At 63.0% G+C, this 106,690-nt stretch carries 99 protein-coding genes and 1 tRNA gene (1 of these 100 running past the window's edge); 50 read left to right on the plus strand and 50 right to left on the minus strand.

Features of this window, described 5'->3' with window-relative positions; all coding sequences use genetic code 11:
- Both G520_RS0104975 and G520_RS0104980 read right to left on the minus strand, forming a co-directional pair.
- Nucleotides 1-206 carry the 5' portion of an efflux transporter outer membrane subunit gene (locus G520_RS0104975; protein WP_028534683.1) on the minus strand. It extends 1,246 nt beyond the left edge of the window, so only the first 206 of its 1,452 coding nucleotides appear in the window; it begins with the start codon at nt 204-206; its stop codon lies off the left edge, out of view.
- A 44-nt stretch (nt 207-250) separates the two neighbouring features.
- Nucleotides 251-745 carry a MarR family transcriptional regulator gene (locus G520_RS0104980; RefSeq protein ID WP_028534684.1) on the minus strand — a complete coding sequence of 165 codons (495 nt, stop codon included), beginning with the start codon at nt 743-745 and terminating at the stop codon, nt 251-253.
- Between the two features lie 186 nt (nt 746-931).
- On the opposite strand from G520_RS0104980, the gene G520_RS0104985 reads away from it, so the two are divergent.
- The 4 genes from G520_RS0104985 to G520_RS0105000 are packed head-to-tail and all read left to right on the plus strand — an operon-like array spanning nt 932 to nt 4,013.
- On the plus strand, nt 932-1,474 hold the full coding sequence (locus tag G520_RS0104985; protein ID WP_028534685.1) for an iron transporter: 543 nt from the start codon (nt 932-934) through the stop codon (nt 1,472-1,474).
- 17 nt (nt 1,475-1,491) lie between these two features.
- Nucleotides 1,492-1,809, plus strand: a complete 318-nt coding sequence (locus G520_RS0104990) for a cupredoxin domain-containing protein (RefSeq protein ID WP_028534686.1) — start codon at nt 1,492-1,494, stop codon at nt 1,807-1,809.
- A 28-nt stretch (nt 1,810-1,837) separates the two neighbouring features.
- Nucleotides 1,838-2,653, plus strand: coding sequence for an FTR1 family iron permease (locus tag G520_RS0104995; protein ID WP_246542718.1), 816 nt, complete (start codon nt 1,838-1,840; stop codon nt 2,651-2,653).
- Nucleotides 2,643-4,013, plus strand: coding sequence for a 4Fe-4S binding protein (locus tag G520_RS0105000; RefSeq protein ID WP_028534688.1), 1,371 nt, complete (start codon nt 2,643-2,645; stop codon nt 4,011-4,013). Before G520_RS0104995 ends, G520_RS0105000 begins: the two co-directional genes overlap by 11 nt.
- 12 nt (nt 4,014-4,025) lie before the next feature.
- Here G520_RS0105000 and ybaK read toward each other — a convergent pair whose 3' ends face one another.
- On the minus strand, nt 4,026-4,508 hold the full coding sequence (gene ybaK, locus G520_RS0105005; protein WP_028534689.1) for a Cys-tRNA(Pro) deacylase: 483 nt from the start codon (nt 4,506-4,508) through the stop codon (nt 4,026-4,028).
- Nucleotides 4,509-4,702: 194 nt separating this feature from the next.
- Between ybaK and G520_RS0105010 the strand changes: the two genes are divergently transcribed.
- The gene (locus tag G520_RS0105010) at nt 4,703-5,131 is read left to right on the plus strand and encodes an Hsp20/alpha crystallin family protein (RefSeq protein WP_028534690.1); all 429 of its coding nucleotides are present in this window, start codon (nt 4,703-4,705) and stop codon (nt 5,129-5,131) included.
- 63 nt (nt 5,132-5,194) lie between these two features.
- Here G520_RS0105010 and mnmL read toward each other — a convergent pair whose 3' ends face one another.
- Both mnmL and G520_RS0105020 read right to left on the minus strand, forming a co-directional pair.
- Entirely contained in the window at nt 5,195-6,124 is a 930-nt protein-coding gene (gene mnmL / locus G520_RS0105015) for a tRNA modification radical SAM protein MnmL/YtqA (protein ID WP_028534691.1), read from the minus strand.
- A gap of 68 nt (nt 6,125-6,192) precedes the next feature.
- The gene (locus G520_RS0105020; protein WP_028534692.1) at nt 6,193-6,375 is read right to left on the minus strand and encodes a protein MIGRI; all 183 of its coding nucleotides are present in this window, start codon (nt 6,373-6,375) and stop codon (nt 6,193-6,195) included.
- 109 nt (nt 6,376-6,484) lie between these two features.
- Between G520_RS0105020 and metX the strand changes: the two genes are divergently transcribed.
- Genes metX through G520_RS0105035 form a run of 3 tightly spaced genes read left to right on the plus strand, consistent with a single transcriptional unit; the run spans nt 6,485 to nt 9,493 of the window.
- A complete protein-coding gene (gene metX / locus G520_RS0105025) occupies nt 6,485-7,627 on the plus strand; it encodes a homoserine O-succinyltransferase MetX (protein WP_028534693.1) in 1,143 nt (380 codons plus the stop codon).
- A complete protein-coding gene (metW, locus tag G520_RS0105030; protein ID WP_028534694.1) occupies nt 7,624-8,217 on the plus strand; it encodes a methionine biosynthesis protein MetW in 594 nt (197 codons plus the stop codon). Before metX ends, metW begins: the two co-directional genes overlap by 4 nt.
- A complete protein-coding gene (locus G520_RS0105035) occupies nt 8,210-9,493 on the plus strand; it encodes an AmpG family muropeptide MFS transporter (protein WP_028534695.1) in 1,284 nt (427 codons plus the stop codon). Before metW ends, G520_RS0105035 begins: the two co-directional genes overlap by 8 nt.
- Here the strand turns inward: G520_RS0105035 and wrbA are convergent.
- The gene (wrbA, locus tag G520_RS0105040; RefSeq protein WP_028534696.1) at nt 9,474-10,070 is read right to left on the minus strand and encodes an NAD(P)H:quinone oxidoreductase; all 597 of its coding nucleotides are present in this window, start codon (nt 10,068-10,070) and stop codon (nt 9,474-9,476) included. The two genes, G520_RS0105035 and wrbA, sit on opposite strands and share 20 nt — an antisense overlap.
- 96 nt (nt 10,071-10,166) lie before the next feature.
- On the opposite strand from wrbA, the gene G520_RS0105045 reads away from it, so the two are divergent.
- Nucleotides 10,167-11,390 (plus strand): YihY family inner membrane protein, encoded by a 1,224-nt coding sequence (locus tag G520_RS0105045; protein WP_028534697.1) that lies wholly within the window; start codon nt 10,167-10,169, stop codon nt 11,388-11,390.
- A gap of 8 nt (nt 11,391-11,398) precedes the next feature.
- Here G520_RS0105045 and G520_RS21620 read toward each other — a convergent pair whose 3' ends face one another.
- Nucleotides 11,399-13,588: a GGDEF domain-containing protein gene (locus G520_RS21620; RefSeq protein ID WP_051229064.1), complete on the minus strand. Its 2,190-nt coding sequence runs from the start codon at nt 13,586-13,588 to the stop codon at nt 11,399-11,401.
- Nucleotides 13,589-13,769: 181 nt separating this feature from the next.
- On the opposite strand from G520_RS21620, the gene cysG reads away from it, so the two are divergent.
- From cysG to G520_RS0105085, 7 genes are all read left to right on the plus strand, one after another.
- Nucleotides 13,770-15,164 (plus strand): siroheme synthase CysG, encoded by a 1,395-nt coding sequence (gene cysG / locus G520_RS0105055; protein WP_028534698.1) that lies wholly within the window; start codon nt 13,770-13,772, stop codon nt 15,162-15,164.
- Nucleotides 15,165-15,229: 65 nt separating this feature from the next.
- Nucleotides 15,230-15,643, plus strand: a complete 414-nt coding sequence (locus G520_RS0105060; protein ID WP_028534699.1) for a PTS sugar transporter subunit IIA — start codon at nt 15,230-15,232, stop codon at nt 15,641-15,643.
- Complete coding sequence (locus tag G520_RS0105065) at nt 15,624-15,893, plus strand: HPr family phosphocarrier protein (protein WP_028534700.1); 270 nt, start codon at nt 15,624-15,626, stop codon at nt 15,891-15,893. The genes G520_RS0105060 and G520_RS0105065 overlap by 20 nt, the downstream gene beginning before the upstream one ends.
- A gap of 85 nt (nt 15,894-15,978) precedes the next feature.
- The gene (gene ptsP, locus G520_RS0105070) at nt 15,979-17,709 is read left to right on the plus strand and encodes a phosphoenolpyruvate--protein phosphotransferase (protein WP_028534701.1); all 1,731 of its coding nucleotides are present in this window, start codon (nt 15,979-15,981) and stop codon (nt 17,707-17,709) included.
- A 6-nt stretch (nt 17,710-17,715) separates the two neighbouring features.
- A complete protein-coding gene (locus tag G520_RS0105075) occupies nt 17,716-18,888 on the plus strand; it encodes a glycosyltransferase family 4 protein (protein WP_246542719.1) in 1,173 nt (390 codons plus the stop codon).
- 135 nt (nt 18,889-19,023) lie between these two features.
- Nucleotides 19,024-20,787 carry a lipid A export permease/ATP-binding protein MsbA gene (gene msbA / locus G520_RS0105080; RefSeq protein ID WP_028534703.1) on the plus strand — a complete coding sequence of 588 codons (1,764 nt, stop codon included), beginning with the start codon at nt 19,024-19,026 and terminating at the stop codon, nt 20,785-20,787.
- 59 nt (nt 20,788-20,846) lie between these two features.
- A complete protein-coding gene (locus G520_RS0105085) occupies nt 20,847-21,953 on the plus strand; it encodes a glycosyltransferase family 9 protein (RefSeq protein ID WP_028534704.1) in 1,107 nt (368 codons plus the stop codon).
- Between the two features lie 50 nt (nt 21,954-22,003).
- Here the strand turns inward: G520_RS0105085 and G520_RS0105090 are convergent, their stop codons facing one another.
- From G520_RS0105090 to G520_RS0105140, 11 genes are all read right to left on the minus strand, one after another.
- Nucleotides 22,004-22,969, minus strand: coding sequence for a polysaccharide deacetylase family protein (locus G520_RS0105090; protein WP_028534705.1), 966 nt, complete (start codon nt 22,967-22,969; stop codon nt 22,004-22,006).
- Nucleotides 22,966-24,111, minus strand: a complete 1,146-nt coding sequence (locus tag G520_RS0105095) for a glycosyltransferase (RefSeq protein WP_084637484.1) — start codon at nt 24,109-24,111, stop codon at nt 22,966-22,968. Before G520_RS0105095 ends, G520_RS0105090 begins: the two co-directional genes overlap by 4 nt.
- Nucleotides 24,108-25,226: a putative lipopolysaccharide heptosyltransferase III gene (gene rfaQ, locus G520_RS21625; protein WP_084637485.1), complete on the minus strand. Its 1,119-nt coding sequence runs from the start codon at nt 25,224-25,226 to the stop codon at nt 24,108-24,110. Before rfaQ ends, G520_RS0105095 begins: the two co-directional genes overlap by 4 nt.
- A gap of 80 nt (nt 25,227-25,306) precedes the next feature.
- On the minus strand, nt 25,307-25,681 hold the full coding sequence (locus tag G520_RS0105105) for a type IV pilus assembly protein FimV (RefSeq protein WP_246542720.1): 375 nt from the start codon (nt 25,679-25,681) through the stop codon (nt 25,307-25,309).
- An 87-nt stretch (nt 25,682-25,768) separates the two neighbouring features.
- Nucleotides 25,769-26,872: a 3-dehydroquinate synthase gene (aroB, locus tag G520_RS0105110; RefSeq protein ID WP_028534708.1), complete on the minus strand. Its 1,104-nt coding sequence runs from the start codon at nt 26,870-26,872 to the stop codon at nt 25,769-25,771.
- Between the two features lies 1 nt (nt 26,873).
- Nucleotides 26,874-27,404 (minus strand): shikimate kinase AroK, encoded by a 531-nt coding sequence (gene aroK, locus G520_RS0105115; RefSeq protein WP_036665396.1) that lies wholly within the window; start codon nt 27,402-27,404, stop codon nt 26,874-26,876.
- Nucleotides 27,405-27,459: 55 nt separating this feature from the next.
- A complete protein-coding gene (locus G520_RS21630) occupies nt 27,460-29,058 on the minus strand; it encodes a type IV pilus secretin PilQ (protein WP_051229068.1) in 1,599 nt (532 codons plus the stop codon).
- Nucleotides 29,055-29,399: a hypothetical protein gene (locus G520_RS0105125; protein WP_028534710.1), complete on the minus strand. Its 345-nt coding sequence runs from the start codon at nt 29,397-29,399 to the stop codon at nt 29,055-29,057. Before G520_RS0105125 ends, G520_RS21630 begins: the two co-directional genes overlap by 4 nt.
- Nucleotides 29,396-29,938 carry a hypothetical protein gene (locus G520_RS0105130; RefSeq protein ID WP_028534711.1) on the minus strand — a complete coding sequence of 181 codons (543 nt, stop codon included), beginning with the start codon at nt 29,936-29,938 and terminating at the stop codon, nt 29,396-29,398. Before G520_RS0105130 ends, G520_RS0105125 begins: the two co-directional genes overlap by 4 nt.
- Nucleotides 29,935-30,465, minus strand: coding sequence for a hypothetical protein (locus G520_RS0105135; RefSeq protein WP_028534712.1), 531 nt, complete (start codon nt 30,463-30,465; stop codon nt 29,935-29,937). The genes G520_RS0105130 and G520_RS0105135 overlap by 4 nt, the downstream gene beginning before the upstream one ends.
- A complete protein-coding gene (locus tag G520_RS0105140; RefSeq protein WP_028534713.1) occupies nt 30,466-31,299 on the minus strand; it encodes a type IV pilus biogenesis protein PilM in 834 nt (277 codons plus the stop codon). It lies immediately after the preceding gene.
- A gap of 135 nt (nt 31,300-31,434) precedes the next feature.
- On the opposite strand from G520_RS0105140, the gene G520_RS21635 reads away from it, so the two are divergent.
- A complete protein-coding gene (locus tag G520_RS21635) occupies nt 31,435-33,816 on the plus strand; it encodes a penicillin-binding protein 1A (protein WP_036665399.1) in 2,382 nt (793 codons plus the stop codon).
- A gap of 168 nt (nt 33,817-33,984) precedes the next feature.
- Nucleotides 33,985-34,590, plus strand: a complete 606-nt coding sequence (locus G520_RS0105150; RefSeq protein WP_028534714.1) for a response regulator — start codon at nt 33,985-33,987, stop codon at nt 34,588-34,590.
- 29 nt (nt 34,591-34,619) lie between these two features.
- On the opposite strand, the gene G520_RS0105155 is transcribed toward G520_RS0105150, so the two are convergent.
- The 10 genes from G520_RS0105155 to G520_RS0105200 form a co-directional block, all read right to left on the minus strand.
- On the minus strand, nt 34,620-35,114 hold the full coding sequence (locus G520_RS0105155) for a heme-degrading domain-containing protein (protein ID WP_028534715.1): 495 nt from the start codon (nt 35,112-35,114) through the stop codon (nt 34,620-34,622).
- Entirely contained in the window at nt 35,111-36,169 is a 1,059-nt protein-coding gene (locus tag G520_RS0105160) for an oxidoreductase (protein WP_028534716.1), read from the minus strand. Before G520_RS0105160 ends, G520_RS0105155 begins: the two co-directional genes overlap by 4 nt.
- A gap of 7 nt (nt 36,170-36,176) precedes the next feature.
- Nucleotides 36,177-36,923: a DeoR/GlpR family DNA-binding transcription regulator gene (locus tag G520_RS0105165; protein ID WP_028534717.1), complete on the minus strand. Its 747-nt coding sequence runs from the start codon at nt 36,921-36,923 to the stop codon at nt 36,177-36,179.
- An 85-nt stretch (nt 36,924-37,008) separates the two neighbouring features.
- Nucleotides 37,009-38,226: a glycosyltransferase family 4 protein gene (locus tag G520_RS21640; protein ID WP_084637487.1), complete on the minus strand. Its 1,218-nt coding sequence runs from the start codon at nt 38,224-38,226 to the stop codon at nt 37,009-37,011.
- A 244-nt stretch (nt 38,227-38,470) separates the two neighbouring features.
- Complete coding sequence (locus G520_RS0105175) at nt 38,471-38,977, minus strand: GNAT family N-acetyltransferase (RefSeq protein ID WP_028534718.1); 507 nt, start codon at nt 38,975-38,977, stop codon at nt 38,471-38,473.
- A gap of 213 nt (nt 38,978-39,190) precedes the next feature.
- Nucleotides 39,191-40,597, minus strand: coding sequence for an NADP-dependent phosphogluconate dehydrogenase (gene gndA, locus G520_RS0105180; RefSeq protein WP_028534719.1), 1,407 nt, complete (start codon nt 40,595-40,597; stop codon nt 39,191-39,193).
- Nucleotides 40,598-40,936: 339 nt separating this feature from the next.
- Nucleotides 40,937-41,938 (minus strand): hypothetical protein, encoded by a 1,002-nt coding sequence (locus G520_RS0105185; RefSeq protein WP_028534720.1) that lies wholly within the window; start codon nt 41,936-41,938, stop codon nt 40,937-40,939.
- A 652-nt stretch (nt 41,939-42,590) separates the two neighbouring features.
- Complete coding sequence (locus tag G520_RS0105190; protein WP_028534721.1) at nt 42,591-44,141, minus strand: diguanylate cyclase; 1,551 nt, start codon at nt 44,139-44,141, stop codon at nt 42,591-42,593.
- A gap of 462 nt (nt 44,142-44,603) precedes the next feature.
- Nucleotides 44,604-44,678 (minus strand) — tRNA-Arg (locus G520_RS0105195).
- Between the two features lie 18 nt (nt 44,679-44,696).
- Complete coding sequence (locus G520_RS0105200) at nt 44,697-45,626, minus strand: polyprenyl synthetase family protein (protein WP_051229072.1); 930 nt, start codon at nt 45,624-45,626, stop codon at nt 44,697-44,699.
- Between the two features lie 229 nt (nt 45,627-45,855).
- Between G520_RS0105200 and rplU the strand changes: the two genes are divergently transcribed.
- The 6 genes from rplU to G520_RS0105230 all read left to right on the plus strand — a co-directional run bounded on the left by rplU (nt 45,856) and on the right by G520_RS0105230 (nt 52,526).
- Nucleotides 45,856-46,167, plus strand: coding sequence for a 50S ribosomal protein L21 (gene rplU / locus G520_RS0105205; protein WP_028534723.1), 312 nt, complete (start codon nt 45,856-45,858; stop codon nt 46,165-46,167).
- Nucleotides 46,168-46,179: 12 nt separating this feature from the next.
- Entirely contained in the window at nt 46,180-46,455 is a 276-nt protein-coding gene (gene rpmA / locus G520_RS0105210; protein ID WP_028534724.1) for a 50S ribosomal protein L27, read from the plus strand.
- Between the two features lie 137 nt (nt 46,456-46,592).
- Nucleotides 46,593-47,735: a GTPase ObgE gene (gene obgE / locus G520_RS0105215; protein WP_028534725.1), complete on the plus strand. Its 1,143-nt coding sequence runs from the start codon at nt 46,593-46,595 to the stop codon at nt 47,733-47,735.
- 51 nt (nt 47,736-47,786) lie between these two features.
- Entirely contained in the window at nt 47,787-49,037 is a 1,251-nt protein-coding gene (locus G520_RS0105220; protein WP_246542721.1) for a hypothetical protein, read from the plus strand.
- A gap of 10 nt (nt 49,038-49,047) precedes the next feature.
- Nucleotides 49,048-49,725 (plus strand): hypothetical protein, encoded by a 678-nt coding sequence (locus G520_RS21645; protein WP_036665402.1) that lies wholly within the window; start codon nt 49,048-49,050, stop codon nt 49,723-49,725.
- Complete coding sequence (locus G520_RS0105230) at nt 49,725-52,526, plus strand: AAA family ATPase (RefSeq protein WP_028534727.1); 2,802 nt, start codon at nt 49,725-49,727, stop codon at nt 52,524-52,526. Before G520_RS21645 ends, G520_RS0105230 begins: the two co-directional genes overlap by 1 nt.
- Nucleotides 52,527-52,567: 41 nt before the next feature.
- Here G520_RS0105230 and G520_RS0105235 read toward each other — a convergent pair whose 3' ends face one another.
- The 3 genes from G520_RS0105235 to G520_RS0105245 all read right to left on the minus strand — a co-directional run bounded on the left by G520_RS0105235 (nt 52,568) and on the right by G520_RS0105245 (nt 54,464).
- A complete protein-coding gene (locus G520_RS0105235) occupies nt 52,568-53,278 on the minus strand; it encodes a hypothetical protein (RefSeq protein WP_028534728.1) in 711 nt (236 codons plus the stop codon).
- A 67-nt stretch (nt 53,279-53,345) separates the two neighbouring features.
- Nucleotides 53,346-53,828, minus strand: coding sequence for an RDD family protein (locus tag G520_RS0105240; protein WP_028534729.1), 483 nt, complete (start codon nt 53,826-53,828; stop codon nt 53,346-53,348).
- 69 nt (nt 53,829-53,897) lie between these two features.
- Nucleotides 53,898-54,464 carry a gamma carbonic anhydrase family protein gene (locus G520_RS0105245; protein ID WP_028534730.1) on the minus strand — a complete coding sequence of 189 codons (567 nt, stop codon included), beginning with the start codon at nt 54,462-54,464 and terminating at the stop codon, nt 53,898-53,900.
- A 70-nt stretch (nt 54,465-54,534) separates the two neighbouring features.
- On the opposite strand from G520_RS0105245, the gene G520_RS0105250 reads away from it, so the two are divergent.
- The 3 genes from G520_RS0105250 to rquA all read left to right on the plus strand — a co-directional run bounded on the left by G520_RS0105250 (nt 54,535) and on the right by rquA (nt 58,970).
- Nucleotides 54,535-56,586 carry a M3 family metallopeptidase gene (locus G520_RS0105250; RefSeq protein WP_028534731.1) on the plus strand — a complete coding sequence of 684 codons (2,052 nt, stop codon included), beginning with the start codon at nt 54,535-54,537 and terminating at the stop codon, nt 56,584-56,586.
- A gap of 800 nt (nt 56,587-57,386) precedes the next feature.
- Nucleotides 57,387-58,175 (plus strand): exodeoxyribonuclease III, encoded by a 789-nt coding sequence (gene xth, locus G520_RS0105255; protein ID WP_028534732.1) that lies wholly within the window; start codon nt 57,387-57,389, stop codon nt 58,173-58,175.
- Nucleotides 58,176-58,247: 72 nt separating this feature from the next.
- Nucleotides 58,248-58,970: a rhodoquinone biosynthesis methyltransferase RquA gene (gene rquA, locus G520_RS0105260; protein WP_246542722.1), complete on the plus strand. Its 723-nt coding sequence runs from the start codon at nt 58,248-58,250 to the stop codon at nt 58,968-58,970.
- Between the two features lie 72 nt (nt 58,971-59,042).
- On the opposite strand, the gene ahpF is transcribed toward rquA, so the two are convergent.
- The 5 genes from ahpF to G520_RS21650 all read right to left on the minus strand — a co-directional run bounded on the left by ahpF (nt 59,043) and on the right by G520_RS21650 (nt 64,694).
- On the minus strand, nt 59,043-60,599 hold the full coding sequence (gene ahpF / locus G520_RS0105265) for an alkyl hydroperoxide reductase subunit F (protein ID WP_028534734.1): 1,557 nt from the start codon (nt 60,597-60,599) through the stop codon (nt 59,043-59,045).
- Nucleotides 60,600-60,709: 110 nt separating this feature from the next.
- Nucleotides 60,710-61,279, minus strand: coding sequence for an alkyl hydroperoxide reductase subunit C (gene ahpC / locus G520_RS0105270; protein ID WP_156876883.1), 570 nt, complete (start codon nt 61,277-61,279; stop codon nt 60,710-60,712).
- A gap of 195 nt (nt 61,280-61,474) precedes the next feature.
- Entirely contained in the window at nt 61,475-62,251 is a 777-nt protein-coding gene (locus G520_RS0105275; protein WP_028534736.1) for a ferredoxin--NADP reductase, read from the minus strand.
- 596 nt (nt 62,252-62,847) lie between these two features.
- Entirely contained in the window at nt 62,848-63,879 is a 1,032-nt protein-coding gene (locus G520_RS0105280; RefSeq protein WP_028534737.1) for a glycosyltransferase family 4 protein, read from the minus strand.
- Entirely contained in the window at nt 63,867-64,694 is an 828-nt protein-coding gene (locus tag G520_RS21650) for a UDP-2,3-diacylglucosamine diphosphatase (RefSeq protein WP_084637488.1), read from the minus strand. Before G520_RS21650 ends, G520_RS0105280 begins: the two co-directional genes overlap by 13 nt.
- 158 nt (nt 64,695-64,852) lie before the next feature.
- Here G520_RS21650 and G520_RS0105290 point away from each other — a divergent pair, with 158 nt between their 5' ends.
- From G520_RS0105290 to G520_RS0105310, 5 genes are all read left to right on the plus strand, one after another.
- A complete protein-coding gene (locus tag G520_RS0105290; protein ID WP_028534738.1) occupies nt 64,853-65,524 on the plus strand; it encodes a winged helix-turn-helix domain-containing protein in 672 nt (223 codons plus the stop codon).
- The gene (locus G520_RS0105295; protein WP_028534739.1) at nt 65,521-66,882 is read left to right on the plus strand and encodes an ATP-binding protein; all 1,362 of its coding nucleotides are present in this window, start codon (nt 65,521-65,523) and stop codon (nt 66,880-66,882) included. Before G520_RS0105290 ends, G520_RS0105295 begins: the two co-directional genes overlap by 4 nt.
- Nucleotides 66,879-68,123 carry an ATP-binding protein gene (locus G520_RS0105300; protein ID WP_028534740.1) on the plus strand — a complete coding sequence of 415 codons (1,245 nt, stop codon included), beginning with the start codon at nt 66,879-66,881 and terminating at the stop codon, nt 68,121-68,123. The genes G520_RS0105295 and G520_RS0105300 overlap by 4 nt, the downstream gene beginning before the upstream one ends.
- Complete coding sequence (locus G520_RS0105305) at nt 68,120-68,647, plus strand: response regulator transcription factor (protein ID WP_028534741.1); 528 nt, start codon at nt 68,120-68,122, stop codon at nt 68,645-68,647. Before G520_RS0105300 ends, G520_RS0105305 begins: the two co-directional genes overlap by 4 nt.
- Before the next feature lie 103 nt (nt 68,648-68,750).
- Nucleotides 68,751-70,385 carry a 3-(methylthio)propionyl-CoA ligase gene (locus tag G520_RS0105310; RefSeq protein ID WP_246542723.1) on the plus strand — a complete coding sequence of 545 codons (1,635 nt, stop codon included), beginning with the start codon at nt 68,751-68,753 and terminating at the stop codon, nt 70,383-70,385.
- A 155-nt stretch (nt 70,386-70,540) separates the two neighbouring features.
- On the opposite strand, the gene G520_RS0105315 is transcribed toward G520_RS0105310, so the two are convergent.
- The 5 genes from G520_RS0105315 to G520_RS0105335 form a co-directional block, all read right to left on the minus strand.
- The gene (locus G520_RS0105315; RefSeq protein ID WP_028534743.1) at nt 70,541-71,929 is read right to left on the minus strand and encodes an FAD-binding oxidoreductase; all 1,389 of its coding nucleotides are present in this window, start codon (nt 71,927-71,929) and stop codon (nt 70,541-70,543) included.
- Nucleotides 71,919-73,427, minus strand: a complete 1,509-nt coding sequence (locus G520_RS21655) for a sodium:solute symporter family transporter (RefSeq protein WP_051229074.1) — start codon at nt 73,425-73,427, stop codon at nt 71,919-71,921. Before G520_RS21655 ends, G520_RS0105315 begins: the two co-directional genes overlap by 11 nt.
- Nucleotides 73,427-73,642 (minus strand): DUF485 domain-containing protein, encoded by a 216-nt coding sequence (locus G520_RS21660; RefSeq protein WP_036665409.1) that lies wholly within the window; start codon nt 73,640-73,642, stop codon nt 73,427-73,429. The genes G520_RS21655 and G520_RS21660 overlap by 1 nt, the downstream gene beginning before the upstream one ends.
- Before the next feature lie 10 nt (nt 73,643-73,652).
- On the minus strand, nt 73,653-75,008 hold the full coding sequence (locus tag G520_RS0105330) for an aldehyde dehydrogenase family protein (RefSeq protein ID WP_028534744.1): 1,356 nt from the start codon (nt 75,006-75,008) through the stop codon (nt 73,653-73,655).
- 62 nt (nt 75,009-75,070) lie between these two features.
- The gene (locus tag G520_RS0105335; RefSeq protein ID WP_028534745.1) at nt 75,071-76,243 is read right to left on the minus strand and encodes an NAD(P)H-dependent flavin oxidoreductase; all 1,173 of its coding nucleotides are present in this window, start codon (nt 76,241-76,243) and stop codon (nt 75,071-75,073) included.
- A 261-nt stretch (nt 76,244-76,504) separates the two neighbouring features.
- Between G520_RS0105335 and G520_RS24340 the strand changes: the two genes are divergently transcribed.
- Nucleotides 76,505-77,203, plus strand: coding sequence for an acyl-homoserine-lactone synthase (locus tag G520_RS24340; RefSeq protein WP_156876884.1), 699 nt, complete (start codon nt 76,505-76,507; stop codon nt 77,201-77,203).
- Here G520_RS24340 and G520_RS23885 read toward each other — a convergent pair.
- Nucleotides 77,112-77,909, minus strand: a complete 798-nt coding sequence (locus G520_RS23885; protein ID WP_084637490.1) for a helix-turn-helix transcriptional regulator — start codon at nt 77,907-77,909, stop codon at nt 77,112-77,114. The two genes, G520_RS24340 and G520_RS23885, sit on opposite strands and share 92 nt — an antisense overlap.
- A 684-nt stretch (nt 77,910-78,593) precedes the next feature.
- Between G520_RS23885 and G520_RS0105350 the strand changes: the two genes are divergently transcribed.
- Together G520_RS0105350 and G520_RS0105355 are read left to right on the plus strand one after the other, a co-directional pair.
- Nucleotides 78,594-79,556, plus strand: coding sequence for a LysR family transcriptional regulator (locus G520_RS0105350; protein WP_028534748.1), 963 nt, complete (start codon nt 78,594-78,596; stop codon nt 79,554-79,556).
- A 290-nt stretch (nt 79,557-79,846) separates the two neighbouring features.
- Complete coding sequence (locus G520_RS0105355; protein WP_028534749.1) at nt 79,847-81,133, plus strand: NAD(P)/FAD-dependent oxidoreductase; 1,287 nt, start codon at nt 79,847-79,849, stop codon at nt 81,131-81,133.
- Nucleotides 81,134-81,172: 39 nt separating this feature from the next.
- Here the strand turns inward: G520_RS0105355 and ubiT are convergent, their stop codons facing one another.
- The 4 genes from ubiT to G520_RS0105375 form a co-directional block, all read right to left on the minus strand.
- On the minus strand, nt 81,173-81,607 hold the full coding sequence (gene ubiT, locus G520_RS0105360; RefSeq protein ID WP_028534750.1) for a ubiquinone anaerobic biosynthesis accessory factor UbiT: 435 nt from the start codon (nt 81,605-81,607) through the stop codon (nt 81,173-81,175).
- Nucleotides 81,594-82,502: a U32 family peptidase gene (locus tag G520_RS0105365; RefSeq protein ID WP_028534751.1), complete on the minus strand. Its 909-nt coding sequence runs from the start codon at nt 82,500-82,502 to the stop codon at nt 81,594-81,596. Before G520_RS0105365 ends, ubiT begins: the two co-directional genes overlap by 14 nt.
- Nucleotides 82,503-82,521: 19 nt before the next feature.
- Nucleotides 82,522-83,538, minus strand: coding sequence for a ubiquinone anaerobic biosynthesis protein UbiU (gene ubiU / locus G520_RS0105370; protein WP_028534752.1), 1,017 nt, complete (start codon nt 83,536-83,538; stop codon nt 82,522-82,524).
- 66 nt (nt 83,539-83,604) lie between these two features.
- A complete protein-coding gene (locus G520_RS0105375; protein WP_028534753.1) occupies nt 83,605-83,985 on the minus strand; it encodes a SirB2 family protein in 381 nt (126 codons plus the stop codon).
- A 62-nt stretch (nt 83,986-84,047) separates the two neighbouring features.
- On the opposite strand from G520_RS0105375, the gene recC reads away from it, so the two are divergent.
- The 5 genes from recC to G520_RS0105400 all read left to right on the plus strand — a co-directional run bounded on the left by recC (nt 84,048) and on the right by G520_RS0105400 (nt 94,931).
- Nucleotides 84,048-87,251 (plus strand): exodeoxyribonuclease V subunit gamma, encoded by a 3,204-nt coding sequence (recC, locus tag G520_RS0105380; RefSeq protein ID WP_028534754.1) that lies wholly within the window; start codon nt 84,048-84,050, stop codon nt 87,249-87,251.
- Nucleotides 87,248-90,796, plus strand: coding sequence for an exodeoxyribonuclease V subunit beta (gene recB / locus G520_RS0105385; RefSeq protein WP_028534755.1), 3,549 nt, complete (start codon nt 87,248-87,250; stop codon nt 90,794-90,796). Before recC ends, recB begins: the two co-directional genes overlap by 4 nt.
- Before the next feature lie 10 nt (nt 90,797-90,806).
- The gene (pap, locus tag G520_RS0105390; RefSeq protein WP_028534756.1) at nt 90,807-92,291 is read left to right on the plus strand and encodes a polyphosphate:AMP phosphotransferase; all 1,485 of its coding nucleotides are present in this window, start codon (nt 90,807-90,809) and stop codon (nt 92,289-92,291) included.
- Nucleotides 92,284-93,981, plus strand: coding sequence for an exodeoxyribonuclease V subunit alpha (gene recD, locus G520_RS0105395; protein WP_246542724.1), 1,698 nt, complete (start codon nt 92,284-92,286; stop codon nt 93,979-93,981). Before pap ends, recD begins: the two co-directional genes overlap by 8 nt.
- 89 nt (nt 93,982-94,070) lie before the next feature.
- Nucleotides 94,071-94,931: an NUDIX hydrolase gene (locus G520_RS0105400; RefSeq protein WP_028534758.1), complete on the plus strand. Its 861-nt coding sequence runs from the start codon at nt 94,071-94,073 to the stop codon at nt 94,929-94,931.
- A 15-nt stretch (nt 94,932-94,946) separates the two neighbouring features.
- Here the strand turns inward: G520_RS0105400 and G520_RS0105405 are convergent, their stop codons facing one another.
- From G520_RS0105405 to G520_RS0105420, 4 genes are all read right to left on the minus strand, one after another.
- Nucleotides 94,947-95,996: an ABC transporter ATP-binding protein gene (locus G520_RS0105405; protein ID WP_028534759.1), complete on the minus strand. Its 1,050-nt coding sequence runs from the start codon at nt 95,994-95,996 to the stop codon at nt 94,947-94,949.
- Nucleotides 95,993-97,537 carry an ABC transporter permease gene (locus tag G520_RS0105410; protein ID WP_028534760.1) on the minus strand — a complete coding sequence of 515 codons (1,545 nt, stop codon included), beginning with the start codon at nt 97,535-97,537 and terminating at the stop codon, nt 95,993-95,995. The genes G520_RS0105405 and G520_RS0105410 overlap by 4 nt, the downstream gene beginning before the upstream one ends.
- A gap of 1 nt (nt 97,538) precedes the next feature.
- A complete protein-coding gene (locus tag G520_RS0105415) occupies nt 97,539-98,546 on the minus strand; it encodes an iron ABC transporter substrate-binding protein (RefSeq protein ID WP_051229076.1) in 1,008 nt (335 codons plus the stop codon).
- A 145-nt stretch (nt 98,547-98,691) separates the two neighbouring features.
- A complete protein-coding gene (locus G520_RS0105420; protein ID WP_028534762.1) occupies nt 98,692-99,351 on the minus strand; it encodes a 4'-phosphopantetheinyl transferase family protein in 660 nt (219 codons plus the stop codon).
- A gap of 169 nt (nt 99,352-99,520) precedes the next feature.
- Between G520_RS0105420 and G520_RS21675 the strand changes: the two genes are divergently transcribed.
- The 10 genes from G520_RS21675 to G520_RS24345 all read left to right on the plus strand — a co-directional run.
- Nucleotides 99,521-100,327, plus strand: coding sequence for a lysophospholipid acyltransferase family protein (locus G520_RS21675; protein WP_036665413.1), 807 nt, complete (start codon nt 99,521-99,523; stop codon nt 100,325-100,327).
- A gap of 128 nt (nt 100,328-100,455) precedes the next feature.
- On the plus strand, nt 100,456-100,701 hold the full coding sequence (locus G520_RS0105430) for an acyl carrier protein (protein WP_028534763.1): 246 nt from the start codon (nt 100,456-100,458) through the stop codon (nt 100,699-100,701).
- 75 nt (nt 100,702-100,776) lie between these two features.
- The gene (locus G520_RS0105435) at nt 100,777-101,124 is read left to right on the plus strand and encodes an ApeI family dehydratase (RefSeq protein WP_036665415.1); all 348 of its coding nucleotides are present in this window, start codon (nt 100,777-100,779) and stop codon (nt 101,122-101,124) included.
- A 1-nt stretch (nt 101,125) separates the two neighbouring features.
- Nucleotides 101,126-101,875 (plus strand): glycosyltransferase family 2 protein, encoded by a 750-nt coding sequence (locus tag G520_RS0105440; protein WP_028534765.1) that lies wholly within the window; start codon nt 101,126-101,128, stop codon nt 101,873-101,875.
- A gap of 43 nt (nt 101,876-101,918) precedes the next feature.
- Nucleotides 101,919-102,344: an acyl-CoA thioesterase gene (locus G520_RS0105445; protein ID WP_028534766.1), complete on the plus strand. Its 426-nt coding sequence runs from the start codon at nt 101,919-101,921 to the stop codon at nt 102,342-102,344.
- Between the two features lie 124 nt (nt 102,345-102,468).
- Nucleotides 102,469-102,936: a hotdog family protein gene (locus G520_RS0105450; protein ID WP_051229079.1), complete on the plus strand. Its 468-nt coding sequence runs from the start codon at nt 102,469-102,471 to the stop codon at nt 102,934-102,936.
- Nucleotides 102,933-103,664, plus strand: coding sequence for a 3-ketoacyl-ACP reductase FabG2 (locus G520_RS0105455; protein ID WP_028534768.1), 732 nt, complete (start codon nt 102,933-102,935; stop codon nt 103,662-103,664). The genes G520_RS0105450 and G520_RS0105455 overlap by 4 nt, the downstream gene beginning before the upstream one ends.
- Nucleotides 103,664-104,884, plus strand: a complete 1,221-nt coding sequence (locus tag G520_RS0105460) for a beta-ketoacyl-ACP synthase (RefSeq protein ID WP_028534769.1) — start codon at nt 103,664-103,666, stop codon at nt 104,882-104,884. The genes G520_RS0105455 and G520_RS0105460 overlap by 1 nt, the downstream gene beginning before the upstream one ends.
- A 2-nt stretch (nt 104,885-104,886) precedes the next feature.
- Nucleotides 104,887-106,101 (plus strand): beta-ketoacyl synthase N-terminal-like domain-containing protein, encoded by a 1,215-nt coding sequence (locus G520_RS0105465; RefSeq protein ID WP_028534770.1) that lies wholly within the window; start codon nt 104,887-104,889, stop codon nt 106,099-106,101.
- A 495-nt stretch (nt 106,102-106,596) separates the two neighbouring features.
- On the plus strand, nt 106,597-106,690 hold a 94-nt coding region (locus G520_RS24345), incomplete at its 3' end, for a PTS transporter subunit EIIB (protein ID WP_156876885.1).

Raw genomic sequence — 106,690 nt, forward strand, 5'->3', positions numbered from 1 at the left:
TGCGGATCGTTCAGCTTGCGCCACCAGCCATCCTGCGGACCGGCTTTGCGGGCGCTCTGCAGTGCCAGCTGTTCGGGCGTCAGCAGTCTGGCCGGAGTCTGTTCGGTGCCGAAGCCGGCGCATCCGCTCAATACGGCGGTCAATATCAGCAGGCCAAGGCTCTGCTGCCAGTGTTGTCGATTCACCTTGCGGTCTCCATGGGTCATCGATTGATCGTTGAACGGCGGCATGATGTCGCGAGCCGTCCCTGCTAGCCGCCCAATCGCGCGAGTAATTTGCGCAACAGGATTTCCAGCGTGTCTTTTTCGTCCGTCTCGAAACCGTCCCACAGGCTGCGGAACAGTTCGCGCGATGTCGGAAGATGCTGTCCGACGAAGCGGACGCCCTCTTCGGTGAGCCGCAGCTTCACCTTGCGGCGGTCTTCGCCGCAGGGGCTGCGCGCGACCCAGCCGCGCTCGACCATCAGGTCGGCCATGCGGGTTGCGCTGGTGCGTGAAGCGCCGAGCGCTTCGCTCAGATCCGACGGGTAAAGCGCTTGTTCGGGGTGGATGTATATCGTGAGTAAGCCTATCCAGTCCGTTTCATTGATTCCCACGTCTTTGAAACGCAGATTGAAGCGGCAGGTCATGCGCGACTGAACATGGGAGAGCAGGCGCGCCAGCAGGACTTCCTGGCGCGGGCCGCCCGGGAAGCGCTTTTCGATATCGGCAATGGCCTGCTCGATGGAATGGAAGGTCTGATTCATGGCATGATTATAATAACGCAGGTTACAATTACGCAATTAATCTTTTTTTACCGACTGGCGATGCGTGTCGCCCGTCGTCGGTGTCAGGACGGTCACAACAGGAAAGGGCTTGTCATCGGCGTGAATGCGTATGATAATGATTATCAATCAAACAAACAGGCTCGCCACGGGCCGAAAGGAACTGCCATGAATCGTCGTCTTCCGCTCGCCCTTGCCGCCCTGGGTCTGTGCGCCTCCGCCGTCGTTGCCGCCAAGGAATATCCGATCGGCAAGCCGCAAATCCGCAACGGCATGGAAATCGGCGCCGTCTATCTGCAGCCGATCAAGATGGATCCGGAAGGCATGATGCGCAAGGCCGAAGAATCGGACGTCCACATGGAAGCCGACATTCACGCCGTCAAGGGCAATCCCAACGGCTTCGGCGAGGGCGAGTGGATGCCGTACCTGACCGTGCGCTACGAAGTATCCAAGGTCGGCGGCAAAGACACGATCAAGGGCGTGTACATGCCCATGGTCGCCAACGACGGCCCGCACTACGGTGACAACATCAAGCTGATGGGGCCCGGCAGATACCACCTCAAGTACACCATCTCGGCCCCGGGATCCGATGCGCATAGCCATTTCGGCCGCCATACCGACAAGGAAACCGGCGTCGCGCCGTGGTTCAAGACTTTCACCGTCGAATACGACTTCACCTATGCCGGCATCGGTAAAAAGGGCGGCTACTGAGCGCCGGAGGATTTGTCATGCGCTGGATGATACTGGCGCTCGCCCTGACGGGCGTGGCGCAGGCTGAGGACATGCCGGTTTTTCACCTCGAGCTGAAGGATGGCACGCTTGCGCCGACGCGGCTGGTCGTGCCGGCCGGGCAGCGTTTCAAGCTGGTGGTGAAGAACAGCGGCAAGAGCGCGGCCGAGTTCGAGAGCCTCCCCTTGCGCAAGGAGAAGGTTCTGGCGCCGGGGGTGGAGTCCTTCGTGGTATTTCAGGGCTTGTCGGCCGGGGAATACAAATTCTTCGACGATTTCCATCCGGCCACGGCGCGTGGCGTGATCGTCGTCAAATAGCGGAAGCGGGCAGGGTATGGGACAGGTGATGTTCATTGTCTGGCGCGAAAGCGTCGAGGCATTGCTGGTGGTCGGCATTCTCAATGCCTGGATGAATCAGAGCCCGCAGGGGCGGGCTGGCAAGCGCTATCTGTGGGGCGGCGTCCTGCTCGGCTTGCTGGCGGCACTGCTTCTGGCGTTCGGTCTGTTTGCGGCTGCCAGCGCGCTCGGCGGCGCGGAAGATCTGTTCCGTACCTTCATGGTATTGGTCGCGGCGGCGCTGATCGTGCATATGGTCCGCTGGATGCGTCTGCACGGACGCACGCTGAAGCAGGAGCTCGAAGCGGGGCTGGAAGCACAGGCCTCTGCCTCGCGCTGGTGGGGCGTGCTGGTCTTGTGCGCGATCGCCGTGGCGCGCGAGGGCAGCGAGACGGTCGTTTTCCTGTTTGGCATGCTGGACGGCGCGAGCGCCTCTACCCTGGCGAGCATGGGGCTGGCGTCCTGCGCGGGTTTCGCGCTGGCGCTGGCGACGTTCTGGATATTGCAACTGGGCGGCAAGTATCTGTCGTGGCGCTTGTTCTTCCGCGTGACCGAAATCATGCTGCTGTTGCTGGCCGGCGGCCTGCTGGTGAATGGCATTGAGCAGCTGATCTCGCTCGACGTTCTGCCCGCGCTGGTCGATCCGGTCTGGGACAGCTCGCGCTGGCTCGACGATTCGAGCCTGGCCGGCAGCATCGTCGCTTCTCTGACCGGCTACCGCTCGCACCCCGCCCTGACCAGCCTGCTCGCCCTGGGCCTGTTCTGGGGAGGCGTCTGGCGGCTGATCTATCGCGACGAGCGCAGGGTGCGCGTCAATGCGCGTTAGCCTGGCGCGGGTCGGGGACTGGCTGCGCGATCATGCGCGCGCGATTCGGGCCGTGCAATGGGTCCTGGTGCTGGTCTACGGCTTCCTGCTGCTGGTTCCGGTATTCCTACCGCTGCCGGACGATTCGGCGCGCATTCTCAACAATCTGACCCTGTTCGCCCAGTTCGTGTTCTGGGGGATCTGGTGGCCGTTCGTGCTGTTGAGCATGGTGCTGTTCGGACGGCTGTGGTGCGGCATGCTGTGCCCGGAGGGGTCGCTGACCGAGTGGACGTCGCGCCACGGGCTCGGACGGGCGATTCCGCGCTGGATGCGCTGGAATGGATGGCCGGTGGTCGGTTTCGCCTCCACCACCCTCTATGGCCAGCTGGTGAGCGTGTACCAGTACCCGAAGGCGGCGATGCTGGTGCTCGGCGGTTCGACGCTGGCGGCCATCGCGGTCGGCCTCGTCTATACCCGTGGCAAGCGCGCCTGGTGTCGTCATCTGTGTCCGGTGACCGGGGTCTTCGCCCTGCTCGGAAAACTCGCCCCGATGCATTATCGGGTCGACGAGACGCGGTGGCTGGAGTCGGCCAAGAATCGCCGCATCACCATTGCCGTCGACTGTGCGCCGCTAATGCCCCTGCGCCACATGAAGGGCAACAGCGGCTGTCACATGTGCGCGCGCTGCAGCGGTTATCGCGATGCGATCTCGCTGTCGGCGCGTTCTCCCGCACAGGAAGTCGTCGAGCTCGGGGCGGTCGAAGCCACGGCCTGGCAAACGGTGCTGATTCTCTACGGCTTGCTCGGCATCGCCATCGGCGCTTTTCACTGGACAGCCAGCCCCTGGTTCATTGCCGTCAAACAGGCGTGCGCCGACTGGCTGGCCGCGCGCGACATCGTGTGGCCGCTCGAAAACAACGCCCCCTGGTGGCTGTTGACACATTATCCACAGGTGAACGACACCTTCACCTGGCTCGATGGCGGGATGATCGTCGCTTATATCCTGGCGACGTCGCTGCTGCTCGGCAGCACCCTGTCGCTATGCCTGGCCGTGGCGGTCCGCAGCGGCGGCCGCTGGCACTGGCAGCGCTTTCATCACCTGGCCCAGTCCCTGATCCCGCAGGCGGGGATAGGCGTTTTTCTCGGTCTCTCCACTTTGACCGTCAGCCTGCTCAAGGCGGAGGGTCTGCATCTGTGGTGGGTATCCGGTGCGCGGCTGGGTCTGCTGCTGCTGGCCAATGTCTGGTCCTTGTGGCTCGCGCGCGGCATCGTGCGGGGCTGGACGCCCGACCGGGCGCGGCAGTCGGGTGCGCTGGTCGCGGTCGCGCTGGCCTTGCTTGCCGTCGACGGAGCCTGGGCGCTGCTGTTCTGGTACTGGTAGCCGGCGGCGGTCTCAGACCGCCACGTCGACGACGACAGGCTGCAGTACGCGTATGAGCTCGGCCGGAGTCATGCCGACCAGAAAGCCGCGCTTGCCGCCGTTGATGAACAGACGCGGCAAGTTGGCAATTCCGGCCTCCATGTACACCTGCATCGGATGGCGCGTGCCGAAGGGGCTGGTTCCTCCTACCTGGTAGCCGCTGTGGCGGTCGGCCACTGCAGGCGCGCACGGTTCGATGTGGCGGGCGCCGATCTGGCGGGCGAGATTGCGGGTGGAGACTTCGCGGTCGCCATGCATCAGCACGATCAGCGGTTTGCCGGTTTCGTCCTGCATCACCAGCGTTTTTATGACGCAATGTTCGTCCACCCCCAGTTCCCTCGCCGATACCCGTGTACCGCCCTGGGCTTCGTACTTGTAGGAATGTGCGGTGTAGTCCACCGCGTGCTCGCGCAAAACGCGCACCGCCTGCGTGGTCGGAGATTTGTCCTTGCCCATTTCTTCATGCCTGTAGCGTGCCGTTGGCGAAGAGTACCGTTGCCACGGCCCCGACGGCAAGTGCCCGGCCTGGGTTTGACCCGGGTCAAACCCAGGCCGGGCACAGACTTGAGAATGCCCCGCAGCGGACCAATTATAAAGTTGGACCCCATGTGTTCAGGGGCGTTTCAACCCGAATCCGACAGGAGATCATCATGAATGAACTGATGCGTCGCAGTGGCCTCGAGCCCTTGTTTGATGACATGTTGAAGGGCTTCTTTATCCGTCCGATGACGTTCGACACGCGCAGCGATCTGGCCGCGGGTATCAAGCTTGACGTCAAGGAAGACGAAAAGGCGTATATCGTGCATGCCGAGTTGCCGGGCGTGAACAAGGAAGACATTCATGTCCGGATCGACGGCAAGCATGTGTCGCTGACGGCCGAAGTCAAAAAAGAGACGGAAGTGAAAGAGGGCGAGAAGGTGCTGCGCAGCGAGCGCTACTTCGGCCAGGTGTCGCGCAGCTTCGAGCTTGCGCATGATGTGGATGAAGCGACGGCAGATGCCAGCTTGCGCGATGGCGTACTGGAACTGCTGCTGCCCAAGAAGGAAAAAACGACGGGCCGCAAGCTGATCATCAAGTAAGGCACCCCCTTCGGGGAGGAAACGCCGGCGTCGAGGGGGGCAATCTCCCGTGCGCCGGCTTTTTCATGCGTGCGGCACGGCTATCCACGGTGCGCCTACGGCGCTGCCTTGCACGCCGTCGCGCTGCAGCCTCTCGCCGATAGCCTGCAGCGCATCCCAGCGCGGACCGCACCACGCCGGCTCGATCAGGGTCGGTGCCTGCGCCGTCGCCGACACGCGATGATAGACCACGCTGGCCGGGGTGTGGCGGATCAGGCGGGAAGCGGTGTCGGCATAGGCATCGAGCGAGGGGGGAGCGATCTCGCCGCGACGGAATTGGGCCGCCATGCGGCTGCCGCGCACGATCATCAGCGGGTGCAGTTTGAGTCCCTGGACGCCGATGTCGAGCACCGTCGCAAGCGTGGCATCGACATCGCTGTCCGTCTCGCCCGGCAAGCCTGCGATCAGATGGGTACAGACGGCGAGTCCGCGCTGGCGCGCGCGCGCGACCGCGTCGCGGTAGGCCGCCAGACCGTGCCCGCGGCGGATGCGCTCGAGGGTGGCGTCGTGCGCGCTTTGCAAGCCGAGCTCGAGCCAGATTTCGAAGCCGCGCTGCTGGTAGTCGGCCAGCAGGTCGAGTGCGGCATCCGGAACGCAGTCAGGACGGGTTCCGACGCACAGACCGACAACATCGCTCTGGCGCGCGGCTTCATCGTACAGAGCCTTTAGCGTCTCGACTTCGGCATAGGTGCTGGTGTAGGCCTGGAAGTAGGCGAGATAGCGTCGCGCGCGGTCGGTTTTGCGTTTTTCGCGTGTAATCTGTTCGGCGATGGAGAGCTCGGCCGCGTGGCGGCCGAAGCTGCGGACATTGCAAAACGAACAGCCGCCGCGCCCCAGCGTGCCGTCGCGATTGGGGCAGGTAAAGTCGCCTGCCAGCGACAGCTTGTGGACCCGTTCGCCGAAGCGGGCCTTCAGGTAATGGCTGAATGTGTGGATGTGCTGGGTCAGGTCCATTGCGCACCGGCAAAAAAAGCGCAGTGTAGCCGCCACGGGGCCGCGCGTCCCTGCGCGGGATCAAGGGCTTACCAGGGATGCAGGCCGAAGCCGTACAGAACGAGCATGATGATGGCGCTGAGCACCAGGGCGAAGGCGAGAGTGGAAAACAACTCGTGCAGGCGCGCGCGCTGATTGCGGTTCAGCAGCCAGCGCGTGACAAGCAGTGCCACGCCGGCGACAAGGACGAGTTTGAACAGGCGACCGATCATGGTTGCGTAGTATCGGTGCGCTTCGGCGCTGGCGCAAGTTGCCCGCTGCGTTTATCCTTTCCGCAGAAGCCTTGACGCCGACACCATTAAAAACAGCCAAGAGTGAATGATGGCCAATACCCTACAATCTGTCGGCATCGTCGCGGCGCAGGACGCCGCATTCGATTTACCGCTTGAGCTGGCTTGCGGCGCGGTCTTGCCCGCTTACCGGCTCAGGTACGAAACCTATGGAGAACTGAACCGCGACCGCAGCAACGCCATTCTGATCTGCCATGCCCTGTCCGGCCATCATCATGTGGCAGGACGCTACCGTGCAGACGAAAAATATCCGGGTTGGTGGGACAGCATGATCGGTCCGGGCAAGCCTATCGACACCGATCGCTTTTTCGTGGTCGGCGTCAATAATCTCGGCGGCTGTCACGGCAGCACCGGCCCGTCTTCGATTCGTCCCGATACCGATCAGCCGTGGGGCTCGTCCTTTCCGATGATGACGGTCACCGACTGGGTCCATTCCCAGGCGCGCCTGGCCGACCTGCTCGGCATCGAGCGCTGGGCGGCCGTCGTCGGTGGCAGTCTGGGCGGGATGCAGGCCTTGCAGTGGAGCATCAGTTATCCCGCCCGAGTGGCGAACGCACTGGTGATCGCGTCGGCTCCGCGCCTGTCGGCGCAGAATATCGCGTTCAACGATGTGGCGCGGCAGGCGATTCTGACCGACCCCGATTTCCATGGCGGCGATTTTTATGCGCATGGAGTCCTGCCGCGACGCGGCCTGCGGCTTGCGCGCATGCTCGGCCACATCACGTATCTGTCCGATGACGGCATGGGGGCCAAGTTCGGTCGTCTGTTGCGCTCGGGTGCATATCAGTACGGCTTTGACGTCGAGTTCGAAATCGAATCCTATCTGCGCTATCAGGGCGACAAGTTCTCTGACCGGTTCGATGCCAATACCTATCTGTTGATGACCAAGGCGCTGGATTATTTCGATCCGGCACACGACTGCGGCGGGGATCTGCGTGCGGCGCTGGAGCCGGTCGAGGCCCACTTCATGGTGGCCAGCTTTACCTCCGACTGGCGTTTTTCCCCGGTGCGCTCGCGCGAGATCGTTTCTGCGCTGATCGCAGGCGGCAAGAAAGTCGCTTACGCCGAGATCGAGTCCAGCCACGGCCACGATGCCTTCCTTATGACCGATACGCCCTATGTCAATCTGATGCGCGGCTACCTCGACCGTGTCGCCCGGGAGCTTGCAGCATGACGAGCCAACTACGACCCGATTTGCAATTGATTGCCGACTGGATTTCCCCTTCTTCGCGCGTGCTTGACCTCGGCTGCGGCGATGGCGCGCTCCTTGGCTGGCTCCAGGAGAACAAGAATGTCATCGGCTATGGCGTCGAGATCGACTCGGACAATATCGTGCGCTGCACCGCGGGCGGCGTTTCCGCGATCCAGAGCGATCTCGAAGTCGGGCTGGCCGGTTTCGGCGACGGCAGCTTCGATCATATCGTGCTGTCGCAGACGATTCAGGCGATGCGTCAGACCGAGCAGATTCTGCTGGAAATGCTGCGCGTAGGCCGCGAAGCGATCGTGACCTTCCCCAACTTCGGGTATTGGGAAAACCGCTGGCAGATCCTGCGCGGGCGCATGCCGGTATCGGACACGATTCCTTTTCAATGGTATGACACGCCGAATATTCACTGGTGCATGCTCGGCGACTTCGAGGCGTTGTGCGCGAAGAACAAGGTGCGCATCATCGAGCGCGTGGTGATGGACAAGGGGAAGTTCATCCATGTCCTGCCCAATCTGTTCGGCAGTCTGGCTTTCTACCGGGTGACGGCGGATGAGTGAGGCGATGCCCGGCTGGCGACGCGACATTTTCTCGCGCAAGATGCTGACCTGCGTTTTTACCGGTTTCAGTTCCGGACTTCCGCTCTATGTGCTGCTCAGTCTGGTGCCTGCCTGGTTGCGCAGCGCCGGCGTCGACCTGAAGGCCATCGGGCTCTTCGCCCTGATCCAGCTGCCGTTTACCTGGAAGTTTCTGTGGTCGCCGCTGCTGGACCGCTTCGTGCCGCCCTGGCTTGGCCGACGCCGCGGCTGGATGCTGTTGTTCCAGCTGGGGCTGTTGCTGGCTATCGCCGGTCTCGGGTGCTTCGCCCCCGCGCAAGGCGTGGCCCCCATCGTCTGGCTGGCGCTGGCGCTGGCCTTTTTCTCGGCGAGCCAGGACATCGTGCTCGATGCGTTCCGGCGCGAGATTCTGGACGAACGCGAACTGGGCCTGGGCACGACCCTGCACGTGAACGCTTACCGGCTCTCGAGCCTGGTGCCGGGTGCCTTGTCGCTGATTCTGGCCGATTACCTGCCGTGGAATACCGTGTTCCTGTTCACCGCCCTGTTCATGCTGCCGGGGGTCGCGATGACGTTGCTGGTATCCGAGCCGCAACTGATCGAGCGCGCGCCCAATACGCTGCGCGATGCCGTGGTCGAGCCGTTTCGCGAGTTCATGACGCGGCGCGGTCCGCGCGATGCGGCCTGGATCTTGCTGTTCATCTTTCTGTACAAGCTTGGCGACAGTATGGCGACCTCGCTGGCGACCCCGTTCTATCTCGATATGGGCTTCTCCAAGACGCAGATCGGGCTGGTCGCCAAGCAGGCCGGTTTGTGGCCGGCCGTGGTGGGCGGGATCTTCGGAGGCATCTGGATGCTCAAGCTGGGCATCAATCGCGCCTTGTGGCTGTTCGGCGTGGTGCAGGTGGTGTCGATTCTCGGTTTCGCCTGGCTGGCCGCGCATGGGCACCATGCGAATGTCGGCGGCGGCGAACTGGCCCGGCTTGCGCTCGTGATCGCTGTCGAGGCGCTAGGCGTCGGCCTCGGATCGGCCGCGCTGGTCGCCTATATGGCGCGTGCGAGCCACCCCGCTTATACCGCGACCCAATTCGCCTTGTTCTCCAGCCTGGCGGCGATTCCGCGGTCGGTCGCCAATGCGGCGACCGGTTACCTGGTGGAGGCTTTCGGCTGGACCTCGTTCTTTCTGCTGTGCTGCGCACTGGCCGTGCCGGGTATGCTGCTCTTGCTCAAGGTCGCGCCCTGGAACGCTGCGGACGGACTCAGCCGGCGGCAAGCTTGAGCGCGAGTTCGGCCAGCCGCCGCCCCTGGGCCGTTGCCAGTTTTTTTTCAGCCTCGCTCAAGGGCAGGTCGTTGTTGGCGCCCGCGACGTGGCTGACCCCGTACGGTGTGCCGCCGCTGCTTGTCGTCGACAGTTCGGCTTCGCTATAGGGCAGCCCGAGCAGAACCATTCCATGGTGCAGCAAGGGGATCATCATCGACAGCAGGGTGCTTTCCTGGCCTCCGTGCAGCGTGGCCGAGCTGGTGAACACGCAGGCGGGCTTGCCGGCCAGCCGTCCCTGCAGCCACAGGGCACCCGTGCCGTCGAGGAAGTATTTGACCGCGGCGCACATGTTCCCGAAGCGGGTCGGACTGCCAAGCGCGAGACCGATGCACTGCTCCAGATCGGCGAGCTCGACATAAGGGGCCCCGCTGTCTGGAATGCCTGGGGCGCTGGCTTCGCAGACGGTCGAGACTTTGGGAACCGTGCGCAGTCTGGCCCGGCAGCCGGGTACGCTTTCCACCCCGCGGGCGATGGAGTGCGCGAGGGCGCGCGTGGCGCCGTGCTGGGTATAGTAAAGAATCAGAATATCCTGCATGTGATTTCCGCCAGGCTGAAAACATCGTAATACTATCAGAATGTCTGCCGCCTTCCGGCGGCGGGCGTGAAAGAACTCTGGAACAGGATTTATCGCATGGCATTATTCGACGACTCCATTCGCTGGATGGGGTTTTCCAGCTTTCTCTGGCGGCGCATGAGTTCGAACCGTGTGCTCCAGGTCGCGGGCAGCCTCACTTTTACCACTCTGCTGGCACTGGTCCCCTTGCTGACCATCGCGCTTATCGTGATGGCGGCGTTTCCGATTTTTTCCGAATACAGCACGCGTTTCAAAGTGATGCTGCTGACGACATTGATGCCCGAGTTTGCCGGCAAGGTCATTACCGTATACATGCGCCAGTTTGCGGACAATGCCGAGCGCTTGACCGCGGCCGGCATTGTCATGCTTGGCGGCACCGCGCTGATGTTGATGTCGACTATCGAACGCACCTTCAATGCCATCTGGGGGGTGCGGCGCGCGCGCCCCTGGTTGCAGCAGGGGCTCATCTACTGGGGCGTGCTGACGCTCGGGCCGCTGGTGCTCGGAGGGGGGCTGTTGCTGTGGCATGGCCTGTTCAAAGCCTCGCGTCTGGCGCACAAGGCCCCTTTTCTGGCCGATCTGGTCCAGTCGGGCGGCTCTATTCTATTGACGGCCGGCGTGCTGACGCTATTGTTCCGTATCGTGCCCAACCGCTTCGTCCCGCTTGGTCATGCCATCTGGGGGGCCTTGCTGACATCGGTACTGCTGGAGGGCGCGCGCGCCGTGTTCGGATTTTATATCGGCGAGATCGCGTCCTATAAATTGGTGTACGGCGCCTTTGCCAGCGTTCCCATCGTGCTGCTGTGGGTCTATTGCGTATGGCTGGTGGTGCTGGTGGGGGCGGTGTTCACTTCGGCCCTGTCATATTGGGCGGATGATGCCTGGCGCCGCCGTTTCGATCCGCGCCGCCGCTTTCTCGACGCGCTGAAGCTGCTGATTCTGCTCGATGCGGCGCAAAACGACGGCACCGTGCCGACGCCGCAGGATCTGAGGCAGGAGGTCAATGTCGGTTTCGATGAAATCGGTCTGGTTCTCGACCGCCTGGCGCTGGCCGGTTATGCCCAGAAAGGAGGGCAGGATGGTTGGGTGCTGCGCAAGCGGCTGTCGACGATCACGCTGGGCGAGTTGTTTCACTTATTCATCTACCGGGCCGACCCGGAACAGGACGGTGCGATCGGTTATTCGCTCGAAGCGATATTGCAGCCGATGCTGACGACGCTGGCAGAAACCACGGTTGCCGATTTTGCCGCGCGTCTGGAAAATGAGCGCACGCCGGACTGAGTCCGCGATCAAGCCTCCTCCCCGCTGCAGATCCGGTTTCTGCCTTGCTGCTTGGCCAGGTAGAGCTGCTTGTCGGCCCGGTTCAGCAGCATGTCCAGGGTCTCTTGCGGATGCAGGGTTGCGATGCCGATGCTGACGCGGTAAGCGATGGTCTTCTCCCCGGCCTCGACGATGGCGGCCTCGACTGCGCCGCGCAGTCTTTCGGCTACGATGAGCGCTTCCGCATGTCCGCTGGACGGTAGCAGCGCCGCGAATTCTTCCCCCCCAAGGCGCCCGATCTGGTCCGAGGCGCGCAACACCGCGCGGCACTGGCGGGCGAAATCGACGATGACGCGGTCTCCGCTCGCGTGGCCGTAGTGGTCGTTGATCGCCTTGAAGCGATCGAGATCTAGCATCAGTACAGCCAGCGGTCGCCGATAACGCCGGGCGTGCCGCAGCTCGAGTTCGGCCATTTCCAGAAAATGGCGCCGGTTCGACAATCCGGTCATGCAGTCCTGGGTTGCCAGCACGTAGAGCTGGCTCTCGTGCCGGTCGCGCTGCATGGCGATTGCCGCGATATGCGAACAGCGGTGTATCAGCCGTATCGCATCGGATCCCGGCCTCGCGACATCGTGAAAGTAGACGGCGAAGGTTCCGAGCAGGTCGTGTTCGCTATTGAGTATCGGGAACGACCAGCACGCGCGCAGCGCGTAGGTCCGGGCTTCATCCCGCCATGCCGCCCATGCAGGATGGAGCTGGATGTCTTCTGCGATGACCGCCTGCTTGCTGAACGCCGCACTGCCGCAGGAGCCGTTGTCCTGCGCGATCTCGATGCGATTCAGGATTTTGCGCAAGGTGTGCGGCAGCGATGGCGCCGCCACCAGGGTGAGCGCGTCGCTTTCGCGTACCATGACCGAACATAAGGCACCCGGCAACTGGGTTTCCATCATCAGACAGATCTGCTCGACGATATCGGACAGCGGGCGGTTGCCGGCTATCATTTCCAGTACCGCGTTTTCCTCTTCCAGCAGTTGGGTCGACTGGCGCAGATCGGTGATCTCGCGGCACAGGCATAACAGCGAAGCCAGTTTGCCGTTGCCATCGACTTCGGGAAAGAGGCGGGCCTGGAAAATATGGCGCTGGCTGCCGATGTCCAGTTCCAGCTCCTGGCTTTCCGGGCGCAACTCGCGGATGACGTTGCGGCAGGACTGCTCGAAGCGTTCGGCGCTGGCCGCGTTCCAGCCTTGTTCGAGCGCGCGTTGTCCTATGTGCGCGTCGCGCGGGACGGGAAGATAGTGCGTGATGGTGCGGTTGATATATTGGCAGCGCAGCTCGAGATCGTAGCGCGCGATGATGTCGACGGAATTTTCCGCCAGCATGCGGAACTCGTATTCGCGACGGTGGATTTCCTGTTCCGCCAGCTTGCGTGCGGTGATGATGGTGCACAGACCCAGAATGGTATTGTGGCGCGGTTCGTCGTCGATGAACTGATTGCGCTGCTCCAGCCATTCCCAGTGTCCGTCCGCGTGGCGGAAGCGGTATTCCAGGCCGATGCGGCCGCGTTGCAGATCCGGCAGCGAGAACAGTTCTTGCAGCGGGGCGCGATCGTCAGGGTGGACCCGTTCCAGCCAGCGCTCGAATGAGGCCCGGCACCAGTCGGGGCCCAGGCCCAGCATCGCATACAGCGCTTCTGCCGTGGCGGCCAGTTCGCGCGCGACCGGGTCGATATGGATCAGCCCGAGCCGCGCGCCCTGCAAGGCAATGCGCCAGTGGCGGTTCTGTTCGAGTGCCGCCTCGGCTTGCGTGACATCGTGAACGTACAGAAGGCGCCAGTGCGGGGAGCGGGAACGGGCATCGCCATATTCGGCGCAGCGGATCTGACGCCGGCTGCCGTCGGGACGCTGCAGCCATGCCGGCGGTGACAGCGACTCCTGCTGCTGCGGGTTGGCCAGCCAAGCGGCGATAGCCGCGGGCAGCAGGCTGTCCAGCGTGTCGTGATGCCGCCCGAACAGGGACAGCAAGGCGGGGCTGGTCGCTGTGATGCCGCCGCCGTTGTCGACCGCGCACACGGCCGCGGCGCTGTCGTGGACGAAGCCGACGAGCCTGCGCCGGCGTTGCCGGAAACGGCGTGTCGCCAGCCATGCGCCGAGCCCTGCGATCGACAGCGGCAAGGCCAGCAGGACGAGGCCGACGGCCAGCAGTGGGGGGCTCGCGTTCAAACAAGGCCTCGCAGAAGAGTAGGGTGAAGGTCGTAGCGGATTCTTCGCATTCTAATGGTCTGGCTCCGGTACTGTCACCCGGAAACCCTTGACTGGCTCATTGCCGTGTCGGCCAGGGCATGGTCGTTTTTATGCGGGAATTATCGTAAGCTTAGTCGGCTTCTTTCTGATCGTAATGGATATGGATTATTTTCCGGCGTTTCTCAAGCTCGACGATCAGGCCTGCCTGGTCGTCGGCGGCGGTGAGACCGCCTTGCATAAAGTGCGTTTACTGTCAGCGGCGCGCGCGCGCGTGACCGTCATGGCGCCCGGATTGTGCCCGGGTTTGCAGGCTCGCGTCGATGCGGGCGAAGTGCAGTGGCTGGCCGCCCGGTTTGATGCCTCCGCCCTGGCGGGCAAGCGCCTGGTCGTGGCGGCGACGGGGGGCGATGCCGTCGACAGGGCCGTCGCGGCCGCGGCGAAACAGGCCGGACTATGGGTCAATGTGGTCGACAGGCCCGAGCTGTCCACGTATATCACGCCATCCATCATCGATCGCTCGCCGCTGGTCATCGCCGTCTCGACCGGCGGCGGGGTGCCGGTTCTGGCGCGCTTGCTGCGCGCACGGCTCGAAAGTCTGATTCCATCCGGTTTCGGCCGCCTCGCCCGCTTCGCGGCGGGATTCAGGCAACGTGTGCGCGAGCGGATTGTGGACACCGACGCCCGGCGCGCGTTCTGGGAGTCGGTGCTGGAAGGGCCTTTGGCCGAAGAGGTGATGAATGGGGACGAGGCGCGCGCCGAGCGCGAAATGCTGGAGCGCCTGGCCAGTGCCGATACCCGGCCTCGCGGTGCCGTGTATCTGGTCGGTGCGGGACCGGGCAATCCCGACCTGCTGACCTTTCGCGCCTTGCGGCTGATGCAGCAGGCCGACGTCGTTTTGTACGACAAGCTGGTGGCGGAGGAGTTGCTTGAACTTGTGCGCCGGGATGCGCAGCGCATTTACGTCGGCAAGGAGCGCGCGAATCATGCGCTGCCGCAGGAGGATATCAATCAGTTGATGGTCCGCCTGGCGCAAGACGGGCATCGCGTATTGCGCCTGAAAGGCGGGGATCCGTTCACCTTCGGTCGTGGCGGCGAAGAGATCGAGACCCTGGCCGCGCACGGCATCGACTTCGAGGTGGTGCCCGGCATCACCTCGGCCAGCGGCGCGGCGGCCTACGCCGGCATCCCGCTGACACACCGCGACTATGCGCAGTCCGTTGTTTTCGTCACCGGTCACCGGCAGGACGGCAGCATCACGCTGGACTGGCCCGCATTGGCCAGGCCCGGACAGACCATAGTGGTATACATGGGCGTCTCGACCGCCCCCGCCTTGTGCGCGGCCTTCATCGAGCACGGACTGCCCGCGGATTACCCGGTTGCCATTGTCGAAAGAGCGACCACGGCCCGGCAGCGCACGATTACGGGAACCTTGGCGACGCTGCCCGGACTGATAGAAATGCACGCGGTGCGTTCGCCTGCGCTGATCATTGTCGGCGAGGTCGTAAAACTGGCGGAAAAACTCGGTTGGTACCGCCGCATTGGCGAGCGGGACTGATACAATTCCTTTTACACCGTTACGGAGCATAGGTTGCGGCGCAAGCCGTCCAGTACCGCTTAAACATGATTGGCATACTGATTATTTCTCACGGCGGCCTGGGCGAAGCCCTGGCCGACGGCGCTCTTCATATCCTGGGGCAACGCCCGGACAATCTGGCCGTGCTCGGAGTGGAGAAACACGAGGACCCCGACGTCAAGCTCGCGCAGGCGCGCGCGATCATCGCCCGGATCGATCTCGGCCAGGGCGTGTTGGTGTTGACCGATATGTATGGCGGCACGCCGTCCAATGTCGCCAGCCGCTTGATCGAGCCCGGACGGGTCGAGGCGGTGGCGGGGGTCAACCTGCCGATGTTGGTGCGGGCTCTCAGCTATAGCGGTCAGGCCCTGGATGTGGTTGTCGGAAAAGCGGTGACTGGCGGCCTGGAGGGGGTGCTTTATATCATTCCGGGGGAGGAAAATGTTAAAACAACAAATTGAAATCATTAACAAGCTGGGATTGCATGCACGGGCCTCGAGCAAATTCACTCAACTGGCCTGTCGTTATTCGAGCGAGATTTTCCTGTCCCGCAACAACCGTCGCGTGAACGGCAAAAGCATAATGGGCGTCATGATGCTGGCTGCCGCCAAGGGAACGACGGTCGAGCTGGAAGTTGACGGCAGCGACGAGTCGGTGGCGATGGCGGCATTGGTCGCCCTGATCAATAACAGGTTCGACGAATCGGAATGAACCCCGGCGCACCGCCTGCGCGGATAACGTGCAGACGGCCGGGTCGACGTTGGACCGCAGCCCGACTCACAGGAGGGTCCGGTACATGAGCATCATCCTGCATGGTGTAGCCATTGGCGGCGGCATTGCCGTCGGCAGGGCGCACCTCATCTCCCGCAGCATGGACGACGTCGCCCATTACGAGCTGGATGATGATGAAGTGCAGGCGGAGGTCACCCGCTTCGACGAGGCCATCCGCGCGACCCGCAAGGAACTGGAAATGCTCTGGGGCAGCATTCCAGACAATGCACCGGCCGAACTCGGCGCCTTCCTGTCCCTGCATATCATGCTGCTCGGCGACCCCGGTATATCGCGCGAGCCGCGCGATATCATCGAGGCCCAGAACTGTAATGCGGAGTGGGCGCTGAAGTTGCAAAGCGACGCGCTGGTGTCGCAGTTCGATTCGATCGAAGAAGATTATCTGCGCGAGCGCAAACACGATGTGCTGCAGGTGATCGAGCGCGTGTTCAAGAACCTGGACGGTCGCTCTGCCCAATTGCCCACGTCCGAGGATCTGGTCGACGATACCATCCTGGTCGCGCATGACCTGTCGCCGGCTGATATGGTCTATTTCAAGGATTCGAATTTCGCGGCCTTCCTCACCGATGTGGGGGGCACGACTTCGCATACCGCCATTCTTGGCCGCAGCCTGGACCTGCCGTCCGTGATTGCGCTGCACCATTCGCGACAGCTTATCCGCGAGGATGAACTCATCATTGTCGATGGCCAGCAGGGGGTGGTCATCATCAGCCCGGAAGATACGGTTCTGACCGAGTACCGGCGCCGCCTGCGTGCCTGGCGCGATGCGCGGCGCAAGCTGGGATCCATCCGCAAGGCCAATGCGCAGACCCTTGACGGGACGCCGATCGAGCTGCTGGCCAATATCGAATTGCCGCAGGATGTCGAGGTGGTGAAGACGTCCGGCGCCATGGGCGTCGGGCTGTTTCGCAGCGAATTCCTGTTCCTCGGCCGCGATACCCTGCCGTCGGAAGACGAGCAATACCAGGCCTACCGCACCGTGCTGGAGTCGCTGAAGGACAAGCCGGTCACGATCCGTACGATGGACCTGGGAGCGGACAAGAATCCGCGCTGGCTCAACCACGGCGTGGCCGAAAATCCGGCGCTCGGCCTGACCGGCATCCGGCTGTGCCTGGCCGAACCGCTGATGTTCCGCGTCCAGCTGCGTGCGCTGTTGCGCGCTTCGATTCACGGCCGCCTGCGCATCCTGTTCCCCATGGTCAGTTCGGTGCAGGAGCTGCGCCAGGCGCTCGCGCAACTCGAGTACGCCCGTGCCGAGCTGCGCGAAGAGGGGGTGCCCTGGTCGGATACGCTCGAGGCCGGGGCTATGATCGAGATTCCGTCGGCGGCACTGGTTGCGGGCAGCCTGCTCAAGTACGCCGATTTTCTTTCCATCGGGACCAATGACCTGATCCAGTACATTCTGGCTATCGACCGCAACGACGACTCGGTCAGCCATCTGTACGATCCGGTTCATCCCGCCGTGCTCAAACTCATTCTGCATACCATCAAGACCGGCGCCAAGGCCGGCATCCCGGTGTCGGTCTGCGGCGAGATGGCCGGCGACCCGCGTCTGACCCGCCTGCTGCTGGGCATGGGGCTGCGCAAGTTCTCCATGCATCCCGCCAATCTCCTCGCGGTCAAACAGCAAGTCCTGCGCACGCATCTCGACGAAATCGGATCCATCGTCGGCCGTATGCTGCGGACGGAGGACCCTGATAGAATTGCCGACCTGCTTGAACAGCTTAACGCCGGGTAAGTGATTTTGACCGAGCAACACATCCCTGACCACCGCGCCCCGCGGCTCGCCATCGTCAGACAGAAGTACAATGCGGCCGGCGGAGCCGAACGTTTCGTTAGCCGCGCCATCCAGGCCCTGCTCCGCTCCGGCCGGATCGAAGTGTCCCTGATCGCACGTCGCTGGGAGACGCTGGAGGGGGTTGTCCCCGTCTGCGTGAATCCTTTCTATCTCGGCAATGTGTGGCGCGACCTGGGCTTTGCCCGCGCCGCGCGGCGGATATGGCAGCGCGACGGTTTCGACCTGGTCCAGTCGCACGAACGCATACCGGGCTGCGATATCTATCGCGCGGGCGATGGCGTGCATGCCCGCTGGCTCGAGTTGCGGCGACTGACCCTCGGGCCGCTCGGTCGCTTGCGGCTCGCCCTGAATCCCTATCATCACTATGTGTGCGGTGCCGAGCGCAGGATGTTTCTCGATCCGAGGCTGAAGCTGGTGGTCTGTAACGCACACATGGTGCAAGAAGAGATACGGCAGCGTTTCGACCTGCCGCAAGACCGTTTTGTCGTCATTCACAACGGTGTCGATCAGAACGCTTTTCACCCCGATCTCAAGTCCCGCTTTCGCGAGGACATGCGACGGCAATGGTCGATTCCGGAGCACGCCCCCTTGTTGCTGTATGTCGGGTCCGGTTTCGAACGCAAGGGAGTCGGGCGGGCGCTGGCCGCGATCGCTGCCCTGGACGATGTGCACCTCGTCGTTGTCGGGCGGGACAAGCATGCCGCGCGCTACCGGCGCGAAGCCGCCAGGCTCGGCATCGGCGCGCGCGTGCGCTTTGTCGGCGCGCAGAACGATGTCAAACCGTTCTACGGCATGGCCGATGCCTTTGTCCTGCCGACCCTGTACGATCCGTTTCCCAACGTCTGCGTCGAGGCGCTCGCATGCGGGCTGCCGGTCTTTACCACCTCGACCTGCGGCGCTGCCGAACGCATCGAGACCGGACGCAACGGCTGGGTGGTCGACCCACTCGACATCGAGGCGCTCGGCGCGGCCATCGCCGCATGGCGCGACAGCCGGGCGAGCTGGCCCGCTCTGGCGGCTGCGGCGCGTTCGAGCATCGCCGACCTGACGCTGGAAGGCATGGTCGAGACCTTGCTGCAACACTATCGGCGCCTGTTGGACGGCTTGCGCGCCGATTGAGGCGGCATTGTGTTGTCGGCTTGTTCGCGGACGGGAAACTGACGATAATCAACAACTTTTGCGCCATGTCTGTCGGCGGGCGGGGGCTTTCCCGGTCGTCGTCGCAGGCGAAAACGAAATACGGAACGAGATTGCATGAGTCAGAAGCTTTCCCGGGGAAATCTGGCGCTGTACAAGCGTCTGATGACCTATCTGCGCCGCTACTGGAAGGTGTTCCTGCTTTCCATCTGCGCGATGACGATCGCCGCGGCGACCGAACCGGCGTTTATTGCCTTGATGAAGCCGTTGATCGACCAGGGGTTTGTGGCCAAGGATCCGGCGACCATCCGTTCCATCCCCCTGCTTATCGTCGGTTTGTTCATGTTGCGCGGCGTGACCAGCTACATCAACGAGTATTCCACCAGCTGGCTGACCGGTCATCTGGTGCAGACCATGCGTCAGGATGTTTTCCTCAAACTGCTGCGCATGCCGGTTTCCTACTACGACAACAACCAGTCCGGGCGGCTGTTGTCGCGCGTGACCTATGACGTCAATCAGGTGACCGACGCCGGTTTCAGCGTGATCACCGTCACGGTCAAGGACGGCATCACCCTGCTCGGCCTGCTCGGCACCCTGTTGTACTACGACTGGCGGTTGACCCTGATCTGCTTCATCGTGTTCCCGGCGGTATCGTTGTGCATCCGGCTGGTGAGTCGGCGCTTGCGCCATCTGTCGCGCGAGAGCCAGTTGCAGATGGCGCAGATGACGCAGGTATTGGGCGAAAGCATCGATTGCCAGCGTCTGGTCAAGGTCTACGGCGGACATGAGTATGAGGCGCAACGGTTTTCGCAGGCGACTCAGGCGGTGCGCCACAATGCGGTCAAGCAGACCGCGACCTCATCGCTCAATACCGGCGTGACCCAGTTCATCATTGCCGTCGCGCTGGCCGGGGTCTTGTACTATGCGGCGTTGCGTGCGCAGCATAACGCACTTACAGCCGGTACCTTTATCGCATTCCTGTCCGGCATGACGGCAATGTTTGCCCCGATCAAGCGCATCACCAATATTTCCCAGTCGCTGCAACGCGGTCTGGCGGCGGCGGAAAGCGTATTTTCGTTTCTGGACGAAGAAACCGAACCTGATCATGGCCGGCGCGAGCTGCCGCAGACACGTGGCGAACTGAGCTTCCGCGATGTCGGCTTTCGCTATTCCACCGCGGAACGCGACGCGCTCACCCATATCGATCTGAATATCCGCTCGGGCGAGACCGTGGCTCTGGTCGGTTCGTCCGGCAGCGGAAAAACCACGCTGGTAAGCCTGATTCCCCGGTTCTACCTGCCGAGCAGCGGTCGCGTGGAACTGGACGGCATTCCCATCGACGAGATCACGCTCGACAGCCTGCGCCAGCATATCGCCCTGGTCAGCCAGGAGGTCGTCTTGTTCAACGACACCGTGGCTGCCAATATCGCCTACGGTGACGAGATGCGTTCGAAGGAGGACATCGTCGAAGCGGCGCGGCGTGCGAATGCGCTCGATTTCATCAACGAGTTGCCGAACGGTTTCGATACCGTCATCGGCGAGAACGGCACCCGCCTGTCGGGCGGCCAGCGTCAGCGTCTGGCCATCGCGCGCGCCTTGTTGAAGGACGCTTCCATCCTGATCCTGGACGAGGCGACCAGCGCGCTGGATACGCAGTCCGAGCGGCTGGTACAGGCGGCGCTGGAAAACCTGATGCAAAATCGCACGACCATCGTGATCGCGCACCGCCTGTCGACGATTGAGAACGCGGACCGGATCGTGGTGATGGGGGGCGGGAAAATCGTCGAGATCGGCACACATGCCGAGTTGCTGGCGCAGCAGGGCACCTATGCCAACTTGCACCGCATGCAGTTTCACGAACAGACCCCGCACGAACAGTGACGGGACACGCGGGAGCCAACTACTGACTACGTACTCGTGCGTATGGGTAGATCGATGTAATGAAGAAAACGATTAAAATAGCGTTAGCCAATTTCATTGTTTCCGTTCAGCAGAAGATCGGCGGCCGGCTTCGCCCACGGGAGACGCTGACGGCAGCGAGCGAGTTCAACTGTATCGCGATCTACTCGACCACGGCGCTCGGCGATTTCATGTTCAATACGCCGGCGATCCGGCAACTGCGCCTGCGCTACCCGGCGGCGAAGCTGGTTCTCGTCGGGCATGAGAAATATCGCGATCTGTTCGAAAACTACGGCGATGTGGATGCGGTTGTTTATTGGGACGGCAAGCTGGCCAGCATTTTGCCCGTCATTTTCCAGCTGAGGCGGCTGCGCGTCGACCTCGGTGTGATCCTCCATTCGCGCGATCCCTACGACATCATGAGTGCCGCCCTGGCAGGCTGCCGCTATATCCTGCGCGATAATTACGGCAACGGTCTCACCGGCCTCGACCACTGGCTGGCATCCTATGTCAGAAACTTTCGCGGGCATGTGATTCAACGGAAGTTGAATGTGATATCCGTCCTTGGCTGTAAAACCGATCAGCGCGAGATGGTGCCGCTCGGCCGTCCGGCTCGCCGGGCAGAGGCGTCCCCGGACAGGATACGGGTCGGTTTTCAGCTCGGGGCATCGAAGCCGGATCGCTGCTGGCCGATCGCGAGCTTCATCGAACTCGCACAGGCGCTGATCGCCGGGCGGCCGGAAATGCAGATCGTTCTGATGGGGTCGCCGCTGGAAAACGATCTGGAACGGCAGTTCATGGCCGCGATCGGGGCGCAGGCGGGAGGGCAGGTCGAATCCCTGGTCGGCAAGACCACGATCGTGCAGGCTTTCGAGGCGATCGCCGACCTCGACGTGCTGGTGACCGGCGATACCGGCCCCTTGCATCTGGCCATCGCACTGAAAGTCCGCACCGTCAGTCTGTTCACGACCGCGGTGCCGGCCGAGACCGGTCCTCTGCAGGACCTGGATCTGCACACCATCATCCATGTTCCGCCGGGCGCGGATGCCGCTCCGGAAGTCTGGGACGATCCCATGCCGCTGATTACCGCCGCGCGCGTCTATCCGGCGGTGTTGCAAGCTCTGCGCGACGGGGGACGATCCGTCTGATGGAAGGCCGGGATGATGGATCCCGGCCTGTTTTTTGGCGCGCCCGCCGTTCAGGAGCGGTCCGCGCCCCGGGTCAGACGGCGATGGTAGTCGGCCAGAGTCAGCCCTTCGCAGCGTGGAGCCAGGTAGCGGAACAGTTCGTCCAGGTCGGCATACAGACCTTCGATGGCGGCTTCATCGCGGAAGGTCGGGCTGCCGCCTGGCATGAACTCGGACGAATGCAGCATGAATTCGATGTAATCGGCGCCGGCGGCCAGGCGCTGTTCGGCCAGTGCGATCATCTGTCTGGCATTGCCGCCGCGCGGTCTCATCCACACGATGGACGCCGGGCGTCGCTTGCCGCGCAGGCGATCGGCACCGGTTTTCAACGCTTGTACCCAGCCCGGGTATTTCGGGCGTGTCGTCATCGGAACTTCAAGCAGCGGGGAGTCGCCCGCTTTTGAAATATCCGCGGGATCGACAAAGTAGGCGCGATCGGGAAAGCGGCGATAGTCGCTTCCCCCGGCAGTGGCGCCCGGAGTGCCGCTCCAGTCGACATGCGGCGTGACCGAACAATCGATGCGGTAGCCGTATTCCAGCAGCAATTCCGCATACACCTCGTTGAAGGCCCAGCGTCCGGCGCGATGGCTGAGCATCTTGACGCCGAAAGTATCTTCGAGAAGTTTGGTCATGAAGTCTATCTTCGCCTGCATCGCTGCGCGCGGGTATTCGATCAGATAGGCTTGCGCCTTGCCGCCCCTGTCGGTGGCCGGATGTGCGGGAGGGCTGTTCCACGCATGAAGGTGCATGCCGACTTCGGCGTTGCCGCCCGCGATGGCGGAACGGGCGAAGGCCTGATAGTCGGGGTCCGACGCCATTTCGTAGTTGGTCAGATAGCAGGGCTTGAAGCCATGCTCTTCGCACAGACTCTGAAAGCGCGGAAGAAAGCGGGCATTGCGGGCACTGATCTCGGCATTTGACTGCCACAGATTGTCGCCCTCGGTATCGATGGTGATAAGAAACGGGATCGTGTTCATTGTGCGGGGACCAGTTCCAGGTAGCGATCGACGACGCGATCGAGTGCGTAGCGGGCGAGCGTCTCGGAGCCGGGTTCGGGAGGATCCTCCAGAACCGATTTGAGCGCCGCGCCGAGCGCGATGTCGTTGAAGTCGGCGAGCCCGCGTGCAAGCTCTCCGACCATGATATCCTGCGGACCCAGGCAGCGGGTGCTGGCGACAGGGGTGCCGCAGGCGAGCGCTTCGACGAGCGTGTTGCCGAAGCCTTCGCTATCCGAGCTGAGAATCAGGGCGCGCGCGGCCCGCATATACGGAAACGGATTCGCGGTGAAGCCGGCAAACACGACCCGGTCTTGCAAGCCGAGTTCACGGCACTGCGCGACCAGTCTGGCCTTTTGCTCTGCGCTGCCGTTGCCCAGCAGGACCAGGCGCCCGTCAAAGCCGCTCGCAAGCAGGGCGCCGAACAGGCGGTCATGGCGCTTGACGGCATGAAAACGCCCGACGTGCAATACGAAGGCTTCTCCGTCGAGCGGGCAGGGCCGCTGCGCCTGGCGGCGGATGGCGTCCAGATCGAAAGGGTTGGGAATCGTTACGAGCTCGGCCGGGCGCACGCGCCCGGATTCGACGATATCGCGCGCCACGCCGTTCGATACGGCGATCAGCCGACGCCGGTCGTAGGTCCCGAGCAGTTGACGCTGCTTCAGCCAGCGCTTGATTCCACGCTTGCCCGCCAGCCGCGTCTGGGCCACGGCGCCGTGCAGACAGAACCAGGCGTGGCCCAGGCAGGGGGTCGCGGCAACGATACGATCGGTCTTGGGCAGGTTGGAGATGACGAGGTCGAAAGGCCGCGCGCCGAAGCGTTTCGTGAGGGCGTCGTGTAGCGCCCGCGCGCGGCGCCCGACTTCGCCAAGCCTGTGCAGCGGGCCGCGATAGGTGTCTGGCAGCAGCAGGTAGTCGACGCCGGGAGGCAGGGAATAGGCCTGTTCGTCTCGCAGCGATACCAGGGTTACGCGATGGCCGCGGGCGGCAAAGGCTTCCGCCAGCGTCAATACCACCTTTTCGGCTCCGCCGCCGGCAAGACCGTCGATGATCAGCCCGATATGCCTGCTTGCGGCGCCGGGGGCGGACGCGTGCGCAGCGGCGGTGGCCGCTGTCGTCGTCATGGCTGCGTCTCCTGGCGCGTCGGCTCGCCATCCAGCAGCCTGTGGGCGGCATCCAGTACCGCCTGCGTCGGAATCGCGGCCAGGTAGCGCTCGCGGGTCGACGTGTCGACCGCGTCGGGATCGATCAGCGGTCCGTAGTCGGCGGCATCGATCAGGATGTAGTTCGTAAGCCAGGGGTGCCACTCGTGAATCTTGCTCGGGCCGAACAGCGCCACCGTGTCCTTGCCGAAGGCGGCCGCCATGTGCATGGGGACCGAGTCGACGCCGATGAACAGGCGCGAGCCCTCGATCAGGGCGGCCAGCGTGGTCAGGGACAGACGGCCGGCCAGCGAATGCACGCGGGGCGAGTCGACATGACGCAGGATGGACGCGACCAGTTCCAGTTCTTCGGCGGCCGGCCCCGCACTGAGAATGACGTGCCAGCCTTCGTTGGCCAGATGCTGGATCACCTCCGCGAAGCGCCGGTCGTCCCAGCATTTGAAAAACCAGCGCGAGGACGGGTGGACGACCAGGTAGTCGCCGCGGACCCCCAATTCGCCCAGGATATCGGCGATGGCGGTACGGTCTTCGCGGGCGACCGCCATGGTGCAGCGGCGAGTCGCCGGATCTCCGAGCGGGACGTCGAGCGCCTCCAGGGCTAGCAGATTCTGTTCTACCGTATGCAGGGTGTTCGATTGCGCGATCGGCGCCAGCCGGGTGAAGAGCGAGGCCCAGCGTGTGCCGCGGCGTTTCGGATAGTCGAAACCGACGACTTCGCGCGCGCGCAGACCGTGCGCGATCAGCGCGCCGTTGAATTGGTCAGACAGATGGATGACCCAATCGTAGCGTTCGCGGCGCAGGCGCCACCACAGGCACAGCATGTGTGCGGGCTTGCGCCAGCCGTGCAAGGCGCGGTCTATGCGCCATATCGCGTGGACATCCCGGTTGCGGCTGAGCATGGGCACGGTCTCGGCATAGACGAGGTAGTCGACGCGGCAATCCGGGAAGTTGGTTTTGAGCGCATTGAGCACGGGGGTCGATAACAGGATGTCGCCGTGATGGCGCAATTTGATCAACAGCACACGTTCTGGGATGGCGGGCGAAGGTGCGCCCTGTACTTGTGGGGGTAGCGACATGCGAACAGCCCGTTAAGGAACGATTCGCCATTTTATACCGAAATCGCCGAGGGCTGCCTTCGCCCTCGGTGAACATGGGCTCAGGCGTTGAACAAGGGATTGGCAGGATCCATGTCGCGGCCGTTCTTCTGAATGGTATTCCACACCGGCTGCCCTTGCAGCGAGGTCTCCAGATCGCGTGCGAGCCTGGAATAGGCACGGACATTGCGGTCGGAAGAGTAGGCACGCAGCAGCGTGACTTTCAGTGTGAGGTTGCCGGGGTCGTCCGAGAGCGCATCGCGCAGCACCCTTACCGCCTCTTTGGTCCGGCCATAAGCCAGAAAGACTTCCGCTTCACCCAGCGGGTCTATGCCGCGCTTTTCCGGCTTGGTATAGGTGAAGAATTTCCAGATCCTGCGAATCAGATAGTAGGTAACCATGCACCCCAGGCTACCGGCCATTGCAGCAAGCACCATACATACCCCCTCTCGCGTGTATCTCTGGATTATTCAGACGAAGCGGAGTCGTAACAATCCGTAGAAATCCTTAGCCTGTTGCCGCCGTCACGCCGGGACCTGGCCGCGGATGATATAGTCCCCGCTCAGCAACGCCCGCAATTCGGCGGGATCGATATCGCCTGCAACCGTCGCCTGGCCTATGCCGAGCGGTAGAACAAAGCGCAGGCGGCCCCGTTCGACTTTCTTGTCGTGGCTCATCAGAGCCAGCCATTCGTCGACGCCGAGGTCGGGCGAGCGCGTCGGCAGACCGGCGCGTTCGATGAGCGAGACGATGCGGTCGAGTTCGGAGCGCGCCAGAGTTCCGCGGGCATGCGACAAGGCGGCGGCGAGCACCATGCCCGCGGCGACCGCCTCGCCGTGCAGCCAGGCGCCGTAGCCCAGGCCCGCCTCGATCGCATGGCCGAAAGTGTGGCCGAGATTGAGCAGGGCGCGTGCGCCCTGCTCGCGCTCGTCGGCGCCGACGATGTCGGCCTTCATCTCGCAGCAGCGGCGTACCGCGTATTGCAGGGCTTCCGCGTCCAGTGCGACGAGTTTGTCGATATTCTGTTCCAGCCACTCGAAAAAGCCGGCGTCGCCGAGAATGCCGTATTTGATCACCTCGGCCAGCCCAGCCGCCAGCTCGCGTGCAGGCAGGGTCGACAGCAATTCCATGTCGGCGATGACGGCACAAGGCTGGTAGAAGGCGCCGATCATGTTCTTGCCCTGCGGATGGTTGATCGCGGTTTTGCCGCCGACCGAGGAATCGACTTGCGCGAGCAGTGTGGTGGGGATCTGGATGAAGGGTGCGCCACGCTGGTAGCAGGCGGCCGCGAAGCCTGTCATGTCGCCGACGACGCCGCCGCCCAGCGCGATCAGCGTCGTCTTGCGCTCGCAATGACGCCCGAGGAGCGTGTCGAAAATGCGGTTGAGAGAATCCCAGGTCTTGTAGGCTTCCCCATCGGGCAGCTCGATCGCGATCACATCGATGTCATGGCGCCGCAATGCCGACGCAAGGCGATCGAGGTAGAGCGGAGCGACAGTGGTATTGGTGACGATGGCGACTTGGGGTATTGCCAGCAAGGGGAGCAGCAACTCGACCTGGTCCAGGAGCCCCCGTCCGATATGAATGGGATAGCGTGTGTCCGGGAGGGTCAGGTCGAGGGTGATCATGTCATGTCCTGGAAAGCGAATAGAGTTGGTGTTCCAGCTGGGAAACCAGCGTGATGACGTTTTGCTGGGTGGTGTCTACGATCAGATCCGCCAGCTCGCAATAGAGCGGATCGCGCTCTTCGTACAGGCTGGCCAGTTTGCCACGCGGGTCGGCGGTGCGCAGCAGCGGCCGGTTGCGGTCGTGCTGGGTGCGAGCCAGCAGGTCGTCGATGTTGGCGCGCAGGTAAATGATCATGCCGTGCGCAGAGAGGGCGGCGCGGTTTTCCGGACGCAGTACCGCGCCGCCACCCGTGGCCAGCACGATGTCGTCGAGGCGGACGAGGTCGGCGATGACCGCGCTTTCGCGGTCGCGGAAACGCTGTTCGCCTTCTATGTCGAAGATGGTCGCGACGCGCACGCCGGAGCGCGCCTCGATTTCCTGATCCGAGTCATAGAAGGTTTTGTCGGCCCTGCGCGCCAGTGCGCGCCCCACCGTGGTCTTGCCGGCGCCCATCAAGCCGACAAGAAAGAAGTTGCCTGCCAGTTTCTCCATCCGGACATTTTAGCCGAAGCAATGGCGATCTGTCTGCGCGTGCTCACATCGGTCGTCATGGCGCGCCGTCGCGCAGATTCTGACCGGCCTCGACGATCTGGGGCGTGATGAAGACCAGTAGCTCGCGGCTCTGGCGCCGGGCCTGCCTGTTGCGAAACAGGGCACCCAGAACGGGCAGGTCTGCCAGCCATGGTATCTCTCTGGCGCGCTGGCTGTTTTCTTCGACCAGAATCCCGCCGATGACGACAGTGCCGCCATTGTCTATCTGTACTTGTGATGTCAGATGGCGTGTGTCGAGAACGACACCCCCTTCGACCCGCCGGTTGAAATCGGGCGTGTCCTTGCTGATGTCGATGTCCAGCTGGATCAGGTTGGCCGGTGAAATATGCGGTTTGACCCGCAGGCTGAGCACCGCCTTGCGGAATGACGTGGTGTAGGTGTTGCGTTCGGTGGCCACGGTATAGGGAATGGTGCTGCCCTCTTCTATCAGCGCCTCGTTGCGATCCGAGATCAGCAGCCGCGGATGCGAAACGACCCGACCCTCTCCCCGGGCCTGCATGGCTTGAAGCTCGAGGCCGATGCGGGTGCCAAGCCCAGGGCGCAGCAGGGTCGCGATGCTGCCGAAAGCGACCGAGGCCGGCAGGTCGACCGTGTGCGCTGCCGGGCCGCCGGCGGTCGCGTCGAGTGATGACTGGATGCCGGGGTAGCGGGCAAAGTCGAGGCGGGCCCCGAGTTCGCGGCTGAAGCTGGCGTTGACTTCGACAATGCGCGCTTCGATCAGAACCTGGCGCAGTGCGACGTCGGTGCCGGCGACCAGATCGGCGATTTCGTCGATGACGGCGTCGGTGTCGCGTACCAGAAGCGCATTGGTACGGGTATCGGCCAGGACGCTGCCGCGCTCCGACAGCAAGCCTCCCTGCTTTTCGGTTTTGGCCGCGATCAGGGTTTTGACTTCTTCCGCCGGGCGATGGCGCAAGACGAAACGCCGCAGGTGGACAGGCGCCATCGCCGCGTGCTGCCGTGCGGCCTCTTGCGTCGCTTTGTCGCGCGTCGACCACTGGGCGGCCGTGGCCACCATCAGGGCCGAACCGTAGCGGCGCTGTTGCAAGCCCTTTTCCTGCAATACCAGCTCGAGCGCATCGCGCCAGGTCGTGCGCGCAAGCTTCAGGCTCATCGTGCCGCCGACCGACTCGTCTGCAACGATATCGATCCGGCCGACGCTTGCCAGAAGGGTCAGCAGGCGCCGCAGCTCGATGTTCTGCAAGTCGAGCGATATGCGCTGGGTTTCCGGCCCCGGCAGCACACGCAAGGTGAGCACGCGTTCGACGAGATGATGTTCGAGCGTAGCATCGGCGCGCAGGCTTGCTATCAGCCGGGAGCGGTCCCCGTCGGACAACCATTGCAGTGCGAGCAAGGGCGAGTCGGCGAATCGCAGGGACTGGCGCATGGCCGCGGGTGTGCTGGCGTCGAAGTCGAATACCTCGCGTTCCGGCGCGTGCAAGCGAAAATGATGGGGCGCGGGTGGCGGCAGGTCGAACTCCAGAGTCAGCGTCTGCGCGTCCTGTGCATCCAGCCGTTGGCTGACGGCGTTCAGTGTCAGAGCGTGAGCGGCCCCTGCCGAAAAAAGCAGAAGTGTCCACCGCGCGGCGCTCATGGCGGGTTGTCGCCGTCGTCGCGCCGCAGCCGCAGAGTGCGGGCGCCGTCCTCCCCATCCAGCCGCAGCACTGCCTGGCTCGCGCTGGCGCGGAGCAGGCGTCCCGGTACGACGGCGAGCTCCTGTCCGTGGATGACGCAAAATACCGTTCCGTCCGGCAGCGCCATGACCGCGTTGCGTTCGTGGCTGCGATGCAGGGTCAGATTCCCCATCAGGCGCAGACTTTCCGGCACGGCTGGACCGCGGGCCAGGCGCGATATCTGCAAGCGGTGCCAGTCGAAAGGGTCGCTGCGCGCGGGGCCGGCCAGCACCGTGGCGCAAAGTGCGAGCCGGAGCATCATGGCGAGGGCTCCCGCAGCAGAAGCAGGCGGACTCTTAGCGTCAAACGCGGCCAGTCTTCGACGGCGAGCGCGAACGAGTCGCAGGCGACGGTTGCGGGCAAGGCGGCCAGGGCCTGCCAGAAGTCGACAACGGCATGAAATTCGCCGTGCAAGCTCGCATCTATCCTTATCGCGTGCGATTCCCCATCCTGTTCGCCAGGCAGCAGGTGTTCGAGCGCGATGCCGTGGCGCACGGCTTGCTGGCGCAAGGCGAGAAACACGGCGGCAGGCGATGTGTCTGCGGGGGGAAGGGCGGGCGCGAGGCGGGCGATCTCGCTGCGCAGGACGGGCTGGCGGAGGACCGCCTGGCGCGCGCGCGCGAGTTCGCCGTACTCGCGCGCGAGTACGGCGCGATTTTCGTCCAGCAGCGCGATCCGCGCAGAAAGATGCAGCACATGGCACGCCCCCGCCAGCGACAGGCAGAGCAGCGTGGCCGCCGCCAGCTGCAGCGCGAGTGGCCAGCCGTGCGGGGCCCGCCAGTCGAGGTCGTCGAGATTCATGATGCATCCCTCCCGGTCGTCAGCGTGAAGGCATAGCTGGGAAGCGGTTTGTCTGCGCCATCGCGGGCGGCCATGCCGCGGGCCGGGCAGGGCTGGAATGCGGACAGGGTTTCGGCCAGCCGCAGCGCGAGTTCGGGCGAACGGGCGAGCCCCTTGATCCGGCAGCGCACGGAATCGATGGCGACTTCCTGCAGGGCGACGCCTTCCGGCGTCGCCAGCTCGAGCTTCCGCAGCACCAGCGCCGGGGCCTGCCGCTGTTGCAGCCGTCGGGCGACGGTTTGCACGTGCCGTCGCAGCGCGGCCACACGGCGTTCGAGCTGCTGCGTACGCTGCAGTTCGGGGGCGAGTTCGGCCCTGAGCTGCCGTGCCTGCCTCGTCATGCCGTCCAGGCGGGCGGACTCGTATCCGACCCAGCTTTCCGCGCCGCCGAGCAGCAGCGCATCGAGCAGCAGGGCCGAGCACAGCAGGCGTCGCAGGCGAAGCTCGCCCCAGCGTCGTGTCGCGTCGTGCACGAGATTGATGGCCATTCATGCCTCCTCTGGCCATCGTGCGAGCCCGCAGGCAAGGGCATAGCCGCTGGATGGCGGGGACGTCGTCGCGATGCGATGCCAGGGGACGACGCAACTGACGTCGATGCCGCATGCCGCGCGCACGCGGGCTTCCAGCGCCGGCGCCCGTTCGCCGGCCAGTAGAATCCGCTGCGGCGAACCTACGGCCAGGCGGCGCTGCAGAGTGGTCATCAAGGTTTCGTCGGCCGAACCCTCATCTGCCAGCGGGGCGTCAAGTCCGCCGAGGCGCGTGAGGCGCCAGACGGCGGCATCGAGCTCCAGCATGATTGCCGTGCGCGACGGCCAGCTCAGACCGCCCGCGCGCAGCAGGGCGAAACAGTCGATATCGACCACCGGCACGGCGAGGCCGGCCTGCTCGGCCAGTGCAACACGGGAGGCGACGGCGTCGCGCGGGGCGGCACACAGCACGGCCGTGACCAGGCCGGCTTCGCGGGCGACGATCAGACAGTCGAGATGATGGCGCGACGGGTCGGCCACCAGTGCGCGCGCGCCGCCCAGCGCCCTGCGCGCAAAGTCGTATGCCGGCAGGCGGCGCAGGCCGAACGCGCAGCATGCGGCGGGCAGTGCCATGACGACCCGTTCTGCGACGGCGCCGGCGCGATGCCAGGCTTCGGCGATCGCCGCCGCGATATCGTCGCGCTCGCGTCTGCCGCGCAGGGCGACGCTGGCGTGAGCGGCGAGGCGCCAGCCCTGCTGCAGGGGGGCCAGTTCGACGATGCGTACGGCGTCTGCGCCGAGATCGAGCCCGGCGACCGCGCCTGCCCCGTCGGCAGACGATGGTGGCCACTTCATAAGCCGCTCCCGCAGGAGGCCGCGCGGGCCTCCCGACATCCGGCAACACAAAAAAAGGCGGGACAACCATTTGTCTGCCTTGCAAGGCGGCACAAAACGGTATAATCCGCATTCCAGCGAAAGCACAGCGAAATCATGTTCAAACGAATTCTTGCGATTCTGGCCGGCTTGTTCATTGGCTGCGCGGTTCTGGCCGCCGGGGCCCTGGCGATTGCAATCATCATTACCTACCCCAGGCTGCCGAGCCTCGATGCCCTGACCGACTACCGGCCGAAGATCCCTTTGCGCGTCTATTCGACCGACAATGTCCTGATCGGCGAATTCGGCGAGGAGCGGCGCTCATTTCTGCGCATCCATGAAGTCCCGCAATTGATGAAGCAGGCGGTGCTGGCGGCAGAGGACGAGCGTTTTTACCAGCATAGCGGCGTCGACTACGCCGGGGTATTGCGCGCGGCGGTCGGCAATCTGGTTTCCGGGCATACCCGCTCCGGCGCCAGCACCATCACCATGCAGGTCGCGCGGAATTTCTTCCTCTCGAGCGAGAAAACCTTCACCCGAAAATTCAACGAGGCACTGCTGGCATTCAAGATCGAGCACACCCTGTCCAAAGACCAGATTCTGGAGCTGTATTTCAACCAGATTTATCTTGGGCAGCGCGCCTACGGGTTCGGTGCGGCGGCGCAGGCGTATTACGGCAAGCCGTTGCAGAGTTTGAGTGTTGCGGAAATGGCCATGCTGGCCGGTCTGCCCAAGGCTCCTTCGGCCTACAATCCTATCGTCAATCCTGATCGCGCCCGTTTGCGTCAGCAATATGTACTGCGCCGCATGCGCGAGTTGAACTTCATTACCGAAGATCAATACCAGCAGGCCTTGCAGGAGAAGCAGCAGTTGGCAGGGCAGACGGTCGATAGCGGCTTTCCCGCGCAATATGTGGCGGAAATGGTGCGTCAGGCGATGTACGAGCGTTATCGCGACAGCGCCTATACCGAAGGTTTCCGTGTTTACACCACGATCGACAGCCATCACCAGCAGTGGGCGTACGATGCCCTGCGTGCCGGCCTGATCGATTTCGACCGCAAGCATGGTTACCGCGGCCCGGAAAGCTTCATCGATGTGTCCAGCCTGCAGGGCGAAGACAGCGGCGAAGCGCTGGACGAGGCGTTGAACGACATTCACGACAGCGGCGACATGCTGCCGGCGGTGGTGCAGGTGGCGACGCCGGATTCGGTGCGCGCGTACATGCGTGGCGGCAAGGTTGCGATCATCAGCGGGCCCGGGCTCGACTTTGCCCGGCGCGCGATCAATCCGCGCCTGCCCGAGGCGCAGCAGATCCGCCCGGGTGCGGTGATCCGCGTGCGCGCCAACGAAAAAGGGTATTGGGAAATCGTGCAGATGCCCGAGGTGGAAGGCGCGTTCGTGTCGCTCGACGCGCGCAGCGGGGCGATCCGCTCGCTGGTCGGCGGTTTCGATTTCAACCGCCGCAGTTTCAACCACGTATCGCAGGCCTGGCGTCAGCCGGGATCGACGTTCAAGCCCTTCATCTACTCCGCCGCGATCGAACGCGGCCTGACGGCGTCGACCATGATCAATGATGCGCCGATGACGGTGGATCCGCAGGACGGCAGCGGCAAGATATGGGAACCGAAGAACGACGATGGCAAGTTCCTCGGCATGCTGACCATGCGTCATGCACTGACCCTGTCGCGCAACCTGGTTTCGGTGCGCATCCTGCAGGCGATCGGTACCGAGTATGCGCAGCAGTATATCCAGCGTTTCGGCTTCTCGCCCAAGCAGCATCCGGCCTATCTGACCATGGCGCTGGGCGCGGGTTCGGTGACGCCCTTGCAGATGGCCGAGGCCTATGCCCAACTGGCCAATGGCGGCTACCGTATCCACGCCTACTTTATCGACCGGATCGAGGACTCCTCCGGCAAGGTGCTTGCGCGCACCCAGCCGACGATCGCCGGGCAGGGCACGACGCCGGCCATCGATCCGCGCAACGCATTCATCATGACCAGCATGATGAAAGACGTCGTCCGCTACGGGACCGCCGCGCGCGCCATGAGTCTCGGCCGCCAGGATCTGGCCGGCAAGACCGGTACCACGAGCGATTTCAAGGATGCCTGGTTTGTGGGTTTCAACCCCAATCTGGTGGCCGCGACCTGGGTCGGCTACGACCAGCCGCGCAGCCTGGGCCGCTACGGCTACGGCGGCACGGCCGCACTGCCGGTGTGGATCAACTATATGGCCAATGCGCTCAAGGGCGTGCCGGAAGTCGACCTGCCGGTTCCCCCCGGCATCACCGTGCGTCCGGGCGCCGGCCTTCGCGGAGGTGACGAGTACTTCTACGACGAGTTCCAGCGCGCGAACCCCGATTTGCGGCTGAACAACCGCGGCACCGTTCCGCATAGCGATGGCGGTTTGCCCGACGCCGCTTCCGATGCGGCAGCCGAAGCCGATTCGGCCGCCCCTCCGCCGAAGGATGCCGTCGAAAATGTCAAGGATCAGCTGTTCTGATCCTCAGTGCGCAGCGGGTGGCGATGCCATCCGCTGCGGCTCGTGCCGCCCGGCATGAGCGATTCCCGCAATTATCCGGTTCGACTCCCTTCTATACTGCACCGCGGTCTCTCCTGCCCTTATGGGTCGGCGTGTTTTCTTGGATTGATGACGGACCTGGGTGCTGCAATGAGCAAACTGCTGGTAATCGACGATCATCCCGCGATCTGTCTGGCTTTAAAATCGTATATCGAGCAGGTGAGTGTACATCGGGTGGTCGCCAGCGCTGCCAGTGGCCGCGAAGGACTGAGTGCCATTCGCCTGCATCATCCCGATCTGGTGATTCTGGATCTGGTGCTGGCGGATTCCGATGGTCTGGAACTGATCCGCAGCATCCGCGCCTGCGATCCCAAGGTGATCGTGCTGATCCTCAGCGCGCGCGAAGAGCAGATCTATATCAACCGCGCCGAAGAGCTTGGCGCGAGCGGCTATGTCTTCAAGTCGCGGTCGCTGGAGGATCTGATGCGGGCCTTGCAGATGGTTCTGGCCGGCTATCAGTGTTTTCCCTTGCACAATATCTCGCGCAACTGCGAGATCAGGCATGCCGGTCTGACCCGGCGCGAGCTGGCGGTGCTCGGTCATATCGGGCGCGGATCACGCAATAAGGATATTGCCATGCAGCTCTTTATCAGCCCGAAAACGGTCAGCACCTACAAGATGAGGCTGCTGGACAAGTTGAAGCTGAAAACGACGCTGGATCTGGCCGAATATGCGCGGCGCAGCGGTTTGTTCTGACCGCCGGGCCGCAGCGCTCCGGCTCGGGGTCATTCTTCCAGCGCCAGCGAGGAGAGAGGCTGGTTCAGGCAATCGCACAGGGCTTCCACCACCAGCGCGTGATCCTGACGCTGCGGCAGGCCGGAGACGGTGACGCTGCCAATGCAAACGCTATCGGTGAGTGCGATCGGAAAGCTGCCGCCATGGGTGGCGAAGTCGGCGGTCGAGGCGCCGATTTTGGCTTCCAGCGTGGTCTGGTCGCGATTCAGCCCGAGACCTACCGCGTAGGAGCTCCTGCGAAAGTGGTCGACGGTGTGGCTCTTGCGGCGAATCCAGTCCTCGTTGCTTGGCGTGGCTCCCGGCATTGCGCAGAAGAACAGACGCTGCCCGTTCACCCGGATCTCGATGGCGACGCTGGCTTTGCGTTCCGCTGCCAGCGCTTGCAGGCGGCAGCCGAGGCGCCAGGCGTCGCTTGCGTCGAAGCGGGTATAGCGCAGGCAGGCTTCCTGCTGGGCAATGCGTTTCAGATCGCGTTCGATGTTCATTTGCCAGCCCCACTCTCCGGCAACAAGGGTAGCTCGTGCCCGCTTGAGGCGCTGGCGATCGCCAGCTCTATCACGGCCATCACTTCGATTGCTTCCTGCGGCGTGACCGGGTTGGGCGCGTTACCCTCGATGGCCGTGTGCACGGCTTGATAGTAGTCGCGATAGTCGCCGGCGAGGTTGGGGTGGGGGCGGGCCTGCTCCTCCCCGTCGTGCTGGGTGAAAAGCGTGCCCGGGCGTGGATCGCAGCCCCAGCCCTCGTCGCCGGGCCTCCCCCCGCGCTTGAGGTCGGCTTCCTGGGTGTCGAGTCCGTACTTGGTGTAGCTGCCGCGGGTGCCGTGCAGCGCGTAGCGGGCGGCACCGCCGCTGACCAAGGTCGCTCCGTGCAGGATGATGCGTTTGTCGGGGTAACGCAGCAGGACATGGAAATAATCGGTCGTCTGCGCGCCTTCGCGCAATCCGGCCATATCGCCGAATACCGCCGCAGGCGCACCGAACAATTGCAGTGCCTGATCGACCAGATGCGGCCCGAGGTCGAACCAGAGCCCGGCCCCTGCCCCTGCCTGCTCGCGCCAGCGCTTGACCACCTGCGGCCGGAAACGGTCGAAGTGGGATTCGAATTGCACTACGCGGCCGACGACATCCTGTTCGATCAGGGACTTCAGGGTCAGAAAATCGGAGTCCCAGCGGCGGTTATGAAACACGGACAGCAGCAGTCCGCGCGCGCGCGCCAGCTCTGCCAGTTCGCGCGCCTCGTCCAGCGTTACCGTAAAGGGCTTGTCCACAACCACATGCTTTCCTGCGAGCAGAGCCTGGCGGGCGAGAGGATAGTGGCTGTCGTTCGGCGTCGCGATGACGATCAGTTCGATGCCTGCATCGGCGAATAAAGCTTCCGCTTCGTCGTAGACGGTGGCCTGCGGCCAGTCGGCATGCGCCAGTTCGCCCTTGCTGGTGTGGATGGCGGCGAGACGGATGCCGGGAGTATGCGCGAGCAGTGGGGCATGCAGGGTACGACCGGCGTAGCCGTAACCGATGAGACCGGCGTGAAGCGTGGACATGAGAGCGTTACTCCTGTAAGTCGGGGACGACGAAGTGACTATCCTGGCCGGCATCGTACGGAGCACGGTCGGTGATGACGGCATCGAAACGGCTGAGCTGTGCGACCCAATGCGGTTCGTGCCGTGCGAATTTGCTGTGATCTGCCACCAATAGCGCCTGGCGGCTGGCGGCAAGCATGCCGCGTTTGATCTCTGCATCCGATGCCTCGCTGGCGGTGACCCCGACGCCTGTGTCGACGGCGCAGGCGCCGAGAATGGCCCAGTCGGCGCAGAAACGCCGCACGAAGGCTTCCGCGGTCGTGCCATTGAACAGGCGTTGCCTGCCGTCCCAGGCTCCCCCGGCGAGATGCAGGGCGATTTCCTCGCGCTCGGACAGGCACGCCGCGACGTCGAGCGAATGGGTGATGACGGTGTAGGGGTGGCGCGGGAGCTGGCGCGCGACTTCCAGCACCGTGCTGCCGGCATCGATGAACAGGACGGATCCAGCGGCGGGGTAATTCGCCGCGCAGCGTCCCAGCGCCTGTTTTACTGGCTGCAGCAGGGCGTTGCGCGCACGGCGTGCGGTTTTAGGCAGGTCGAGACACACGGCCCCGCCGTGCGTCTTTTGCAGACCGCCGAGCTTTTCGAGCACACGCAGGTCGCGACGCACCGTATCGTCGGAAACGTCCAGCTCGCGGGCGAGTTCGGCAATGCTGACGCGACCGTGCTCGGCCAGGCGCTGCAGGATGTACTGATGGCGTTCTGGTGTAAACATGGGTGCAGCTTAACCGGCGTTGCGGATTTCTGCAATATTGTGCTGATATTTGCGGTTTTTAGCGGGCGAGGACCGAGGCCGGGGTTTACAGCTCTCGGTGGGGGATGGGGGAGGCAAGTCTGCCGCGTGCCGTCGCATGTCCCTTGCGATGCAAGGGCGCGAGTTCGAGGCACTCCAGAATGCCCTGGCCAAAGTGCTCGACCATGGCTTCCAGCGAAAACTCGTCGGCGCTCGCGCGTGCCGCCGCCGCCATCTGCGCCAGTCGCTCGGGGCGGGCGAGCAGGGAGATGACCGCGTCGGCGTAGCCGCGCGCGTCGGAGGGGGCGATCAGTCCATTCAGCCCCGGCTTGAGATAGGCGATCTCGGGGCTATGGCCGACGCTGGTGGTGGCGATGATGGGGACGCCACTGACGAAGGAGTCGAGAATACTCAGACCGACCATGCCGGGGTTGAGGATGAGCGAACTGCATTTAAGCGCGAGCGCCTTGTCGCGCCCCATGCTCAGGCCTAGCCAGTGGATCCAGGGACGTGCCGCAATTTCGGTGAGCAGCCACCCGCGCTCCGGACCGTCACCGGCAATCAGCAAGTGGAAATCGGGCACCGTCTCATGGATCAGAGTGGCCGCCTCCAGCAGCAAATCGATGCGTTTGTCCGGGTACAATGAACCGATATAGAGGGCGGTTCTGCCCGGGCGTAGCCCGTATTGCTGCTGGAAGTCCTGCATGCTGCGTTCATCGATGGCCGCGAGTTGTTTCAGCAGTTCGCCGGTATCGATCGCGTTATTCAGTACCGTGATACGTTCGGGCGGAAAGCCCAGACTCATCACATGCCTGCGGCTGACTTCGGTATAGCCGAACCACCAGTCGACGCGGCAACTGGTCCAGCGCTTGAAGCGTTCTTTGAATCCCTGCGGCCTGGTCGATTGCAGATTGGCGCCGTGCCCCCAGAAAGCCACCCGTTTCGGTCGTTGCACGAAGAGTGCGATCAAGTTGTAAATGAGCCGGTTCTCCTGCGGAATGACGACCAGCTCCGGCTGCATCGTGCCGATGGCACGGGCGAAGGGTTGCCAGCATACCCGCTCCCCCAACCAGTAGCGGGTCGTCAGCGGGATGGCCCACGGCAGGGTGCCACTATCGTTTTTCAAGCGTTCGGAGGGACTGGCTTCGCCTGTCGACAGCAGCAGTTTTACATTGTGCCGCTGCAAGTAGTCGTGCAGCAGCTCGAACAGCTTGACCCGGTAGTGCGTGAGTCGGCGCTGCACGATCAGTACCGTTCTTGGTGGTGGAGTTTCGTGAGCAGTCATCGCGCTTTGATCACCTTCTTCTTGGTCGTTCCGAATGGGTGAGTCCGTGCCTGGGATGTGGCAGCACGGAACCAGAAGGGAATGAGGCAGATGGAAAGACTATAACTGGCTTACGCCGGTTCAGAAGCAAGGTGGGGCGGCCTGGGCAACAATATAATACCTAGGCATGAGACTCGGCTCGTCACTGTTGCGGCATTCCTTACCCATGTCCGTAATGCCGTCCGCGTGGCCGCACTGCGCCGGCTTAAAGGGGAGGGCGGGGAGAGGCGTCGGGGCCGGTCGCGAAACGTTGCAGTGTCTCGCCATCCATGCGATAGCGCACCCATTCGTCCTGGGGCTGGGAGCCGATGGAGCGATAAAACTGTATGGCCGGCTCGTTCCAGTCCAGCACGCTCCATTCGAGGCGGCCACAGCCGCGTGCGCATGCCTGTTGCGCGATATGACGCAGTAGCTTCTTGCCGGCGCCGCCGTTCCTGTGCTGCGGGGTAATGTACAAATCTTCGAGATAGATGCCGTTGCGCCCGAGCCAGGTCGAATAGCTGTAGAAGTAGACGGCATATCCGATCGGCTTGCCGTCCTTCAGACACATCAGCGCACAGGCGGGGGCATCGGCAGCGAACAGGGTGTGCTCGATATCTTCCACCCGGGCGAGGACCTCGTGGCCGGCACGCTCATAGACGGCCAGTTCTGTGATGAAATCCAGAATTTGCGCCGCGTCAGCGCGAGTTGCAGTGCGTATTGCTATGCTCAAGACGGTTTCCTCGCTTGTTGAAATCCCCGCCGGCCGGTCTGCTCCCGGTATATGGGTCCATTTTTTCCGGGCAGGATGACGATCCTGCGTTCTGCGCCGTGGGGGAGCTGCGGCGCGCCAGATCGGCCGCGCCGCGTTTTTTGCGTTGCCGCCCGCGGCCATTCAGCCTGTGTTCTGCCATGGCAAAGCTGTCCTGCCGGCGGGCGGGTGCCTTCAATACCAGTCGGCGTGGAAGTAGCCCGCTTTGTCGGTGCGCTCGAAGGTATGCGCGCCGAAGTAGTCGCGTTGTGCCTGAACCAGATTGGCGGGTAGCCTGGCGCTGCGGTAACTGTCAAAGTAGGCAATCGCCGAAGAAAACGCCGGTACCGGCACGCCCGCCCTGACTGCTGCAATGACGACGCTGCGCAATGCATCCTGATAGCTGTTTGCGATGTCGCGGAAGTAAGGGGCGAGCAGGAGATTGGCAAGCGCAGGGTCGGCGGTGTAGGCGTCGGTGATCTTCTGCAGGAAGCTCGCGCGGATGATGCAGCCTGCGCGGAATATCTGTGCGATCGTACCGTACTGCAGATCCCATTGGTATTCGTCGGAGGCGACGCGCAGTTGGGCGAAGCCCTGTGCGTAGGAGACGATCTTGCTCAGATAGAGCGCGCGGCGCACCGCTTCGATAAACGCTGCGCGTTCGCCGTCGAATGCCGGTAGCGGCCCGCTCAGCTGCGAGCTGGCTGCGACGCGCTGCGATTTCTGCGACGACAGGAAGCGGGCGAATACGGCCTCGGTGATCAGCGGCAACGGCGTGCCCAGATCCAGCGCATTTTGGCTGGTCAGTTTACCCGTCCCTTTTTGCTCGGCACGGTCGAGGATGAGGTCGATCAGATCCTGTCCGGTGTCGGCATCCTTCTTGGCGAAGATTTTCGATGTGATTTCAATCAGATAACTATCGAGTTCGCCCCGGTTCCACTCCGAATAGACCTGGCCAAGTTCATCGTTGCTCAGACCCGCCACGCGTTTGAGAACGTCGTAGCTTTCTGCAATCAACTGCATGTCGCCGTATTCGATCCCGTTATGCACCATCTTGACGTAATGGCCGGCGCCGTCCGGGCCCATATAGGCGACGCACGGGCTGCCGTCCTGAGTGCGGGCGGCGATCTGGGTGAGAATCGGGGCGACCAGCTCATAGGCTTCGCGCTGCCCGCCCGGCATGATCGAAGGCCCTTTCAAGGCACCTTCTTCGCCGCCGGATACGCCGGTGCCGATGAAGTGCACGCCAGAGGAGGCAAGATCATGGTTGCGGCGCACGGTATCGGCAAAATGGGTGTTGCCGGCGTCGATGAGGATGTCGCCTTTGTCCAGCAGGGGGCGCAGCGCGGCGATCATCGCATCGGTGCCTTCGCCCGCCTTGACCATCAGGAGGATGCGGCGCGGCATTTCGAGCGAGGCGACGAAATCGGGCAAGCTATAGGTGGGCACCAGCTTCTTGTGAGGATGCTCCGCAATCAGTTCGTCGGTCTTGCTGCGGCTTCGGTTATAGACCGATACCGCGTGGCCGCGGCTTTCAATGTTGAGTGCCAGGTTGCGGCCCATGACTGCCAGACCGACTACGCCTATTGCCTGCTTCTTCATCTGTTTTCTCCTTTTGAGGCGCAATGCACACGAATGCCGGACAAGGGCATGCACGTGCAATGCGCCGGGTTTGTTCTGTATTGCGGCCATGGTATGAAAAAACCCGCCGGCCCATGGGGCGGTGCGGGTTTCGGGCTCCGGTGCATCGGACCGTGGGGCGAATGCCGCATTCCGGCTGGCAGCGAGGGGCCGACTCGTCGACTCTGGAGGCGTCGAGCCAAAAGAATAGCACAAAATCCGTGTGCCGTTTCCTGCGCCGCTCGAATCCATTCGCATGCCATCGCGAGTCCGCGCAGGTCGGTGATAGATAATATTAAATGCGTATCTAAAGGAAATGGGTTAGCTGATGTAGATCTGTTTGACGTCTACTTTCTCGAATATTTGCTCGGATAAAGAGCTGGTCCGGGACAGATTGAGAACTTCAATATCGCGCTGCTGCAACAGTTTGGATGCCAATTGAAAAGACGGTTTTATCGTGCCGTCAAATTCATTGACCAACTGCGTTTTCTTGCGGTTTTCCATCGTCTCATAGAAGCGGGGGTGGGTTTCCGCGTTATGAATATCGATGCCGTGCAGATAGATGTGGTGATAATCGAGATAAGCGGCTATTTGCAGTGCAACATAGGCGACGGTTCCACCGCGAAAAAAACCGTTCTCGATGCGATGGCTGAAACCTATCGTCGGGTCGGCCTCCAACACCAGCTCCGGATTCCTCTTTGCGGCCGACAGGGCTTTGTCGCTGTCCTCATTATATTTCTCGGCGACCAACTCGATGACACAGAGTTTGCACTTCAGTTTTTCAATGCCAAGCAGTTTATGAATGTAAACGAGGCATTTCGGTGTCGTGAATAACAGAGTGTTTTCTTGGTTGATGACGTCAAGGGCGATATCCGGCTGCTCGGTGATGAATGTGTAGTCTATTATGACATAGTAATCAAATTCGAGAGAAAACCGGGCCTTGAGCGTGATTGCGCCATTCACGCCAATCAGCGGAGCGGGTTCGATGCGGGAGTAATCGATTTCGTTGACCGACGGGCCTGTGGCGACCAGGTGCAAGCGGCTTTTTGCATGGCTCGCACGCGGGATCGCCGACGCCGGGACTACGGCCAGCGCTCTGCGGTTGATCGAGATCTCGACGATATTGTCGCGATCGTCGCGGCGTATCGCAAGATAGGGCCAGATATCGATGCTATGGCGATAGTGTCGTCCGAACCAGAGCCGATGCGCGAACTTGACGATCTTGGAGAGCTGATGGCTGCGCAGGGCCGCGTCAAGAAGAGAGCCGAGCAGGGGCGGCCGGGCAGTTCGGCAAGCGGGGGCGGGCTTCAGGTCAGGGGCCATATATGGACATCGCAGCTGTTGCATTTTCAAGTAATGAACTTAACACATTGGCCTGCCGCTGTGTAGCGAGTGCACATGGACGTTAACATAAACGAGCTCATGTTTTAACAGTCGTTACACTTTCTTTATATACCCAAAACGGGAGGCTTGCCGATCATCCGCGCCGCCGGCCAGTACCGTTATCTTGCGCGTTGCGACAGCCTGTGGCCGGGCTGGTGGAGGGGGGCCATGCTGCCGGATGGAGCCTCCCGCATTTGAGGCTTGCCGCTGGCGAAATGTGTCATGCGATGGCGACTATAAAGTCTATCTGAATTTTATAAGGCCGATGATAAAAACTTTTCTCTATTTAGTAAAATTTCATTATCGAATTTTACAACGTGAATGCCGGTTGTGCGGATGATCAAGCCTTATTCTCACCGGCGGCTCCGATTGTCATCATGGTCGTCAGGCGTGAAAAATTGTAAATCAGAAAATATCCGACTGGCTTCGGTTGCGAAGCTGTAGAGAGGAGGATTGCGCAGGGCCCGGCATTGAGGAAACCGCCAGGCGGGTGTGTCGTTTCAAGGGCGCCTTGGCCAATGGCGATAATACAAGGAGGCAGGCATTGTTTTCTCCATTCAGCCCAAAAGCCTGCTCTCAGCATGAAGCGGCGTTACAGGCCCGGTGTCATGTTCCGGTAATTGAGGCTTTTATCGTAAATAAGAATGTGCTGGACACATAATTCATAGATGATGAATTGATTTATCGTGTCGATCGATATCAACCCATTGTTGAAACGGTCAATCAAAAAGCGGAATCTGGCATCAAGGTGGTCATGCATATTCTTGTGTCCGCCATCCTCTGAATCATGGTCAGAGAAAAGCGTTTTTTCTTCGACTTTGAAATGGTTTCCAATGTCAGTTCTAATGACTTCCAGTTTTTTGCAAATGAAGTTTTTTGTGTGCTCCTCTTTGGGGAGTCGGATCCAGTCATTAACCATTGATATTATAGTGCTGTGTTCCTCATCCAGGCTCGATATTCCAGTCTGGAATTCATTTCCCCATCTAATCAGCATCAGACCGTTTTCATAAATCGTCGGAAAATCAAGCTTCGCCGTATTTTTCCCCTCGGACTTGGCGTGGTAAAGCGCGGCGTCGGCACGTTCAAACCAACTCTCCCACGAGTCTGAGCTCAAGCAAGACGAAAGCCCTATACTGACGCTGACCTTTTTACCGGGTTCGATTTCTATCCCGTTCACCGCCTCACGAATTTGTTCGGCGGCATATGCCAGATCAGATACGGACGTGCCTGGGAATATGGCCATGAACTCTTCCCCTCCCCAGCGCCCTAATACGTCGGTGTCACGGATTTTTTTCACGCAAGCCGCGGCTACCTTGGCAAGTATTTCGTCTCCAACGCGATGACCATGTCTGTCGTTGATCTGCTTGAAATTGTCGATATCGATTAATGCCAATGATGTTGGCAAGGCATAGCGAATGTGCCTGGCAAGTTCGGATCTGCCGACTTCATCCAATCTTCTACGGTTCCACAACCCCGTCAAACTGTCTTTCAGTATCAGGTCGCGGTTCAGGTAGTCCGTTCGCTCTTTAGCCATCAGGACGAAGCCTAGGGAGAAACAGATCAATGTTGTCAAAACGGATACATACAGTGCAGCCTGGGATGGTCCCCTGTCGAACAGATATTTTACCGTTCCTCCGGACAGGGAGAACTCTTCGCGGTATAGCAAAATCAGTAGGTTAACGAAAACTGATAGTAATACGATGAATTTTCCTCGTCCTTTTATGGATTTTCTGTTTGATAGCAATGTGAACAGGAAGAGCAACTCGATTATGATTATGGAGATCGAGTTAAATAAAATTCTTCCTTCCTTGCTTTCAACAAAAATGAATGAAACAACGGCATTGTAGAGTACAGCAAGTGCCAGAATGATGACGGGGGTTTTTATTTTTAAAAATTGACATAGCGCACTGTACCAGACAACGATGCTGATCACGATAAAGACCTCACCCATCCAGACGAGTGGATCTTTGTAATATTGTCCTGACATGATGAAAAACAGATAGCCAAGCCCATGGGTTATGTTTGCCAAGGAAACTTTGAAAAGCCCGCTGTCGCGCTCGGATTCGGCGGCAGGCAATATCGTTAATCCCAGCGAAAAATTGACAACAATAATCAACAAGAACGTGGTTTTTATGTCAAACATTATGAGTAGCACCAATAATATAATTCTATTTCAAACACGGGCCGGGTCGAATTGTCGTTGCATCGTCAATAATCAGATGCGTTCATCGCGATAAAATTCTAAGTTTTAAATTTTTGTTTTATGGCTGTGATACGGCTAGTTTGTAGTACGTTGGCATTGCTGGTTTATGTTTTTTTCTGACTCCGGCGGGCCTTGCGATCAATATAATGTCCGCCCAGTTTCAAGACAAGCCTGTACGCCGGCAAGCCGCTGATTTTGAACGCGCTTCTTCTGTCGTGGAGCTTTTTTTCTTCGGCAGGGTCGAATCGGAGTGGCAGGGCTGTGAAAAAAGTACACGAAAGGATAGAAAAATCTGTTGGACGAAGGCGGGACATCCCGGATGAATCCGGATGACAAAAAACCCGCAAAGCGTGTAGCTATGCGGGTTTTATGGATGTTATCGGACGGCTGCGGAAGTAGAAGTGGTGTCCCCGACAGGAATCGAACCTGTAATCTTCCCTTAGGAGGGGAAAGTTATATCCATTTAACTACGGAGACCTGTATCGTTTCGCGGCGTCAGGCGGTGCGATCCACCGAGACTTCTGCCAGTTCTATCATCGCCCGTTTGGCGTCAGACTCCGGCAGGCAGGCGATGGCATCGATGGCGGTGCGAGCGGCACGGACCGCTTCGCCATGGGCGTAATCCAGCGCGCCGCAGGATTGTACCGCAGACAGAACCTCATGGAAACGTTCGCGGTTTGCGTGCTCGATGGCCTCGCGAACCAGGGCGGCCTGCGCGGGGGAACCGTGCAGCATCGCATAGATCAGCGGCAGCGTCGGCTTGCCTTCCGCCAGGTCGTCGCCCAGACTCTTGCCTATGCTCTCGGCGTCGCCACTGTAGTCGAGGACATCGTCCACGATCTGGAACGCGGTGCCCAGGCTGTTGCCGTACTCGGCCAGCGCGGCTTCGGTCTGTGCATCGGCCCCGGAAACCATGGCGCCAACGCGGCAGGCCGCTTCGAACAGCTTCGCGGTCTTGTAGCGTATGACCTGCAGGTAATCCTGCTCGCTCACGTCGGTATTGCCGATATTGAGCAGTTGCAGGACTTCGCCTTCGGAGATGATGTTCGTCGCGGCGGCCATCACTTCCAGTACGCGCATGTCGTTGCTAGAGACCATCATCTGGAACGCGCGCGTATAGAGGAAATCGCCAACCAGCACGCTGGCGGCATTCCCGAACAGGGCGTTGGCGGTTTCGCGGCCGCGGCGCAGGTCGGATTCGTCCACCACGTCGTCGTGCAGCAATGTCGCGGTATGGATGCACTCGACCATCGCAGCCTGTTCGAACAGGACTTCGCCGCCAAAGCCGCACGCCCGGCCCGCGAGCAGGGTCAGCGCCGGCCGCAGGCGCTTGCCTCCGGCCGAAATAATGTATTCCGCCACTTGGCGGATCAGAACGACGTCGGAGTGGAGCCGGGTTCGAATGACCCGGTCGACGGCCTGCATGTCGTCGGCGATCAGGGATCGGAAAAACGGGGTGGTGGGCACGCTATTAACCGGTTATATCGACGCTGAAAAACCAGACGAGTCTAACAGAAAAGCCCCGCGCGTCGCCATGTCGGCCTCGGTTTGCGCTAAGCGTATGAAAAATTTGACAACTTTCATCGATTGGATGTATTCTCACCGGCTCCCCGTTATCCGGGGGGTCAATAAAGATTTCTTAGGAGCTATACGTATGTATGCGGTCATAAAAACTGGCGGTAAGCAATATAAAGTTGCCGTCGGCGAAAAACTCAAAGTAGAACAGATACCTGCAGACATCGACAGCCAGATCGTGCTTGAAGAAGTGCTGATGGTTGCCGACGGCGATCAGGTTGTGGTTGGTGCCCCGCGTATCGCCGGCGCTACCGTGACGGTTACTGTCCTGTCCCAAGGTCGTGGCGACAAGGTTCGCATCTTCAAGATGCGCCGCCGTAAGCACTACCAGAAGCATCAGGGTCACCGTCAGAACTACACCGAAATCCGCGTCGACGCGATTTCCAAGTAAGGAGAAACAGTCATGGCACATAAAAAAGCAGGCGGTAGCTCCCGTAACGGTCGCGACTCCGAAGCAAAGCGCCTGGGCGTGAAAGTCTATGGCAGCGAGCTGATCCCGGCGGGTTCGATTATCGTGCGTCAGCGCGGTACCCGTTTCCATGCTGGTGAAAACGTTGGCCTGGGCAAGGATCACACCTTGTTCGCCAAGGTTGACGGCTATGTCGAGTTCACCGTGAAAGGTGCTCAACAACGCAAGACCGTAAACGTCGTTCCCTACACGGGTGTCGACGGCGAGTAATCGTCACTGTCTACGAAGAAAGCCCTGTCCCTGGCGATAGGGCTTTTTTTGTTTTGACGAGGGGTGAGGCGCAAGGGCTGATGCGGCTGGCACCAGCCCTTGCGCCTACCTCCTCGCAGCATGAAGAAGGAGTTGTAATGAAATTTATCGACGAAGCGCGCATCGAAGTGTTTGGTGGCCGCGGCGGCAATGGCGCAGCCAGTTTCCGGCGCGAGAAGTATATCCCCCTCGGTGGCCCGGACGGCGGAGACGGCGGTCGTGGCGGCAGCGTCTACGCGGTTGCGGACGAAAACATCAATACCCTGGTCGAGTACCGCTTCGTCAAACGCTACCAGGCGGAACACGGCGAAAAGGGTCATGGCGCCGACCGCTACGGCAAGGGCGGCGAAGACATCGAATTGCGCATGCCGGTCGGTACCGTGCTGTTCGATGTCGAAAGCGAACAACAGGTCGCCGACCTCACGCAAAACGGCCAGCGCGTGCTGATCGCCCGCGGCGGCAAGGGCGGACTCGGCAACCTGCACTTCAAGTCTTCGACCAATCGCGCACCGCGCCAGTTCACGCGCGGGGAAGACGGCGAGCAGCATGTGCTGCGGCTGGAGTTGAAGGTGCTGGCCGATGTCGGCCTGCTCGGCATGCCGAATGCCGGCAAGTCGACCTTCATCCGTTCGGTATCGGCGGCCAAGCCCAAGGTGGCCGACTACCCGTTTACCACGCTGCACCCGAACCTGGGTGTGGTGCGCATGACCGATACCCAGAGTTTTGTCATCGCCGATATTCCGGGGCTGATCGAAGGTGCGGCCGAAGGCGCCGGTCTCGGCCACCGTTTCCTCAAGCACCTGGCTCGCACCGGGATTCTGCTTCATCTGGTCGACATCGCGCCGTTCGATCCTGCGGTCGACCCGGTCCGCGAGGCGCGCGCAATCGTCGACGAATTGAAAAAGTACGACGAGGCGCTGTACAACAAGCCGCGCTGGCTGGTTCTGAACAAGGTGGACATGCTGCCGGCCGAAGACCGCGACCTGACGGTCAGTGCTTTCCTCGAAGCCTATGGCTGGACGCATGGGGCGCCCGACGACCGGGTCGATTTCGACATCGAAACGCCGCGCGTGTTCATCATCTCCGCTCTGACCGGCGAAGGTACGCTGGAATTGACGCGTGCGATCATGCGTTATCTCGAGATCGTGCGGGCCGCCCGGTTCGAAGCCGAGCGCGCCGCGCCGCCGGTGATAGCGGCGACCGAGCTGGCCTCGTCCATCATTCGCCGCAACGACGCCTGACCCGATAACCCGCCGCCGCCTGCGGGCGGCGGCTCGCCCCTGGGCTCCACTGTGGAATCGCTCGCCCCTTTTTTTCAGCCCGGCGTCGATCCGGCCGAGCTGGCCACGGTCAACCGGCTCAGCGCCGCCTGGCCCTATCTTTCCGTCTTCATTACCCTGTTCCGCGGCGGTGACGAGGAGGTGCTGATGCGCCTGCTGGTTCTGCGCGAACTCGGCAGCCGTGCCGATGCGCCGTTCTGGAGCCCGCAGGAACTCGCCCATCGCTTTTCCTACCTCAATGCCGTCAAACTCGACACCATCCTCAAGCGCTTGCGCGAAGGGGGCTTGCTGGTATGGGATTCCGACGCTGGCGTCTATCAATTGTCGGAAGGTGCGCGCCTGGCGCTGGCCTCGCTTGCGACCCTGATCGATTTTGCCGGCGACGATGTCGAGCTCGGCTATCTGACCAGCCAGGTGGCGGCAGGCCAAGCGGTGGGCCAGGTGTCGGACGAGGCCCTGCGTCATCTGCTGGCGCGTCTTAACGAGCTGTACTCCGAATTCGAGGATGCGCTCGAATCGCAGTCCGAATTCCGCATCCGGGCAAGTCAGCATCGATTGGAGGCTGTCTGGCGCTGGGTGGCCAAATCCACCGAGGTGGTGCGCGCCCTGACCGCCGACGACAGCCTGAGCCTGTCCATGCTCAACCAGGCACAGGCCATCGCGCTTGCGCAAAGCCGGATGCTGGCGCTGGCCGGCACTTTCGAGCGCCGACTGGCGTCGCTGGCCGCGCAGCGCGTGCACCTCGGTGCGTCCGGATTGACCTCGACCGATCTGGCCGAGTTCCTGCGCCGGCAGACATCGGCCTCCCTGTCCGCCTTGCTTGGCGATTGCTTGTGGCCCCATCCCGAGCCGGCCTTTCTGTCTACACCCGAGCTGGCCGATGTGGCCGAGTTCGAACTGCTGGCGCGCGAACGCGTGCGCGCGGCCAATGCCAGCTTGCCGGCATCGGCCGTTGCACCGCCTGCCGAGGCGCCGGAGCTCGAGCGGCTGCTGGAGGCGGAGGCCCTGTTCCAGACACTCAGCGCCTTGCCGCAGGCGGTGACGCCGCTGGCGCAGGCGGTGCTGGCAGACAGCTACAACGAGACGGCCTATCGCTTGTCCCTGCTGGCCTTGCTGGGTGACCCGGAAACGCGCGACGATGCCGGCGTCGTCGCCTCTCTGGCGCGCCTGCCGCTGCAACTGGGCGGCGGTGACGGCGTCATCGACATCGATCATCCTTTCGTTGCGAGCCTGTCTGACGCGCGGCTCGAGCCGCGAAACTAACGAGCCCCGTATGGATAAAGAACTGACAACCCTGATCGCGCGGCTGCTTGCCCTGCGTGTGCTACCCCGCAGCGACAGCCTGGTGCGGCGTGCCCTGCTCGACGAAAGTTTTCGGCAGGAACTCGATGTACGGTTGCAGGATGTCGGATTGCGCTTGATCGACAACCCCTATGCCGAGCATGTGGCGCTGGCCTTGCTGCCAACGATGACTGAGCCGGTATTCGGGGCCGGCGAGTCCTGGCTGAACAATACCCTTGGGCTGCCGCGCGACGGGGTGGCCTTGCTGGTCATTTTGTGGGCACTGATCGTCCTGCCGAAGCGCGAGCGCCAGATCGCCCGTGTCGAGGCCGGGCGCGAAGGGCAGAGCGATATGTTTGGCGTGCAAAAGCCGGTGGAGACAGGCGAGACGGTCTCCACCGGCGTGTCCGAGGATGCGCTGTATGCCGATTTCGGGCGTGCGCTCGGCGGGCGCACCCGCTTTAGCGCGAACCTCGGGCGTCTGGTCAACCTGGGTTTCGTCGTGCGCCGCAACCGCCTGCTGAGCGAGGGACCGTTGCTTGACTTGATGATCGATTACAGCCAGCTGGCGCCGCGCATCATCGAAGGTGCGTTGTCCGAGCTGCTGACGCGGCGTTCCGGGCTAGCCGCTGCGGCGGATGCGGATGCCGTTGCCGGGGAGGACGACTGATGTTTCAAATGAAATCGGTGGAAATGGTGCACTGGGATTTCTGGCAGCGCCTGTCGGTGCCTCTCGACGCCCAGATCGTCACCATCATCGGCCCGAACGGATCGGGCAAGACGACCTTGCTCGATGCCTTGCGCACCCTGCTGGCAATCCGCTGTTCTGGCAAGCGCGACTACAAGCGTTATGTGCGCAACAACCGCGAATCCTTTGCCTATCTGCGCGGGGTGGTCGATAACCCGCGCCGCCCGTCGGGCGGCCTGTACCCGACGCCTTTTTTTCCAATCGTCAACGAGACGGTGACCCTGCTATGCCGTATCCGCAAGCAAGGCGGCGATTGGGTGCGGCATTACGCGATCGTCGAGGGCGATCTGGCGCTCGAACAGGCCGAGCACCAGGCGCAGTGGCTGGGCGTGCACGAATATCGGCGCCGGCTCGAAGCCGCCGGTCTGACGCCCGCCGTAGCGGAAGTGCTGGCCCTGGAGCAGGGCGATACCGACAAGCTGACCGAGTATTCGCCACGGCAGTTGCTGGACCTGGTATTCCAGGTTTTCGGCGACAAGGATGTGCTGGACAATTATCAACGCGCCCGCGACGAGCAATTGGCGACCGAGAGCGAACTGGAGGCCCTTGCGCAGCAGCAGGCCGGACTCGATGTCCGGGTTGAAGGCATGAAGGCGCGCGCAAACCGTTTTCTGGAATGGCGCCAGTTGACGCAGTCGATTGCGCGGCTAAACGATGAAGCCCTGCCTCTGCTCGGCTATCTGGATGGAAAATCGGCTTTCTCCGGCGCCTGGGCGGCTTATCGCAAGCAGCGGGCAGATCTGTTCCGCTCGCAGCGGGAGCATGCCGATCTGGCCGCGCGGGTAGAGCAGTCGGAGGCGGGCCAGAGCGGGGCGCTGGCTGAACGCGATGCGGCGGAGCGCGTGCGCATCGATGCGCAAGAGGCGTTTCTGGCGGTCAAGGGCGCGCACGCCGAGGTCAGCGGCCAGCTGCGCGAGCGCGACCGGCTTCAGGCGCTGGCCTTGCAACAGCACGGTAGCGACGGGCAGGAGCTGGCCGTACGGCTCGCGACCTTGCGCGCCGATGCCGAGGCGCTACGCGCGGGGCTGAGCGCGAACAAGAGCGAACGGACCGAACTGACGGCCCAGCTCGATGCACTCGAAATGGGCCGTGCCCGCGCACCCGAGGACGTGCGCCATTTCCGTGCGGCACTGGATGAAGCCGGTATTGCGCATTCGCTGCTCAGCGATTGCATCGAAGTGCTCGATGCCGGCTGGCAGGCCGCCGTCGAGGCCGTGCTGCGCCCCTATCGTCACGTCGTGCTGCTGCACGATGAGGGCGACCGACGCGCTGCCTGGGCGCTGGGCGAACGTCACCGCTATCGGCATTTTCTGGTGGCGGAGTGCGCGCCGGCCCCGGCGCCGCGCCGCGGCAGCTTGCATGAAGTGGTGCGCTTTCTGGCCCCGGGGCCGGATTGGCTGTTCCGGCAGCTCGATGCCGTGAGCCGGGTCGAGGATGCAGAAGCCGGGGCCGCGATCAAGGGCGACTGGATCACGCGCGAGGGATATTTGCGCGAGCGGCGCGGGGCGCGCCATATCGGCGTTCCCGCTCATGATTACGCTTTCGGCGAGGGGGCGCGTCAATCGCGCCTGATGGCCGTGCGCGAGCGGCTGAAGGCCCTGAACACCGCCATTTTGCGCGATGAAGAGACCCTGGTGGCCGCCACGCGCGAAGCCGCGTCGCTGGCCGAATACCTGGGCGGCATGGACGCGATTCGCACGCTCGATGCCCGCGCCGATGAGTTTGCCGCGCTGGACCAGCAACGGCAGGGGCTGGCTGACGAAACGGCGCGGCTGGGCGCGGCACTGGCCGCGGCGCAGGCACAGCGCGAGCGTGCCGAGCTGAAGCTGGGCGAAGCGCGCCTCGCGCATGACCGCATCTGCTTGCGCGAGCAGGAGAGCCGGGCGCGCCTGATGGCGCTGACCTCGGCGCTGGATCTGTCGCGGCGTCAACTGCGGCGCGAGTTGCTCCAGCTGCGCGACAATTTGGCGCGTCTACCCGGCTTGCCGGACCGCGAGCGCATCGCGCAACTTCGCGACGAGTTCGACAGCGCGGCCGATGTGCGCCATCAGCTCGCGTATCTGCAGGAGCGGCTGGAAGGCGGGGAGTGGGAAACCGATGACATGGTGCTTTCACTCAAGGACAAACTGGCCGAGGATCTGGCGGCGCTTGCGCGCGAGCGCGAGCGGCGGCAGCGCGAGGTGGAACGTGCCGGCGAGTTGACTTCCGATGCGCGTGCCGCGTATATCAACAAGCTGCGCGCGACGGTGCGCGCCTATGCGGCCAATGTGAAGCGCCTTGGCGGCCTGGCAGGCATCGGAGTCGAAATCGATCTGCCGCAGCTGGATAATGACGACGCGACACTGGCACAAGCCGGGCTGACCTTGCGCTTCAACTTCGATCACAAGGGCCTGATGGGGATGAATGACGGCGAGGCCTCGGGTGGGCAGCAGGTGATGAAGTCGCTGATCTTGCTGATCGCACTGATGATGGACGAAGCCAATCCTTCGGGTTTCGTCTTCATCGATGAACCGTTTGCCCACCTGGATATCTACAATATCGACCGGGTGGCGGGTTTCCTCAAAGCGACCGAGGCGCAGTACCTGATCACGACGCCGAATACGCATAACATCAATATCTTCGCGCCATCGGATCTGACGCTGGCGACGCGCAAGAAGCGGCCCGGCGATCGTTGGGCTCCACCGATCCTGCAAACCCGCCGTCGCTTGCCGGTCGAGTCCTAGGCGCGTTTGCGCCGGACGTTCCGTCCGGCCGACGCGTCTGCTCAGAACAGGGTTTTGCGGTCCGCACCCACCGGCTGCTTGGTCCACTGCCAGACCACGCCGATGCGGGTTTGCCACAGCGCCTCGTGTCCTGTGCCGCTGGCCTGCCAGTGGCGGCCCGCACCGATGAAGCCGGCCCAGCGTCCGGTCAGCGGATGGCTGACATTCAGCATCCAGCCGAATTCTTCCTGACGCCAGCCGTCACCGGCCGCGATGCCCGCTTCCCGCCTGAACTCGGCATTGGAGCGACTTCCGGTCAGTGCCAGGTCGAAGTCGGTGCGGGCCCGGGTCAGTAGCGGCAGATCGAGACTGGTGACCCATTGTTTTGCACTGGAGGCTTGTCCCTGCGCAATGCCCATGCTGATCTCGGTTCCGCGCGGCAGTTCGAGGTGGTAGCGCGCGACCCAGGCCAGAGTGCGCTGTCCGGGACCGTATTCCCAGGCGCTGGTGTCGGCTGCCGCCAGGGTGAAATAGCCGCCGGGTGCGGGCAGGGCAATCCCGGCCTCGCCGTCGTTGCTGAATAGACTGCCGAAGTCGGTGTCGTAGTGCCCGTTCACGACGGTTTCGATCCGGCTCGAGCCTCCGGGGCGCGTCTTCAGGTCGAGGCCGATGGCCAGCTCGTGGGCGCCGTCCCCGGTCGAGATATCGTCGCCGGCGGCGGCGAGGCAGGGAAACGCGACCAGGGCGATGAGGGCTAGGCGGGAAAATGTCATTGGAATATGATGTGTTGTATGTTTGTGGAATAATACTGCCTTGCCTGCGTGCTTGCGGACAATGGTTTCAACGCTTGCATCGCCGCACGACCACCGTGCGGGCAATCTTGTCGTGCCAGGCCTGCTTGCGCGGGTCCAACAGTACCCAGGCGTAACCGAGTCCGCAGGACAGCAGGGACAGCGTGCAGGCCAGCGAACGCAGGGTGGCCTGCGCCAGCCCCATGGCGCTGCCGCTGGCGGCGTCGACGACTTCGGCCCCGATCAGCATCTTGCCCGGCGTCGCGCGTTTCCAGCGCAGAAAGCCGACGATGGCGATCAAGGGGAGCAGCCAGCGCAGCAGCGCCTGTTCCAGCAGCGGGCGCTGTTCTTGCAGCAGGGCGAACAAAGGCGGGGCATCGGCTGCGAGGGCCTGGCGCAGCAGGTCCGGCAGCGAACCCTGGGGCAGCTTGAGGCTGGCGACCAGCGCCGCCAGAATCAGTGCAAATAGAACTTTGTCTACGCACCAGGCGGCGACCCGGGGCCAGAAGCCGACATAATCCGAGGCGTTCATGCGCTTCCCACGACTCTAAAAGCGCGATTATGCCAGCCATGACCAGGAAGGCAAGCCTGATGCCTGTTTTTAAAGCGAATTTTCGGCTTCGTCAGCGGCCAGCGACTGCTGGTGGTTGTCCGCCAGGCGCTGATAATGCAGGGCGGAGTACTCGAAAAAGGCCAGTTCGCGCTCGGTGAGCGCGCGCACCTGTTTCACCGGATTGCCGAGGTAGAGATAACCGGACTCGAGGCGCTTGCCGGGGGGCACCAGCGAACCCGCACCGATCAGCACGCGCGATCCGACGACGGCGCGGTCGAGTACGATGCTGCCTATGCCGACCAGAACCTCGTCCCCCAGGGTGCAGCCATGCAGTGTGACGTTATGGCCGATGGTCACATTGCGTCCGATGACGAGCGGCGCCCCCTCCGGGTCGTCGCTGCGCTTATGCGTCACATGCAGCATCGAGCCGTCTTGCACATTGCTGCCCTCGCCGATCTCGATGCGGTTGACGTCGCCGCGGATGATGGCACCCGGCCACACCGAAACCTTGCGTGCGAGGTGGACTTCGCCGATCACGGTCGCGCAGGGATCGATAAATCCGCCTTCTTCGATGACGGGGCGCTGCCCCAGGTAGGAGCGGATATTGCGTTTCATGTCGGATGTCCTCATCTACCGGATAATAACCGTCATGATACCGAACTCTCCAACCAGGGATGCTTACAGAATGAGTCAAAATCCGCTCCTCGATTTTTCCGGCTTGCCGCGCTTTGCCGACATCACTCCTGAACATGTGACCCCGGCCATCGATGCCCTGCTGGTCGAGGCGCGCGCAACGATAGCCGATTTGCAGGCCGATGCCGACGCGGGCAAGGTCGAATGGGACCGCTTCGTCGAACCCCTGGTCGATGTGAGCGAGCGTCTGGCGCGGGCCTGGGGAACCGTTGGCCATCTGAATGCGGTGATGAATACACCCGGCCTGCGCGAAGTCTACAACGCCAATATTCCGAAACTGTCCGAGTTCTGGACCGAGCTTGGACAGAATGTCGGGCTCTACGCCGGTTACAAGGCCTTGCGTGCCGCGCCGTCCTTTGACGCGCTCAGTCCCGCCCGGCGCACGGTGATCGAGCATCAGCTGCGCGATTTCCGTTTGTCCGGCGCGGAGTTGCCCGATGCGGAGAAGGCGCGACTGGGCGATGTCGAGTCGCGCCTGGCCGAATTATCGGCCCGTTTCGAACAGAATGTGCTCGATGCTACCGACGCGTTCGCCTTGTATCTGGATTCTGCCGATGCCCTGGCCGGTGTGCCGGAGGACGTACAGGCGATGCTGGCCGAGGCCGCGCGCGCGGAAGGGCGCGAAGGCTTCAAGCTGACGCTGCAGTTCCCCTGCTACTTGCCGGTGATGCAGTACGCCGATGACCGCGCGCTGCGCCAGAAGCTATACGATGCCTATGCGATGCGTGCCGCCGAGTTCGGGCCGGCCGAGCTCGACAACAGCCCGGTCATGCGCGAACGTCTGCAACTGGTGCGCGAGTCGGCCGGGCTGCTCGGCTTCTCCAACTTCGCTGAGCTGTCGCTGTATACCAAGATGGCGGAGAGTCCGGCACAGGTAACCGCCTTCCTGCGCGAGCTCGCGCACAAGGCCCGACCCTTTGCCATCAAGGATCGCTCCGAACTGGAGGCCTTCGCGCGCGACGAACTGGCGCTGCCCGAGTTGGCCGCATGGGATATCGCCTATGTATCGGAAAAGCTGCGGGTGGCGCGCTATGCCTTCTCCGACCAGGAGGTGAAGCAGTATTTTCCCGAGCCGCGCGTACTCGAAGGCCTGTTTGGTGTCGTCGGCACGCTGTACGGCGTTCAGATCCGCCCTGCCAGCGCCCCGGTATGGCACCCTGATGTCGTGTATTACGATCTGGTCAGCGCCGGCGAAGTCATTGGCGGTTTCTACCTCGACCTGTATGCCCGCGAGGGCAAACGCTCGGGAGCCTGGATGGACGACGCGCGCGGTCGGCGCAAGCGGCAGGGGCGGACGCAGACGCCTGTCGCCTATCTGACCTGCAATTTCAGTCGCCCCGTGGGCGACCGCCCGGCCTTGTTTACCCACGATGAGGTGATCACCCTGTTCCACGAGTTCGGCCATGGCCTGCACCACATGCTGACTCGGGTCGACGAGCTCGATGTCTCGGGCATCAATGGCGTCGAATGGGATGCGGTCGAGCTGCCCTCGCAGTTCATGGAGAATTTTTGCTGGGAGTGGCCGGTATTGTCGGGGCTTTCCGCGCACGTCGATAGCGGGGCGCCGCTGCCGCGCGAGCTGTTCGACAAGATGATCGCGGCACGCAATTTCCAGAACGGGATGATGACGGTACGCCAGATCGAGTTTTCCCTGTTCGACATGCTGTTGTACAGCGACTTCGACGCTGAAGGCGGCGACTGGATGGCCTTGCTGGCCCAGGTGCGCAGCGAGGTGGCTGTCAATATTCCACCCGCCTATAACCGTTTTCCGAACAGCTTCAGCCATATTTTCGCCGGAGGCTATGCGGCCGGTTATTACAGCTACAAATGGGCGGAAGTGCTGTCGGCCGATGCCTACGCCGCGTTCGAGGAAGCCGGCGGCGCCAATGCCGAGACCGGGCGCCGCTTCTGGGACGAGGTCCTCGCTGTCGGCGGTTCGCGACCGGCGCTGGAGTCGTTCCGCGCCTTCCGCGGGCGTGATCCTTCCATCGACGCGCTGCTGCGCCATGGCGGGATGGTGGAAAATTCGACAGCGGCGGCTTGAGGCGGGAACTAAGCGCACCCGGCGTTCGTCTCAAAAGGGTTAGTGCTTCTCCGAGTGCAGCAGCGAGCAGACGCCGTCATGCCCTGTCGGATGATTTCGTCTTTCAGCCCCCGCCATCGCGGGGGCATTTTTTTGCCCAGGCGAAGCCTGTTCCTGCGCCGGCGGGAATCGGATGACAGCGCGCAGTCCGTTCATGGCGGCCAACGATGACAGCGGTGGCGTCGATCGTGTTTTCGCACCTGCGGCGTCGGGGCCGTCATGAGACCTGGGAGAGCGGTTTTCGGGACGACGGGCGTGCCCGCGTCCATCCCATGGCGGTTATCGTTTCTGGAGCGGCGGCAGGGGGACGGTGGTGGAATCGCGATGCCGGTTGGCGGACGGGGTCGGCATGGAAAATGTGGGTTGCATCGGAAGCAGGGTCGAACGGCGTGCAATGGCGGGGTGGTCGGACGGTGATCGGGGTTTGGAGTTCGCAGTCATGATCGTACTCGGGTGAAGAAGACACTTCGATTCTAGGGAGCGAGCGTTGTGGCTGACAAACAGTTTCTGCCATTGTTTCCGAAATCTTTGCGGCGAGCACTCGGGGGGCGCTTCGATGGCTTGGCGAGGTCGTTTTTATAAGTTGTTGAATATAAATGATTATTTGTGATGTAGTATTGACTTTGCGCAAGGCGCTCAGGCTGTTGCTTATTTGGCCCCTCCCTCGGCGGCGGGCTTGAGGTATGCTCTAGCCGAGCTACCGGCACCGATTGCCACGCATTGGAGCGTATTTTGCTTACTCTTTTTTTTATCGGAATACCATGAAACTCGCCACCTGGAATGTTAATTCGCTCAAGGTCCGACTGCCGCAGGTCGTGCAGTGGCTGACCGATAATCCGGTCGACGTGTTGTGTCTGCAGGAACTCAAGCTCGACCAGCCCGCCTTTCCCGTCGCCGAGATCGAGGCCGCCGGGTATCAGTCGTTCTGGTATGGACAGAAGACGTATAACGGTGTGGCCCTGCTGGTCAGGGCCGGCGCACGGGTCGAACAGGTCGAATGCGGCATTCCGGGTTATGACGACGAACAACGGCGCGTGATCGCCGCGACGGTCGACGGGGTGCGCATCGTGTGCGCGTATTTTGTGAACGGCGAGGCAGTCGATTCACCTAAGTACTTGTATAAATTGAAATGGTTGTCGATGATGCAAGAGTATGTCTCCAGCCAGTTGCTGCGTTACCCCGCTTTCGCCCTGCTCGGCGATTTCAATATCGCCCCCGACGATCGCGATGTATACGACCCGCTTGCCTGGAAAGACAAGGTGTTGTGTTCCGAGCCCGAGCGTGCGGCGTTCACGCGCCTGCTGGCGCTGGGGTTGAGCGATGCATTCCGCTTGTTCGAGGCCGAGGGAGGGCAGTATAGCTGGTGGGATTACCGTGCCGCGATGTTCCGCCGCGGCCTCGGCGTGCGCATCGATCATATTTTGCTGAGTGCCGCTCTGCGGCGGCGTGCGGTGGAGTGCACGATAGACAAGACGCCGCGCGGTTGGGAGCGTCCATCGGATCACGCCCCGGTACGGGTGGTGCTCGGCCCCGACAACGAGGTCGCCTGACGGCGCCTCCATCTTTTGGTCCAGCGCAAAGCTGTCTCGGTGCGAGGCTGCTAGGCTGGCAGGAATCTTTTTATGAGGGCCCGGCTAGCGATGACGAAGAATCCACCTGATGTGACGCGGCAGTTCTATTACGAAGATGTTCCGGGTTATATGACAGAGGTGTATGACTGGGCGTATGTCGACCCCAGGAACGCCCGTCTGCTCGACCGCAATCTGGTGGTGCGCATTCTGCTGTTTTTCAACGATCAGCGTATGATGCGTGCCTATCTGGAACAGATCGAACCCGGGATGAAAGTGTGGCAGGTCGCCCATGTTTACGGCGATCTGGTGTCACGCGTCGCCGCCAAGGTGGGTTCGGCCGGTCGCTTCGACCTGACCGATGTCACTCCGGTCCAGATCGAGCATGCCAATCACAAACTCGCCTCCTTCCCGCAAGCGCAGGTGATACGCAGCGATGCGGCGATGCATCGCGGCGATTGCCGCTACGACCTGATCTGCAGTTTTTTCCTGCTGCATGAGGTACCGGACAGCGAGAAGCGGGCGATCGTCGACAATATGCTCGACCAGGTTCCGGAGGAGGGGACGGCTTTTTTTGTCGACTATCACGGTCCTGCCGCCTGGCAGCCGATAGGCTGGCTGTTGCGCTGGGTCAACCGTTGGCTGGAACCGTTCGCCGAAGCGCTGTGGAAGCATGATATCCGCGAGTATGCCGCACGCGCCGACGATTTTGTCTGGACCAAGCGCACGATTTTTGGCGGGGTCTACCAGCTGGTGACGGTCAAACGCAAGAAATGAAGCTGGCGGGCCCGCCATCGCGCGTGCCCGCCCGCCTTCGGTCGCGTCCGAAGGCGGGCGCTGGTCTGACGTTCACTGCCCGGAGCGGATCAGATAGTCGAAGGCTCCCAGGCTGGCCTTGGCCCCTTCTCCCATGGCGATGATGATCTGCTTATAGGGCACTGTGGTGGCGTCGCCGGCGGCGAACACTCCTTCGGCCGACGTCTGTCCCCTGGCATCGACTTCGATTTCGCCACGCTCGCTCAGATCGATGCTGCCTTTGAGCCAGTCGGTGTTGGGCAACAGACCGATCTGCACGAAGATGCCTTCCAGTTCCAGCGTCCGCGTCTGTTCTTGTCCGAGGTCGCGGTAGACCAGTCCATTGACTTTGGAGCCATCGCCCAGCACTTCGGTGGTTTGAGCCTGGGTAATCACGGTGACATTGTCCAGGCTGCGCAACTTGCGTTGCAATACGGCGTCGGCACGCAGCTGGGCACCGAATTCCAGCAGGGTCACATGGGCTACGATGCCGGCCAGATCGATGGCCGCTTCGACACCCGAGTTGCCGCCGCCGACGACGGCAACGCGTTTGCCCTTGAACAGGGGGCCATCGCAGTGCGGGCAGTAGGCGACGCCCTTGCCGCGGTAGCGTTGCTCGCCCGGAACCTCCATCTCGCGCCAGCGCGCACCGGTGGCGATGATCACCGCACGGCTCTTGAGGACGGCGCCGCTCTCCAGTCTGACTTCGGCCAACTTGCCGGGGCCGCCTGCTTGCAAGCCCGCCGCGCGCTGCAGATTGATGATGTCAACGTCGTATGCTTTGACATGTTGTTCGAGTGCCATGGCCAACTTGGGGCCTTCCGTCTCCGGTACCGAGATGAAGTTTTCGATCGCCAGCGTATCCAGGACCTGGCCGCCGAAACGATCCGCGACCACACCGGTGCGTATGCCTTTGCGTGCGGCATAAATCGCCGCCGATGCGCCGGCCGCGCCGCCGCCGATGATCAGAACGTCGAAGGGGGCTTTCTCGGCAATCCTGTCCGCCGCATGGGCGGCGGCGCCGCTGTCGACCTTTGCGAGAATTTCTTCCACGCTCATCCGGCCCTGGCCGAAGGGTTCGCCATTCAGGAAAACCGCCGGCACTCCCATGATCTGGCGCGCAGCGACTTCGTCCTGGAACATCCCGCCATCTATCATGACGCTGCTGAAGCCGGGATTGAGCACCGACATCAGATTCAAGGCCTGGACGACTTCAGGGCAATTATGGCAAGTCAGCGAAACGAAGATCTCGAAACGGAAGGTTCCCGGTAATTGGCGGATCCGCTCCTGCGTTTCCGCTTCCAGTTTGGGGGGGTGGCCGCCGGTCTGAAGCAGGGCGAGGACCAGCGAGCTGAATTCGTGCCCGAGCGGAATGCCGGCAAATTCGATGCGCCCGGCTTCGCCCGGACGCCCGAGCGCAAACGAAGGACGCCGCTGCGCCTGGCCGTCGGTGCGCACGGTCACCTTGTCGGACAGGGCCGCGATGTCTTGCAATAAGGCGTACATTTCACCGGCCTTGGCGCTGTCGTCCAGGCTGGCGACCAGTTCAACCGGGCGGACAAGTTTGTCCAGATACGTCTTGAGCTGGGTTTTGATGGCGGTGTCGAGCATGGTATCTCCGTATGTCGATGGCACTGGCAAAGCGTTTGACCGTGGCTAAACGTCTTGCCGCTGCGGTCGCAGCAGCAGGCTGGCGGAGGCTCCGCCAGCCTGCGAGCTCTTTAGATCTTGCCTACCAGATCCAGCGAAGGCGCCAGGGTGGCTTCGCCTTCTTTCCATTTGGCCGGGCAGACTTCGCCCGGGTGGCTGGCGACGTATTGAGCCGCTTTTACCTTGCGCAGCAGTTCGGAAGCGTCGCGGCCGATGCCACCTGCGTTGATTTCCACGATCTGGATCTTGCCAGCCGGATCGATGACAAAGGTGCCGCGTTCGGCCAGGCCGGCTTCTTCGATCATGACGCCGAAGTTGCGGCTGATCGCGCCGGTCGGATCGCCAATCATCGGGTAGCTGATCTTGCCTATCGTTTCGGAGCTGTCATGCCAGGCTTTGTGAGTGAAATGGGTGTCGGTCGATACCGAGTAGATTTCCACGCCGCGTTGCTTGAATTCGGCGTAATTGTCGGCCAGGTCGCCAAGTTCGGTCGGGCAGACGAAAGTGAAATCGGCCGGGTAGAAGAACACGACCGACCACTTGCCTTTCAGGTCGGCGTCGGTGACATCGATGAATTTGCCGTTATGGAAGGCGCTGGCCTTGAAGGGTTTGATTTCGGTGTTGATCAGCGAAGTGGTCATTGTCATCTCCTGGTTGAATGAGGCATCGGTTGGCGTTCGCCATCTGATGTGCCCATCTTAGTGAGATGCTGTAGATAGATCCACTTGATTGTATTTATGTTTTAAATAGCCACGTGCTATCAGCGCGTTTCCCCGGCGGTGCGGGGCAAAAAAAAACCGCGCCGGACGGGCGCGGTTTTTCCGGAACGCAGGGGGTTATTTCTCCACGAAGGCGCGCTCGATGGCGTAGTCGCCCGGGTCGCCCATGCGCGGGGACTCCTTGAAGCCCATATCGTCCAGCATGACGCACATATCGTCCAGCATGGCCGGGCCGCCGCAGATCAGAACGCGATCATTGGCCGGATCCATCTGCGGCAGGCCGATGTCGGCGCACAATTTGCCGCTCTTGATCAGGTCGGTCAGACGCCCCTGATGGCGGTAGGGTTCGCGCGTGACCGTCGGATAATAGATCAGCTTCTCGCGCACCACGTCGCCGAAGAATTCGTTCTGCGGCAGCTGATTCGAGATGTAGTCTTCGTAGGCCAGTTCGCTGACCCAGCGCACGCCGTGGACCAGTACGATCTTTTCGTAGCGTTCGTAGACTTCCGGGTCCTTGATGATGCTCATGAACGGCGCGAGCCCGGTTCCGGTCGAGAGCAAGTAGAGGTGCTTGCCCGGCAGCAGGTTATCCTGCACCAGGGTGCCGGTAGGCTTGCCGCTGACGATGATGTTGTCGCCGACCTTCAGGTGTTGCAGGCGGGATGTCAGCGGGCCGTCCTGAACTTTGATACTGAGGAATTCGAGGTTCTCTTCCCAGTTGGCGCTGACGATGCTGTACGCCCGGATCAGCGGCCGACCGTTGACTTCGAGGCCGATCATCACGAATTGTCCGTTGATGAAACGCAGGCCCGGATCGCGGGTGGTGGTGAAACTGAACAGTGTATCGTTCCAGTGATGAACGCTGAGCACGCGTTCAGTCGATAAAGTTGCCATATGCCTGAATAGTGTAAGACAAGGAAAGGAATCCATTTTACCTTGGAAAAGGCGATTCCGCTTGGACAGATGTGATCTAAGTACATCGCAGGCAGTCATAACCGGGCTCGGGTGTCGGGCGCTAAGGCTTTGAATATGCAATTGCATTGCCTGGAGCCAGGCGATGAAAAGGGCGGCCGGTGCGGCCGCCCTGTTTACAGAAGACAAGAACTGACGGTTCGGAAACCGGCGCGCAGCTTGCGTTGCCGGCACTATGCGACTTGAACTTTAAAGAGCGAGGCTGTCGTTGTCAGGCAGCGGCAATGAACCCAGTTTGCCCTGGAAAACTGCAGTGCAGTTACTCAGCGGCGTGCCCGCCCGGGGCTGCTGTCGGTATCAAACCGACCCGGTTTGTCCTGCTGTAATGTCGTTTTCGTGTCATATGTGACGGCTTCGGCGGCACTGGCCTGCATCTTAAGCGATGCTCCAAGTGAGACCCCGCAATCAGCGAGTGGTCCGAACACAAAGGGAATCGCCATTGCTGCCGATAAGTTGCCGATTCTTCATGCCTGGCCTCCCTGTTGTCCGATACTTCACTATAGGCCAGAAGCGCGGGCTTACAAGTTTTCTTGCAGCACGGTGCGCAGCACCGGATTCGGGCATAAATGCCGCTCGAACTGGCGAGCCGCCGCTGCCCAGGAAAAGCCTTCCGCCACGCGCCGCACCTGATCGCGGTCAAGCTCCAGCGCCTGCAGGCAGGCGCGGCGCAGATCGGTATCCAGCACGCCGCCGCCGCTGGTGCCGACGACGTCGAGCGGACCAGGGACGGGAAATGCAGCGACAGGGGTACCGCAGGCCATGGCCTCGAGCAGGACCAGGCCGAAGGTGTCGGTCAGGCTGGGGAAGACGAATACATCGCCGGCGCGATAGAAGCGCGCGAGTTCGGCTTGCGGGAAAACGCCAGCAAAATGGACGTCCGGATACTGGCGCATCAGACGCGGCAGCAGCGGCCCGTCGCCGATGACCCACTTGCTGCCCGGCAAGTCGAGTTTCAGGAAGGCTTCGATGTTCTTCTCCACCGCCACCCGTCCTATGTAGATGAAGCGAGGCGCCATCGATTCGTCCAGCCGCTCGCGCGGACCGGGTGAGAACAGCGTGGTGTCGACCCCGCGGCTCCACAGCACGACATTGTCGAATCCGCGCGCTTGCAAGGCTTCGGCGATGGAAGGCGTGGGGACCATCACCGCGCTGGAGGCATTATGGAAGCGTCTCATCCAGGCGTAGCTGATCGACAGCGGCAGTCGCAGCCGCGCGTGAATATATTCCGGAAAGCGCGTGTGATAGGCGCTGGTAAAAGACAGCTTTTCGCGCAGGCAGACACGGCGCGCGGCCATGCCCAGCGGGCCCTCGGTGGCGATATGTATCGCTTCCGGCGCGAATTCCCGTATCAGGCGGGCGACGCGGCGAAAGGGAAACAGCGACAGGCGGATATCGGGGTAGGTCGGGCAGGGCAGTGTCTTGAACAGCAAGGGCGTGATCATTTCAACCACATGGCCGAGGCGGGTCAGTTCGAGCGAGGTTTCGGTCAGGGTTCGTACCACGCCGTTGACCTGCGGGCGCCAGGCGTCGGTGACGATCAGGATACGCATGCTTGCTCCTTCGAGAGCGCTGGCTCGGGCTCGGCGCGAGCGACGGGTACCGCTCCCGGCTGCGTCCAGTAGATGATGGAAAGTCGGCCCTCGGCATCCTCGACCAGGGCGGACAGACTTTCCACCCAGTCGCCGCAGTTGCCGTAGATCACGCCGTCGAACTGCGTGACCTCTGCCTTGTGGATATGTCCGCAGACGACACCGTCGAAGTTGCGACGCCTGGCCTCGCCGGCAACCAGGCGTTCAAAGTCGCTGATGAAGTTGACGGCATTTTTGACCTTGTGCTTGAGGTACTGCGACAGCGACCAGTAGGGCAGGCCCAGCTTCATCCTCACCCAGTTGAAATGACGGTTGAGATACAGAATGAATGTGTACAGGGTGTCGCCAACGTAGGCGAGCCACTTCGCGTACTGAATGACGCCGTCGAATTCATCGCCGTGGATGACCAGCAGGCGTTTGCCGTCGGCCGTGACGTGCTCGGCTTCGAGGCGGATGGCGATGCCGCCGAAGTCCAGGCCGCAATACGGGCGTGCCGCTTCGTCGTGATTGCCGGGTATATAAACGACGCGCGTCCCCTTGCGTGCCTTGCGCAACACCTTCTGCAGGACATCGTTGTGGCTTTGCTTCCAGTACCAGGATTTTTTGAGTTGCCAGCCGTCGACGATATCGCCGACCAGGTAGAGGTATTCCGATTCGTGCAGGCGCAGAAAATCGAGCAGATGCTCGGCCCGGCAACCGGAGGTGCCGAGATGGACATCGGAGATCCAGATGGCGCGCAGGCGCCGCGCTGCATTGTCGGGTTCCTCGGCTTGCATCGTCACTCCCTGTGCCAGTTTGGGCTTTCCCCATGGTGACGGTTGATAATGACATTTACGTGTGGTTAAGGTGAAACCGATATGAAATATCCCCGCCGAGGTGGCGCACGATGGCGCAAGAAAGGTTAAAGTGGCGGGCACTAATGTGGATGGCGTCTATGAGAGTATTGCTGCTGGAAGATGATGCCCTGATCGGTGATGGCCTGGTCGCCGGCCTCGGTCACCACGGCTTCGTCGTCGACTGGTTTCGTGACGGCGCGGAAGGCTGCGCGGCCCTGGGAGAGTTAGGCCGGGCACCGTACGAAGTGGCGGTGCTCGATCTGAGTCTGCCGGGGATGGACGGTTTGTCCGTTCTGGCCGCCTGGCGGCGGCAAGGCTGGGATACGCCGGTGCTGATCCTTACCGCGCGCGATAGCGTGGGCGACAGGGTCGACGGCCTGGACCGGGGGGCGGACGACTATCTGGTCAAACCCTTTGCACTGGTCGAGCTGGTCGCGCGGCTGCGGGCCTTGCAACGGCGGCGCCAGGTGACGACGGTGACGCGGCTCGAACATGATGGACTGGTGCTCGATCCGCGCGCGCGCCAGGCTTGGCGCAACGATGTCCCGATGGAGCTGACTGCGCGCGAACTGGCCTTGCTGGAACTGTTGCTGCGCAACAAGGGGCGGCCCTTGTCGCGCCGTCAGATCGAAGACAGTCTCTATGGATGGGGGCAGGAGCTGGACAGCAATGCCGTCGAGGTCCATATCCATCATCTGCGCAAAAAACTGGGCAATGCCTTTATTCGCACCGTGCGCGGCATCGGCTATTCACTGGGGGAGGCCAGGTGAAGGTGCATAGTATCGAACGGCGCATCATGCTGGTGGTGCTGGTGATCATTCCGCTGCTGTGGCTGGTGTCGGTCGCCGCCGCCTGGCATCTGGCCCGGCGCCAGGTTGACGAAGTCTACGACACCCAACTGACGCTGATGGCGCGGCAACTGCTGCGCACCGGATTGGCCGCTCCGGCCGGCCCCTATCTGGACCTGCCTGCGACATCGCGCCTGATAGGCGACGGCGATGAAGGGCGCGACGACGGCACCGAATTCGGTCTGGCCCTGTGGGATGCCTCCGGGCGTGCCCTGCTGGTCGATGGCAATGGCGCCGCCTTTGTCCACGGACCGCGGCCGCGCGGGTTTCAGCGCATTGCCCTGGCCAATGGCGAACACTGGCGCGTGTTTTTTCTGCCTGCACTTGACGGGCGGCGTCTGGCAGCTGTCGGGCAGAGCGAGAGCGAACGGCGCGAACTGGTCTGGAATATGGTGAGCGCACAACTGTTGCTATGGCTGCTGCCGCTACCGTTGCTATTGCTGACGCTGCGCTTTGGCGTGCGTGGCGCGCTGGCGCCCTTGCGCCGCATCGCGGCGGGCCTCGCGCAGCGCCGGCCCGACGATGCGACCCCGATCGACGTCGAGGCTCCACTCGAAGTGCGCCCGCTGATCGTGGCGTTGAACGCCTTGTTTCCGCGGGTTGCGGAGACGCTTGAGCGCGAGCGCCGCTTTACCGCCGATGCCGCACATGAGCTGAGAACGCCGCTGGCCGCGCTGCAGGTGCAGGCTGAAGTCGCTCAGTTGAGCAGCGGCGAGAGGCGGGATCACGCGCATGGCATGTTGCTGCAAGGCATCGGCCGTGCGACCCGCCTGGTCGAGCAATTGCTTTCCTTGTCGCGGCTGGATCCGATGTCGCTGCCCGTCACGGCCGGGCGGGTCGACTGGCAAAGGGTGGTGGGGCGGGCTTTGGGCGAGGTGGAAACGCTGGCCCTGGAGCGTCGCGTACGCCTGGAGTGCATGTGGCGGGTCGATGCAGACCGGGTGCTGCCGCTGACGGGGGACGAAGCTCTGCTGGTCCTGATGCTGCGAAATCTGCTCGACAACGCGTTGCGCTATGGCGCCGCCGACAGCGTCGTCACGCTGATTCTCGAACGCGCGCATATCGATATTCTCGACCAGGGGCCCGGCATCGATCCGGCCTGGATCGGTCGCGTCGGCGAACGGTTCGTGCGCCCGCCCGGCCAGAGCGAGCCCGGCAGCGGGCTCGGCCTGTCCATTGTCATGAGGATCGCGGCTTTGCACGGCCTGTGCCTGAGCCTTGGCAATCATCCCGCCGCCGGCTTGTGCGCGCGCCTGGAACACATGGAGGGGGGAGCATGAATCCCGCGCTGGCTTCCGATTTGCCGCGCGCGCTGGCACGGGTGCGGAGTCTGCGCTCGGGCATGCTGCTGGTGGCCTTATGTGCGTTGGCGGTCTGTGCCGCCGCGGGAGTGGAGCTCGCATGGTTGCCGCTCATACAGGCCTGGACGGTGCTGGCGGTGCTCAATCTGCTCCTGTCCCGCCTCTCCCGGCGCGGTGTGTCGCCTGGCGGCTTGCTGGCGGCAAGCCTGTGCGCCGATGTACTGACGCTGGCCGAGATGCTTGCGTACAGTGGTGGCGCGGCCAATCCGCTGGCCTCGCTGTTTCTGCCGCCGGTGCTGCTTGCCTCGCTGCTATGTCCGGCCGCCTTCGCCTGGAGTCTGTGCCTCGCGACGCTGGCTTTGTACGCGCTGCTGTTCGGCTGGCATCTGCCCTGGCCCTTGATGGGGCGCGATATTGTCTCGGGGGCCTCTTTTCATCTGATCGGAATGTGGCTGACCTTCGCGGTCTCGGCCTTGCTGCTGACGGCCTTCATCACCCGTCTGTCGCGACAGCTGGCCCGCAGCGAAGCCGAGCAGCGCGAAGCGCGGGCGGCCTCGCTGCGCGATGAAGCCTGGCTGACGATCGGTCTGCAAGCGGCTAGCGCCGCACATTCGCTGTCCACGCCGCTCAATACCCTGACCCTGCTGGTCGACGACTGGTTGCGGCAGAACGCCGTCGTGCCAGGCTTGAACGAGGACCTGGCGCTGATGCGGCGTCAGCTCGAGCTGTGCCGTGAAGCCCTGCTGCGCTTGCGGCAGGGGGCCGAGCGAGACGAAGCGCCGGTCGCGGTCATCGATGTGCTGAACCAGCGTCTGCTCGCCTGGTCGTCACTGCATCCGAAGCGGCGTCTCGTCTCGGCCTCGCCGCAGGAAGACAGGCATGTGGCGCGTCTTCCTGCGGCGTTCTGGCCGGCTTTGTACAATTTATTGAATAATGCGGCCGAAGCCGGCGATGGCATGGTCGACGTCGCCATCGCTTGGCAGGGCGATGCCTTGCAGATCGACATCGTCAATCACGAGGGAAAGTTGAGCGACGCGCAGTGCTTGCGTGCGGGGCAGCTTCCCCTTTCTTCCGACAAGGCGGCTGGCATGGGCATCGGCCTCATGCTCGCCCAGGCTGCACTGACGCGTCTGGGGGGCACCCTCGAGCTCGGCAACCGGATCGAGGGCGGGGTCTGTGCCCGCCTGCTGTTGTCTCTTGAACACGAGGAGCCACGATGAGTCCGGACTTTCTCATTGTCGACGACGACGAGACTTTCGCCGCCGTTCTTGCGCGCACGCTATCCCGGCGCGGTTATTCCGTACGTACGGCCGCTTCGGGCGAGGCGGCGCTGGACGCACTGGATACGGCGCCCGCGCGCATCGTGCTTGACCTCAACCTGGGGGGCGACAGCGGATTGCGTCTGCTGCCACGACTGCGCGAGCGCAGCCCCCAGAGTGCGATCGTGGTGCTGACCGGCTTTGCCAGCATCGCGACGGCGGTCGAGGCGACCAAGCTAGGCGCGGTGCAGTATCTGGCGAAGCCGGTTGGCGTCGAAGAGTTGCTGCAGGCGTATTCCCGCATCGATGCCGACCCCGGGCTTCCGCTGGCGCCACAGCCCATGTCCTTGCGGCGCGTGACCTGGGAGCATCTGCAGCGGATTCTGGCCGAGCATGGCGGCAATGTATCGGCGACGGCGCGCGCTCTCAATATGCACCGCCGCACGCTGCAGCGTATGCTGGCCAAGCATCCCGTACGTGGTTAGCTGTCGTCGCTAAGGTATTGAAATAGCTCTTAATTGTCTTGAGCATTTATTCCATTATCATTTATTCTTGCCTCTGGGCAGTACATAAAACCAGAGGAGAGACATGATGCGTGGACAGATGATGGAGCAACCGTTGCTGATTTCCAGCTTGATCCGGCATGCCGAGGCGTATCACGGCGATACCGCGATCGTGTCGCGTGCACTGGAAGGCGGCATTCATCGATATACCTGGGGCGAGGCGGCCGTACGCGCCCGCCAGCTGGCGAACGCTCTGCTTGGACTCGGGGTCGGCCCCGGAGACCGCGTCGGCACGCTGGCCTGGAACGGTTATCGCCACCTCGAGGCCTACTACGCCATCTCCGGGGTGGAGGCCGTTTGCCATACGATCAATCCGCGCCTGTTTGCGGAACAGATCGTCTACATCATCAACCACGCCGAAGATCGCGTGCTGATGTTCGATCTGACATTTTTGCCTCTGATCGCGCAGATTCGTCCGCAGCTGACAACGGTACGCCACTTCGTGCTGATGAGCGATCGCGAGCACCTGCCGCGTCCGGTATCGAACGACGAAGTGCTGTGTTACGAGGATCTGGTCGCAAGTCACAGCGACAGCTTCGAATGGCCGGCGTTCGACGAGGATACCGCTGCCGGGCTCTGCTATACCTCGGGTACGACCGGCAGCCCGAAGGGGGTCCTGTATTCCCACCGCTCGACCGTGCTGCACGCTCTGGCCAGTTCGCTGCCGGATAGCCTGCATGTGTCGGCGGAGAGCTGCATCATGCCGGTTGTTCCCATGTTTCACGTCAACGGCTGGGGGCTGCCTTACAGTTGCGCAATGAACGGAGCCAAGCTGGTTCTTCCCGGCGCCAAGATGGATGCCGTCAATTTGTTCGAGTTGATAGAAAGCGAAGAGGTGACGATGGCGGCCGGCGTGCCGACCATCTGGCTGATGCTGCTTCAGCATTGCGAGCAGAATCACTTGCGCATCCGCTCGCTCAAGCGGGTCATTGTCGGTGGCGCGGCTGCGCCGGAGTCCATGATCGAGCAATTGGCGGAACATGGGGTCGAACTGCGCCAGCTATGGGGTATGACCGAGTTGTCGCCGTGCGGGACGACCAGTACGCCGAAGTTCCATCACCGCGATCTCGATCGAGAAGCGATGTGCCGGCTGCACATGCGGCAGGGACGTCCCATCTATGGTGTCGATATCCGCATCGTCGACGATGGGGGGCTGCCTTTGCCGCATGATGGAAAGGCCTTCGGCAATTTACAGGTGCGGGGTCCGTGGGTTCTCGCACAGTACTTTCGCCAGGAGGCGGCTTCACCCGCGCATACCGCCGATGGGTGGTTCAATACCGGCGACGTGTCCACTATCGACCCTGACGGCTATATGAAGATTACCGACCGGACCAAGGATGTGATCAAGTCGGGGGGAGAATGGATCAGTTCCATCGATCTGGAAAACATCATGGTCGGTCACCCTGCGGTGGCAGAGGCCGCCGCCATCGGCATCGAGCACCCGAAATGGGACGAGCGTCCGCTGATGGTGGTCGTTCTCAAGCCCGGTGCGGCGGCGGCGCGCGAGGAGCTGCTCGCCTTCTTTGGCGGAAAGATTGCCAAATGGTGGACGCCCGATGACGTGGTCATCGTCAACGAGCTGCCGCATACTGCGACCGGGAAATTGCAGAAAATGCGTCTGCGCGAGATGTTTCGCGACTATCGCTGGCCGCAGGCTTGATGCCACGCTGGATGGACAGCCGGGGAAGGGCGCGCTAGATTTTGCCGTACCTTGCACGCAAGGTACGTTCAATGCGCCGGACTGTTGCCGTTCGGTGTGTTTCTTCCTCGTGTTGTCCCGGCGGCCTGGGCCGCCGGGGCTTTTTTCGCCAGAACCTACAGCCATTTGCCAGGGTTCATGCGGCGTTCGGGGTCGAGCAGCTGCTTGATGGCCCGCATCAGCGCGAGCGCGGCGGGGTCCTTGTAGCGCTCGAGCCAGTGGCGCTTGAGCTGCCCGATCCCGTGTTCGGCCGCCAGTGTGCCGCCGTGTCGATACACGATGTCGTAGACGATGCCGTTTACGCGTTCTTCATCGTCGAACAGATCGGTGTTGCCCGGACGGGTGGCGGAAACGTTGTAATGCAGGTTGCCGTCGCCAGCGTGGCCGAAGGCGATGATGCGGCAGCCGGGAAAGGCCGCTTCGAGCGCCGCGCCTGCCTCGTCGATAAAGACGGGAATCGCGCTGCACGGCACCGCGATATCGTGCTTGATGCTCGGCCCCTCGCGTTTCTGGCTATCGGACAGCACTTCGCGCAAGGCCCACAGCGCTTCGCGCTCGGCCTCGTTTTTCGCGACCACGCCATCGACGGTGTGCGCCTGGGCCAGGCATTCCAGCAGCGGTGGATAAAGTGCCGCGCTGTCGCCTCCATCGGATAACTCCAGCAGGATGGCCCATGGACTCATGAAAGGGACGCGCGCGGTGTTCTGGCGCCGGACCAGCTCCAGGCAGGGGAGCGAAATCAGCTCGAAGGTGGTCAGGCGGTCTCCGAAGCGATCGCGCAGCCGGTGCAGCCAATCCAGACCCTCCTGCGGCGTATCGACGCCGATCAGCGCGGTGGCGCGCGCCGTCGGCATCGGAAACAGGCGCAGCGTCGCCGCTGTGATCAGCCCCAGCTGCCCTTCCGCACCGATGAACAACTGCTTGATGTCGAGCCCGCTGGTGTCTTTGCGCAGGCCGGATAAATCCTCGATCAGGCTGCCATCGGGCAGGATGACTTCCAGCCCCAGCGCCAGTTCGCGCATGGTTCCATAACGCAGTACGGCCATTCCGCCAGCATTGGTCGACAGGTTGCCCCCGATCTGGCAGCTGCCCTCGCTGGCCAGCGATAGCGGGAACAGGCGCTTGTGCCTGGCGGCCAGCTGTTGCGCCGCGGCCAGGGTGACGCCGGCTTCCAGCGTCATGGTGTCGTTGCCGGCATCGATTGCCAGTACCCGGTTCAGTCGTCCGAGGCCCACGACCAGCTGCCGGCCACTCGTGTCCGGCGTGGCGGCGCCGCAGGTCGAGGTGTTGCCGCCCTGTGGCACGACAGCCACTCGATGGCGATGGGCAAGCCGCATCAAGGCGGCCGCCTCATCGCGGGTGCCTGGCAGGGCCACCGCCAGCGCGCGGCCGAAGTAGCGCTGGCGCCAGTCCACGCAATACGGCGAGGTATCGCAATCGGCAGTCAGCAGGTGGGAGGGGCCGATCAGCGCGGCGAGTTCCTCGAGAAACGATTCAGTGTTCATGGTGGTTTCCTTGCCGTACGGCGGATCGCGTCATGTGCGATGCCAGGCCGCCGGCGGCGAAGGCCAGTCCGACCGAGATCAGCGCCGGGTTGGCCAACGGAAAGAGCGGGTGGGCGAAGCCGAGCAGGCCGACCCAGACGGTCGGACCGGTCACGATGGCGAATACGGAGCTGACCATCCCGGCGATGCCGCACGCCAGTGCGCCTTGCACGGTCAGGCCCGGCCAGAACAGGCTCAGCAACAGCACGGGAAAATTGGCGCTGGCGGCCAGGGCGAAAGCGAGCCCCAGCATGAAGGCGATATTCTGCTGCTGGAACAGGGTCGATAGCGCGATGGCCACGAGCCCGAGCCCCAGTGCCGCCAGGCGCGTGACGAGAAGCTCGCGGCCGCCGCCGCGGTTCTTGCGCCAGAGCACGCCGTAGACATCGTGGCCGATGGCGCCGGCGCCGGCCAGCGTCAGTCCTGCGACGACCGCCAGCATGGTGGCGAAAGCGATGGCGGCGACGGCCGCCATCAAGGGTTCGCCGCCGATGACGCGGGCCAGGTGCAGTGCCACCATATTGCCGCCGCCGATCAGCTTGCCGGCCGCGTCGAGAAAGGCCGGATGCCCCGCGACCAGTATGATGCCACCCGCGCCTATCACCGCGTTCAGGGTGAAAAACAGCGCAATGATGCCGGTTGCCCAGCAGACCGAGACGCGTGCCGCGCGGGCGTCGGCGACAGTGAAAAAACGCATCAGTACGTGCGGCAGCCCGAGCAGGCCGAGTACCAGCCCCAGCGCCAGCGAAATCACCTCCAGCGGTGTGCCCAGAGCCCGGCTTGGCAGCAATACCGCCGCTCCCGACGGGTGGCGGGCTACGGTTTCGCTCACCAACCGGCTCAGGCTCCAGCCGGTGTGGGCGAGCACGCCACTGGCGAGCAAAATGGCGGCGATCAGCATCAGCACCGCCTTGAGCATTTGCACCCATGTGGTGGCGAGCATGCCGCCGAGCCCGACGTAGAGCGTCATCAGTACGCCGACCAGCGTTACGGCCGCTCCATAGGGCAAACCGAACATCATCTCGATGAGCTTGCCGGAACCGACCATCTGCACGACGAGATAGAACAGGGTGATCAGCACGGTATTGAGCGCCGACATCAGACGGATAGAGCGTTGCGGGAAACGCCGCGCCAGGATGTCGGCGACGGTGTAGTGCCCCTGCTCGCGCAGCTTCTCCGCCAGCAGCAGCAGTAGCAGCGGCCAGCCGGCGAGGGTGGCGACGGCATAGACCAGCGAGTCGTAGCCTTGCGCGAGAACGAGGCCGGCAGCGCCGAGGAAGGCCGCGGCGGACAGGTAGTCGCCCGCGAGCGCGAGCCCGTTTTGCCATCCGTTCACCCGCATGCCCGCGCGGAAGAACTGCTGGGGCGTGTGCGACAGGCGCGCGGCGCGACGGGTGATCAGCAGGCTCATGGCGACGACGAGGACAAACAGCCAGATGGCGAGGGGCGAGGTCGGCATCACGCGTCCTCGCGTACGGATAGCCGGACATAAAGGACGGTGACGGCAAAGCCGAGCCAGATCAGTCCGATCGCGAGCGGTAGCGACAGCGGGATGGAGCCGCCCGGCCAGCATGGCCGCGCAAGCCAGGACGGGACGAATGCGACGACGGCGAAATACAGGGTGAGCGGTGCCAGTAGCAAGACCAGCAGGCGTCGGCGGACAACAGCGTTCATCGGGGCGGCTTCACTTTTGCCAGTAGGTTTTGACGTTGACGAACTCGTAGAGTCCGAATTCGGATAGTTCGCGGCCGTAGCCTGAATCCTTGACTCCGCCGAAAGGCAGGCGCAGGTCCGAACTGGTATGGCGATTGATGAAGACGCTACCGGCCTCGATCTGGCGTGCGAGCTCCCATGCGCGGTCGGTATCGGCGCTGTACAGGGTGGCGCCCAAGCCGAACGGGGTGTCGTTAGCCAGCCGGATTGCATCGGCCTCGTCCCGGGCGCGCAGGATGCTGGCCACCGGCCCGAAGACTTCTTCGTGATAGACACGGCAAGCCGGTCCGACATGGTCGAGGACTGTCGCCGGGTAGTAGAAGCCGGCACCTGCCGGCATTTCGCCGCCCAGCGTCAGGGTGGCGCCGTTGGTCACGGCATCCATGACCTGGCCGTGCAGATTCTCACGCAGATCGGCGCGCGCGAGCGGCGCCAGCGACGCGGCGGGATCGGCCGGGTGTCCGGGGCGCAGCCGCGCCGCTTCCCGCGTCAGCGCCTCGCTGAACGCTTCCGCTATCTCGGGGACTACGATCATGCGCTTGGCGGCATTGCACGACTGGCCTGCATCTCGGAACCGCGACAGCGCCGCTTCGCGCGCTGCGGCTTCGATGTCGGCGTCGGCCAGCACGATGAAGGGGTTGCTGCCGCCGAGTTCGAGCACGGTCTTGCGCAGATGTCGTCCGGCCATGGCCGCTATCATGCGCCCGGTGCGGGTCGAACCGGTGAAGGCGACCGCGTCGCAGCCGCGAACCGCGTCTTCGACCTGCTCGGGATCTATCCAGGCCCCGCGCACGACATCCAGGTCGCTGCGTTGCACGCAGTCGAGCAGCAGCCGGGTGCATTGCGGTACCGAGGGGGCGGGCTTGACCAGACAGGCGTTGCCGGCAATCAGGGCGGGAATGGCAAATCGCAGAACCTGCCACACTGGGTAGTTCCACGGCATGATGGCCAGCACCAGTCCCAGCGGTTCGAAGGCGACGCCACTACGGCTGGCCTGGGTCGGTATCGCCAGCGGCCGCAGCAGCTCGGGCGCGAGCTCGGCGTAGTAGCGTATCAGCTGCACCGACTTGTCGATTTCGGCCAGGCATTCGGCAATGCGCTTGCCGACTTCGAGCGAAACCAGACCGGCCAGAGGCTCGCGTTCGTGCTCCAGCGTCGTCGCCAGGCGCAACAGGGCGGCGGCGCGCCCGGCGACCGAGCGCTCGCGCCAAACGCGCTGGGCCGCACGCAATTGCGCGAGGGTGGCGGTCAACTGTCGGGGGGTATCCGCCGGTCGGGTAAACAAAACCTCGCCGGTGGCCGGGCTGCAGGAAGTGAAGGCGTTCATCGCCCTACTTTAACGGGATGACGAGAGTCCGGCAACGGCGGACTCTCGTCGCGGGGCCGCTTTCAACGGCCCGCTTGCAGCTCGGCCGGCATTTCGCCGGTCAGAAAATACTGGATGGTCTCGCGTGCGCTGCGCATCGCCGGCCCGAAGGGCAGGGGGTCGGCGCCGCGGAAGAACAGACCCTTGCTGACTTCGCCGCGGAAGGCGGCGGACAGTTTCAGGTCGATGCAGAACTGACCGACCTTGGACAGACCGTCGCGCAGCCCGCAGACCGTCAGGCAGTTGAGCCCCTGGGTGCAGCGGCGCGGGTCGGCCTTGGCGTTGGCCTGCAGCTTGGCTTCGCGGTGCAGATAGCTTTTCAGGAAGGGCGTCAGCACGCCGCGCGCCGGCAGGCCGGCCACGCTCATGAACTCGACGATGTCCTCGGGCAGTGCTTCGGCCAGCGTGCGCTTGAAGTTGATGTGGGCGTCGCCTTCTGTCGTCACCGCGAAGGCGGTGCCGATCTGGACGGCGGAGGCACCGAATTCGTTGAGGAAGGTCTTGACCTTTTCGAAGCTGTTGACGCCGCCGGCGACGATGAGCGGCACTTTTTCGCGCTCGAGGCCGAGCGCCTTGAAGACTTCGAAGGTTTCTTCCAGTACGCGCTTGAATTCGAACCGGGGCTGATCGAGGTCGGCGATGGTGGCTGCACCGAGGTGGCCGCCTGCATGGTTCGGATGCTCGATCACGATGGCGTCAGGCAGACGGTTCTTCTTCATCCAGCGTTTCAGCACGATGTTGATGCCGCGCGATTCGGACAGAATGGGGATCAGGGCGACGTCGGGATGTCCGGTGGCCATTTCCGGCAGGTCGAGCGGCAGGCCTGCCCCCATGACCACGGCCTGAGCGCCCGATTCGCAGGCCTGGCGCACCAGAGCCGGATGATCGTCGACGGCTTTCATGACATTGACGGCGACAATACCGTTTCCTTCGGACCGCTGCAGTGCCCCTTTGACCTCGCGGTCGAGCGCGATGCGGTTCAGGCGGTCGAGCGTGGCCTGATTCGCGCCGGCCGATTCCGACATCAGGTCATCGTGAAGATGACGCAGATCAACACTGGCAATCGTACCGACCGCACCCTCGCGGGCAACGGCCCCGGCCAGACTTTTGGCCGAAATACCGACCCCCATGCCGCCTTGTACGATGGGCAGGAGTTCACGGCCCCGTATAACAAGCGGCGAAAACAGATGTTTCATGGTGGTTGGCCTCGCGTCGAGCAAAAACACTATGGAGTGTAAGTTATGAAATTGTCGGGGTCTTGATATGCGTCAATCAGGCGGGGGGACGGTTGTCAACGTATTACCGCAGAACGGCTGATTTTAACACAGATTTTCAGCGTTCTCAAAGCATTACAGCCGCGTGACGGCGGCGGGCGGCGGGCCGGGGGCCTGCCGGGAAAGGTTAGAGCGCTTACCTGACCGAAAGGACAGATTTACCGGTAACGGCAAGCTCTTAGAGTGGAATTCCGTAAGACAATTCCTATGGAGCTTGTTATGAATTCTGTTCACTTTTCAGCCGAGTCCGATTTTCGCCTGGCTTCTATCCGTGGTGGCCGACGCGAGACGGAGTTGCTGCGCTTTCGGCATCGGATATTTCGAGACCAACTGCGCTGGCTCGCACCGTCAGAGGATGGGCTGGACCGTGATGACTACGACAGCTTTTCCGATAATTTCGCCGTCCTGGACGGCAACGATGTGATCGGCTCGGCGCGAATCACCCCCGGGCACTGTCCGTTCATGATCGAAAGCGAGTTCTCCGCCTTGATGCCAGAAGGGTTTGTGTTGCAAAAAGGGGCACAAAGCGCGGAAGTGACGCGCTTCGCGGTGGGGCAGGACAAGAAGGGGCAGCGGCCGGAAGCCGCTGCGCATCTGTTGTATTTCAGCTTATATGCCTGGGCACGGACTCATCAGGTGCGCTTGATGTATTTCGTTGTCGAACCGCCGTTTTTCCGCCATATCCAGCGGCTCGGCTTTCCCGCGCATCGTATCGGGCCGGCGCGACCGCTGGACGGCGGGGTGATGTCCCAGGCCGCCTACCTCGATTGGTCGGAGGCGGGCCCGGATTTCATTCGTTGGCTGCGATCGGCGGTTGCAGCCCCATCTGAAGTCCTCGCACGATCGCATGCGTCCGATTATTCGCATCCAGTTTTCGGATGATGTTGGCGACGTGAAATTTGACGGTCCGCTCGCTGATCGCCAGGATGGTGGCGATTTCCCAGTTGGTTTTGCCTCGGCTCATCCACTGGAAAATATCGTACTCGCGGTGTGACAGCAGCATGGCCGATGGCGAATTGGGCGCCAGATTTGCGACGCGGACCATGGCCTGGTGCAAGTGCGGCACCAGGCAATTCACCATTTCGATCAACTGATGGTCGCGTATCATCTCTTCGCCTGTCAGCGAAATGACGCAGGCAAGGTTCTGCCTTTCCGATGCCGAACTGAAGCTGACGCCGCAACCGAGCCCCATCGAGGCCGCTTCGGCGATGAAACGCTTCTCGAGCGCGGTCTTGGCGTAGGCGAACGAGTCTTTCCACACCACCGGTCCGCTACCGACCGGCGTGCGCAGCACCGGGTCGCAGCTGGCGTAGTTTTCACTCATATAGTGTTCGACCCAGTGCAGCGGGTAGTTCACGTTGACGACTTTCTCCAACCGTTGCAACTGGTGGCTCTGGTTGAGCCTTCCCATCGCCAGCACCATGTGCTCGGTTGGTATCTGCTGGTGCAGATACTCCAGATAGGCCTTCAGTTGTGCCTCCACCTCGACGTGGCCCGCCATGTGGATCCATTCGAGAAGGGCATACGTGCGTTCCGGTCCGAGTTCTTCGGGCAGGGGGCGCGAGTAAAATAGAGGTGCCTTAGTCATGAGCGACGCTTTCTTATTGTTTTGATTTAAAAAGCATAACAGACCCTTTACAATCCCGCTGCATCAAAAGAGCAGGAAACAGCCGTTCCAAAGGACGGGTCGGGGGCAGCTCCTGCTGACGCAACATTTGCCCTGCCTAGGTTTGATAGTCTAACTTTATCAATAAATAAAGGTGGAACGCACTGCGCCTGAGCAAGCGCGTGCGCAATCGCGCACGACTCGAGCCGGCAGGAGCGAATCAGGCGGCCTTGATCGCCTTCTGTTGTCCTTATATATACCCGCCGCATCGGTCTTCACCGCCGCCAGCCATGTGCGGCAACACTAAAGTTCAGTGCAGATTGCCCCACGAACGGTGCAAGATGGAATCCTGACTGCAGAGCGGGGGCGGCAGCCCTCAGTCGTGAGAGAGGTCGGGCCGTCTGCAGGTGCGACGCGGCCAGTCTATCAGCATGTCATTGATGGCTAGGTATCTTGTTTGCAATATTCGGTATTTTTTAGATGCTATAGTCATATCTTGCCCGCTCAACCCGCGAAAGTAGTGCTCGCTTTAAATAATTTAAACTTTAATAAAGTCTAGGAATGGTGTACTCTTTTTTAAGAAGTGCTACTTAATAATGACGTTTAGAAGCTGTTTGTTATTTCTTCGGCATTGAATCGTTATGCCCACCTTGGATTGGCTCTGCTATGGATACTCTTAAAGCGCTCATGGTTTTCATGACCACTGCCGAGAATGGCAGTTTTTCAGACGCAGCCCGCAAACTGGGCGTGTCGCCTGCCGCGATTAGCCAGAGCATCGCGAGGCTGGAGCAGGAACTCGAAGTTCGCCTGTTCAACCGTACGACGCGCCAACTGACGCTGACCGAAGACGGCCGCCGCTTTTACGCGCAGTGCCGCGGGCCGGTGAATAATCTGGATGCGGCCATCAACCAGCTGCGGGCGAGCCGCGACGAGCCGGCCGGACACTTGCGCGTCAGCATGCCCAACTCCTTCGGGCGACGTTTTATCTTGCCGCTGATGGGCGAGTTTTGCGAGTGCTATCCCAAGATAAAAGTGTTTTTCGGCCTGGATGATCATTTTAGCGACTTGGTCGAAGATGGCTACGATGTCGGCATTCGTGTCGGAATGATGCCGGACTCGCGTCTGGTCGCGCGCAACCTGGCCAACATTCCCTTGTACGTGGTGGCGGCACCGTCATACTGGAACAAGTATGGCCGCCCGCAGGAGCCGGAAGAGTTGAGCAATCACGATTGCATCAATTTCCAGTTTCCGACCTCGGGTCGCCTGTTCAAGTGGGAGTTCGACCGCACTGGCGAACGCATACCGCTCGAAGTGAACGGCACCTACACCCTCAACGAGATGGAAGCCGTGGGCGAGCTCGCTCGACTGGGGCTGGGCGTCGCCCAGCTACCCGGCCATGAGGTGATGCCTTTCATCCGCAGCGGCGAGCTGGAAGTCGTGCTGACCGATATGGTGTCGCTGGAACGCTCGATCTATATCTGCTTCCCGCATCGCGACCACATCGCGCCCCGGACCCGGGTTTTCGTCGATTTCATGGTGGACAAGCTCGGCCAGCATCCGGACATCATCGCCGACCTGCCCGGTGTCGACCTTTCGGCCAAACGCAAGGCGCTCGCGCAGTCGATTTGATGTCGCCAGACTGAACCGGTCGTCATTCGGTCGACGGCCGCTCGGACAAACAGCCGGCAAGAGATTTCTCTTGCCGGCTGTTTGCGTTTCCGTGCTCGCGGGTTTTCGATGGTCTGTCAGGGAAAGGCGGACAGAGAGGGCGACGCTTCAATCATTGGCCGTGCCGCCGGGTAGAGCCTCGCCCCGGACTCATGATCAGGAACTGGAAAGTCTGCTTGTCTAAAATCTTAAACGCAGATAAGGTGATTTCGTCTTGACTTGGCCCGCATGGGCGTACCGGGAAGGATCCGATGACGACTGCGCTGGAATATCCTGCGTCTTATTACGCTGCGTCCGCCAATCCGGCGCCGAAACGGCCCGCGTTGACCGGCGCGGTACATTGCGATGTCTGTGTGATCGGCGCCGGCTATACCGGCTTGTCGACCGCGCTGGAGATGGCCGAGCGCGGTTACCGCGTGGTCGTGCTGGAGGCGGCACGGGTCGGCTGGGGCGCGTCCGGGCGCAACGGCGGCCAGATCGTCAATAGCTATAGCCGCGATATCGATGTGATCGAGCGCCGACACGGAAAAAGCGCGGCGGCGCGGATCGGGGCCATGGCCTTCGAGGGCGGAGCCATCATCCGCGAGCGGGTCGAACGCTACGGAATTTCCTGCGATCTGAAAGCCGGAAATCTGTTCGCTGCCATCACCCCCAAGCAGATGCGTGAGCTGGAGGAGAGACGGGCACTGTGGGAAAGCCTTGGCCATCGTGCGCTGACCCTGCTCGACGACAGACAGATGCGCGGCGAGGTCGATTCGCCGCGTTACGTCGGCGGCCTGCTCGACGGGCTGGGCGGGCATATCCACCCGCTCAATCTGGCGTTGGGCGAGGCGGCGGCGCTGGAGTCGCTGGGCGCAACCATTTTCGAACAATCAGCGGTGGAGCAGATCGTATACGGCGAGCCTGTCGTGCTGAAGACGCGTGCCGGACAGGTCAGTGCGAGCTTTGTGGTGGTGGCGGGCAATGCCTATCTGGGACAGCTGATACCCGCTCTGGCGGAAAAGACGCTGCCATGCGGGACGCAAATGATCGCGACCGAGCCGTTGAGCGAGGAGGCGGCAGGGCGTTTGCTGCCTAACGGGCATTGCGTAGAGGATTGCAATTTCCTGCTCGACTACTACCGCCTATCGGCCGACCGGCGCCTGCTTTACGGCGGTGGCACGGTTTATGGCGCCCGCGAGTCCGGCGAAATCGAAGCGCAGATTCGCCCGAAGCTGGAGAGAACGTTTCCGCAACTGGCCGGCGTGCGCATCGACTATGGCTGGACCGGGAATTTTTCGCTTACCCTGTCGCGCCTGCCCCAGCTTGGGCGCATCGGGCCGAATGTCTACTTTTCCCAGGGATGCAGCGGGCACGGCGTCAGCTATACCCATCTGGCCGGACGCTTGCTGGCGGAAACGATCCAGGGCCAGAGCGAACGTTTCGATGCGTTTGCCGCGCTGCCGCACCAGCCGTTTCCCGGAGGGCGCTTGCTGCGCGTGCCTCTGCTGACGCTGGGCGCCTGGTACTACGGCTGGCGCGACCGGCTGGGCATTTGACGTTTTCGCCGCCCGCTGCGCGGGCGGCGGCCAGGCTGTTCAGGCGGCCATGAAGCGGCCGACCGGGGTGTTGCTCCAGTCGACGCTGTCGAGCAGGTTTTTCACGATCAGGCCGAGTTCCGTATCGCCTTCGATCGCCAGCTTCCGATTGAAAAACAGCGTGTCGGGGTCTTCTTCGCGTAGCATCATGCGGGCGAAGTCGGCGGCGTTGGCGCTAAAGCAGAGATCGGCCGTCTCCGCGATCGTGTCGACCCGGAAACCCGCCTCGTCTGCGGTGAAACGCAAACTGATGCCGGCGTCCAGTACCCGGACCTCGAAACGGCGCCCCGCGAGCAGGCTCATGTCGGCCGGCAGGACCTGACGGCGGACCAGCTGATTGAGCAGGCCGACCAGCAGCCAGGAGGGGGGCGTCGCCGGCAGACGGCTGGCGATGCGCGCCACCAGCGGCGGAAGAACCAGATCAGGCACTTGCATTTTGCGTTTCTCCCAATTTGACGATACCGGCCTGGCCGCGCCAATAGCCGTCGACCAGACCGCCCTTGGCGCAGGCGGACAAGTCGGAGCCGGTCTGGCCGGCCGCGACGGCGGCGAAGGTGCGCACGATCTCCTCGCAGTGTTCGGCTTGCGGGCTGATGCGCGCGCGGCCGACGCCGCTGGCGCGCATATCCGCCAGATGCGGCAGCAGCGACTGCGTGGCCCCCGACATCGTCTCGATGCCATTGATGGTCAGGAAGTCGCTGCCTTCGCGCGTCTTCAAGGTCAGGCCATCCGGGTGTTCCATGCAGCGGAACTCGCAGCTGTCTTTCTTCAGATTGAAATGGCGGGCGGTGAAGCAGCGCGCCGACAAGGCCAGCGGCAGACGCCCCCAGGCGAAGACTTCGCACTCCGGTGCGGGCGCGGCGGCAAGTATCCCGGCCAGCATGTCGCGGCTCATCTCCAGCGGCGCCACCCAGCGCCGCGCGCCGAGGCGGGCCAGCACGGCCAGGGTCTCGCCGTTGTAGATGTTGAGGTGCGGCCCGGCGATGAAGGGCAGGCCGTGGTCGCGAGCGAGCTTGGCCGCGCCGAGGTCGTTGGCTTCGATCGCCAGTTCGCCGTTATCGACCAGCACCTTGAGGCGCTTGAGGTCGGATTCGCCCTCGATCAGGGCCTGGCAGGACAGGACGATTTCCTTGCCCGAGCCCGCCAGTTCCTGTGCCAGCGCCACCCAGTCGCGGCTGCGCAATTGCTGGCGCCGGCCGCAGACGACCTCGCCCAGATACAGGGTGTCGAGCGGCCATTCGATCGCTGCGCGGTAAAACGTCATGACCTTCTCGCGCGGCCAGAAAAACAGCAGCGGGCCGAGCGCCAGTTTTAAATTCGCTTGGGTCATCGTGACTTCCATCCTGCCTTCATTTCCACGGGCGACTATAGGCGCCCAGCGTCTGTTGCTGCCCTTCGGAGACCTTGGCCAGTGCCTGCTGCCAGCCGGGACGCACGGTGAAGCGCGATCCTTCGCGGCCGGCGGCATCCAGCGCCTCGCGCAGCGCGCGCGTGACCTGCGCGGTATAGGCCGGGCTGCGCTGGCGGCCTTCGACCTTGATCGCCGCCACGCCGATTTCTATCAGTTGCGGCAGCATCTCCATCACATTGAGGCTGGTCGGTTCTTCCAGTGCGTAATAGGTATCGTCGGCAACCTGGAAGCGGCCCTTGCACAGGGTCGGGTAGCCGGCCGCTTCGTCCTTGCGGTAACGGTCGATCAGAATGCCGTTCAGACGCGCGTCCAGCGATTCGGCACCGTGCTCCCAGCGCACGAAACGCGCGGGCGAGCACACGCCATGCGTATTCGGGGATTCGCCGGTCGCGTAGGAGGACAGCAGGCAGCGTCCTTCCACCATCACGCACAGGCTGCCGAAGCCGAAGACTTCGATCTCGACCGCGGTGTTCTCGATCACGTGGCGCACCTGATCCAGCGTGAGCACGCGCGGCAGTACCGCGCGGCGGATGCCGAACAGCTCGTGCGCGAGATTGATGGCTTCGTAGTTGGTGGCCGAGCCTTGCACCGACATATGCAGTCGCAAGTCGGGATGGCGGCGCGCCGCATAGTCCATGAGCCCGATGTCGGCGACGATGACGGCGTCGACGCCCAGGTCGGCGGCCTCATCGATGGCGGCTCGCCAGCGGCCGATATCGGCGCCCTGGGCATAGGTGTTGATCGCCAGCAGGACATGCCTGCCGCGTTCGCGCGCATAGCGTATGCCCTCGCGCGCGGATGTCGCGTCGAAGTTGAGTCCGGCGAAATTGCGGGCGTTGGTGTTGTTTTTCAGGCCGAGATAAACGGTGTCGGCACCATTATCCACAGCGGCCTTGAGTGCGGGCAGATTACCTGCCGGACACACCAGTTCGGGTAGTGTGCGGTTGCTTGGCATGACGCCTCGACAAGGGGGAAACCGGCTGAAGGTAACAGAGCTGCGGCTATCCGCCCTTGTCTTGGGTCAAAACGGCAGCGCCCGCTTGGAGAATGCCACGGCGACGATATAGCCGACCGCCAGCAAGGCCAGCACGCCTGCCGCCATGCGGGCCTCGCGCGTCTTGCCGCGCTTGAGCGCCAGGGTACCCAGGATCACATAGGCGATCAGCCCCGCGATTTTGGCCAGCAGCCAGGGCTGGCGCACCGGATCGATGTGCAGCAGAATCGCCAGCGCCACGCCGCAGACGAGCAGAAAGGTATCGACGACATGCGGCACGATGCGCACGATTTTCCAGCCGAGCAGGCGCGGATAGCACAGCATCGCGCCGTAGCGCAGGGCAAACAGTGCGATGCTGGTGAAGGCGAAGCCCATATGGGCCTGCTTGAGAAAGAGATAAGCGTTCATAAGGTTCCTTGCGTGCGCGGGTGTTACACTGTTTGCGCACGATTCTACACGATGGCAAATGCATGCTTCATCTCTATCAATCCAATCGGCTGGAACGGCTCGGCGATCTGTTTGGCGCGATGGTAGCCGCTGTCCCTCTGGCCGACCCGTTCGCACGTGAAACCGTCATCGTGCAGAGTCGCGGGATGGGGCGCTGGCTGTCGCTGAATCTCGCGCGCTCGGCCGGAGTGGCCGCCAACCTCGAATTCGTATTGCCGGCGGCTTTCGCCTGGCGTCTGATGCAGGGGGTCATGCCCGGGCTGCCCGCCAAGTCGGGGTTTTCTCCTGATGTGTTGCTATGGCGGCTGATGGAGATCCTGCCGCGTCTCGATGCCCCGTGTTTTGCTCCGCTCGCGCATTATCTCGCCGGTGGCGAGCTCGCCCGCTTCGAACTGGCCGGCAAGGTGGCGGATATCTACGACCAGTACCTGGTGTTCCGCCCGGACTGGATCCGGGCCTGGGAGTCCGGCGCACGACTCGGCCTGGGCGACGACGAGTCCTGGCAGGCCGAACTGTGGCGCGAGCTGGCTGCCGGCGATCCCGCCATGCACCGGGTGCGCATGCTCGACAGCGTGTTGCCGGCACTCGACGGTGCGGTTCTGCCCGAGCGCGTGTCCCTGTTCGGCATTGCCAGTCTGGCGCCCATGTATCTGGCCATGGTGCAGCGCCTGTCCCAATTGACCGACGTCTGCGTGTTCCTGCTCAATCCCTGTGCGGAATACTGGGGTGACGTCGCCGATGCAAAGGGCCAGCTGACCTTGTTCCGGCAAGGGCTGGACGTGCGGGCCGACCATCCGCTGCTGGCCTCGCTCGGCAAGCAGGGGCGCGATTTTTTCGACCAGATCGCAGAGCAGATCCCCGACGCGCGCGAGATGTTCGAGGCCCCGCCCGGCGATACGCTGCTGGCGCGTCTGCAGCGCGACATGCTTGCGCAGAGAGCGCCTGCGCATGGGGCGCAGCCCCTGGCGGACGGGGATCGCTCGATCGAGATCCATGTCACTCACGGCGCGATGCGCGAACTCGAAGTTCTGAAGGATGGCCTGCTCGACCGCTTCGCTGCCGATCCTACGTTGACGCCGGCCGATGTCGCGGTCCTGACACCCGATATCAATCTTTACGCCCCGTATATCGACGCCGTGTTCGGCATCCGCACCGATGCCATCACGATTCCCTACAGCATTGCCGACCGTCGCATCGAGCGCGACGAGCCCCTGCTGTCCGCTTTTGCCGGCATTCTGGAACTGGCCGACTCGCGGTTCGATGCCGACGATGTGCTCGCCTTGCTCGACTGCCCGGAATTACTGCGGCGCTTCGAGTTGAACGTCGACGATCTGGCGCTGATCCGGGCCTGGGTGCAACAGGCGGCAATACGCTGGGGCAGGGACCGTGCACACAAGCGCGGGCTCGACCTGCCCGACGAGGCCTCCTATACGTGGCGCTGGGGCATGGACAGGCTCTTGCTGGGGACGGTCCTGCCCGAGGCCATGGCCGGGGACGCGTCGGCGCTGTTTGCTGGCCTGCTGCCCGACGGCGCGGCCCAGGGCGGGCTGGCGAACGTGCTCGCGCGCTTCGCCGATGTCTACGATGAAATCGAAGCGCAGGCTGCTGCCTGGGCGCAGCCGGCGACGCCGCTGGAGTGGAGTCTGCGCTTGCTGGAGGCGGTCGATGCCTTGTTCGATGCCGGCGAAGACGGCGAAGCGGCGCTGGCCGTCCTGCGGCAGGCGCTGGACACGCTGGCGCAAGATTGCGAATTGGCGGCCTTCGATCAGCGCCTGCCCCTGGCCGTGGTGCGCGACTGGCTTGCGCGACGGTTGTCCAACCCCGCCCCCGGCGGATTCCTGCAAGGGGGGGTTACCTTCTGTGCGATGGTGCCGATGCGTTCGATTCCGTTTCGGCTGCTGTGCCTGATAGGGATGAATGACGGCGCCTATCCGCGCGATGAACGTCCGGTGAGTTTCGATCTGGTGGCGGCCCACCCGCGCCGGGGCGACCGTTCGCGCCGCTTCGACGACCGTTACCTGTTTCTGGAGGCGATTCTGTCGGCGCGCGATACCTTGTACCTGTCCTATGTCGGTTTGTCGGCCCGCACTGGCGAGGCGATGCCACCGTCGTCGCTGGTCAGCGAACTATGCGATACGCTGGCGGCAATGTCCGGCGCAACCGGCCCCGAAGCACGGCAGCAGTTGGAGGAGCGCTTGACCGTCGCGCATCCGCTGCAACCGTTCGCCGCTGCGGCCTACGACGGCTCGGATCCGCGACTGGCCAGCTTCGAGCCCAGCTTTGCCGCGGCATTGGCCTGCCCTCGCGCAGTGCTCGCACCGTTCGCCGCGCCCTTGCCCGGGAGTGCGCCGCCCATTTTGCGTTTCGACGCGTTGTTGCGCTTCTGGCGCAACCCGTGCCGCGCATGGTTGTCCGAACGGCTGGCGATCCGCCTGGAGACGGCGCCGGAAACGCTTGCGCGCGACGAGCCGTTCGAGTTGGGCCGCGATGACAAAAGCCGCTTGCGTGCGACCCTGATTGCCAACTGGCTCGAGCGTCGCCCGGAAGGGCGGGCGATCGAGCGCATCGCCGCCGCCGGTCTGCTGCCCCCGGGGGAACTCGGACGGGCGTGGCTGGCCGGCGAGGAAAAAACGAGCAGGGCTTTCCTCGCCGGCTTGCCGGAAGCGTTGCGCGAGCCAAGACTAGCGCCGCAGCCGTTTGCGCTGTCGCTGGGCGGGACGACCCTGGTCGGAGAATGGGCCGCGCTGCGTTCGGAAGGCATTCTGCGCGTACTGCCGCGTCGCGCCTATGCCGGCGATTTGATCGAATTATGGCTGACGCAGTTGCTGCTGGCACTGGCACCGCCGGCGGATGCGGAGCCTCGCGCGCAGCTGTTTGCCGAAGATGGGCGCTATGCGTTCGAGACGCAGGCGGATGCCGAAGGCGTATTGCAGCCCTGGGTCGACTACTGGCGGCAGGGGCAAGCGCTGCCACTGCCTTTTTTCGCACGCACCAGCCTGGCCTGGGCCGTACGCTATGCCGCCGGCGAGGATCGTGACGCCGCTTTCGCCAGTGCACGCCAGGAATGGGCGCCGAGTTTCGACGGTAAAACGCCGCAAAAGGATGATCCCGCCATCGGGTTGGCGTTCCGCGAGCTTGAGCCGCTCGACGATCCCTTGTTCGAGACGCTGGCGCGGATCCTGCTGCTGCCCATGGCGAAGGCGTTGGGCGCGGGAGACTCGGCATGAACCCGGGCGTGCAGGCTCTCGATGCGCTGACGTGTCCGCTCGACGGCGTCAATCTGATCGAAGCGTCGGCCGGCACCGGCAAGACCTGGACCATCGCCGCGCTCTATACCCGGTTGTTGCTGGAGGGGGAGGCGCCGCCGCCGGTCGAGCGCATTCTTGTGGTGACGTACACCCGCGCCGCGACCGCCGAGCTGCGCAGTCGCCTGCGGCGGCGTCTGGACGAGATGCTGGCCGTGCTCGACGGGGCGGCCAGCAGCGACAGCTTTCTGACCGGTCTCGCCGCGCGCTTTGCCGGCGAAGCCGAGCGTGCTTTGGCGCGGCGACGGTTGACGGCGGCGTTGACGGGCTTCGACGCTGCCGCGATTTATACCATCCACGGATTTTGCCAGCGGGTGTTGACCGATGCGGCCTTCGAATCGGGACAGACGTTCTCGCCCGAACTAGTCGACAACGATGCCCAGAGGCTTGCGCGTGCGGCGTCCGATTTCTGGCGGCGGCGAGTGCAGAATGATGCCCTGCTGGCCGAACTGGTGGCTGGGCGCGGCGAAACGCCACAGGACTGGCTGGGCGAAGTCCGGCCTTTTTTGTCGCGGCCCTATCTGCACGTGAGGCGGCCGGATCCGGCCGACCTGGCGCGCGCGCGCGCGCGCGTCGATTCGGCGTGGCAGGCGTTGTGCCGCGATCGCGCCGGGATAGACGCGGCGATCGGGATGCTGCTCGGGGCGGAAGGGCTCAAGGCGACCAGCTATGGCGACTCCAGGCGGCGCGCGATGGCGGAAGCCTTGCGGCAACGCGTGGACGGTGCCGCCGGTTTGCCGCCGCCAGGGGAAAAAGAACGCAAGTTGCTGGAGAAATTGACACCGGCCAGTCTGAGTGCCGGCGCCAAAAAGAACGCGACACCGCCGGAACACGCCGTGTTCGCGGCGGTTGAGAGCTGGCTGGAGGCGACGGCCGCTTATCGCGAAGCCGCCGCCAGCGGCCTGGCCGGACTCAAGCTCGACCTGATCGCCAGCATAGACCGGCAACTGGTGGATGAGCGGCGCAGCGAACGCGGTCGCAGCTTCGACGACTTGCTGACCGGCCTGGCCGATGCGCTGGCCGACCCGACCGGTGGCGCGGCGCTCGCGCGGCATGTGGCATCCAGCTTTCAGGTCGCGCTGATCGACGAGTTTCAGGACACCGATCCGATTCAGTACCCGATCTTTCGTCGCTGCTTCGTCGAGCAGCAGCGGCCGGTGTTTCTGGTCGGCGACCCCAAGCAGGCGATTTACAGTTTCCGTGGCGCCGATATTTTCGCCTACCTCGCCGCGCGAGCGGATGCCGACCGTGGGCGGGTCTATTCGCTGGATACCAACCGGCGGTCGGTCGATGCGCTGGTCGCGGCAGTCAATGCCCTGTTCGCGCGCCCGCAACCGTTTGTGTTGCCCGATATCGACTACCATCCGGTGCGTGCCGCGCCATCCTCGGGCTGTCGGCTGGAGGTCGACGACGACCGCGCGCCCTTTACCGTGCAATGGCTGGATGGCGCGGGCGGAGGAGAGCGCGGCGCCAACAAGCAGCTCGCCTCCGAATGCGCGGTGACGGCCTGCGGCGATGAAATTGCGCGTCTGCTGACGCTGGCCGCCGCCGGCGGAGCGCGCCTGGTGCGCGACGATGGGGGCGCTCGGGCGCTCGACGGAGGGGACATCGCGGTGCTCGTGGCGACGCACCGTCAGGGCGAGCAGGTGCGTGCCGCCCTGCGCGAGCGCGGCATCAATAGCGTGGCGCTGACTCAGGAAAGCGTATTCGCGAGCAGGGAGGCGCAAGAGTTGCTGGCCTTGCTGCGCGCCTGGGCCGAGCCGGGCAACGAAGGCCGCCTGCGCCGGGTGCTCGCGGGAGTCGGCAGCGGCCTGGATGCGCCGGGGCTGAAAGCGCTGTGCGATGACGAATCGGCGTGGGAGGCGAGACTGGCCCTCAATGCCGACGACCATGCACGCTGGTCGGCACAGGGTTTCATGGCGGCCTGGCGTGGCTATATGGCACGCGAAAGGCTGGCCGAGCGGTTGTTGCCGCTCGAAGACGGCGAGCGGCGGCTGACCAATTTCTCGCATCTGGCGGAACTGCTGCAAAGCGAAAGCGAACGTGGGGCCATGCCGCTGCTGGCCTGGTTCGAGAGCCAGGTCGCGGCACCGCCGGCGGGCGAGGACGCCGTGCTGCGTCTGGAGAGCGATGCCGCGCTGGTCAAGATTGTGACCGTGCATAGCGCCAAGGGTTTGCAATACCCTGTCGTGTTCTGCCCCTTCTTGTGGGACGGGGCGCTGGAACGCAAGGGGAGCGCGTTCTGGCGCTATCGCTCCGGCGAAACGCCGTGGCTGGTGCCGGATGCGCTGGCGGATGCCGAAGTGCGCGCCGCGGCGCGCAGCGAGATTCTGGCCGAAAAAATGCGCTTGCTGTACGTGGCGCTGACGCGTGCCCAATACCGTCAGTACCTGTGCTGGGGGTGGGTGCAGAAAATGGAAACCGCCGCCCTGTCGTGGCTGGTGCACGGCGAGGGTATCGGCGCCTTGTCTGCGCTGGAGGCGCAGGAGATGGATGCGACGCGGGTGGAGAACGATATGCGCCGCTTCGTCGAGCGGCTGCCGGGGGCGGCGGCGCTGCAGTCCCCGCCGCCCGGCTTTGTCAGCTTTACCCCGCCGCCCGCCCCACCGCGCCAGTTTGCCGCGCGGACGCTGGGTCGGCCCTTGTACACGCCGTGGCGTTTCGCCAGTTTCACTTCGCTGGCGCATGGCGGAGGGGGGGAAAGGCCCGATCACGATCGCGGCGCGACGGTGAGCGATGAAGGAGGCGTGCCGCTGGACCGTTTCCATTTCCCGCGTGGAGCGCGTGCCGGGACCTGTCTGCACGCTATTTTCGAGCGCATCGACTTCGCGGCGGACGATGCGACGATCCGGGGCGAGGTCGAGCGGCAGCTGGCTTTGCACGGTATTGCGCCGGAATGGACCGATGCCGCTTGCGATATGATCAGGCGCGCGCTGAGCGTGCCACTGGATCCCGATGTCCGTCTCGACCGCGTCGCCGCCGGCCGCCGCCTGGTCGAACTCGAGTTCCTGCTACCGGTGACGCGCCTGGACGTGGCCGCGCTGATCCGGGTTCTGAGCGACCCGGGCAACGGTCTGGCCGAGCCCTTGCGCGCTGCCGCCGCCCGCCTCGATTTTCATACCGTGCGCGGTTTTATCAAGGGATTCATGGACCTGGTCTTCGAACTCGACGGCAAGGTCTACCTCGTGGACTATAAATCGAATCATCTTGGGTATGCCGCTGATGACTACAGCGTGGAGAATCTGGCGCAATCGGTCGCACGCGAGCACTATTATCTGCAGTACCTGATTTATCGTTTGGCATTACTGCGCTATTTCGCAACGCGTGGCAGTTCATTGCGTTTCGGCGGGGTCCGCTATCTCTATCTGCGCGGCCTCGACGGCGACGGAAACGGTGTCTGGCGCGATGAGCCGGGGGCAAGCCTGCTCGCCGGGCTCGAGAGCGTGTTTTTTGCGGCCCCTAGCTAACGGAGTTTACATGTTCGAATCGGCAGAAATCGGTCACAGCATCGATAAGGAACGCTATCGTGTCGAAGCGCTGCGCCTGCGCCAGGCACTGCTGGACATACAGTACGACCTGAAGCAGAAGCCGGATTTTCCCGTGTTGATCCTGATTCATGGTTTCGACGGCGCCGGGCGCGGCGAAACCATGAAGCTGATCAACGAATGGATGGATCCGCGGCTGATCGATACCGTTGCCTTCGGTTCGCGCAACGACGAGGCGCGCGCGCGGCCGTGGATGTGGCGCTACTGGAACCAGTTGCCGCAGAAAGGGCGCATCGGCCTGTTTTTCGGTTCCTACTATTCCGACGCCCTGTTCGACCATGTCTACGGCGTGACCGACCACGATTCGTTCGATCGCCAGATTTTCGACATCCTGCGCTTCGAACGCATGCTGTCGCAGGATGGCGCGCTGATCATCAAGTTCTGGTTCCACCTGTCGCGCGACAAGCAGAAAAAACGGCTGAAGGAGCTGGAGAAGGATCCTGCCACCAGCTGGCGCGTGACCGAGACCGACTGGCGGCATTTCGAGATGTACGACCACATCCGCAAGTACGGCGAGCATATGCTGCGCCTGACGAACAGTTCGGTGTCGCCCTGGATCGTGGTCGATGGCGAAGATGCGAACTACCGCAATCTGACTGTCGCCAATACCGTGTACAACGCGATCAAGAGCCGGCTGGCGCAGGCCTTGCCGTCGAGCGACGCCGTCGATGCCCCGCCGCTGCTGGCGCCTATCGACAATAAACTGATTCTGGATTCGCTGAAGCTCGACCAGCCGATGAGCCGGGAGCACTATCGCGTCAAGCTCGATGCCCTGCAGGGGCGGCTCAATCATTTGACGCGCGATCCGCGTTTCCAGGACTACTCGCTGGTGCTGGTGTTCGAAGGCAACGATGCGGCCGGCAAGGGGGGCAGCATCCGCCGGATCACCCAGGCGCTGGACGCGCGCACCTACCGCGTGATTCCGGTGGCGGCTCCGACCGAGGAGGAACGTGCCCAGCCCTGGCTGTGGCGCTTCTGGCGCAATGCGCCTGGCAGGGGGGGCATCGCCGTGTTCGATCGCTCATGGTATGGCCGCGTGCTGGTCGAGCGGGTCGAGGGATTCGCGCGCGAAAACGACTGGATGCGTGCTTATTACGAGATCAACGACTTCGAGCACCAGTTGCACGAGAACGGCGCCATCGTGGTCAAATTCTGGCTGGCCATCAGCAACGAGGAGCAACTGGCGCGGTTTCAGGCCCGCGAAGAGACCGGCTTCAAGCGCTTCAAGATTACCGACGAAGACTGGCGCAACCGCGACAAGTGGGATGCCTATCGGCTGGCGGTCAGCGATATGGTCGACCGCACCAGCACGAGCAAGGTGCCATGGACGCTGGTCGAAGCCAATAACAAGTATTTTGCACGCATCAAGATACTGACGACCCTGTGTGAAGCGATCGAGGCGCGGCTCGGTGTCTGAGCACGCGATGATCGTGCCGCGCGAGTCGCCGCCGCTCGCGCGCCAGCTCGAGAAACTGTTCCTGCGGCTCGATCCGGCCTGGGATCAGGGCGATACGATCGCGCAACTCGTCGCCGCCAATGCCGAGGGGCATGTGTGCCTGCCGCAGACGGCAGCCTCCCGCGCACGCCTCGTGCGCTCGCCGCTGGTCGGCCCCCCCGGCGCCTATGCGCCGCTGATTCTGGACGCGCAGGGACGCCTGTATTTTGCCCGTCACTGGCACGATGAGGCGCAACTGGCCGCCGGCTTGTCGCGCCTGGCCGGGGAGCCCGACATCGTCGATGCCGGGCTGGCGCGCGTCTGGCTTGCACGTTTGTTTTCCGCGCCGGGCAGCGATGAGCAGAAACAAGCGGCGGCCCTTGCCTGCCGACAGCGCTTCCTGGTGATTTCCGGTGGGCCGGGCACGGGCAAGACGACAACGGTCGTGCGCCTGCTGGCCCTGCTGGCCGTGCTGTCGCCGCGCCCGCTGGTGATGGCGATGGCGGCGCCGACCGGCAAAGCGGCGGCCAGACTGAGCGACTCGGTTCGTGCCGCGCGCGAACACTTGCCGGTAGACGAGTCCGTTCAGCAGCAACTTCCGCAGACAGCGCAGACCCTGCATCGCCTGCTCGGACTTCGTCCCGGCGTTTTTGCCCCGCGCCACCATGCCGGCAATCCGCTGCCGCTGGATGTATTGCTTATCGACGAAGCGTCGATGATAGATCTGAACCTGATGGCACGGGCGGTGGATGCCTTGCCACCCGGCGCCCGTCTGATTTTGCTTGGCGACCGCGACCAGCTGTCATCGGTCGATGCCGGCGATGTACTGGGCGACCTGTGCCAGCGTGTCAGCTATCGCCCGGAAACCCTCGCCTGGTTGCATGAGGCCTGCGGTTCGGCACCGCAGGCCGGTGCGGCACCGAACCGTCTTGCCGACTGCGTGGCTTTGCTCAGCCGTAGCCACCGATTTGCTGCCGACAGCGATATCGGCGAACTTGCGCGACGCGTGAACGCACGCGCGGCGGAAGCGGTGCTGGATCTGCTCGACGATGAGGCTCACCCCGATGCGGGCTGGTGTCGCGACGATGATTTCGCGGCCGCGCTACTGGCGAAGCGCGAGGCTTATTTGACGGCGGCACAGGCGGGAGAAGCCCCCGAGGCGCTGGCCCGCCATTTCGCCGGCTTCATGCTGCTGGCGGCCGAGAGGCGCCAGGTCGACGCCGTCAATGCACGCATCGAGTCGCTGCTGGTCGAGCGCGGCTCGAAAGACGCGGCTAGCCAGTGGTATCCGGGACGGCCGGTGCTGATCACCGAGAACGACTACGGTGTCGGCGTGTTCAATGGGGATATCGGCTTCACCGTCGCGCGCGGCAAGGGGCTGCGCGTGGTTTTTCCGGCCGCTGGCGGTGCCTGGCGCGAACTCGCACCCGGGCGGTTGCCGGCACATCAAACCGTATTCGCCATGACGGTGCATAAAAGCCAGGGTTCCGAGTACGAGGAGGTCTGGCTATTGCTCGCCCAGGATGGCGGTCTCGACAGGGCACTCGTGTACACCGCGATCACCCGGGCCCGGCAGCGCTTTGCGGTCAGCGGCACGCGCGCGGCTCTGGCGGGAGCGGTGGCGACCGAGCGGCCCCGATATTCGGGGCTGGCGGATCGTTTTGGCGGCTGAGGCGAACGCTTACGCTGCAAAAACATGGCGATATAACTAAAAACTCCTTAACATGGCGGTTTAAACAACGTCGTTGTCATGGAGACGTCATGCGCGTTCCAGCCGTTCTGGACTATCTCGATTCTGCGATGCAAATCGATGAGACAGCGTACACCCCGCTATGGATAGGGGGCGCTCGCATGGGGTGTGTCAACGCCGAATGGCGGCAACGCCTGTTGACGAACGAAGCCGGCCTGTTTCAGTTGCAGGAAGAGGGCCTGCACTGTCTGGACGGTGGCGATTACCAGGCCCTGTCGTCGAAGTTGGGCGCCGCCGCGCGCCGCTGGCGTGCGAGCGGGTGGTTGCCGGGTTGGCGTGACGAAAACTTCACTGCCCACCATCCGCCCGGGCATCCCGTCTTTGAACTGGAACGGGCGGCGTTCCGGCCGCTGGGCCTGGTCAGCCATGCGGTTCACCTCAACGGCCTCAGGCGCCTCGCCGATGGCAGCATCGGCATGTGGATCGGCCGCCGCAGCCCGTTCAAGGCTGTCGATCCGAACCGCATGGACAATATGGTGGGCGGCGGTGTCGCCGCCGGCGAGTCCTACGATCTGGCACTGGAACGCGAGAGCTGGGAAGAAGCCGGCATCCCGTCGCCGCTGGTGCACGGGCTGGCCCCTGCATCGCTGCTGCTCGCGCGGCGCGCGGTCGGGCGCGGCTTGCACTGCGAATGGCTGCACATCTACGACCTGTGGCTGGATGCGTCGACCGTCCCGGCCAATCAGGACGGCGAGGTGGCCGAGCATCTGCTGCTGTCGCTGGCCGAGGTGGAGGCGCTGGTTCTCGAGCGCCGTTTCATGATCGATGCCGCCCTGGTGGTCTGTGATTGCCTGGCGCGTCTCGGCTACTGGGGCGAGGAGGGCGCACTCGTGCGCGAACGTCTGGAGCGCCCGTCGCTGCAACTGGCGTGAGTCGCGTCGGTTCGGCTAGCCCCTCAATACATGCGCCGTCCCCGCCACCGCCAGGCTGACGGGGCGCCCTACCCCGGGCGCGTCCGGGCTCGGGCTGCGCACCGTCAGACTGCGTTGCGTCGCGCCGGCCAGGCGCACGGTCAGAATGCAGTCGTGCCCGCCAAAATCACTATCCGTCACCACGCCGCGGCAGCTTGCCGCCGGCGCCTGTTCCGGCATCTGGGCCAGCCGTATCTGCTCGGGACGCAACAGGATGCGCGCGTCCCCGCTCGCCGTCGTGTCGCCGACCGGCACGCGTCCGAGCTCGCACTCGGCCCAGCCTTGCCCGATGCGTGCGGGCAGTACGACCGCGTCGCCGAGGAAACGGGCGATATCTTCGTCGCACGGGTAGCGGTAGACATCGAGAGGCGCGCCCGCCTGGGCTAACCGGCCGCCGCGCATGACCGCCAGTTGATCGGCGAAGGACAGGGCTTCGGCCTGATCATGTGTTACCAGTATGCTGGTGATTCCGGCCCGGGTCATCAACTGCGCCACCGCCTTGCGCATCGCCGCGCGCAGCCCTGTATCGAGAGCCGAGAACGGCTCGTCGAGCAGCATCAGGCGCGGTCGTTGCGCAAGCGCGCGCGCAAGTGCGACACGCTGCTGCTGACCGCCGGACAATTCATGTGGCCAACGGTCGCCCATGCGGATGTCGAGCTGAACCATGTCCATTAGTTCCTCGACGCGCGGACGGCGCGAGGCGGCAGCGCCATCCAGGCCGAAGCCGATATTGCCGGCGACGGTCAGGTGCGGAAACAGCGCACCGTCCTGCGGCACATAGCCGATACGTCGACGATGGGCGGGCACGATGCGCCCGCCGCCAGCCATGCTCTCGCCGTCCAGCATGATACGGCCGCTGTCGGGAAATTCGAAGCCAGCGATCATTCGCAGCAATGTCGTCTTGCCCGAGCCGGACGGGCCGACGATGGCGGTGCGGCTGCCGGCGGGAACCGAGAGCGTGACGGCTTCGACCGCAGGCAGCGGGCCGTAGGATTTGTTCAGGGCGTACAGTTCGAGTGAGTTCATCGTCCGGCAGTGCGTCGGGATTGGTGATAGAGCAGCCAGGTCAGCGGCATCGACAGTACGATCAGCAGTAGCGCATAAGGCGCGGCGGAGACGTAGTCGATTTCGCTGGTCAGTGCCCAGAATGCCGTGGCCAGAGTGCGGGTTCCGCTCGGTGCCAGCAGCAAGGTGGCGGTCAGTTCGTTGGCGACGCCGAGAAAAACCAGCGCGGCGCCGGCGGCGGCGCCCGGCGCGGCCAGCCGCAGAGTGATCTGCCGCAGGGCTTGCCCCGGCGTGCGCCCCAGGCTTCTGGCCACGTCTTCCAGCTCGGCCGGAGACTGGGCTATGCCTGTACGCAGACTCAGCATGGCGCGCGGCATGAACATCAGCAGATAGGCGAGCAAAACGGTCAGTGTTGTCTGATATATCGCACGGGTATAGTGGATGGTGAAGGTGACGAGCGCCAGTGCGACGACGATGCCGGGCAAGGAACTGGCGACGTAGTTGCAGGCTTCCAGCATGCGTTGCAGACGACCCGGGGCGCGTATCGACAGCCAGGCCATGGGGACGGCGGCGACGAGGGCGACGAGGGCGCCGGCAGCGGCGAGCTCCAGTGTCTGCACCAGGGCCGGGAGCAAGCCGCTGCTGCGCCAGGCATCGCTGCCGCCGGCCAGCAGCCAGCGCGCGAGGGTCAGCAGCGGCACTCCCAGCGCCAGCAGTGTCGTTGTCAGCGGCAGCAGCAGGGCGGCGTAGCGGGCGGCGCGGCCCAGGCGTAACTGGCGCTGCTGGCGGATGCTGCCCGAGCCTACGCGGGCGTAGCGGGCATGGCCGCGCGTTGTGGCCTCCAGCAGGAGCAGAGCGAGGCAGCACAAGGCGAGCACCCCGGCCAGCATATTGGCGGCCGGGCCGTTGAAGGTCGACTGGAACTGGTCGTAGATGGCGGTGGTGAAGGTGTCGAAGCGGATCATCGCGTACAGGCCGTATTCGGCCAGCAAATGCAAGCCGACCAGCAGGGCACCGCCCCAGATGGCCAGCCGCAGCTGCGGCAGCACGACGCGGAAAAAACGGGTGCGGGCTGTCATGCCGAGCGAGGCGGCCACATCTTCGAGCGCGGGGTCGAGGCGGCGCAGGGTCGCCGCGACCGGCAGATACAGGAAGGGAAAATACGCCAGCACCGATACCATGACGCCGGCCGCCAGCCCGTGCAGGGCGGGCAGCAGACTGACCCATGCATAGCTGTGGACAAAGGCCGGGACCGCCAGCGGCGCGGTGGCGAGCGCGGACCACCCCCGCCGGCAAGGCAGGTCGGTCCGTTCGGTCAGCCAGGCCAGACCGACGCCGAGCGCGATGCACAGCGGCAGAGTCAGTGCGACCAGCAGGCCGGTGTTGAGCAGAAGCTCGCCGACACGGGGGCGGAGCACCAGCTCCCGTATCGTCGGCCAGCCGCTGTCGATGGATACGCCGACGACGAAGAACAGCGGCAGCAAGGCCAGTGCGGCGACGGCGGCCGCGGCGACGGTGAGTCCGCGCGCCGCACCGGCCGTGGAGGGGGTGGCTGCCGCCACTTTACAGCAGGCCGGCCTGAATCATCAGGTCGACCACTTTCTTGCTGTTGAGGCGGGCGGCATCGACCCGCGGGGCGTCGAGTTGCGTGAGTGGCGGCAGGGCCGGGTTGGAGGCCGCATTCACGCCGACGGCGTATTCGAAGGCGTTGCCGTTTTTGAGGATAGCTTGTCCTGCCGGGCCGGTGATCCACTTCAGGAACGCTTGCGCCTGTTCTTTATGCCGGCTGGAGGCCAGAACGCCGCCACCGGAGATGCTGACGAAGGCGCCCGGATCCTGATGACGGAAATAGTGCAGGGCGGTGTTCTTGCTGTTTTCGCCGGTTTTGGCCTGATCGACGAAACTGTAATAGTGGTAGATCACGCCCCCTTCCACCTGGCCTGCGTTGACGGCCTTCAATACGGTGCTGTTGCCTTTGTAGGCGGTGAAATTGGTTTTCATCGCTTTTAGCCATTGCAAGGTCACGGCCTCGCCCTTGAGTTCGAGCATGGCGCTGACGATAGCCTGGAAATCGGCGCCTGACGGAGAAGCGGCCCAGCGGCCTTTCCACGAGGGGCGCGCGAGGTCGAGCAAGGAGGCGGGAAGCTCGGCGCGGGGCAGCTTGTTTTTGTTGTACACGAAGACGGTCGCGCGCGCCGCAATGCCTGTCCAGCGGCCATGGGAGGGGCGCCAGGCCGGCGCGACCTGGGCCAGCGTCGCAGGCGGGAGGGGCGCGAGCAGGCCGGCGTGGTCGACCATCGCCATGGCCGGCGAGTTTTCGGTCAGAAAGACGTCGGCGGGGGAGGCCGGGCCTTCCTGTACGATCTGATTGCCGAGCTCGCTGTCGTCGCCGTTGCGCACCGTGACCTTGATGCCGGTGTCGCGGCTGAAGCCATCGACCCAGGCCCGTGTCAGGTTTTCGTGCTGGGCGTTGTAAATGACGATGCCGTCGTCACCGGCGGCCAGGGTGGGGGCGGCGATGAGCAGGGTTGTAACGAACAGGGTGCTGCGGGCCAGGGCGCGCTTGGGCATTTGGGTGCGATTCCTTATCCGGGTTGTGGAAACATCGCCCTGGCACCGGTGATCGGGCTCGGGTCGGTACGGAAAGTATACATGCAAATAGTAATGATTTGCATTCGCAATGTAGCGGTGGCGGATGTCGAGCCTGAAGCGGCGCTCAGCGGCTGGTCCAGGGGGCCGGGGGGACGAGGGGGGAGGTCTTTCCCTGTGGGTCGCTGACGAAGAGGCGGGGGCTCAGCGGGGCAGGACTCCGGAGCGCGCAGGACAGCGCCAGCTCCCATTCGGGGAGGGTCAGATGCATGGCCTGGATCGCCGCTTCGCTATTGTCGGTTCGGTCGAGTCCGGTCAGGTCCAGCTGCGAGGTACTGGCATCCCATCCGCTGCGATAGAGTTTGCCGAGGGCTTCTTTCAAGGTCCAGCAGGCGTAGAAGCGCTGTGCGGGATCGTCCCCGAAGCGGCGCTGCAGCCACTTCTGCTCGCGTTTGCTGGCCAGATAGTCGAGCAAGGTCGAAAACTCCCTGTGTTGACACGTCTCCAGATCGAAACCGGCCGGCCCGGCCAGACTGACCAGACAGCCGACCCAACAGTCGCTGTGGCTGAGCGAAATCCAGCCGGGCGCAGGCTGGCCGTCTTCTTGCAGCAGTTGAGGAGGGGAGCCCTGGTCGATACGCCAGCCGGCCGTGGCAGAAGCGTCGAGCAAGGCGCAGGCGGGTGCGATCAACTGCCGCGCGCGCTCTGATTGCAGCGAATGATGCAGAGCCCGGTTTTCGGGGGTGGCCGGGGCAATTCGCGCGATCAGAATGATGACATTTGGCATGTATAGGCTTGCTTGTGGCGTTGGGGAGCTTCCTCTAAAATAGCCGAATTTTGTGAGCGAGGCCGGTTTTGAACGGGCTGACGCCCAAAATAACGGTCGCGCGGCGGCAATGGGGGGCGGCAGGGCGTCCGTTCCCGTTTCGGACGAGCGCTTGGGGCGGGTGGACGCAATGGGTGCAAGATGGAGGGGGCTGGCGGCGCGAATCAACTATCTGTGGCGATTGTTGATGACAGCGTGGTCGTTTTCGGTTTTCGGACTCGGCGGGCTCGCTTTGTCTGCGGCGGTGTTTCCCCTGTTGCTGCTGTTGCCGGCGCGCTACGACCTCAGGCGGCGCGTAGTGCGCGGCCTGGTGCAGCAATCGTTCGCCTTGTTCGTGAAAATGATGTGCGTGGTCGGCATCATGTCGCTCGACGTCAACGGAGGCGAGCGGCTGCGGCGGGCGCGAGGCTGCCTGATCCTTGCCAATCACCCCACGTTGATCGATGTTGTGGTCATGATTTCCCTGCTGCCTAGCGCCAATTGCGTAGTCAAAAGCGCGTTGTGGGACAGCGTGTTCCTGGGCGGAGTCGTACGCGCCGCGCGCTATATCCGCAACGATGATTCGACGAACCTGATCGCCGACTGCGCGGCATCGCTGCGCAGCGGCGAGAACCTGGTGATTTTTCCGGAAGGAACGCGCAGCCTGCCCGGTCGTCCCTATGCCTTCTTGCGAGGCGCCGCGCATATCGCACTGGCCGGCGAGTGCGCGATACTGCCGGTACTGCTATGCTGCACGCCGTCCACCCTATCCAAGGGCGTGCCCTGGTACCGGATTCCTTCGCGCCGTTTCCACTTTTCGCTCGAGGTGCTTGAGTCGATCAGCGTGGACGAGCTGCTGGGCGGAGCCGTGCAGCCCAGCATGGCATCGCGGCACCTGACCAAAGCTTTGCAGCGCTATTTTAGCGAGCGCCTGCCGCCGCAAGTCACTACGGAATAGGCATTAATTACTGTACTGTAGTATTTTGACTCGCTGGGCGAGGAATAGTTTCGCGTCGGCTGACGTTGCGCAAGGAGACAAGGTGCGGTGTCATGCTTCAATAAAACGTTATTAAAGATCCAAAGCTTATGAACCGAGACAGAATTCTAGAAGAGTTGCGGACCATCCTGCACGACACGTTCGAGATCGATCCGGCCGAGGTGACTCCGGAGGCGAATCTGTTCACCGACCTGGAGCTCGATAGCATCGATGCCGTCGATCTGGCGATCCGCCTGCAGAAGCTGACCGGCAAGCGCATCAAGCCCGACGAGTTCAAGACCGTGCGTACGGTCGGGGATGTGATCAAGTCGGTGCAGACCCTGCTGGCCGAGTAAGCGCTTGTCGACGCACAAGGGCGGGGGTGTGTGCGTCCTTGGCGTCGTGCATCCGGCGCCAAGGAGTCCCTGACCATGCCACAACACGTCCTTCCACAGGTACTGACCGAACGGTGCACCGACGACGCCGTGCTCCTGAGCCTGCTGTTGCCCGCTGCCGCGCCTTGTTTCGACGGTCATTTTCCGGGTTTTCCCGTATTGCCGGGCGTCGTTCAGATTCATTGGGCGATGTTGTTTGCGCAGGCCAAGCTGGGAGTCGCCGGAACGTTTCAGAGCCTGGAACAGATCAAATTTACCGACATCGTGGAGCCTGGCGCCGGGCTGACTCTGCATCTGATGTGGGACGCGGATCGCCGCCGCCTGAGCTTCGACTATCGCGCCGACGGGCGCAAGGCCTCTTCGGGCCGAATCCAGTTGGGATGAAATGCGCTTCCTGCCCTGTTTGCTGATTCCCTGCTACAACCATGGATCGACTATCGCAGCGACAATCGAACGGCTGCGCGAGTACGGTTACCCTATCTTCTTGGTCGATGACGGCAGCGATGAGGTGAGCCGTCTCGAGCTCGAAAGGGTTGCCGCACGCGAACCGCTGCTGCGGCTGATCCGGCATCCGCGAAATCTCGGCAAGGGGGCGGCCGTCATGCGCGCCATGCGCGAGGCGCATGCGGCCGGGCATAGCCACGGCCTGCAAGTCGATGCAGACGGGCAGCATGCCCTGCAAGATGTCCCGCGATTTTTCGAACTCGCCCGCCGCCACCCCGATACCGTGGTCTGCGGACGTCCCGTCTACGACGACTCGGTTCCGCGCGCCCGGCTGTACGGCCGTTACCTGACTCACTTCTGGGTGTGGGTGGAGACCTTGTCCTTTGCCATCGGCGACTCCATGTGTGGCTACCGCTGCTACCCGCTCGCGCCGGCCGTCGCGCTGATCGCACGCGGCCGGATCCCGCTGCGCATGGATTTTGACAGTGCCATGATCGTGAGGCTGTACTGGATGGGGCTGCCCGTTCGCAATCTGGCCACGCGGGTGATCTATCCGGCGGGGGGGCTCTCGCATTTCGATGCGCTGCGCGACAATCTCCGCATCAGCAAAATGCACGCCCTGCTGTTCTGCGGCATGCTGCCCCGCATTCCCATGCTGCTGTGGCGCAGGCTGCGCCGCAGCGCTTCTTGAGCGCAGGCCGGCGTCGCTTGTTCAAAAATTCCAGGAAAATGCCATGAACGATTGCCCCTGCCTGCCCGCCGCCAGCGTCGATATCGAAATTCCGTTTCACGACGTGGATCTGCTCGAAGTGGCATGGCACGGCCATTATCTGAAGTACTTCGAAATCGCTCGCGGTCGCCTGTTGCGGCAGATCGGCTATGACTATCCTGCGATGCGAGATTCAGGATATGCATGGCCGGTTACCGAATGCTATCTAAAGTATGTGCGTCCTGCGCGCTACGGGCAGACGGTGCGGGTCGAGGCGCGTATCGTCGAATTCGAAAACCGCCTGAAAATGGAATACCGGATCTGCGATGCCGCCACCGGAGAAAAGCTGACTCGCGGCTGGACCATTCAACTGGCGCTGGAGATCGCCAGCATGGAGCTCCAGTTTGTCACGCCACCGGTCCTGTGGGAAAAACTGGGGCGGCGACCGTGAGTCGAACCGCCCGGTACGATAAGCGGCATTCGCAGTTATTCATGGCGAATATCGGTGAATTGAGCGATACTGCACGCCAATTTTCCCCTCTGCAGCGGTGGCGGATGAAGAACGGTACGCGTTTATGAGTGATATTCCTTATTCGATGGCGGAGTTGCTGCCGCATCGCGCCGGAATGCTGCTGCTCAATGGGGTCAGCCGCTTCGACAGCAACGAAATTGTCGTAAGGGCTACCAGCTCGGCACAGGCTTGGTATGCTGATAGCGATGGTGGCATGCCGGCCTGGATAGGAATAGAACTGATGGCGCAGGCGGTGGCGGCCTGGGTTGGCTTGCGGGCGCGCTCGGCCGGCGTCCCGGTGAAGCCCGGGGTGTTGCTGGGGTGTCGGCGTTATCTGAGCGAACATGCCGCGTTTGCCGCCGACTGCGACCTGAGCATCGTGGCCCGCCCGGTCTATCGCGACGAGAGCGGCATGGGATCGTTCGAGTGCGAGATCTGGACGGATGAGCGCAAAGTGGTCAGTGCAACGATCAATGTATTTGAACCGGAAGACTTTGCCGTCTTCCTCGAGCAGCGGAGAGCCGTGCAGTGAGCAGTCATCGCAGGATATTGGTTACCGGCTCCAGCCGGGGCATTGGCAAAGCGATTGCGCTGCGCTTGGCAGCGGATGGTTTCGATGTGGCCGTGCATTGCCGCAGTCAGCTGCAGCAGGTCGAAGAGACCGCCTCTTCCATCCGCGGGATGGGGGTCGATGCCAGCGTGTTGCAGTTCGACGTCAACGACCGCGATGAGGCGCGGCGCCGGATCGAGGCCGATATCGAGGCCAGGGGCGCCTACTGGGGTGTGGTGTGCAATGCCGGCGTGACCCGGGACAATGCTTTCCCCGCATTGAACGGTGAAGACTGGGATGTGGTGATCAATACCGCCCTTGGCGGTTTCTACAATATTGTCCATCCGCTGGTGATGCCCATGGTGCAAGCGCGGCAGGGAGGGCGGGTCGTGGTGCTGTCCTCCGTTTCCGGCGTGATCGGCAATCGCGGGCAGGTCAACTATAGCGCAGCCAAGGCCGGGCTGATCGGCGCTGCCAAGGCGCTGGCGGTGGAACTCGCGCGCCGCCGGATCACCGTCAATTGCGTGGCGCCAGGCCTGATCGAGACCGATATGACAGATGGGCTGCCGTTGGACGATATCCTGAAGACGATTCCGATGAACCGGGTCGGACAGCCGGCCGAAGTCGCCGCACTGGTCTCCTTCCTGATGTCGGAGGGCGCCGCCTACATTACTCGCCAGGTGATCGGCGTTAACGGCGGGATCGTCTGATGCGGCGTGTGGTCATAACTGGAATGGCTGGCATCACCAGCCTCGGGCAAGACTGGGCCGCGATTGCCGCCAATATCAGGGCCGGCCGCAATGGCGTGCGTGTGATGCCGGAGTGGGATGGTTTTCCTGATCTGAATACCCGTTTGGCTGCGCCGGTTGCCGATTTTGCGCTGCCCGGACATTATCCGCGCCGGGTCACGCGTGCGATGGGGCGGGTGGCGCAGATGGCCGTCTGTTCGACCGAGCGGGCTCTGCTCGATGCCGGATTGCTCGATGACCCCTCTATCCGGGAGGGACGGATGGGGGTGGCCTATGGCTCGTCTTCCGGCAGCATCGAGCCCATTCGCGCCTTTGGCCACATGATTGCCACCGGTTCGATGGAAGGCGTGACGTCCACCTCCTATATCCAGATGATGAGCCATACCGCCGCCGTCAATATCGGCTTGTTTTTCGGCCTTACCGGCAGGGTGATACCGACCTCGAGCGCCTGTACGTCGGGCAGCCAGGCCATCGGCTACGCCGCCGAGGCCATTCGCTGGGGGCGTGCCGATATGATGATCGCCGGGGGGGCCGAAGAGTTGTCCGCCGGTGGCGCTGCGGTCTTCGACGCGCTGTATGCGACCAGCCAGATGAACGACGCGCCCGCTCTCTCGCCGCGCCCCTTCGATGCCGCGCGCGATGGACTGGTGGTCGGCGAAGGAGCGGGCACGCTGATTCTGGAAGAGCGCGAGCATGCGCTTGCGCGCGGAGCGACTCTCTATGCCGAGGTCGCCGGTTTCGGTACCAATTCGGACGGTGTGCATATCACCCAGCCGGAAGCGCCGACCATGGCGCAATGCATCCGGCTTGCCCTGGAGGACGCCGCGCTGCCGCCCTCCGCCATCGCCTATGTCAATGCCCATGGCACGGCGACCGAGCGCGGCGATATTGCCGAGAGTCAGGCGACTGCCGAGGTGTTCGGGGCGGTTGCCATCAGTTCGCTTAAAAGTTATTTCGGGCACACGCTCGGCGCTTGCGGCGCGCTGGAAGCGTGGTTGACGGTGCAGATGATGCGCGAGGGCTGGTTTGCCCCCACCTTGAATCTGGAACAGGTCGATCCGGCCTGCGCCGATCTGGATTATCTGACCGGCGCTGTTCGCGCCATGCCGGCAGAGTACGCGATGAGCAATAACTTTGCTTTCGGCGGCATCAACACTTCCTTGATCCTTCGGCGCGTCTGAGCATGCCGCGCGTCGTCGTTACCGGCATCGGCATGGTCAGCAGCATCGGGCACGAGCGTGAGGCGGTCGTCCGTTCGCTGCTGGACAGCCGGTCGGGCGTCTCCTACCAGGCCGCGTTCGCGGAGGCGGGAATGGCCAGCCAGGTCGCCGGCGTGCCCGATGTGTCCGGCTTGCCGCAACCGCCGCGCAGGCTGCGCCGCTTCATGGGCGATGCCGCATTGTATGGCTGGCTGGCGGCCAGCCGGGCGATTGCCGACGCGGGCCTGACATCGGTCATGCTGCAACACCCGCGCACCGGCCTGATCATAGGCTCGGGTGTCGGCGGCGCCCGCCCGCTGGTCGAGATGCACGACGTCCAGCGCGAGCGTGGCGTGGACAAGGTGTTGCCGTATGCGGTTCCCCAGATCATGGGGAGCACGGTGTCCGCCAATCTGGCCTCGGCTTTCGGCATTCTCGGCGTGAGTTATGGTTTGACATCGGCCTGCGCCACCTCGGCACACTGCATCGGGCATGCGGCCGAGCAGATACAGCTCGGCAAGCAGGACATCATGCTCTGTGGAGGCTCCGAGGAAGTCGGCTGGCATTCCGCCATGTTGTTCGATGCGATGGGCGTGCTGTCCCGTTCGCATAAGAAGAGCCCGCAGCATGCATCCCGTCCCTATGACAGCGGGCGCGATGGTTTCGTGATCGCGGGGGGGGCGGCAGTGCTGGTCCTGGAGTCGCTTGAGCATGCGCGCGCGCGTCATGCTCCTATTCTGGCCGAAGTCGCCGGCTATGGCGCCACCAGCGATGGCGCCGGTATGGTCAATCCAACCGGCGATGGCGCCTTGCGGGCAATGCGCTTGGCAGTGCAGGACTTTGCCGGATCGGTCGACTACATCAACACCCATGCTACCGGGACCGAGCAAGGCGATATGGTCGAAGTGGCTGCTTTGCGCGAACTGTTCGGCGAGGGGCTGCCGCCGTTCTCGTCGACCAAGGGGTTGACCGGCCATGCGATTGCCGCTTCCGGGGCGCTGGAAGCCTGCTTCAGCCTGCTGATGATGGAGCATGGTTTCATGGCGGCATCGGCGAATATCGACCTGCCGGATCCCGCCCTTTCCGGCTTGCCCATTCTGCTGGCCACCCGGCATCAAGCCGTCGACAGCGTGCTGTGCAACAGCTTCGGTTTCGGCGGCACCAATGCATCCTTGTTGTTCAGCCGCGCCTATCTCTGAGCGCCCGGATTTTCCCTGCTTTGTCTCCCTTTCGTCCCCGCGTGCACGGCGGCCGTTGTTTTCATTCCTTTTTAGAATGAAGCCCATGCTTTGCAAGAATGACACAGTGCGACGAAGTCGTGCGTCCCACAGCGGCACTTTGCATTGACAAAGACCGCCGTCATCCATAGCCTATGGTTATGGTAACGATGCCATGTTGAGCGGGTAGCGGGTCGGATTTCGGCCGGCAGTTCCGGCAAGGCAAGCGAGTGGCTTCCGCACGGTTCAAGACGTTCGGGGTGCCGGCTTGTCAGGCAAATGGATTGCGTTCAAATGTGGTAACGGTACCATATGGCGTGCGCCGACGTGACCCGTGTCACGCCCGGTAGCGCCGGGGGTCGGCAGATGTCGGGTGGTAGCGGTGTTCTAGGCGCTGCCTGCGCACAGATCGCCAGTCTTGGTAACGGGGAATATTTTTACGAACAGATGTGGTAACGATACCACAAGGAGTTCAGCATGGATCATCAACAGACGGCCGCGGCGATTCTGCCGCTGGTCGGCGGTGCGGACAATATCGTCAGCGCCGCCCATTGCGCGACGCGCCTGCGGC

Source organism: Paludibacterium yongneupense DSM 18731 (assembly GCF_000422925.1).
Taxonomy (GTDB): Bacteria; Pseudomonadota; Gammaproteobacteria; order Burkholderiales; family Chromobacteriaceae; genus Paludibacterium; species Paludibacterium yongneupense.

Excerpts from the sequence above, each read along its gene's own strand:
- G520_RS0104980 (WP_028534684.1), bottom strand. The coding sequence starts at position 745 with ATGAATCAGACCTTCCATTCCATCGAGCAGGCCATTGCCGATATCGAA.
- G520_RS0104985 (WP_028534685.1), top strand. The coding sequence starts at position 932 with ATGAATCGTCGTCTTCCGCTCGCCCTTGCCGCCCTGGGTCTGTGCGCC.
- G520_RS0104990 (WP_028534686.1), top strand. The coding sequence starts at position 1,492 with ATGCGCTGGATGATACTGGCGCTCGCCCTGACGGGCGTGGCGCAGGCT.
- G520_RS0104995 (WP_246542718.1), top strand. The coding sequence starts at position 1,838 with ATGTTCATTGTCTGGCGCGAAAGCGTCGAGGCATTGCTGGTGGTCGGC.
- G520_RS0105000 (WP_028534688.1), top strand. The coding sequence starts at position 2,643 with ATGCGCGTTAGCCTGGCGCGGGTCGGGGACTGGCTGCGCGATCATGCG.
- ybaK (WP_028534689.1), bottom strand. The coding sequence starts at position 4,508 with ATGGGCAAGGACAAATCTCCGACCACGCAGGCGGTGCGCGTTTTGCGC.
- G520_RS0105010 (WP_028534690.1), top strand. The coding sequence starts at position 4,703 with ATGAATGAACTGATGCGTCGCAGTGGCCTCGAGCCCTTGTTTGATGAC.
- mnmL (WP_028534691.1), bottom strand. The coding sequence starts at position 6,124 with ATGGACCTGACCCAGCACATCCACACATTCAGCCATTACCTGAAGGCC.
- G520_RS0105020 (WP_028534692.1), bottom strand. The coding sequence starts at position 6,375 with ATGATCGGTCGCCTGTTCAAACTCGTCCTTGTCGCCGGCGTGGCACTG.
- metX (WP_028534693.1), top strand. The coding sequence starts at position 6,485 with ATGGCCAATACCCTACAATCTGTCGGCATCGTCGCGGCGCAGGACGCC.
- metW (WP_028534694.1), top strand. The coding sequence starts at position 7,624 with ATGACGAGCCAACTACGACCCGATTTGCAATTGATTGCCGACTGGATT.
- G520_RS0105035 (WP_028534695.1), top strand. The coding sequence starts at position 8,210 with ATGAGTGAGGCGATGCCCGGCTGGCGACGCGACATTTTCTCGCGCAAG.
- wrbA (WP_028534696.1), bottom strand. The coding sequence starts at position 10,070 with ATGCAGGATATTCTGATTCTTTACTATACCCAGCACGGCGCCACGCGC.
- G520_RS0105045 (WP_028534697.1), top strand. The coding sequence starts at position 10,167 with ATGGCATTATTCGACGACTCCATTCGCTGGATGGGGTTTTCCAGCTTT.
- cysG (WP_028534698.1), top strand. The coding sequence starts at position 13,770 with ATGGATTATTTTCCGGCGTTTCTCAAGCTCGACGATCAGGCCTGCCTG.
- G520_RS0105060 (WP_028534699.1), top strand. The coding sequence starts at position 15,230 with ATGATTGGCATACTGATTATTTCTCACGGCGGCCTGGGCGAAGCCCTG.
- G520_RS0105065 (WP_028534700.1), top strand. The coding sequence starts at position 15,624 with ATGTTAAAACAACAAATTGAAATCATTAACAAGCTGGGATTGCATGCA.
- ptsP (WP_028534701.1), top strand. The coding sequence starts at position 15,979 with ATGAGCATCATCCTGCATGGTGTAGCCATTGGCGGCGGCATTGCCGTC.
- msbA (WP_028534703.1), top strand. The coding sequence starts at position 19,024 with ATGAGTCAGAAGCTTTCCCGGGGAAATCTGGCGCTGTACAAGCGTCTG.
- G520_RS0105085 (WP_028534704.1), top strand. The coding sequence starts at position 20,847 with ATGAAGAAAACGATTAAAATAGCGTTAGCCAATTTCATTGTTTCCGTT.
- G520_RS0105090 (WP_028534705.1), bottom strand. The coding sequence starts at position 22,969 with ATGAACACGATCCCGTTTCTTATCACCATCGATACCGAGGGCGACAAT.
- G520_RS0105095 (WP_084637484.1), bottom strand. The coding sequence starts at position 24,111 with ATGACGACGACAGCGGCCACCGCCGCTGCGCACGCGTCCGCCCCCGGC.
- rfaQ (WP_084637485.1), bottom strand. The coding sequence starts at position 25,226 with ATGTCGCTACCCCCACAAGTACAGGGCGCACCTTCGCCCGCCATCCCA.
- G520_RS0105105 (WP_246542720.1), bottom strand. The coding sequence starts at position 25,681 with ATGGTGCTTGCTGCAATGGCCGGTAGCCTGGGGTGCATGGTTACCTAC.
- aroB (WP_028534708.1), bottom strand. The coding sequence starts at position 26,872 with ATGATCACCCTCGACCTGACCCTCCCGGACACACGCTATCCCATTCAT.
- aroK (WP_036665396.1), bottom strand. The coding sequence starts at position 27,404 with ATGGAGAAACTGGCAGGCAACTTCTTTCTTGTCGGCTTGATGGGCGCC.
- G520_RS21630 (WP_051229068.1), bottom strand. The coding sequence starts at position 29,058 with ATGAGCGCCGCGCGGTGGACACTTCTGCTTTTTTCGGCAGGGGCCGCT.
- G520_RS0105125 (WP_028534710.1), bottom strand. The coding sequence starts at position 29,399 with ATGATGCTCCGGCTCGCACTTTGCGCCACGGTGCTGGCCGGCCCCGCG.
- G520_RS0105130 (WP_028534711.1), bottom strand. The coding sequence starts at position 29,938 with ATGAATCTCGACGACCTCGACTGGCGGGCCCCGCACGGCTGGCCACTC.
- G520_RS0105135 (WP_028534712.1), bottom strand. The coding sequence starts at position 30,465 with ATGGCCATCAATCTCGTGCACGACGCGACACGACGCTGGGGCGAGCTT.
- G520_RS0105140 (WP_028534713.1), bottom strand. The coding sequence starts at position 31,299 with ATGAAGTGGCCACCATCGTCTGCCGACGGGGCAGGCGCGGTCGCCGGG.
- G520_RS21635 (WP_036665399.1), top strand. The coding sequence starts at position 31,435 with ATGTTCAAACGAATTCTTGCGATTCTGGCCGGCTTGTTCATTGGCTGC.
- G520_RS0105150 (WP_028534714.1), top strand. The coding sequence starts at position 33,985 with ATGAGCAAACTGCTGGTAATCGACGATCATCCCGCGATCTGTCTGGCT.
- G520_RS0105155 (WP_028534715.1), bottom strand. The coding sequence starts at position 35,114 with ATGAACATCGAACGCGATCTGAAACGCATTGCCCAGCAGGAAGCCTGC.
- G520_RS0105160 (WP_028534716.1), bottom strand. The coding sequence starts at position 36,169 with ATGTCCACGCTTCACGCCGGTCTCATCGGTTACGGCTACGCCGGTCGT.
- G520_RS0105165 (WP_028534717.1), bottom strand. The coding sequence starts at position 36,923 with ATGTTTACACCAGAACGCCATCAGTACATCCTGCAGCGCCTGGCCGAG.
- G520_RS21640 (WP_084637487.1), bottom strand. The coding sequence starts at position 38,226 with ATGACTGCTCACGAAACTCCACCACCAAGAACGGTACTGATCGTGCAG.
- gndA (WP_028534719.1), bottom strand. The coding sequence starts at position 40,597 with ATGAAGAAGCAGGCAATAGGCGTAGTCGGTCTGGCAGTCATGGGCCGC.
- G520_RS0105185 (WP_028534720.1), bottom strand. The coding sequence starts at position 41,938 with ATGGCCCCTGACCTGAAGCCCGCCCCCGCTTGCCGAACTGCCCGGCCG.
- G520_RS0105190 (WP_028534721.1), bottom strand. The coding sequence starts at position 44,141 with ATGTTTGACATAAAAACCACGTTCTTGTTGATTATTGTTGTCAATTTT.
- G520_RS0105200 (WP_051229072.1), bottom strand. The coding sequence starts at position 45,626 with ATGCAGGCCGTCGACCGGGTCATTCGAACCCGGCTCCACTCCGACGTC.
- rplU (WP_028534723.1), top strand. The coding sequence starts at position 45,856 with ATGTATGCGGTCATAAAAACTGGCGGTAAGCAATATAAAGTTGCCGTC.
- rpmA (WP_028534724.1), top strand. The coding sequence starts at position 46,180 with ATGGCACATAAAAAAGCAGGCGGTAGCTCCCGTAACGGTCGCGACTCC.
- obgE (WP_028534725.1), top strand. The coding sequence starts at position 46,593 with ATGAAATTTATCGACGAAGCGCGCATCGAAGTGTTTGGTGGCCGCGGC.
- G520_RS21645 (WP_036665402.1), top strand. The coding sequence starts at position 49,048 with ATGGATAAAGAACTGACAACCCTGATCGCGCGGCTGCTTGCCCTGCGT.
- G520_RS0105230 (WP_028534727.1), top strand. The coding sequence starts at position 49,725 with ATGTTTCAAATGAAATCGGTGGAAATGGTGCACTGGGATTTCTGGCAG.
- G520_RS0105235 (WP_028534728.1), bottom strand. The coding sequence starts at position 53,278 with ATGACATTTTCCCGCCTAGCCCTCATCGCCCTGGTCGCGTTTCCCTGC.
- G520_RS0105240 (WP_028534729.1), bottom strand. The coding sequence starts at position 53,828 with ATGAACGCCTCGGATTATGTCGGCTTCTGGCCCCGGGTCGCCGCCTGG.
- G520_RS0105245 (WP_028534730.1), bottom strand. The coding sequence starts at position 54,464 with ATGAAACGCAATATCCGCTCCTACCTGGGGCAGCGCCCCGTCATCGAA.
- G520_RS0105250 (WP_028534731.1), top strand. The coding sequence starts at position 54,535 with ATGAGTCAAAATCCGCTCCTCGATTTTTCCGGCTTGCCGCGCTTTGCC.
- xth (WP_028534732.1), top strand. The coding sequence starts at position 57,387 with ATGAAACTCGCCACCTGGAATGTTAATTCGCTCAAGGTCCGACTGCCG.
- rquA (WP_246542722.1), top strand. The coding sequence starts at position 58,248 with ATGAGGGCCCGGCTAGCGATGACGAAGAATCCACCTGATGTGACGCGG.
- ahpF (WP_028534734.1), bottom strand. The coding sequence starts at position 60,599 with ATGCTCGACACCGCCATCAAAACCCAGCTCAAGACGTATCTGGACAAA.
- ahpC (WP_156876883.1), bottom strand. The coding sequence starts at position 61,279 with ATGACCACTTCGCTGATCAACACCGAAATCAAACCCTTCAAGGCCAGC.
- G520_RS0105275 (WP_028534736.1), bottom strand. The coding sequence starts at position 62,251 with ATGGCAACTTTATCGACTGAACGCGTGCTCAGCGTTCATCACTGGAAC.
- G520_RS0105280 (WP_028534737.1), bottom strand. The coding sequence starts at position 63,879 with ATGCGTATCCTGATCGTCACCGACGCCTGGCGCCCGCAGGTCAACGGC.
- G520_RS21650 (WP_084637488.1), bottom strand. The coding sequence starts at position 64,694 with ATGCAAGCCGAGGAACCCGACAATGCAGCGCGGCGCCTGCGCGCCATC.
- G520_RS0105290 (WP_028534738.1), top strand. The coding sequence starts at position 64,853 with ATGAGAGTATTGCTGCTGGAAGATGATGCCCTGATCGGTGATGGCCTG.
- G520_RS0105300 (WP_028534740.1), top strand. The coding sequence starts at position 66,879 with ATGAATCCCGCGCTGGCTTCCGATTTGCCGCGCGCGCTGGCACGGGTG.
- G520_RS0105305 (WP_028534741.1), top strand. The coding sequence starts at position 68,120 with ATGAGTCCGGACTTTCTCATTGTCGACGACGACGAGACTTTCGCCGCC.
- G520_RS0105310 (WP_246542723.1), top strand. The coding sequence starts at position 68,751 with ATGATGCGTGGACAGATGATGGAGCAACCGTTGCTGATTTCCAGCTTG.
- G520_RS0105315 (WP_028534743.1), bottom strand. The coding sequence starts at position 71,929 with ATGAACACTGAATCGTTTCTCGAGGAACTCGCCGCGCTGATCGGCCCC.
- G520_RS21655 (WP_051229074.1), bottom strand. The coding sequence starts at position 73,427 with ATGCCGACCTCGCCCCTCGCCATCTGGCTGTTTGTCCTCGTCGTCGCC.
- G520_RS21660 (WP_036665409.1), bottom strand. The coding sequence starts at position 73,642 with ATGAACGCTGTTGTCCGCCGACGCCTGCTGGTCTTGCTACTGGCACCG.
- G520_RS0105330 (WP_028534744.1), bottom strand. The coding sequence starts at position 75,008 with ATGAACGCCTTCACTTCCTGCAGCCCGGCCACCGGCGAGGTTTTGTTT.
- G520_RS0105335 (WP_028534745.1), bottom strand. The coding sequence starts at position 76,243 with ATGAAACATCTGTTTTCGCCGCTTGTTATACGGGGCCGTGAACTCCTG.
- G520_RS23885 (WP_084637490.1), bottom strand. The coding sequence starts at position 77,909 with ATGACTAAGGCACCTCTATTTTACTCGCGCCCCCTGCCCGAAGAACTC.
- G520_RS0105350 (WP_028534748.1), top strand. The coding sequence starts at position 78,594 with ATGGATACTCTTAAAGCGCTCATGGTTTTCATGACCACTGCCGAGAAT.
- G520_RS0105355 (WP_028534749.1), top strand. The coding sequence starts at position 79,847 with ATGACGACTGCGCTGGAATATCCTGCGTCTTATTACGCTGCGTCCGCC.
- ubiT (WP_028534750.1), bottom strand. The coding sequence starts at position 81,607 with ATGCAAGTGCCTGATCTGGTTCTTCCGCCGCTGGTGGCGCGCATCGCC.
- G520_RS0105365 (WP_028534751.1), bottom strand. The coding sequence starts at position 82,502 with ATGACCCAAGCGAATTTAAAACTGGCGCTCGGCCCGCTGCTGTTTTTC.
- ubiU (WP_028534752.1), bottom strand. The coding sequence starts at position 83,538 with ATGCCAAGCAACCGCACACTACCCGAACTGGTGTGTCCGGCAGGTAAT.
- G520_RS0105375 (WP_028534753.1), bottom strand. The coding sequence starts at position 83,985 with ATGAACGCTTATCTCTTTCTCAAGCAGGCCCATATGGGCTTCGCCTTC.
- recC (WP_028534754.1), top strand. The coding sequence starts at position 84,048 with ATGCTTCATCTCTATCAATCCAATCGGCTGGAACGGCTCGGCGATCTG.
- recB (WP_028534755.1), top strand. The coding sequence starts at position 87,248 with ATGAACCCGGGCGTGCAGGCTCTCGATGCGCTGACGTGTCCGCTCGAC.
- pap (WP_028534756.1), top strand. The coding sequence starts at position 90,807 with ATGTTCGAATCGGCAGAAATCGGTCACAGCATCGATAAGGAACGCTAT.
- G520_RS0105400 (WP_028534758.1), top strand. The coding sequence starts at position 94,071 with ATGCGCGTTCCAGCCGTTCTGGACTATCTCGATTCTGCGATGCAAATC.
- G520_RS0105405 (WP_028534759.1), bottom strand. The coding sequence starts at position 95,996 with ATGAACTCACTCGAACTGTACGCCCTGAACAAATCCTACGGCCCGCTG.
- G520_RS0105415 (WP_051229076.1), bottom strand. The coding sequence starts at position 98,546 with ATGCCCAAGCGCGCCCTGGCCCGCAGCACCCTGTTCGTTACAACCCTG.
- G520_RS0105420 (WP_028534762.1), bottom strand. The coding sequence starts at position 99,351 with ATGCCAAATGTCATCATTCTGATCGCGCGAATTGCCCCGGCCACCCCC.
- G520_RS21675 (WP_036665413.1), top strand. The coding sequence starts at position 99,521 with ATGGGTGCAAGATGGAGGGGGCTGGCGGCGCGAATCAACTATCTGTGG.
- G520_RS0105430 (WP_028534763.1), top strand. The coding sequence starts at position 100,456 with ATGAACCGAGACAGAATTCTAGAAGAGTTGCGGACCATCCTGCACGAC.
- G520_RS0105435 (WP_036665415.1), top strand. The coding sequence starts at position 100,777 with ATGCCACAACACGTCCTTCCACAGGTACTGACCGAACGGTGCACCGAC.
- G520_RS0105440 (WP_028534765.1), top strand. The coding sequence starts at position 101,126 with ATGCGCTTCCTGCCCTGTTTGCTGATTCCCTGCTACAACCATGGATCG.
- G520_RS0105445 (WP_028534766.1), top strand. The coding sequence starts at position 101,919 with ATGAACGATTGCCCCTGCCTGCCCGCCGCCAGCGTCGATATCGAAATT.
- G520_RS0105450 (WP_051229079.1), top strand. The coding sequence starts at position 102,469 with ATGAGTGATATTCCTTATTCGATGGCGGAGTTGCTGCCGCATCGCGCC.
- G520_RS0105460 (WP_028534769.1), top strand. The coding sequence starts at position 103,664 with ATGCGGCGTGTGGTCATAACTGGAATGGCTGGCATCACCAGCCTCGGG.
- G520_RS0105465 (WP_028534770.1), top strand. The coding sequence starts at position 104,887 with ATGCCGCGCGTCGTCGTTACCGGCATCGGCATGGTCAGCAGCATCGGG.